Here is a 112,094-nt window from a genome sequence, read left to right on the forward strand (position 1 = left end):
ACCAGCCGGCCACCGATGGCGAGCTGTTCGAGCAATGCTTGCGGCACCTCCAAACCGGCCGCAGCCAGGATAATGCCATCAAACGGCGCCGCTTGCGGCAGGCCAAGCATACCATCTCCGTAATGCAAGCGTAGATTCGGCACACGCAGGGGCCGCAAGTTATGCTTGGCGAGCTCATGCAGAGGCTTGATGCGCTCGATAGAATAAACCTCTTGCGCCACTCTTGACAACACCGCCGCCTGGTAACCGCAACCGGTGCCGATCTCGAGCACCCGTTTGAGCTGGCCGCCATTGCGCATCACCTCGATCATGCGGGCCACGATATAGGGCTGGGAAATGGTCTGCTGGTGGCCGATCGGCAGCGAGGCGTCGATGTAGGCCTGGGAGGCCAGCGCCTCCTCCATGAACATATGGCGCGGCACGCTTTCGAGCGCGCCGAGCACGACGTTGTCCTTGACGCCCTGCCTGGCCACCCGCTGCACCATGGCGCGGCGCACCGCGTCCGACACCAGCGGATTCTGGCGCGGGGCCGGGGCGACTACCGGCTGGGCCCGCTCCATCGCGTAACTGTGGGCCTTGGACGGCACCGCCACCGGACGCGGGCCCGGATAACCGTGCTGCGGCGGCACGTGGCGCGCCGCGTTCTGGGTCGCCGTCTGCGGCGTGGCCACCGGGGCGAACATTGTGGTCTTTTTGGCGCCCTTGTCCACCACCGACGACAGCGGCAGCGGAAAGGTCCGGGGTTTGTCGCTCATGCCAGGCCCTTTTCCAGTGCCGCGAGTTGCGTTTTATGGGTCAGATCGACCTGCAGCGGCGTGATCGAGGTGCGGCCGTTGGCGCAGGCAAAAAAGTCGGTGCCCTCGCCGGCGTCCCTGGTCGCGCCGGGCGGACCGATCCAGAAAATTTCCCTGCCGCGCGGATCCTGCGAGCGGATCACCGGTTCCGACTGGTGGCGCTTGCCCAACCGGGTGGCGACCACCTGGGTCAATTGCGCGTAGGGCCGGTTGGGGATGTTGACGTTGAGCAGATACGGGCGCGGCAGGGTTTCATAATAGCGTTCGATGATGTCGCGCGCATGACGGGCGGCGTCGTCGATATGCTCCCAGCCGAACGCGCCCTGGGAAAAGGCGATGGCGGGAATGCCGAACAGGTAGGCCTCGGTGGCGGCCGCCACGGTGCCCGAATACAGCGTGTCGTCCCCCATGTTGGGGCCGTTGTTGATGCCGGAGACGACCAGGTCGGGCCGGTAGTCGAGCACGCCCGTCAGCGCCACGTGCACGCAATCGGTCGGCGTACCATTGACAAAATAGAAACCATTGGCGGCCCGCTGCACCGACAGCGGCCGGTCCAGCGACAGCGAATTGGACGAGCCGGAACGGTTGCTGTCCGGCGCCACGACGACGATGTCGGCGATCGGCGCCAGCGCGTCGGCCAGGGCGTTGATGCCCGGCGCCAGGTAGCCGTCGTCATTACTGATCAGGATTCTCATACGGAGATTTTACCTGAAGCAACGCCCGGACTGCGCGCCCGGACCGGGTCGCAACCAGATAAATTTACGCTAGCGCGACGCCGGCCGGCCGCTGGCGAGTTGCTCGTCGAGCGTCAACAGGTCGTCGCCGAGGCGCGGGCGCGGGTTGGTGACGGACATGGCGACGCGCGGATTTGGCGCCAGCCCCAGCGCGTCGTCGTAGTCGTCCATCGCCGCGTCCTGGTGCAGTTCGCGCACCGGCGCAAACTCGTCCCGCCCGCCGCCCGGCTGCGGACCGGGCTCCGTACCGTAGCGGCCCGGTTGCACGTGGTCGAGCAATTCCATGGTCCTGCGGGTGTCCGCGTGGTCCGGCCCCAGGCGGCGCAGTTGCGCCTGCAGCACCTTGTCGATCAGCACGCGGGCGGCCTCCTGCTCGTTTTGCGCCAGCAGGGTGCGGGCCAGCGCGGTCTTGCTGCGCAAGGTATCGGCGTGCTCGGCGCCCAGCAGGCGCTTGCGCTTGGCCAGCACCTGTTCCTGCTCGCGCCGGGCCTGGTCGAAGTCGCCACGCTGGAACAACAGGTCGGCCCGGGCCGCCTTGCAGGACAAGGTCAGCAAATGCTCTGAGCCAAGCATGCGCAGGTAGGCGTCCAGCACGCCGTCCTGGATGGCCAGCGCCTCGGCGCCTTTGCCCTGCTCGGCCAGGGTGGCGGCCAGGTTGGCGCGGGCGGCGAGCGTGTCGAGGTGCTCCGTCCCCAGCAGGCGCTCGCGCGCCTCGACGATGCACTCCTCCAGGAACTGCGCCTCGTCCAGCCGCCCCTGCTGGCGCAGCACGCCGGCCAGGTTGCTTTTGCTAATCAACGTATCGACATGGTCCTCGCCCATGCCGCGCTGTCGCAAGGTCAGGCTTTCCTCGAGACAAGCCAGCGCCTGGCGCAGCCTGCCTTCGCGGCGATACAGCTCGCCCAGCAGGTTCAGGTCGCGCGCCAGCGGCTGCGACAGGGCCCGCGCGCCGCCCTCGCCCAGCGCCTGCCGCGCCTCCTCGATGGCCGACAGCAGGTGGATCTCGCGGCTGGACTGCCACGGGAAATAACCGGGTCCGAGCCAGTCGAGGAAGGCCTCGAAGGTGCGCGTCAGCGAAAAGCGGTCGCCGCCTTGGTCCATCCGCACCGCCAGTTGCTCGCCGTAGGCGAAGGTGCGGGTCTGTTGCAGCTGGACTTCGTCGAAATAGCTGTCCAGCGACACTTGCTGCATGCCGTAGCACTCGCGCATCAGCCGCTCGAAAATGGGCTGGTAGCCCACTATATTATGTTGCGGGTCGCCGCGCCGCCATTGGGCCCGCTGGGTGCTGTCGCCCATCTCGATGCGCGACGGCAGCGGGTAGACCACCAGCGGACGCTGCTCGTCCTCATGGCTGCGCCGGTAGGTGGTGGCGCGGGTGACCAGCGCCTGCACTCCTTCCAGGCTCTGACGGTTGGGCGTGAACACCACCACCAGTTTGCGCGGCAGCAAGGTGGTGCAGATGCCGGCGGTATCCGTGCGGCCGGTGCGCGAATCGACCAGCACGTAACGGAAGTGGCGCGCCAGCTTGTCGGCGAAACAACGGAACAGCGCCGGGCAGCGGTCGAACAACTCATCCCAGTGCACGGCGGCCAGCCGCTCGCCATAACTGTCGTCGAAACGGCCGGCGCGCATCAGATACAACTGGCTGCTCTGGTCGACCCGGCTGACGTATTGTTCCCATCCCACCGCCGCCAACACTTCGTGCGCCAGTTCCTCGTCGTCGAGCACGTCGGCGCCTTTGCGGCGCCGATGTAGTTGTTCCCGGCAAGCCTCGAACAGTTCCAGCACGCCCGGTCGCTCCTCGCCGTGCTCGAAGTAGTGATGCAGGCCCGGCGCTTCCATGTCCCAATCAATCATCAATACCGGGGTGGTGGCGTTCTGCTGTCTCGCAAGCAATACCGCCAGATTGGACAAGGCCATCGTGCGACCCGTCCCACCCTTGTAAGAATAGAAAGTAACCACTTCGCCGTTGGCTGTGAGCGGTGGCAAAGACAATGATGTGGTTTCCATGACAAACCTTTAGCGAGGGAAGTGGGGAGGAGGGATGGCGCGCCATTCGGGCGGAATGTCGGGCATAACAAAACGACCACAGTCATGCTCGGGCGGCGTGCAGTGTTTCAGGTAGTGGTAGTGCTCGGCGATGCGGAGGACGATCTTTTCTATATCGGGTAGAAAATCCGGGTTGGTCTTCAAGTCCCCGCTGGCCAGGGTGTACCGCGAAAAATCGACGTACATGCCCGGCCCCGAAATCTGCGGCGGCAAACTCAGCGGATGCCGCGTCATGATGACCGGGATGATCAGGTGGCTGGGCAGCGTGTACCATTTCCTACGCTCGTTTTCAATTAGTTGCATTGCTGCAAACTCACGCCGGGTGTAGGCATGGGCCTCATACTTCGGTGTATAAATCACAATCATGCAAACGCTTTCACACATCGCCCTGGCAATCTTCTCGTCCAGGTCGTCGCCTCCGCCGAGTTGCTCACTGTCGACAAACAATTCGTTTTCGTTGTCGAAGTGGGGTTCCAGATAACATTTCAAAGCATCGATCAAATCGTTTTTGAACTTGCTCATGTATGCATGCTGGCCGTGTGCATAGCTGAAAAAACAGCCGTGGCGGATAGTCATGGCCTCCTCCGATCCTGCTCCTTAGGGGAACAGCGCTTAACCAACTCTAACAATGCACTCATCCGCCACTTTGCGCGAACGCAAACGGGTGCGATATGCAAGGCTTGGGATGGCGCTCGTGTCGGCGCGGCGGTCACTGCGGAAGCGGGTCCTCAAAGCCAAATATTGGCTGGAACGCACCAATATTTGGCATGATTTTGAGAAAAATGGTACGTACGGCGAAGGATATCGGACCGACGAAATCAAATGGAATCGCCCGCTTGGGGCAAGAGAAAAAATACCGAAAGTTACTGGTCGGTATTCTTGTTTTGGAAGAACGCGACCGCGTCCGCCTGCTCGCGGGTGCGCTTGAAGGACGGCAGGCTTTGCCAAATCCGCTTGCCGTAGGGCTTGGAAATCACGCGCGGATCGCACAACATCAGCACGCCACGATCGCCTTCGTCGCGGATCAGCCGGCCGGCGCCCTGCTTCAGATTGATGATCGCTTCCGGCAAGGTGTGGTGCATGAAGCCGTTTTTACCCTGCTTTTCCATCACCTCGATGCGCGCGGCCAGCACCGGATCGTCCGGCGGCGCGAACGGCAACTTGTCGATAATCACCAGAGACAGCGCGTCGCCGCGCACGTCGACACCTTCCCAGAAACTCTGGCTGCCGATCAGCACGCCATTTCCCGCCTTGCGGAACTGGTCCAGCAACTCGGTACGGCCCTTGTCGCCCTGGATGAACAGCGGATACGGCAGGCCGCGCTTTTCGAATTCGTCGCGCAGGCGCTCGGCGGCGCGCTTCACGGCGCGCAAAGTCGTGCACAAAAGGAAAGTTTTTCCGCCCGCCGCCTCGATCACCGGCAGCGCGAGATCCAGCACCGCGTCGGTATAGCCAATGGAATTCGGGTCCGGCAAACCTTGCGGCACATATAAAAGGCCCTGCTCTTCGTAATTAAACGGGCTCGGCCAAGTCTTGGACGGCTCGTCCGTCAGACCCATTTGCTCGGAAAAATGGCTGAAATCATTCTTTACCGCCAACGTCGCCGACGTGAAAATCCAGCTGCGGGGCACGCCTTCGCGCTGGCCGTTGAAGATCGGCGCGATCGACAAAGGCGTTTTGTGCAGCTGCAAGGACGACGCGTAGGCCTCGACCCAGAACACCGCCTCCTCGCCCTTTTCAACGCGCGCCTTCGGATCGAACTTCCAAGACGACAATTTTTGCGCCAGCTCGATGCCGCGCTGGCGGCACTGTTCCAGCGTTTCGGCGCGGGCCGCTTGCGTTTCGAGCACGGCCAACATGCCGTCCAGCTCGTCCTTCAGCGTCTGCAACGCCGGGAAAAAGTCGCTCGATGGCGCGATTTGGGGCAGCGACAGGCGCACGATATCTTGCGGAAATGTCAATCTGAGGTCGCGCGCGGCCTTCTCCACCACCGTCACGACCTTGCCCCAATCGGCGCCGTCGCGGGCGTTCGACAGGCCCTCGGCCAGCACGTCGCGGCACAATTCCAGGATTTGCGAGGTCGAAAAGGTATCGCCGAAGAACAAGGTGGCCGTGTCCGGCAGTTGGTGCGCCTCGTCGAAAATGATGGTGTTGGCCGACGGCAGCAGTTCGGCGATGCCGGAATCCTTGAGGGCGACGTCGGCGAAGAACAGGTGGTGGTTGACCACGACCACGTCGGCCTGCTGCGCCTCCTTGCGCGCCTTCATGACGAAACAATCCTGGTAGTACTGGCACTCGGCGCCCATGCAGTTGTCGCGGGTCGACGTCACCAGGTTCCAGATCAGCGCGTTTTCCGGCACGCGCGCCAGCTCGGCCTTGTCGCCGGAACTGGTCATTTTCAGGAAACGCGAGATCTCGCGCAGGTGGCCGACGTCGTCGCGCGAGGTCATGCGGCCGTTCTGCAAGGTGCGTTCCAGGTGATAATGGCAAACGTAATTCGAGCGCCCCTTGAGCAGCGCGACCGACACCGGCGCCTGCAAAGCGGCGCGCACGGTCGGGATATCGCGCAGGAACAGCTGGTCTTGCAAGTTCTTGGTCCCGGTCGAGACGATGGTCTTGCCGCCCCACAGCAGCGCCGGCACCAGATAAGCGAAGGTCTTGCCCGTGCCGGTGCCGGCCTCGGCGATCAAGGTGGTCTGGCTGGAAATCGCGGCCGCGACCGCCTTGGCCATCTCCGTCTGCGAACGGCGCGGCTTGAAGTCGCCAACAGCCGGACCCAACGGCCCACCGGCGCCGAACAGTCGCTCGACCTCGGAATCGTATTTGCCGGGGGGCAGGTCTGGGGTGGCGCCGACTACGGCGGGAGTGGCGTCGGCGGGCGTTGGAAGGTGTTCGGTCAAAATATACTTAGTTGAGGCGGAAGGGCCGGAATGTTAAGCCGGCACGTCTGGCACTAATTGCATTTTCAGCAGGGTGATATGGTCTTTCAATTGCAGCTTGCGCTTTTTCAGGCGACGCAATTGCAGCTGATCGTGGTGTCCGTCCAGGGTGAGCATGTCGATCACCGCGTCCAGATCGCGGTGTTCGACGTCGAGTTCGATCAGACGACGCTGGATATCTTGTACATCAGTCATATTTCTAGGTCTCTACTCACACAAAAAGTTTCACTGAAACAACACACGTATTGCAAACAAACTGCGACACGGTGCATAGTTTAATCTACGGCGGCCCCGCCGCCAACAGAATGATCGATATCGACGCTCACCCGCCGTTCAGGATACAGTGTCAACCATATGAGCGCCTATAAAATAGAAGCCGGCACGGCCCAGCACATCGGCAACCGGCCGCAGCAAAACGACCGCGTCGCCCTGCTGACGTCGCCGAACGCGCCCGGCTACGTGCTGGCGGTGCTGGCCGACGGCAACCACAGCCCGATCGGCTCGGACCAGGCGCTGCTGACGAGCAGGCATATGTTCGACGATTTCCGCGTCGGCGACGTGCCCAGCATTCCCCGGCTGAAGGAGTTGCTCGGCGCGATAGCGCTGGAGGCCCACCAAGTCATCAAGATGAATCCGATCGCCGCCAGCGTGGAACCGCACAGCGCGCTCGCCCTGCTGGTGCTGACGCCGGCCGGTCAGACAGTCTGGGCGCATGTGGGCGAAACGCGCGTGTACCGCTTCAGCGGAGAGACCAACGTGGCGCGCAGCAATGACAGCGCGTATATCGAGCATCTGGTGCAGAACGACAAGGTGCCGCTGGAAGCGGCGAAGAAACATCGCAGTTCCAAGCTGCTGAGCAATGTGCTGGGGAACAGTTTCAAGGCGCCGTTCGTGACGTTGGGCACGCATGAGGGCTTGCGCCCGGGGGATTCGTTTTTGCTGTGCTCGGATGGGTTGTGGCAGTGTTTCACCGACCAGGAGCTGGCGGCGGCCGTGGCGCGCAACACGCCGCGCCAGGCGGCCGAGCGCTTGATCGGCAAGGCCGCCGAGCGCGCCCAGGGCAAGGGCGACAATTGCACAATGGCGATCATCAAACTGGTGGCGCCCGCCCCGGGACGTTGAAAACCCGTGGAGATACGTAGGGCGGATTAGCGTAGCGTAATCGGCCATGCGTGCGCCGCGTTGACGCATGCATGGCCGATTACGGCGTTCCGCCTAATCCGCCCTACGTGGATCTATGGTCTATTGCTGCTTTTTCGCGGCGGCCGCCGCGGCTGCCGCCTTCTTCTTCTCGGCCGCGACCTTGGCGGCCACCTTGCGTTCGGTTTCCGCCACCCGCTTGGCGACTTCCGCCTGACGCCGCTCGGAGTCGATCTTCTTCTGCTCGAAGCGGGCCACGTTGGCGGCGCGCTTGTCGGCGTCGGCCGCCGTCGCGGCCGCCTCGCGTTTCATTTTGGCGGCATGGTCGGCCTCGCGCTCGGCGACGCGCCGGCCTTTCGGGGGTGCGGGCGCGGGCAAGTTCTCCACATCCTTGACCGGTTTGGGCGGCAAGGCCTCGCGCCGGGCCAGCTCTTCCTCGTCCTTGCGCACGCGCTCGGCCAGGTCGGCATCGCGGCGCGCCACCGAGTCAGCGCGCTTGAAATGCTCCGCTTCCACTTCCAGCACGCGCAGGTTGGCCAGCTCGGCGCGGCGCTGTTCCTTGGCCTTGTCGAGGCAATTGTTGACGAAGAATTTTTCATTGCACACGGCCTCGCGGGCTGCGTACTCGGCGTTGACGGCGTCGCGCTCCTTGGCCACCTTGGCCAGCGTGGCGTCGGCTTCCTCGACCGAATGCGACGGCGGCGCCACCGACGTCGCCTCCTGCGCGAGGGCCGGCGCCGCCACGGCCGCCATGGCGGCCAGCACGGCGATGGCGATCATGTCACCCAACGGTTTCAAACTTGCTCTCATATTCTTTCCTGTTGCATCAGGCCAGCGAACCGGCTGCGGCCCGCTGTTCTTTATCCATGTACTCGCGCGACTGCATCTCGACAATGCGCGACACCGTGCGGTGAAATTCGTTGGCCAGCGTGCCGGTCGTGTACAACTCCTCCGGCTCGACCTCGGCCGACATCAGCAACTTCACGCCCTGGTCGTAGAATACATCGATCAGCCACGTGAAGCGGCGCGCCTCCGACGACATCGACGCCGACATCATCGGAATCCCGGACAATATCACGGTATGGAAGCGGCTGGCGATTTCCAGATAATCGTTCTGCGAGCGCGGCCCGCCGCACAAGGTGTGGAAATCGAACCAGATGATGGAGCCGGCGCGCCGCAGGGCGCGGATCTCGCGCGCCTCGATGCGCACCACCGGGTCCTCGTCGGCCGTCTCGGCGATGCTGGCGTAGGCGTCGCGCAGTGCCTTGTCGGTCTCGGCGTTGATCGGCGTGTAGTAGGAATCGACCTGCTCCAGCGCGCGGCCGCGATAGTCGATGCCGGCGTCGATGTTCATCACGTCGAGCTTCTCGTACAACAATTCGATGGTCGGCAGGATGCGGTCGCGGTGCAGGCCGTCCGGGTACAGCAGTTTCGGGTCGTAGTTCGACGTCATGATGAAGGACACGCCGTTGTCGAACAGCGCCTTCAACAGGTTGTACATGATCATCGCATCGGCCACGTCGGAGATGTGGAATTCGTCGAAGCAAATCAAACGGTATTTCTTGGCGATGCGCTTGGCCACTTCGTCGAGCGGATTGGCGACGCCGGTCAGCTCGTCGAGCTGGCGATGCACGCCGCGCATGAACTCGTGGAAGTGCAGGCGCGTCTTGCGCACCAGCGGCACCACCGAATAGAAGCTGTCCATCAGGAACGACTTGCCGCGCCCCACCCCGCCCCACATGTAGACACCCTTCGGCACCTCGGGACGGTTGATCAGACGCTTGAACGTGCTCGAGCGCTGGCCCTTGTACACCACCCATTCGTCGTAGCATTGCTGCAGACGGTCGACGGCGCGGCGCTGTGCCGCGTCGGCCTTGAAATTGCGCTGTTCCAGCGCTTGCTGATAAAACTCTTCGACGTTCATGTGTTCGATTCTGTGTGGGCGGCGCAAACAAAAACGGGCGGACCGCAGTCCGCCCGCAGTCCGCCTGTAGGACCCGAAGGTTGCTTCAAACCGTGTGCGGCGAGGCGCGGCGACGAAGGCAGTACGCCTGTACGGCGAGGAGCTGCAACGAAGCCGCGCGCGGTTTGAAGCGACCTTCTTAGAAATTGAGCGTGCGCTTGTCGATTGCCAGTGCCGCTTCTTTCGTCGCTTCCGACAGCGACGGGTGCGCGTGGCAGATGCGTGCGATGTCTTCGGCCGAGGCCTTGAACTCCATCGCCACGACCGCTTCCGAAATCAGCTCCGAGGCCATCGGTCCGATGATGTGCACGCCGAGGATTTCGTCGGTGGTCGCATCGGCCAGGAACTTGACCATGCCCGAGGTGTCGCCCAGCGCGCGTGCGCGGCCGTTCGCCAGGAACGGGAAGGTGCCGGCCTTGTAAGCGACGCCCGAAGCCTTCAGTTGCTGCTCGGTCTGACCGACCCACGCGATTTCCGGCGAGGTGTAGATGACCCAAGGAATGGTGTTGAAGTTGGTGTGGCCGTGCTGGCCGGCCATGCGCTCGGCAACGGCAACACCCTCTTCTTCCGCCTTGTGCGCCAGCATCGGGCCACGCACCACGTCACCGATCGCCCACACGCCCGGCAGATTGGTTTTGCAGTCGTCGTCGACGGCCACGAAGCCACGCTCGTCCAGCGACAGGCCGACTTTGTCGGCGGCCAGGCCGTTGGTGTTCGGGGTGCGGCCGATCGAGACGATCAGCTTGTCGAACACGGAGGTGATGGATTCGCCCTTGGCGTTCTCGTACACCACGGTGACATTGTTGTCGCCCTTGGTGATCGCGCCGATCTTGCAACCGAGGTTGATAGCCAGGCCTTGCTTGGCGAACAGCTTGCCCGCTTCCTTGGCGATCTGCTCGTCGACCGCGCCCAAGAACACTGGCAGGCCTTCGAGCACGGTCACTTCCGAACCCAGACGGCGCCATACGGAGCCCATTTCCAGGCCGATCACGCCGGCGCCGATCACGCCGAGCTTGGCTGGAACGCCCTGGATCGCCAGCGCGCCGGTGTTCGACAGGATCAGTTGCTCGTCGAACGGTGCGCCCGGCAGTTCACGCGCGTTGGAACCGGTGGCGATGATGACTTGCTTGGCGTTGATGGTCTCGTTGGCCGGGGCCGAGATCGTCAGCGGGTAGCCTTCAGCGGTGGCGGCGCCGGCGAACGAGGCGCGGCCGTGGAAGAAGGTGACCTTGTTTTTCTTGAACAGGAACAGGATGCCGTCGTTGTTCTGCTTGACGACCTGGTCTTTGCGCTTGAGCATTTGCGGCAGGTTCAGCGACAGGCCGGCGACATCGATGCCGTGGTCCTTGAACGCGTGGCCGGCGTGCTCGAAGTGCTCCGACGATTGCAGCAGCGCTTTGGACGGGATGCAACCGACGTTGGTGCAGGTGCCGCCCGGTGCGGGACCGCCTTTTTCATTTTCCCATGCGTCCACGCAAGCAACGGAGAAACCCAGTTGTGCGGCGCGGATGGCGGCGATATAACCGCCGGGACCGGCGCCGATGACTACTACGTCAAATTGTTTACTCATTTTTTATTTTCCAATCAGTTCTTCGTCTGGAACGAAAATCCATAACAGAATGTAGATCGCCAGGCCGAAACCAAAGGTCAGCACGAACATCACAAACAACAGGCGCCAGATCCACGGCTCGATGCCGGAGACGCGGCCGAGGCCGCCGCAGACGCCGCCCAGCCAGCGGTCGGTCCGCGAGCGGCGCAGGCGGGTGATGTCTTCACCGATGTTGTCGCCCGGCTTGTAGGGCTCGCTGTCCAACAGGCGCGCCTTGGCGGCGGCGAATTCGGCGTCCGACAGGGCGCCGGCCTGGTGCAATTCGTGCAAACGCTTGATTTCTTCAGCAACGCTCATTGCGTGTCCTCTGAGTTCCCCGGCACCAAACGGTCCCGGGGTATGACCGGCGTATCGAAAGCGGTGACTTACAGGTCCAGCAGCAGACGTGCAGGATCTTCCAGCGCTTCTTTCATGGCGACCAGGCCCAGGACGGCTTCGCGGCCGTCGATGATGCGGTGGTCGTAGGACATCGCCAGGTAATTCATCGGACGGATCACGATCTGGCCGTTCTCGACAACAGCGCGGTCCTTGGTCGCGTGCACGCCCAGGATGGCCGATTGTGGCGGGTTGATGATCGGGGTCGACAGCATCGAGCCGAAGGTGCCGCCGTTCGAGATCGAGAACGTGCCGCCGGTCAGGTCGTCCAGGGTCAGCTTGCCTTCTTTGGCCTTGGCGCCGAATTCACCGATTTTCTTCTCGATGTCGGCGATCGACATCTGGTCGGCGTTGCGCAGGATAGGCACCACCAGGCCGCGTGGCGAACCGACAGCGATACCGATGTCGAAGTAGCCGTGGTAGATGATGTCGTTGCCGTCAACCGAAGCGTTGATGATCGGGTACTTTTTCAGGGCTGCGACGGCGGCCTTGACGAAGAACGACATGAAGCCCAGCTTGACGCCGTGCTCTTTTTCGAACTTGTCTTTGTACTTGTTGCGCAACTCCATTACTGGAGCCATGTTCACTTCGTTGAACGTGGTCAGGATGGCGTTGGTCGATTGCGATTGCAGCAGACGCTCGGCGATACGGGCGCGCAGACGGCTCATCGGCACGCGCTCTTCCGGACGCTCGCCCAGGCTGGCGACGGTCGGCGAAGCGATCTGTTGCAGCGCTGGCTTGGCGGCTGGCGCGGCCAGTGGCGCGACGGCCGGGGTGGCGGCTGGTGCGGAAGCGGCCAGGGCGTCGCCCTTGGTCACGCGGCCGTCTTTGCCCGAACCGGCGACATCGCCAGCGCTCAGGCCTTTTTCGGACAGGATCTTGGCGGCTGCAGGCATGGCGACATCGCCCTTGCTGCCACCGGTGGCGGCTGCGGCGGCTGGTGCTGGCGCGGCGGCAGGAGCTGCTGCCGGTGCTGCGGCGGCGACAGGAGCGGCGGCGGCTGCGGCGGCGTCGGTGTCGATCACGGCGATCAGTTCGTCGGCGACAACGGTGCTACCGTCGCCCTTGATGATCTTGACCAGCACGCCGGCTGCGGGCGCAGGCAGTTCCAGAACGACTTTGTCGGTTTCGATATCGATCAGGTTTTCGTCGCGCGCGACAACGTCGCCGACTTTTTTATGCCACGTCAGCATGGTTGCTTCAGCGACCGATTCCGACAATTGAGGAACTTTGACTTCGATTTGTGCCATTGTAAAACTCCGTATATTTGTTATTGCGGCGCCGCCCCGCGTAGCAAGGCGGCGCTCCGTAAGTAGTGTGATGTAAGGAGGGGCCATACACCCAGCACGGCCCCTTAACGCTTATTTCGTCAGGATGAAACCTTTGAGCTTCGAGAAAGCCGTTTCCAGCAGGTCTTTTTGCTGGGCGTAGTGCTTGTCGTAGTAACCGACGGCCGGCGATGCCGACGCCGGGCGACCGGCGTATGCCAGGCGCTGGCCTGCGTCCATGCTCTCGAAGATGTTGTGCTGAATCTGGAACCATGGGCCCTGATTCTGCGGCTCGTCCTGCGCCCACACCACTTCGGTCAGGTTCGGGAACTTCTTCAGTTCGGCGGCGAACGACTTGTGCGGGAACGGATACAGCTGTTCGACACGGATGATGGCGGTGTCGGTCTGGCCGCGCGTTTTGCGTGCGTTGACCAGGTCGTAGTAGACCTTGCCCGAGCAGGCGACGACGCGCTTGACCTTCTTGGCATCGATTTTCTCGTCGACTTCGCCGATGACGGTCTGGAAGGCGCCCTTGGCCAGTTCGTTCAGCGACGAGCCTGCTTCCTTGTTACGCAGCAGCGATTTCGGGGTCAGGATGACCAGCGGCTTGCGGAACTGACGCACCATCTGGCGACGCAGCACGTGGAAGATCTGCGCGGCGGTGGTCGGCTGCACGACTTGCATGTTGTTGTCGGCGCACAGTTGCAGGAAACGCTCAGGACGCGCGGACGAGTGCTCGGGACCCTGGCCTTCGTAACCGTGCGGCAGCATCATGACCAGGCCCGAAGCGCGGCCCCACTTCACTTCGCCGGAGCTGATGAACTGGTCGATGACCACTTGCGCGCCGTTGACGAAGTCGCCGAACTGGGCTTCCCAGATCGTCAGGGTGTTCGGTTCTGCGGTCGAGTAACCGTATTCGAAGCCCAGCACCGCCTCTTCCGACAGCACGGAGTCGATCACGGTGAACGGCGCCTGGCCTTCGGCGATGTTCTGCAACGGCACGTAGGTGCCGGCATCCCAACGCTCGCGGTTCTGGTCGTGCAGCACGGCGTGACGGTGCACGAAGGTGCCGCGGCCGGCATCCTGACCGGTCAGGCGCACTGCGTAGCCCGAAGCGACCAGCGACGCGTAGGCCAGGTGTTCGCCCATGCCCCAGTCCAGGTTCAGTTCGCCGCGACCCATGGTGGCGCGGTCGCCCAGTACTTTTTCGACCAGCGAGTGCACTTTGAAGCCGTCCGGCACCGTGGTGATGCGGGTGGCCAGGCGTTTCAGTTCGGTCATCGGCACGGCGGTGTCGGCCGAGTCGGTCCATTTGCGGTTCAGGAACGGCAGCCAATCGACGGCGTACTTGTTCTTGAAGTTCGAGATCACCGGATCGACGGTGTGCTTGCCGGCGTCCATCGCGTCGCGATAGGCGGCTTGCATCTGTTCGCCGCCGTCGGCCGGGATCACGGTCTGGGCAACGAGCTTGTCCGCGTACAGCTTGCGGGTGCCTGGGTGCTGGCCGATCTTCTTGTACATCAGCGGCTGGGTCAGCGCTGGCGTGTCTTGCTCGTTGTGGCCCAGTTTGCGGTAGCAAATGATGTCGACAACGATGTCTTTCTGGAACTCGAGACGGTAGTCCATCGCGATCTGCGAAGCCAGAACGACGGCTTCAGGATCGTCGGCGTTCACGTGCAGCACCGGCGCTTCGATCATCTTGACGACGTCCGAGCAGTAGATGGTCGAACGTGCATCGCGCGGGTCGGAGGTGGTGAAACCGATCTGGTTGTTGATGACGATGTGCACCGTGCCGCCCGTGCCGTAGCCACGGGTCTGCGCCAGATTCAGCGTTTCCATGACAACGCCCTGGCCTGCGAAGGCGGCGTCGCCGTGCACCAGAATCGGCAGCACTTGCTTGCCCAGGTGGTCGCCGCGGCGATCCATGCGGGCCTTGACCGAACCTTCGACGACCGGGTTGACGATCTCCAGGTGCGACGGGTTGAACGCCAGCGACAGGTGAACCGGACCGCCCTGGGTCGAGATGTCGGACGAGAAACCTTGGTGGTATTTGACGTCGCCGGCAGGCAGGTCGTCGCCGTGCTTGCCTTCGAATTCTTCGAACAGTTCCTTGGGCGCTTTGCCCAGGGTGTTGACCAGCACGTTCAGACGGCCACGGTGGGCCATGCCGATAACGATCTCTTGCACGCCTTTTTCGCCGGCGCGCTGGATGATCTCATCGATCGACGCGATGAAGGTCTCGCCGCCTTCGAGCGAGAAACGCTTCTGGCCGACGTACTTGGTGTGCAGGTAGCGTTCCAGGCCTTCGGCCGCGGTCAGACGCTCCAGGATGTGCTTTTTCTTTTCCGCCGTGAAATTCGGGGTCGAACGGATCGATTCCAGGCGCTCTTGCAGCCAGCGCTTTTCGGTCGGGTCGGAGATGTACATGTACTCTGCGCCGATCGAACGGGTATAGGTGTCGCGCAGGTAGTTCAGCAGGTCGCGCAGGGTCGCGGTCTCCGGGCCGAAATAGGTGTTGCTGATGTTGAAGACGGTATCCATGTCCGCATCGGTGAAGCCGTAGAAGCTAGGCTCCAGCTCATTGATGGCCGGACGTTCCTGGCGTTGCAGCGGGTCCAGATTGGCCCAGCGGGAACCCAGATAGCGGTAAGCGGCGATCAGTTGCGTAGCTGCAACACGCTTGCGGCCCATTTCGGCGTCGGCCGAGGCCACGACGGTGCGGATAGGACCGGATTTGGCGCGTTCCGCGAAGGAGGCGATGACGGAGGCGTGAGCGACGTCTGGCTTGTTGGTGCCATCGACGGCCGGCACGTGCTGCATGGCATCGAAGTACGAGCGCCAGTTATCTGGCACGGAACCTGGATTGTTGAGATACGCCTCGTACAGTTCTTCGACGTACGGAGCGTTCCCACCAAACAGGTAGGAGTTGGACGTATATTGTTGCATTTGCTGCTCACCTTTCTTCGCGCTTCGCGAGGAATTAGCGGGTTAGTCTAACCTTCCGCGACACGGCCTGACCGGTTAGCGGATTGCACATCAAGTTGTGGGGAAGGGCTAAAGTTCTTCAGTGGTTCAAAAAACGGTCATTCAGGATAGCACCGGTATTGTATCGCAACAACCATTTATGTACCGAGACCGCCACTATTAATTTTCACCTAAGTCGCGCGGCGGGCGGGGCCGGCGCAATATTTATCTAACTTCGCCACCGAAAGTTGCCAATCTCGACTAAGCCACGGAACCACGTAGGGCGGATTAGGCGGCACGCCGTAATCCGCCATTTATGAGCCGCCAGCGGAGCACGCATTGGCGGATTACGCTACGCTAATCCGCCCTACGTGGATCCGAGGCTGGTTTGAGAGAACCAATCAAGCAAAAAATCCAGCATCGCCCGCAGCGCCGGCGACATATGCTGGCGCGACGTATATATCCCGTAAATCCCCATCCGCTGCGTTTTGTAGTCGGGAAGCAACGCCACCAACCTCCCCTGCGCGATCAGCGGCCCGGCACTATATAGCGGCTGCAAGGCGATGCCAGCCCCCTCCACCGCCGCTTTTAGCAGTATATGGTCGTCATTGGCCGACAAATTGCCGCTAACCGGCACCGTCACCTCCTCGCCATCTTTGCGCGTGAACTGCCACAGGCTTTGTCCGAAATACGTGTAAGCCAAACAGTTATGGACCGCCAGATCCTCGACCCGCTGCGGCGTGCCGCGCTCGGCCACATAGGATGGCGCCGCGCACACCACCGAATCGCAATGTCCCAACTGCCTCGCGATCAGGTTCGGCTCCAACGCGTTAGTGATGCGCAATGCCAGATCGATGCGCTGTTCGACCAGGTTCACCGCCCGGTTGCTGCCCTGCAGATCGACCGAGGTGCGCGGATAGCGCTTCAGAAAGGCGGTCACCGCGCTGGCCAGTTCGGCATGCGCCAGCGATGGCGAGCACGTGATGCGCAACAACCCTTTCGGCGTGTCGCCCTCGTCGACCGCCACTTCCATCGCGTCGGCCAGCTCCAGCAACTTGCGGCAGCGCGCCAGGGTAATGTCGCCGGCGTCGGTCAGGCTCAGCCTGCGAGTGCTCCGGTGCAGCAGCCGGGCGCCGGCCCACTCTTCCATCTCGGCCAGATAGCGCGTGACCATCGCCCGCGACATGTCGAGCGCGTCGGCGGCGGCGATCATGCTGCCCCGCTCGGTGATGGCGACGAAGACTTTTGCGGCGGTGATACGGTCCATTAGCTCGATCCATGCAATTAACAAGTACAGATTAACCTGTTTTTCCGCCGAACAAAGAAATTTATGATGGACTCACTTCCCACCCACTACGAAAGCCGATCATGATCAAGCACACATTGATGTCCGCAGCCCTGGCCGCAACCGTTGGCGGCGCCGCCGCCGCGCCGCTGAAGCTCGACGTTTTCAATCCTGGCGAAGCCGCCATTTTCCCGGTCGCGTCGGTGCTGGTGACCGGCGCCAAGGACGCGGTACTAATCGACGCCCAGTTCTCGCGTGGCGAAGCCGTCAAGCTGGTCGAAAAGATCCGCGCCAGCGGCAAGCGCCTGACCACCGTCTACGTCAGCCATAGCGACCCGGACTTCTACTTCGGCCTGGACGTGATCCACGCCGCCTTCCCGGACGCCAAGATCGTCGCCACGCCGCAAACCATCGCCGGCATTGAAAAGAAGAAGGACGCCAAAGTCGCCTACTGGTCGCCTATTTTGAAAGACAACGCCCCCAAGAGCATCATCGTGCCGCAGCCGCTGCAAGGCGACACCATCAAGCTGGAAGGCGAAACGCTGAAGATCGAAGGCCTGAACGGCGCAACGCCGGACCGCAGCTATGTCTGGATTCCGTCGATCAAGGCGATCGCCGGGGGCGTGGTCGTCTTCAACGGCCTGCACGTGTGGACCGCCGACACCCAAAGCGCCGAGTCGCGCAAGAACTGGCTCGCCACGCTGGACCATATCGCCTCGCTGAAGCCAACGACCGTCGTGCCGGGCCACTTCAAAGTGGGCGCGCCGCTGACGCCGGACAGCGTTGCCTTCACCCGCGACTATCTGGTCCGCTTCGAAGCCGAAACCACCAAGGCCGCCAACTCGGCCGCGCTGATCGCGCGCATGAAGGAACTGTACCCGGACGCCGGCCTGAACGGTGCGCTCGAGACCGGCTCCAAGGTCGCCAAGGGCGAAATGAAGTGGTAAGGCGGGCGGCGGTGAGGTGATAAACTCCAACATTGACCTTCACCGCCACCTGACATGCATACTCTAGAGCAGTTGCGCGCTGGCGCCCTCACCGGCGTCCAGCGCCTGCAAATGCGCGGCGGCCTCACCGAGTTCCCGCGCGAAATCTTCGATCTGGCCGACTCGCTGGAAATCCTCGACCTGTCCGGCAATGCGCTGTCGTCGCTGCCCGACGAGCTGCCGCGCCTGCACAAGCTGCGCATCATCTTCTGTTCCGACAACCAGTTCACCGAACTGCCGGCGGTGCTGGGTGCCTGCCCCGCGCTGACGATGGTCGGCTTCAAGGCCAACCGGATACGCACGGTCCCGGCGGCATCGCTGCCCGCGCAATTGCGCTGGCTTGTGCTAACTGACAATGCGATCGAGGAACTGCCCGCCGAGCTGGGACAACGTCCGGCGCTGCAAAAGCTGATGCTGGCCGGGAACCGCCTGCGTGCCCTGCCCGCCACCATGGCGCAACTGCACCGGCTCGAACTGCTGCGCATCGCCGCCAACCAGCTGGCCGAGTTTCCTACGTGGCTGCCCGCCCTGCCCCGGCTGACCTGGCTTGCGTACGCCGGCAATCCGTTCTGCGAACAGCGCGAGGTCGCGATGACCGGCATGCCGTCCGCCGCCATCGGCTGGGAACAGCTGGCGTTAAAACAAAAGCTGGGCGAAGGCGCATCGGGAGTGATCCACCGCGCCGACTACCGGCACGACGGCGCGACGGAAGACGTCGCCGTCAAGCTGTTCAAGGGTGCGATGACCAGCGACGGTTCGCCGCTGTGCGAGATGGCAGCCTGCATCGGCGCAGGCGCGCATCCGAACCTGATCCCGGTGCTTGGCCACCTGGAGCGCCATCCTGATGATGCGGATGGCCTCGTGATGTCGCTGATCGATCCCGAATTCGTCAACCTGGCGGGGCCGCCAAGCCTGGAGAGCTGCACGCGTGACATCTACGATGCAGGCAAACACTTCGACCTCGCGTCCACGCTGGAAATCGCCCACGGCATCGCCTCCGCCGCCGCCCGCCTGCACCAGCGCGGCATCATGCATGGCGACCTGTACGGGCACAACATCATGCATTGCGGACGAGGTCGAACCCTGCTGGGCGACTTCGGCGCGGCCTCGTTCTACGATCCCGCGTCGCCTGAAGCCTTGCCGCTGCAACGGCTTGAAGTGCGGGCTTTCGGCTTCCTGCTGGAAGAGCTCGCCGAGCGCTGCGAGGCTACGGCGGCGACACAGCCCGCGCTCGCGCGCCTTCGTCAACTGCGCGACGTCTGTCTGCACTCGGACAGCGCGGCGCGCCCATTGTTCGCCGACATCGAAACGCAACTGCGCAGGCTCAAACAGGACTAGACAAGACGTTCTAGATATTTTATTCTACATCCATGATCACCGTAGCCCCACCCAAACCGACCGCCTCCGAGCTGGAAATGTTGCGCCTGCTGTTCGCGCTCGGCCCGGCCACCGCCAAGCAGGTGCACGCCGCCGCGCTCGAAACGCGACCGGACATGAACTACGCCACCGTGCTGCGTCTGCTACAAGTGATGCACACCAAAGGCCTGCTGACGCGCGACGAAAGCCAGCGCGCCCATATCTACGCGCCCGCGCAGGAACAGGACTCGATCCAGACCAATCTGCTTAAGGACCTGATCCAAAAAGCCTTCTCCGGCTCCGGCAAGGCGCTGGTGCTGGCCGCCCTGCGCGGCGGCCACGTCAGCAAGAAAGAGCGCGCGGAGATCCAGGCGTTGCTAGATCAGGAAAAGTAAAGCTTTGAAGTACCTCGGCATCTCACGTGCATCGCCTCATTAAATGAAACCATCGTCGGCCCGAACTGCTTTTTGAGTGCGACGCTCGGCATTCCGGCGTTCTATCAATGCGGGAGGCATGGCAGCTGTTGCTCCACGCCGTTTAATCTTGCGCGACGTTCTTAGCGCCACTATGCCGCGCGCGCGCATATAGCTTCGCAATCGCGCCACCAACAGGGCAGCCACCAATGCATCTATCTCCACATTGTTACCCCCGGACGTTTTCATCTGCCGTGCATACTCCCCGACCACCTTGCCGTAGACATGCATATTCCGAAGCTCATCAGCTTCGTTACGGAGCCGCTCTCCCTCACGCCAGACATCGATATTGAAAAGGCGAGCCAACAGTGCGCAGGCCCGCTTTGCGAACGGCTGCAGCGCGCCCACGATTGTGAGTGCTTTGCGCACCGCAATCAGCCAATTCAAGTCCATGATCAGACATGTTCGCGATTTGCTTCAGACTCATCGTCGGATGCGACTTTTTTCGCCGGCTTGAGCGAGCCTAACCGGAAACCCTGACGCCGCTGCCGTGCGCTTTCCTTACGCAAGTCAGCGGTTTTCATCAACTCCCGCATCGTTGGCAAGCCCAGTTCGTCAAGCAGATTCGGGTCGTCAACCGGCACGCCGAGCAATGGCGCAATCGCATCGAGCATACGCGCCATTAACAACTCGGATTCCGACGCAGTTAGTCCAGGCATCTTAGGAATCGGCATCCGCGTCCCGTCCACAAAATCAGCCGGTAATTTGGCCGCCAGCGCTTTCAGCTCATCAATCTGCTTTGGCGTAATGCCGTACTTAAGCATCAATGGTTCTGCAACTAAGAAGTCCATAGCGCCACCCGCTTTTGCGTGATCAAAATAGTTAGACTTGAGCTCAACTATTAAAGTTCAACGCATTGATCTCTATTTGTCATCGGCTGGATCTCTGCATTAAGGGCAACTGCGCGGAGCGGTCGCTCCGCCGCCCACGCGATTTCCCCTACAATGGAGCCCTTTTTCCCTCCACGCCCGTCACAATGATCAGCCGCTTCAACTCCTGGCCCGAACATCCGCACCCCGTCATCGCCGTCATGCTCGCCGTTGCGATCTGCGCCGTACCAGTCGTGCTGCCGCACGCCAACCTGGCCAACCTGATGCCCAATCTGTTCGCATATGTGTTCGCCTGCGTGCTGGCCTACCCTGTCGCGGCCGTGCTGCGCCATCGCGTCACCAGCCTGCCGGTGCTTTGGGGCGTGGCCGCGCTGATCCTGCTGGGGCTGTGTCTGTATCACACAAATATCATCGTCGAGACCGCCGACGCGGCCTGGCCGCAGCGGCGCGACGCCACCCTGGGCAAGTTCCTGTTCAACCTGCCGCAACTGACTTTGGGTGTGCTGTGCTGGTGGCTGTTGGTGGTCCGGCCGGATCGGCGCAAACTGAAATAAGAACTACTCCGGGGAAATCCGCACAGATATCGCCCCGAGGCGCACAGTTGCCGAGAAGAACTTGCTGTCCAGGACGCAATTCTGATAGTCTTGTTCACATTACACTATTCGAGGTCCGCGCCATGAGTCAGAAAGCACGAGTCACGCGCCGCCACCAAGTCCGTCATGCTGCCACGCTGACGATGACCGACGAAACCAGCCTTCCGGCCCACACGCTGGACCTGTCGCAGGGCGGCGTCAGCCTTCAAACGTCCAGTCAGATCCGGCTGGCGCAATACTGCGCGGTGTCGTTCCAGGTGCAATTGAGCGATGGCGCCCACAAGGTGCTGGCGATGGGCCAGGTGGTCTACAGCGACCCGGACGCCGAGTTGGGCTACAAGACCGGCGTCCAATTCCTGCGGCTCGACCACGGCAGCGTCGACGTCATCCGCCAGCTACTGCAGGAACCCGCCTAAGCGACGCGCCAACAGCCATGTAAAGTTTGCTTGACATCGCATTCCTCTCGTCCTAAGATGTAAAGCATACTTTACACACGGAGGAAGCGATGCGTACTCAAACCGAACCGAAGTTTTCCGCAGCCGAACGCAAGGCCGGGGCCGCCTATGTGCGCGAGCTACTCGGGAGCATCACCATCTATGCCGCCCTGCTGATCCCCTCGATCATCTACGGGCAGGCGATGGAAGCGGGCCCGCTCAAGACCGTCGTCCTGACGTGTCCGATGATCGGTTTTGTGCTGATGATCTGGGCGATCGCGCGCCAAGTCGGGCGGATGGACGAATACCAGCGCATCGTCATGCTGGAGACGTTCGCGCTGGCGGCCGCATTGACCGCCGCCGTGACTTTCACCTACGGCTTCATGGAGAACGCCGGCTATCCGCGCCTGAGCATGTTCTACGTATGGGGCGTGATGGGCTTTTCGTGGCTGGCCATCGGACTGCTGCGCTGCTGGAAGACGTGGCGATGAACAACACGATCCGCGAACTGCGCGCCGAGCGCGGCTGGAGCCAGGCCTACCTGGCCGACCAGCTGGCCGTCTCGCGCCAAACCGTCAACGCCATCGAAACGGGCCGCTACGACCCGAGCTTGCCGCTGGCCTTCGCCATCGCCAAGCTGTTCGACAAGACGATCGAAGCTATCTTCACTCCGTGATGCGAAGGCTAAAGACGACTGCTAAGAAATGCGGACACCTCTTTCGCGATGACCGGCATAAAGCCCTTTTCCAGCCAGTCGAAATCTTTGCGCTTCGAGAGTAAATGGTAGCGGTCTGGGAAACGCAGATAGACCAGGTCGGCGCCTTCGCTGTTCGCCCGATCAGCCAGCACAACCTGTCTGTCCACACAGACTTGCCGGTCCTTGTCTCCCCAGATGAAGAGCCCGGGTATCCGCCGCCGCTGCATCACCTCGGCCGGCGACGTCTGTCCATAAAAATAAAATTGCATCGTTGCGTCAGTGGCGTCGGGCACTCTCATTCCGTTTGCTTGGAGCATCCACCGAAGTCCTCCAGCCCCCGACACATCCCGGAAATACTCCATGATTTCTTCATAGTAAAGCTCGGAACGCTTGGCCAGCAAGTACCGGTTTCGGGAGTTCCATTCCCCGCTATGGCTCAACCATCCATCAACACTCATAAAGTTGTTTAAGCCGGTCTTGTAGCCCTGTTTAATTTCTTCATTCGTCACGACGCTGTCGGCATTGGCGTCGAATTTATCGAGATTTTCCGTCATGCGTCCGTTCGCCTGCCAATGGGCGATTGTTTCCATTTTTTCGGCTGGCGACCCGAGGGAAATGAAACCCCGTGGCTTAACGTGCCCTCTGTCAGCAAGTACCGCCGCGTGCATGAGTCCTTCCGAAAAGCCAAATAAGAACAATTTATCCCGACCGGCAGGCATAAGATTCTGAACTTCAGGCAGCATGTGCTCGATAGCTTCCCAGTATCTCTCCGGCGTAGATCGACCAACCACATCAATATCCATGCACCTGTTTCGTAAGGTTCTTTCAGTGATCCCTCGCTTTAACACATTTTGACGACACCGTTTCTGCGGCGGTAACACGCCTGGGTTGTCAAAGCGGATCACGGCGACGCCTTCCTTCACCAGTGCGGCGGAAAGCTCTTTCAGAGGCAAACGATCCCCCCAAACTGTTTCCATTGCCCTCACCATCCAGCCATCGCGATCGCTCGGAACGGCGGCGGACAAAAATAACACCACGGGTCCGTTCCAGTTTTCCAACGCTCCCGAAGGCCAATCAATTTGCCCACGCAGAGGTTCTATTGACGTACTGGGCGCGGCGGAGAATTGACGGCTCTGCTGCGCGGAAACCGAGAATGTCCACCCTATTAAAGATATTGCTAAACAAAATAAGATTGCTCGCTTGGATACTTGGTTTTTCATCGTTGCCCCAGTCAGACTGGCGACCGCCAGAGATGTGCCCAGCCCGTTCCAGGCTTTCGTCAACCCATGGTGCCAGCAGACGGCACCCAAACATTGCTCTACAGCAATCTCCCTGCAAAAAAGGTTTCGCGCCGGAAAACCGATAAAAAAAAGCCCGGTTCCGCATCATGCGGAACCGGGCCCCTTTAAACGCAACGAATTGCGTTCAGTTGTCTATCAACGCTGTTCCAGCGGCTTGACGTCGCGGGTGGTCGAACCGACGAACAGCTGGCGTGGACGGCCGATTTTCTGTTCCGGATCGGCGATCATTTCGTTCCACTGGGCGATCCAGCCGATGGTGCGGGCCATGGCGAAGATACCGGTGAACAGCGACACAGGGATGCCCAGCGCCGATTGCACGATGCCTGAGTAGAAGTCGACGTTCGGGTACAGTTTGCGCGAGACGAAGTATTCGTCGTTCAGCGCGATCTTTTCCAGTTCCATCGCCAGCTTGAACAGCGGGTCGTCCTGCAGGCCTAGCTCTTCCAGCACTTCGTAGCAGGTCTCGCGCATCAGCTTGGCGCGCGGGTCGAAGTTCTTGTACACGCGGTGACCGAAGCCCATCAGCTTGACGCCGGAGTTCTTGTCCTTGACCTGCTCGATGAACTTAGGAATGTTCTCGACGGTGCCGATTTCCTTGAGCATGGTCAGCGCGGCTTCGTTGGCGCCGCCGTGGGCAGGGCCCCACAGGCAGGCGATACCGGCGGCGATACAGGCGAACGGATTCGCGCCCGACGAACCGGCCAGACGGACGGTCGAGGTCGATGCGTTCTGCTCGTGGTCCGCGTGCAGGATCAGGATACGGTCGAGGGCGCGCACCAGCACGTCGTTGACTTTGTATTCTTCGCACGGGTTGCCGAACATCATGCGCATGAAGTTGGCGCTGTACGACAGGTCGTTGCGCGGATACATGAACGGCTGGCCCATCGAGTACTTGTACGCCATGGCGACCAGGGTCGGCATTTTGGCGATCAGGCGGATGGCCGAGATTTCACGCTGCTTGGCGTCGTTGATGTCGAGCGAGTCGTGGTAGAACGACGCCAGCGCGCCGACGGTGCCGACCAGCACCGACATCGGGTGCGCGTCGCGGCGGAAGCCGCGGAAGAAGAATTGCATCTGCTCGTGGACCATCGTGTGCTTGGTCACGGTTTCAACGAATTCGGCCTTCTGCACGGTGTTCGGCAGTTCGCCGTTCAGCAGCAGGTAGCAAGATTCCATGAAGTCGGCGTTCACGGCCAGCTGTTCGATCGGGTAGCCGCGGTACAGCAGCTCGCCCTTGTCGCCGTCGATGTAGGTGATCGTCGAGTTGCACGCTGCGGTCGACATGAAGCCTGGATCGTAGGTGAACTTGCCGGTGCCCGCGTACAGCTTGCGGATGTCGATCACGTCGGGACCGACGGTACCTTTGTAGATCGGAAATTCCACCGCAGGGCTGCCATCGGAGAACGACAGGGTGGCTTTGTTGTCAGAAATATTCATGGACTCTTCCTTTTTTAGGGAGATGAAGGTAAATAAAACGCGAAAATTCTGGTTGCCTTCGTAGTCTCAGGCCAGTCTTAGTCGTTGCAGCAATGCATGCACGTGCGGCAGATCGACCTCGCCTTCCGGCTCTTTACGGGCCAGTACCAGATCCATCAGGGCATTGTCCGACAAATCGAGGAGCCGCGTGAACGCGTCCACTTCCTCGTCGGTCAATTCGGTTTCATGCGCATCGAGAAAACGGGTGAGGATGATGTCGTTTTCCAGCAGACCCCGGCGTGAGCGCCAGCGCAGGCGCGCTCTATTGGCTGGGTCCGACTGATGCGCAGATTGGTTCGGTTCAGTCATGGGTCACTACTTTACACTGCGCGCGCCAATCGTGCTGGAGCGCCACTACTAAAACGGAACGGACAAAAAACGGGCGGCGCCAAGGCCGCCCGCAATTGCGCTTTAAATGGCGCGGCGTACCATCAGCTCTTTGATCTTGCCGATCGCCTTGTTCGGGTTCAAACCCTTGGGGCAAACATCGACGCAATTCATGATCGAGTGGCAGCGGAACAGGCGGTACGGGTCTTCCAGGTTGTCCAGGCGCGCGCCGGTCGCTTCGTCGCGCGAGTCGGCGATGAAGCGGTAGGCTTGCAGCAGGCCGGCCGGGCCGACGAACTTGTCCGGATTCCACCAGAACGACGGGCACGACGTCGAGCAGCACGCGCACAGGATGCACTCGTACAGGCCGTCGAGTTCTTCGCGTTCGGTCGGCGACTGCAGGCGTTCCTTTTCAGGACGGATCGAGTCGTTGATCAGGTATGGCTTGATCGAATCGTACTGCTTGAAGAACTGGGTCATGTCGACGATCAGGTCGCGGATCACCGGCAGGCCCGGCAGCGGACGCAGCACGATAGGCTCGGTCAGCTCGTTCAGGTTGGTGGTGCAGGCCAGGCCGTTCTTGCCGTTGATGTTCATCGCGTCCGAACCGCACACGCCTTCGCGGCACGAGCGGCGCAGGGCCAGCGAATCGTCGACGTCGGACTTGATGCGCTGCAGGGCGTCGAGCAGCATCTTGTCGGTGTCCTTGAGCTCGACCGTCACGTCCTGCATGTACGGCTTGGCGTCCTGGTCCGGATCGTAACGATAAATTTTCAGTTTGAGAGTGCGTGCCATGTTCTAGCCTTAGAAAGTACGTGGTTTCGGTTTGAAGGTATCAACCGTCAATGGCTTGGTCACGACCGCCTTGTATTCCAGGCGGTTGCCTTCCGAGTACCACAGGGTGTGCTTCATCCAGTTGTCGTCGTCGCGCTGCGGGAAATCGTTGTGGGCGTGGGCGCCGCGCGATTCCTTGCGGGCCACGGCCGACGTGATGGTCGCCTTGGCCGTTTCGATCAGGTTGTCCAGTTCCAGCGCTTCGACGCGCGCGGTGTTGAACACCTTGGATTTGTCCTTGAACGAGACGTGCTTGCGACGCTCGTCGAGCACCATGATTTCCTTGGCGCCCTGGGTCAGCATCTCGTCGGTACGGAACACGCCGCAGTACTTCTGCATCGTGGCGCGGATGTCGTTGGCGACGCCCTGCACTTTTTCCGAGCCGGTCGAGGTTTCCAGCTTGTTCAGACGGTCCATCGCGTAGTCCGAGGCGTCCTTCGGCAGCGGCTTGTTTTCCTTCTGCTTGAGGTTCGACGCCACCACGTGGTTGCCGGCGGCACGGCCGAACACCAGCAGGTCGAGCAGCGAGTTGGTGCCCAGGCGGTTGGCGCCGTGCACCGAGACGCAGGCGCATTCGCCGATCGCGTACAGGCCGTTGACGATCTTCTGCGTGCCGTCGCCGTTCGGCGTGACGACCTGGCCATGGATGTTGGTTGGAATACCGCCCATCTGGTAGTGGATGGTCGGCACGACGGGAATCGGTTCCTTGGTCGCATCGACGTTGGCGAACTTGTGGCCGATTTCCAGGATCGACGGCAGGCGCTTGGCGATGGTGTCGGCGCCGATGTGGCGCAGGTCCAGCATCACGTGGTCCTTGTTCGGACCGCAGCCGCGGCCTTCCTTGATCTCCTGGTCCATCGAGCGCGACACGAAGTCGCGCGGCGCCAGATCCTTCAAGGTCGGCGCGTAGCGCTCCATGAAACGCTCGCCTTCGGAGTTGATCAGGATACCGCCCTCGCCGCGCACGCCCTCGGTGATGAGGACGCCCGCGCCGGCCACGCCGGTCGGGTGGAACTGCCAGAACTCCATGTCCTGCAGCGGCAGGCCGGCGCGCGCGGCCATGCCCATACCGTCGCCGGTGTTGATGAAGGCGTTGGTCGAGGCGGCGAAGATGCGGCCGGCGCCGCCGGTGGCGAAGATGGTGGTCTTCGCTTCCAGGATCATCGTTTCGCCGGTTTCCATTTCCAGAGCCACCACGCCGACGACGTCGCCTTCGGCGTCGCGGATGATGTCGAGCGCCATCCATTCGACGAAGAAGTGGGTGCGGGCGCGGACATTGCGCTGGTACAAGGTGTGCAGCAGCGCGTGGCCGGTGCGGTCGGCCGCGGCGCAGGCGCGCTGCACGGCTTTTTCACCGAAGTTGGCGGTGTGGCCGCCGAACGGACGCTGGTAGATGGTGCCGTCGGGATTGCGGTCGAACGGCATGCCGAAGTGTTCCAGCTCGTAGACGACCTTCGGTGCTTCGCGGCACATGAATTCGATGGCGTCCTGGTCGCCCAGATAGTCGCCGCCCTTGACGGTGTCGAACATGTGCCAGAACCAGTTGTCCTCAGCCATGTTGCCCAGCGAGGCGCCGATGCCGCCCTGCGCCGCCACGGTGTGCGAACGGGTCGGGAAGACTTTGGACAACACGGCGACGTTCAGGCCAGCTTCGGCCAGTTGCAGCGAGGCGCGCATGCCGGAGCCGCCGGCGCCGACGATTACCGCGTCAAAGCGGCGGGTTGGAATTCCAGTTTTAATAGCTGCCACGATTACACACTCCAGAGTATCTGTACCGACCATACGGCACAAGCGATCAACCACAGCATGGTGGCGATTTGCAGGGTCAGGCGAACGCCGACGGCTTTGACGTAGTCCATCCAGACGTCGCGCATACCGACCCAGGCGTGATAGAACAAGCCGAACAAGGTCACGGCGGAAATCAATTTGAACCATTGCTGAGCGAACAGCGCGGCCCAGCCTTCATAGGTGAAGTTCTGGCCGGTCAGGAAGGAAATCAGCAGGATGGCGGTGTAGAGCACCATCATGACGGCGGTCACGCGCTGGGCCAGCCAGTCGCGCATGCCATAGTGGGCGCCGACGACCAGGCGCTTCGGGCCGATGTTATTGTTAGCCATATCAGAACACTCCAAACAGTTTCAGGGCGACCAGCGCGGTCAGGACCAGGCTGATGACCAGCACGGCGGCCGACGAATTGCGCGCCGAATCCTTGTCCAGGCCGATGTGGGTGTCCATCACCAGGTGGCGTACGCCGGCGCAGAAGTGGTGGAAGTAGCCCCAGCACAGCGCCAGGATGATCAGCTTGACCAGCGGGTAGGTGATGAAGCCTTGATAGTGCGCGAAGGAAATCTCGGAACGCAGGCTCTCTTGCAGCAAATACAGCACGAATGGCAGCAACAGACACATCAGGACACCGCTGATGCGGTGCAGGATGGAGACGATGGCGGCCAGGGGCTGGCGATAGTTGAGCAATTCTGTAACATGGATATTACGGAATTCCCGCCGTTCTTTTTTAGGGACTTCCCTTACGGCTTCTGACATAACAAGACCTCCTCAGGCTTAAACAAAAATTGGTTAGACCGCGATTTTCGCCGATTTCCGCGCCGATAACCAATATCTATTGTTACATATAACTAAAATAGTGTTTTGCAACACTGTCCGGCGGCCGCTTTCCGCAGCTCAACGTATTATCAGCGCAACAATGCTACCGTGGTGTGACGCACGGTTTGTTGTACGCTACCTGACGCGCTTTTTCGCCCGCCAGGGTCTCCTGCTCCACCCGATGGGTTCGGTTCAATTCAATTCGTTGTGATAGTGGTGCCGCTCGGTCAGATACTGTCCCCGGCGCAACTCCACCGGCTTGTCGCCATACGTGAACGACACCCGTTCCGACGCCAGCAGCGGCGTATCGATGGCGATGTGCAGCAGCGCGGCCACGCCGGCGTCGGCGCACACGGCGCGGATCTTCTCGGTCGCCCGGATCATGCGGGTGCCGAATTCGGACTCGAACAGCCCGTACATCGGGCCCTTGTATTCGACCAGCCGCTCGGCGGTCAATCCCTTGAACGTCACGCCGGGCAGCCACATCTCCTCGACGATGGTGGGCACGCTGTCGAACGACTGCACGCGCTTGATGAAGATGACGGCGTCGCCGGACTTCAGGTCGAGCAGGCGCGCCACGTCGGCGGGCGCGCGCATGCGCTTGACTTCAATGAACTTACTTTCAGGATAGTGCGGCACGCCCTCGTCGGGCAGCAGCTTGAGGAAGCGGAAATGGGCGCGCGCCTCATGGTGGGTGGCGACGAAGGTGCCCTTGCCCTGCTTGCGCATGACCAGGTTCTCGGCGGCCAGCTCGTCGATGGCCTTGCGCACCGTGCCCTGGCTGACCTTGAAGCGGTTGGCCAGCTCGACCTCGCTGGGGATCAACTCGCCCGGTTTCCACTCCCCCGATTGCAAGCTCTGTGTTATCAGCGCCTTGATTTGCTGGTAAAGTGGGGAGAATGTCGGCGAACTGCCGGCCGGCAGGCCTGGCGCACCCGCCGTCGCTGCCGCCGAAGCGGCCGGCGGCGATGTCGCCGAACCCGCCGACGATCCTGCTGCGCCACCGGCACTTGAGGCTGGGCTGCTGCTGTTCGGATTGGGCGGGACGGGATTCATAGACCGAGATTTCACCACAAATGACCACTTCCGTCCAGCAAAACCGGCAACAACTTATCTGTCTTATATAAGACATAAGATAGGATTGACAGAAGCTAGTTACACGCCTACACTCCGCAGCCATGCGCTTATATGCGGTGGATTTGCAGTATCATTATGGATTAGGTTTTCCCGGGCCGGCACGGGCCGGATTTAAGAACGCGGTCAAGAACACTTTCATTCCCACTTTGGAGATTCATCATGGCTAAAACCCCAATGCGTGTTGCTGTCACCGGCGCCGCCGGTCAAATCGGTTACGCTCTGCTGTTCCGCATCGCCAACGGCGACATGCTCGGCAAAGACCAGCCGGTCATCCTGCAACTGCTGGAAATCGCCGACGAAAAGGCACAGAAAGCCCTCAAGGGCGTCATGATGGAAATCGACGACTGCGCCTTCCCGCTGTTGACCGAGATGACCGCCCACTCCGACCCGATGACCGCCTTCAAGGATGTCGACGTCGCCGTGCTGGTCGGCGCCCGTCCACGCGGTCCAGGCATGGAACGCAAAGACCTGCTGGAAGCGAACGCCCAGATCTTCACCGTGCAAGGCAAGGCGCTGGACGCCGTCGCTTCGCGCAACGTTAAAGTGCTGGTCGTCGGCAACCCTGCCAACACCAACGCCTACATCGCCATGAAATCGGCGCCGTCGCTGCCGGCCAAGAACTTCACCGCCATGCTGCGCCTGGACCACAACCGCGCGCTGTCGCAAGTGGCCGCCAAGACCGGCACCGCCGTCAAGGACATCGAGAAGCTGACCGTGTGGGGCAACCACTCGCCAACGATGTACGCCGACTACCGTTTCGCCACCGTCGGCGGCAAGGCCGTCAAGGACCTGATCAACGACCAGGAATGGAACGCCAACGTGTTCCTGCCGACCGTCGGCAAGCGCGGCGCCGCCATTATCGAAGCGCGCGGCCTGTCGTCGGCCGCGTCGGCCGCCAACGCCGCCATCGACCACGTCCACGACTGGATGCTGGGCACCAACGGCAAGTGGACCACCATGGGCGTTCCTTCGGACGGTTCGTACGGCATCCCTGAAGGCACCATGTTCGGCTTCCCTGTCACCACCGAAAACGGCGAATACAAAATCGTCCAGGGCCTGGAAATCGACGCCTTCTCGCAAGAGCGCATCAACCTGACCCTGAAAGAACTGACCGAAGAGCGCGAAGGCGTCAAGCACCTGCTGCCGTAATCCTCTTCGTGCATTAAGTGGAACCGGTTAAACCACCGATCCGCCGCACCCGCCGCGCTGCCGAGAGCAGCGCGGCGTCTGTTCCGCCCTTGTCAGACGCACCCGCCCTACCCGAGGCACCAGCCATTCAGCCAACCGCCATTCCAGACCACACCCGCATGCACCCATCCGAGGTTTTATTCCAGGGCAATCGCCAGCCGCTGCTACTGCCGGCCTGCGACCACTACGCCGGCTCCGAAAAGCTGATGCGCAAATCGATCGCTCTGCAACAAGAACTTGGCCCGCTGTTCGACATCACGCTCGACTGCGAGGACGGCGCCAGCGCCGGCAACGAGGCCGCCCACGCGCGCCTGGTGGCCGAGCTGCTGGACTCCGACGACAACAAATTCAACCGCATCGGCGCCCGCGTGCACGATGTCGGCAGCCCGTTCTTCGCCCAGGACGTCGAGATCATCTGCGCCGCCGCCCGGCGCCTGGCCTACCTGGTGCTGCCGAAGGTCAACGGCGCGCGGGAAGTCGTCGACGCCATCGCGCTGATCAACCGGCACGCCGAAAAAGCCGGCCGCAAAGATTTGCCGATCCACGTGCTGATCGAAACCCACGGCGCGCTGCGCCAGGCCTACGACATCGCCGCCATTCCACAGGTGCAGTGCCTGTCGTTCGGCATCATGGACTTCATCTCGTCGCACTACGGCGCCATTCCCGGCGCGGCCATGCGCACGCCGGGCCAGTTCACGCACCCGCTGGTGGTGCGCGCCAAGCTGGAAATCTCGGCCGCCTGCCACGCGCACGGCAAGGTGCCGTCGCATAACGTCACCACCGAGATCAAGGACACGGCGGTCGCCGCCAACGACGCCCAGCGCGCCGCCGCCGAATTCGGCTACACGCGCATGTGGAGCATCCACCCTAACCAGATCAAGCCGATCATCAAGACCTTCACGCCGCGCCTCTCGGAAGTCAACGAGGCGGCCGCCATCCTGCTGGAGGCGGCGGCCGTGCAGTGGGGGCCGATCGCCCAGAACGGGCGCTTGCACGACCGCGCCAGCTACCGATATTATTGGACCGTTTTACAGCGCGCCAAACTGGCCGGGCTGACCCTGCCCGAGTCGGTGGCCGCGCTGATGAACCCCGCCGACCACCCACTGGAAACAAACTGATGTCGATCTCCAAACTATTCATGGCCTGCAGCCTCGCGCTGGCCTCGCTGTCGCTCGCCGCCGGCGCCCACGCCGCAGCGGAAACCACCAAAACCCCGGTCAAAAAGACGGTGAAGAAATCCACCAAGAAGGCCGCCAAGCCGGTGGAGGAAGCCGTGCCGAAGGCGCCCGACGAGGAAGCCGACGAACCGGCCATCACCGATTCGGCCGTCACCGAGTTCGACTGCGAACTGGGCAACAAGATCACGATTTACGCCAACACCAACGACGAGGCGCACATCGCGCTGCGCTGGAAGAAACGCCTGCACCGCCTGACGCGCGTGGGCACGACCACCGGCGCCAACCGCTTCGAAAACAAATTGTACGGCCTGATCTGGATCGGCATTCCAGCCAAGGGCATGCTGCTCGATTCCAAATTGAACCGCCAGCTGGCCAACGAATGCCGCAACGCCGAGCAATTGAAGCCGGTCACGACCTCCGAGGCCGAGCCGACCAGCACCAAGATCACGATCCAGTAATACGCAGCACCCAGCAGAACAACGCAAAACGGTTCCAAAACGGGCGCGCCGCCACGGGCGCTTGCACAACGTTGTACTTCAATAAATAGACGATACCCACTGAAGGAGAGGTCATGTCCCGCAACACTCTGAACACGCTTAAGGATTTCAACATTTCGGGCAAGAAGGCGAAGTTCTATTCGCTGCCTGCACTGGAGAAGAGCCTGGGCGCCAAAATCTCCCGCCTGCCGGTATCGATCCGTGTTGTGCTGGAATCCGTGCTGCGCAACTGCGACGGCAAAAAAGTCACCGAAGAACACATCAAGCAGCTGGCCAACTGGAGCCCGACCGGCGAGCGCACCGACGAGATCCCGTTCGTCGTCGCCCGCGTGGTGCTGCAGGACTTCACCGGCGTGCCACTGCTGGCCGACCTGGCCGCGATGCGCAACGTCGCCTACAAGATGGGCATCAACGCCAAGAAGATCGAACCGCTGGTCCCTGTCGACCTGGTGGTCGACCACTCGGTCACCATCGACCACTTCCGCGAGCCTGGCGCGCTGGACCTGAACATGAAGCTGGAATTCTCGCGCAACAACGAGCGCTACCAGTTCATGAAATGGGGCATGCAGGCGTTCGACACCTTCGGCGTGGTGCCGCCGGGCTTCGGCATCGTCCACCAGGTCAACCTGGAATACCTGGCGCGCGGCGTGCACAAGGATGCGGCCGGCGTGTACTACCCTGATTCGCTGGTCGGCACCGACTCGCACACCACCATGATCAACGGCATCGGCGTGGTCGGCTGGGGCGTGGGCGGCATCGAGGCCGAAGCCGGCATGCTGGGCCAGCCGGTCTACTTCCTGACCCCGGACGTGATCGGCGTCAACCTGACCGGCGTGCTGCGCGAAGGCTGCACCGCGACCGACCTGGTGCTGACCATCACCGAACTGCTGCGCAAGGAAAAAGTCGTCGGCAAGTTCGTCGAATTCTTCGGCGAAGGCACCGAGACCCTGTCGGTCACCGACCGCGCCACCATCGCCAACATGGCGCCTGAATACGGCGCGACGATGGGCTTCTTCCCGGTCGACGACGCCACCATCGAATACTTCGAAGGCACCGGCCGCAGCAAGGCGGAAATCGACGCCTTCGCCGCCTACTTCAAGGCGCAGGGCATGTACGGCGTATCGAAAGCCGGCGAGATCGACTACACCCGCGTGGTGGAACTGAACCTCACGAGCGTCACGCCATCGTTGGCCGGCCCCAAGCGTCCACAGGACCGTATCGAAATCGGCAACGTGAAAAACAACTTCACCGAACTGTTCTCGAAACCGACCACCGAAAACGGCTTCAACAAAAAGCCGGAAGACCTGACCAAGACCTACACCACCACCAACGGCGTGGACGTGAAAAACGGCGACGTGCTGATCGCGGCGATCACCTCGTGCACCAACACGTCGAACCCGAGCGTGCTGCTGGCCGCCGGCCTGCTGGCCAAGAAGGCCGTCGAAGCCGGCCTGACGGTCGCGCCGCACATCAAGTCGTCGCTGGCGCCCGGCTCGCGCGTGGTCACCGAGTACCTGACCGCCGCCGGCCTGCTGCCATACCTGGAGCAACTGGGCTTCGGCGTGACCGCCTACGGCTGCACCACCTGCATCGGCAACGCCGGCGACCTGACCCCGGAACTGAACGCCGCCATCACCTCGAACGACATCGTCGCTTCGGCCGTGCTGTCCGGTAACCGTAACTTCGAAGCGCGGATCCACCCGAACATCCGTTCGAACTTCCTGGCCTCGCCACCGCTGGTGGTGGCCTACGCCATCGCCGGCAACATGACCGTCGACCTGATGACCCAGCCGGTCGGCAAGGGCACCAACGGCAAGGACGTGTACCTGGGCGACATCTGGCCGACCTCGAAAGAGATCGCCAAGCTGATGAAGTTCGCGATGAACTCGAAAGTGTTCAAGACCAACTACGCCGACGTCAAGGGCAACCCGGGCAAGCTGTGGGAACACGTGTCGACCACCGAAGGCCAAGTATACAACTGGCCGGCGTCGACCTACATCGCCGAGCCACCGTTCTTCGACGGCTTCGAGATGACCCCGAAAGCGGTCGCCACCGGCATCGAAGGCGCGCGCGCTCTGGGCGTGTTCGGCGACTCGATCACCACCGACCACATCTCCCCTGCCGGCTCCATCAAGGAAGACGGCCCGGCGGGCAAATGGCTGCTGGCCAACGGCGTGCTCAAGGCGGACTTCAACTCCTACGGCTCGCGTCGCGGCAACCACGAGATCATGATGCGCGGCACCTTCGCCAACGTGCGCATCAAGAACAAGATGATCCCGCCAAAAGCGGACGGTTCGGCGGTCGAAGGCGGCATCACGATCCACCAGCCGTCGGGCGAACAATTGTCGATCTACGACGCGGCGATGAAGTACGTCGCCGAAGGCACCCCGACCATGGTGTTCGGCGGTGAAGAGTACGGTACCGGCTCGTCGCGCGACTGGGCCGCCAAGGGCACCCAACTGCTGGGCGTGAAGGCCGTGATCGTGCGTTCGTTCGAACGTATCCACCGCTCCAACCTGGTCGGCATGGGCGTGCTGCCGCTGCAATTCATCGGCACCGACAGCGTCGAATCGCTGGGCATCACCGGCAAGGAAACCTACGACTTGAAGGGCCTGGAAGGCGAGATCAAGCCGCAACAGCTGGCAACGCTGGTGATCCACCGCGCCGACGGCTCGAGCCAGGAAGTCAAAGTGTTGTTGCGTATCGACACTCCAATCGAAGTCGATTACTACAAGCACGGCGGTATTCTGCCATTCGTGCTGCGCCAGCTGCTCGCTGCATAATCAAGCACTTAAACTAGTTTCATACGCTAGTACCCGCCAAAAACACCCTGCCCGCTTCGGCGGCGGGGTGTTTTTTTTCGTCTCGTCCGATTGAAAACATTTCCCAAGTGAAATTACTTGTCGCATAATCGACTTTCCGATGGATTATTTTTAACATTTAAGCTCCCCGAGCTGAAAGGTAAACATGTCGAAGAAGCCGGAAATTGCGTTGGAACGTAGAACTTTTTGTGCAGGCTCGCTCAGTCTGGCGGCCCTGGGGCCGCTGGCGCTGGCCGGTTGCGGCGGCGGTTCGGCCGACGGCGCCCAACCGGCCGCCGGCGCGCCCCGCCTGCTGGCCGGCGGCACCGTTGTCGGCACCCAGGCCGCCCGCGTCTTCAAGCATCCCGGCCTGCTGCACACCGAGGCCGACTTCGACCGCATGCGCGCCAAGGTCGCCGCCGGCGCGCAGCCCTGGCTCGACGGCTGGAACAAACTGCTCACCACCGGCCGCTCGCACCTGGGCAACGACCCGCGCCCGCTGACCACCGTGGTGCGCGGCGGCAACGGCCAGAACTTCGCCCAGCTGTACATCGACACGGCCCGCGCCTACCAGATCGCGGTGCGCTGGAAAGTGACCAACGACGTCGCCTACGCCAACAAAGCGATCCAGTACCTGAACGAGTGGTCGGCCAAGTTGACCACCATCACCGGCAACGCCGACCGCTTCCTGGCGGCAGGCATCTACGGCTACCAGTTCGCCAACGCCGCCGAGATCATGCGCACCTACGAGGGCTGGGCGCCGGCCGACCTGGCGCGCTTCCAGAACATGATGCTGACCGTGTTCTATCCGATGAACCACCATTTCCTGACGGCGCACAACGATGCCGACATCACCAACTACTGGGCCAACTGGGACCAGTGCAACCTGGCCTCGATCCTGGCCATCGGCGTGTTGTGCGACCGCCAGGACCTGTACGACGAGGCCATCAGCTACTACAAGACCGGCGCCGGCAATGGCGCCGCCAACCAGGCGGTGCGCTTCATCCATCCGGGCTATCTGGGACAATGGCAGGAAAGCTCGCGCGACCAGGGCCACACCACCTTGGGCATCGGCCTGGCCGGCGTCTTCTGCGAGATGGCGTGGAACCAGGGCGACGACCTCTACGGCTACGACAACAACCGCTTCCTGGCCGGCGCCGAGTACGTCGCCAAGTCCAACCTGGCCGACGCCAACAACAACCTGTACTACACGTCCATGCCCTTCGACCCCTATACCAACCGCCACGGCACGGGCGGCGGGATCTCCCCGGCGGGCCTGCCGGCCACGCGGGTGGTATGGGAAATGGTGCGCAACCACTACGTCAACCGGCTGGGCCTGGCGGCGCCCTGGGTCACCTTGATGACCAAAAAGATCGGCCCCGAAGACGACGGCGGCAACGGCGACCAATTCGGCCTCGGCACCCTGACCTTCTCGCGCGACCCGATCGCCGCCGGCGCCGCGCCGAGCGGGCTGACCGCGCGCCTGATCGGCGGCAAGGTCGAGCTGTCGTGGTGGGGTTCGGCCTACGCCACCGAGTACACGGTCAAGCGCGCCACCACGGCCGGCGGCCCGTACACCACCGTGGCCGGCGGCATTACCGATCTGCTGACCTTCACCGACAGCGGCATGGCCGCCGGCGCCTATTATTATGTCGTCACCGCGGCCACGCCGACCGGCGAAAGCGCGCCATCCAACGAGGCCAAGGCGGACACGGCGCTGACCCTGCTGACCCGGCTGGGCGCGCTGAGCTTCAACGGCGTCAACGAATACCTCGCCCTGCCGGCCGGCATCGCCTCCGGCCTGGCCGACTTCACCATCGCCGTCAAGGTGTACTGGAACGCGGCGCGCGACTGGGAACGGGTGTTCGACTTCGGCAACGGCACGAGGCAGTACCTGTTCATGACGCCGCGCGCCGCGCGCGGCGGCCTGGCGTTCACCATCTCCAACAACGGCGGCTACGGCAGCCAGACGGTATCCACCCCGACGCCGCTGGCGACCGGCCGGTGGGTGCATGTGGCGGTGACGTTGTCGGGATCGACCGCCACCTTGTACGTGAACGGCAGCCAGGTCGGCGTCAACACGGCAATGACGCGCGCGCCGTTCCGCCTGGACAGCACCGAGAGCAACTGGCTCGGCCGCTCGCAGTATCCGGCCGATCCCTACTTCAACGGCAAGGTGGACGACTTCCGCATCTACAACGGTGCCATGACGGCCGAGCAGGTCGCCGCGCTGGCGATCGCCTGACGGACCGGCGCCCCGGCGTCCGCGCGCGGTCCCGGCCGCGCGCGGACTTGATTTATCCCCCCCTGTCCCGAACTAATAAGAGTTAGCTGAGCGAATCAACTACAATACGTGTCATAAGGGTTATCATCTGCATGACTGATCCGCTTTTTTCACTAATTTTATAAGACTCTTATTGCGCTATGCGTCGTCCATCTAAAGATTCATCCCATAAATTGTCTGTCGAAAGCCAGCGCCTCGTCACCTACGCCCAGGCGGTCGGTCAGGCGGCCAGCCGGCTGGAAGAACGGTCGTGGGAACACAACCTCGATGCACAGCTCCAGAAACTCCTCAAGACCGGCCACCAGGACACCATCGACGCCACGCTCAACGCGCTGTTCAAGGAAGACTTGAACGCTTACGACGTGTTGATGGATGGCGTCGAAGCGGTCAGCGAATCGAGCAGCATCACCATCGACACCGCCGACGGCGTGGCCAAGCAGTACGACGTGCTGCTGGTGGCCGCGCCCATCCTGGCCTGGACCCGCTTCTCGATCGCCTCGGGCGCGATTCCGGCCGACATCCTGCAAACCTTGTCGGCGCACTTCAGCGCCCACCTGCTGGCCGACGGCACGCGCATGGCGATGTCGCCGACCCTGTTCTCGATCGACCAGCTGCCGCGCAGCCACGTAGAGACCTATGGCAAAGTGCACAAGCTGGCGCAGGCCGCGATCAAGGGCACGGTGCTCAAGGCCGACACCAAGGTGCCGGAGACGGCGCCATTCCTGGCCGACACGCGCTACCTGCTGGTGGCGGTCGTGGCCCCGGCCGGCGCCCCGCTGTTCCGCTGGCAGATGCCTTCGAATCAAAGCAACTTCGCCAACGAGCGCGCCACCGCGCTGGAGCAATGGCGCGAGCAGGTCACGCCGACGGTCACCCGTCTGCTGCCGGGCTGCGGCATCGAGCTGCTGCTGCCGGAGGCCTACTACATGGCCTGCCGCGAGGCGGACAAGCTCATCCGTCCGGTGTCGATCCGCGCCGCCGTGCACTACCTGACGCATACCCTGGCGGTCGAACCGTCGGAGCTGCGCGCGGTGATCGCCGGCTTCGGCGAGGAAAACGCCGACGGCCAGATCGACGAATACCGCGTGGCGTTCACGCAGCGTTCGACGCCGGATGTGATCTACGGCGTGGTGTGGCCGCTGTACGGACAGGAAGACGAGGAAGGCACGCCGCCGGAAGGCCCGCTGCAAGGCGGTCCGGGCGGTGTGGTGCAGAAACCGGTCACGCCGGTGGAGGAAATCGTCGCGCACCTGAACGCGGCCGGCATCACGCAGATCAAGAAGCACGCCGAGCGCTATGTGAACGAGTTCTGCGACGATTGCGGGGCGCCGTTGTTCGCCGACCCGGTCGGGGAATTGGCGCACGCCGAAATGCCGGAAGACGCGCCCAGCGGCACAGAGCATTTCCACTAATAAAAAAGCCCTTCGGGGCTTTTTTATTTTGTAGGCTGCGGCTGAGTTTGCGGTTGTGGAAGATAGATGACTACGGGTGGCTGCGGAGCGGCTTGCACCACTGTTGGGGGAGCAGCCGGCCCTGCTGGCCTCGCATCGAACGACCTGTTGGCGGCAAAGTACAAACCGCCGAAACCGATGAACATGCCGATCATTGACGCGATCATCCAGCGGTAACCTTCGGCTGACGTCTTGTGCATTTCAGCGCGCAACACCTCGATATCGGCCTTCGTCGCTAATGTCGGCACGATTGCATCGATATGCGCCTTGAGCGCTGAAACTTCGCTGTCCATCCCACCAGCTTAGACCAAATTCCGCCGGCTACCAAGCCGAAAACGGGTGTTTAATCAGGCTCGAATTGAGATAGCGCAGGTCAGCCGTGACCTCTTCCGCGACCCACTCCGGCTTGTCGAACACCTGCTCTTCCGAGCCCAATTCGATCTCCGCCACCACCAGCCCGGCATTGGCGCCGAGGAACTCATCGACCTCCCACACATTGCCGGCGAAGTCGATGCGGCGGCGGTATTTTTCGATCAGCGGCTGCTCGCACAAACCGTCGAGCAGCTCGGCCGCGTCGGCCATCGGGATCTCGTACTCCCACTCGCCGCGCGTGGCGCCGACGTTGCGGCCCTTGATCGTCATCACCGCCCGATCGCCCTCGATGCGCACGCGCACCACCCGCTCCTTGTGCGACGACAGATAACCCTGGCGAAAAAACACCGGCTCGCCAAGACTCTTCCACGCGTCGCCGCGCACCAGGAACTTGCGCTCGATCTCGACGCCCACGATCAGTAATCGTCCAGCGACAGCAGAATAGGCTGCAGGATCGCCGCGCCCAGCGCCGCGCTGCGCGAACCGTTCCAGCCCACGTGCGGATCGGGCAGATCGGCGTTGTCCTTGAACGGCATCTCCAACGTCAGCGCCAGGCAGCCGAAGTGGTGGCCGACATACTTGGACGCCAGCGTCAGCATGTCTTCCTTGTACTTGCTGGCCGCGTAGCCGACCTTGTCCTGGAAGTCCGGGCTGGCGTTTTTGTAGCGGTCGATGAAGGCCTGCTGCTTGGCGCGGCGCTCGTCGCTGAAGTTCTCCAGCATCTCGTTACCGGCCACGAAGTTGTACGGCAGCGCCTCGTCGCCGTGGATATCGAAGAACATGTCGATGCCCGTCTCGTGCATCTTCTGCTTCACGTACAGCACTTCCGGGCTGCGCTCGGCCGATGGCGTCATCCACTCGCGGTTGAGGTTGGCCCCGGCGGCGTTGGTGCGCAGGTTGCCGCGCACCGAACCGTCCGGATTCATGTTCGGCACGATGTAGAACACGCAGCGCTGCAGCAGCTTGCGCGCGATCGGGTTCGAGTCGTCGAGCAGCGTATCGATCAAGCCTTCGATGAACCATTCGGCCATCGATTCGCCCGGATGTTGGCGCGCGATGAACCAGATTTTCTTTTCCGCTTCCGGCTTGCCGATGACGACCAGGTTCATGTCGCGGCCGTCGACGGTGCTGCCCAGGTCGAGCACGCGCGCGAGCGGATTCTCCGCCACTTCGCCCAGCAGGCGCAGATGGCGCTCGAACGAATACGGCTCGAAGTAGGCGTAGTAGACGCTGTCCAGGTCAGGCGTGTGGCGGATCGTCATGACGGCGCCGTCGAAGGTGGTCGGCACGCGGAACCAGTTCTCGCTGTCGTAGCTGGCCACGGCCTGGTAGTTCTCGTAGCCCTTGGCGTAGGTCGCCTGGCCGGCGTTGAGGAAGCGCATCGTGACCTGCTGGCCGCGCGCGCCCTGCAGGCGGAAGTGGAACCACTGGTGGATATCCGCGTGCGAATCCTTGCGCAGATTCAGTTCGATGGTGGCGGCGCTGTCGGCGCGCAGCACCTCGATGGCGCCGGAGTCGAAGTTCTGGCTGATTTTGATGGTCATGTCGATCCAATATAAGTGAATACCGATGACGCTATTTTACCAGCCACTGACTATAGGGACCGCGTAGGGCGGATTAGCGGGCGAGGCCCGCCAATCCGCCCTGGGGCCACCGAAGGAGCGTCCTCCTGCCGGAGGACTTGAGAGGCGGAACGCCGTAATCGGCCATGCATGCGTCGTCGGCGGCGCATGCATTGGCCGATTACGCTGCGCTAATCCGCCCTACGTGGCTCCCCGGCTCAATCCAGGTTCACGCCCTTGGACTTGAGCGCGGCGCGCACACCGGCGCCGTAGGCCGGATCGGCCTGGTCGAAGTGCCCCAGCTGGCGCGCGATGATCTCGGCGTTCACCTGGCTCAACGGACCTGCGATGTTGTTGAACAGGTTGAGCTTCTCCTCCGCCGGCAGCAAACGGAACAGATTACCGGCCTGCGTGTAATCGTCTTCCTTGCCGCGACCGTCATAGCGCGCCGCGCCGCCGTCCAGCGCCAGCGCCGGTTCGCCGTGGCCCAGGCCTTGCGGATTGCTGCCGTTCGATTCGACCGGCTGGTAGTTCCGCGCCGCGCCGCCGTTGGCGATGGCCATGGCGCCGTCGCGCTGCTGGTTGTGGACAGGGCAGCGCGGCGCGTTCACCGGCAGGTGCTGATGGTTGGTGCCGACCCGGTACAACTGGGCGTCGTGGTAGGCGAACAGGCGCGCCTGCAGCATCTTGTCCGGCGAGTAGCCCAGGCCCGGCACCACGTTCGACGGCGACAACGCGGCCTGCTCCACTTCCGCGTGGTAGTTCAGCGGATTGCGGTTCAACTCGAACAGGCCCACTGGAATCAGCGGGAAGTCCTTGTGCGGCCAGACCTTGGTCAGGTCGAACGGATTCCAGCCGGTGCGCGCTTCCCACGCGGCCAGTTCGGCCTCGGTGGCCACTTGCAGCTTCACCTCCCACTGCGGAAAGTCGCCGGCGGCGATGGCGCCGAACAGGTCCCGCTGCGCGTAGTCCGGGTCTTCACCGGCCAGGCGGCTCGCTTCGGCGGCCGGCAGGTTCTTGATGCCTTGTTTGGTCTTCAGGTGCCATTTGCAGTACACACGCTCCCCGGCCTCGTTGATCAAACTGAAGGTGTGGCTGCCGAAACCGTCCATGTGGCGGTAGCCGTCCGGCGTGCCACGGTCCGAGAACAGCATCGTCACCTGGTGCAGGCTTTCCGGCGTCTTGCTCCAGAAGTCGAACATCATCGTCGGCGACTTCAGGTTGGTCTGCGGGTCGCGCTTTTGCGTGTGGATGAAGTCCGGGAATTTGATGCCGTCCTTGATGAAGAACATAGGCGTGTTGTTACCGACCAGGTCCCAGTTGCCCTCTTCCGTGTAGAAGCGCATGGCGAAGCCGCGCGGATCGCGTTCGGTGTCGGCGCTGCCCCTCTCGCCGCCGACGGTCGAGAAGCGCACGAAGGTTTCGGTCTGCTTACCGATCGCCGAGAACAGCTTGGCCTTGGTGAATTTGGTGATGTCGTGGGTGACGGTGAAGGTGCCGTAGGCGCCAGAGCCCTTGGCGTGGACCACGCGCTCGGGAATGCGCTCGCGGTTGAAGTGCTGCAGCTTCTCGATCAGGTGGAAGTCCTGCAGCAGCAAGGGGCCGCGCCCGCCGGCGCTGACCGAGTTCTGGTTGTCGGCGACCGGGATGCCCGATGCGGTGGTGATAGGTGGCTGGCTCATGCTTTGGCTCCTCGTTGATAGTATGGGACTATTGTAACGAGGCAGATCAATAGTTCAAAACTATAAATAACTATGGATTTGATAGCCTGGAGCAATGAACCTCGTAGGGTGGATTAGGCGGAACGCCGTAATCGGCCATGCGTGCGCCGCCACTGCGCATGCATGGCCGATTACGCTTCGCTAATCCGCCCTACGTGGTTCTGGAAGTCAGCCGGCTTCCGCGATGCGCTTGGCGATGTGCGCCAGCGCGTCTTCCACCTGGTCGATCAGGATCAGGCACAGGTCGCCCTCGCCCAGCCGCGCCAGCGCCGTGTCGATGGCCAGGAACTCGCCGTAGATCTCCTGCACGTGCGAGGTGCGCGGCGCGCCGTTCAGGCCCGAACGCAGCAACGCGACGACTTCGCCGTCGACCCGCCCGCGCTGGCACTGGTCTTCGTACAGGATCACATCGTCGAAGGCGCGGCCGAGGATCTCGGTCTGCTGCGTGATGTCCTGGTCGCGGCGGTCGCCGGCGCCCGAGATCACCACCCCGCGGCGCTTGGCCGGCATGGTTTCCACCGCCTGCACCAGCGCCAGGATGGCGTCCGGATTGTGGCCGTAGTCCGCGATCACGGTCGCGCCCTTGTAATCGAACACGTTGAAACGCCCCGGCGCGTTGTCCGAATCGTTGGCGAAGGTTTTCAGGCCGAGACGGATAGCGTCCCAGCTGATGCCCACGCCCCACGCGGCGGCCACGGAGGCCATCACATTCTCCACCTGGAAGCCGATGGCGCCGTTGCGGGTGATCGGCACCTGCGACAGCGCGATCTTGTTCAACTGCTTGCCTTCCGCCGCGACGATATGGCCGTCCTCGACGTACACGGTGCGGCTGCCCTGCGCGCGGTGCGTGGCGATGACCGGATGACCGCGATCGGCGCCGAAGAAGATCACCTTGCCACGGCAGGTGGCCGCCATGCCGGCGACGATCGGATCAACCGCGTTGAGCACGGCGAAGCCGCTTTCGGAGACGTTCTGCACGATCACGCGCTTGAGCACCGCCAGGTCTTCGACCGTGGTGATGTAGTTCAAACCGAGGTGGTCGCCGCTGCCGATGTTGGTGACCACGGCCACCTGGCAACGGTCGAAGGCCAGGCCTTCGCGCAGCACACCGCCACGCGCGGTTTCGAACACCGCCGCGTCGACATCCGGATGCAACAGCACGTTGCGGGCGCTGCGCGGACCGCTGCAATCGCCGCTGTCGGTCTGGCGGCCTTCGATATACACGCCGTCGGTGTTGGTCATGCCGGTGCGCAGGCCGCTGGCCGTCAGCAAATGCGCGATCAAACGCACGGTGGTGGTCTTGCCGTTGGTGCCGGTGACGGCGACCACCGGAATGCGGCCGTTCTCGCCCGGCGCGAACATGGTGTTGACGATCGCCTCGCCCACCGCGCGGCCCTTGCCGTACGAAGGCGCGATGTGCATGCGCAGGCCGGGCGCGGCGTTCACTTCCACCACGCCGCCGCGCTGGTTGTCGAACGGTTGCAGCACGCCTTCGCAGACCACGTCGACGCCGCAGATATCGAGGCCGATCATCTGCGCCGCCTCGACCGCGCGCGCCGCCACTTCCGGGTGCACGTCGTCGGTGACGTCGGTGGCGGTGCCGCCGGTCGACAGGTTGGCGTTGTTGCGCAGGATGACGCGCTGGCCCTTGGCCGGCACGGAGTCTGCGTCCAGGTCCTGCAGCGCCAGGCGCGCCAGGGCGATGTCGTCGAAGCGGATTTTGGTAAGCGAGGTCGAATGGCCGCTGCCGCGGCGCGGATCGGCGTTGACGATGTTGACCAGCTCACGCACCGTATGGGTGCCATCGCCGACCACTTGCGGCGGATCGCGGCGCGCCGCGGCGATCAGTTTGTTGCCGATGACGAGCAGGCGGAAATCGTGGCCCGGCAGATAGCGTTCGACCATGATGTCGTCGCGGAACTCGCGCGCGGTGTTGAAGGCTTGCGCCAGCTGTTCCTTGGTCATCACGTTGACGGTGACGCCCTTGCCCTGGTTGCCGTCCTTCGGCTTGACCACCACCGGCAGGCCGATCTCCTGCGCGGCGGCCCAGGCATCCTCGACATCCTCGACCGAGCGGCCGATGGGCACCGGCACGCCGGCCGCGTGCAGCAGCTTCTTGGTCAGTTCCTTGTCCTGGGCGATCGCTTCGCCGATGGCGCTGGTGCTGTCCATCTCGGCGGCCTGGATACGGCGCTGTTTCGAGCCCCAGCCGAACATCACCATGCTGCCCTCGGTCAGGCGGCGGATCGGGATGTCGCGGGCGACGGCGGCGCTGACGATGGCGCCGGTGCTCGGGCCGAGGCGCACGTCCTCATCGAGGTCGCGCAGTTCGTTCAGCGCGCCGGTCAGGTCGAACGGGGTGTCGGCCAGGGCCGAATTGATCAGGTTTTCGGCAAGCGTGACGGCCAGGCGGCCGACCGCCTCCTCGGTGTATTCGACGACGGTCTGGTAGATGCCCTCTTCCAGGGTGGCGCTGGTGCGGCTGAAGGTGACCGGGCAGCCGGCTTGCGCCTGCAGGCTCAGGGTCGCCACTTCCAGCACGCGGGCCAGCGGCACGGCGTCGGCACGGCCGGTCGTGCGCAGCGCGCCGATGGCCGGGAAGCGCGCGTGCAGCCGCTGCTCGAAACCTGGCAGCAGCGCGATCGACTGCTCTTCAGGCGGACAGGAGACGATGACTTCGACCGCCGTGTGGTGGCTCCAGAGATTGGGGCCGCGAAGGGCGCGGGTGCGTTTAACTTCCATAAATCTTCGTGTTCTTTCAGTGAAGTTATCAGTGATGGGTGCGCTTCGGATTGGCATCGAAGGTGCGCAGGCCGGCGCCGATCAAATCCGGCGTCAGTCCCAGCGCCCAGCCGGCGGCGATCGCGGCCAGCACGGCTTCCGGCGGCACCAGCGGCGACAGCGGCAGGCTCGCCACCTCGTCGTGGCCCTGGGCCATGACGATGCAATCCGCGCGCTGGAACACCACGCGCTCGCTGTCCTGACGATGCCCGGCGATGGCCGCCAGGTGCTCGTCGACGCCGTAGAAAATCACTTCGCCGTCGCACAGGCGGGCCATGTCCACCACCTGTTCGTCGGCGGCGTTGAGCACCGCCACGCCGCTTGGCAGGATCACATCGACCTGGGTGCGCAGCACGCCATACAATTTGTCGGCGCTCTCGATATGGAACTCGCCCAGTTCCTCGAAATCGCTGACGTCCGTGACCACGCCGACCGCGCATTTGTCGTAGGCCAGGCCCTCGGTCAGGATCATGCGCGCGCTCGATTCGAACACCGCCGCCTCGACGTTTTTGTTCAGCAGCAGGCGTTCGCCGGTTTCCCAGTCGCTAAAGCCGTCACGCGGCAGCAGGCGGCCGTTGACGAACAAGCCGTCGGCGCAAGTCAGGCCGACCTTTTTGCCGCTGATTTGCAGCAGCCAGGCGATCAGGCGCGAGGCCATCGTGGTACCGTGCTTGCCGGTGATGCCGACGATCGGCATGCGGCCGCTTTCCTCCTGCGCGAACAGGTGGTCGACGATCGCCTCGCCAACGTTGCGCGGCTCGCCGTTGGCCGGCTTCAGGTGCGCCAGCAAGCCGGGGCTGGCGTTGACTTCGATGATGGCGCCGCCCTGCTCGTGCAGCGGACGCGAAATGTCGCTTGCGACCAGATCGATGCCGGCGATGTCCAGGCCGACCACGCGCGCGGCCAGGGTGGCCATCGCGGCCACCTGCGGGTGCACCTTGTCGGTGACGTCGGTGGCGACGTTGCCGTTCGGCTGGATCAGCACCTTCTGGCCGTCCTGCGGCACCGATTGCCAGGTCATGCCCTGGCGCGCCAGTTCCAGAATGATCTCGCCCGATTCGTGCGGCTTGACCACGCCCAGCGGCGCGTCCTCCACCTCGCCGCGGCGCGGATCGGTGTTGATCTGCGTGTTGCACAACTCGAGGATGTTCGATTTGCCGTCGCCTGTGACCCACAGCGATTCGCCGGCGGCGGCGGCGATCAGGCGCTTGCCGACCACCAGCAGGCGGTGTTCGTCGCCGGGGATGAAACGTTCGACGATGACGCTTTTGCTGCCGCCCTTGCGCGCCGCCAGTTCGTAGGCGGCCGCCACGTCGGCCTGCGTCATCAGGTTGAGCGAGACGCCGCGTCCATGGTTGCCGTCGTACGGCTTGAGCACCACCGGCACGCCGATATCCTCGGCCGCTTCCCACGCCGCTTCGGCGCTGGTGACGAGTTCCCCCTTCGGCACCGGCACGCCGCACGAGGCGAGCAGGCTTTTGGTCAGGTCTTTGTCGCTGGCGATGCCCTCGGCGATGGCGCTGGTCTGTTCGGTTTCGGCGGTCCAGATGCGGCGCTGCGCGGCGCCGTGGCCCAACTGCACCAGATTGCCGTCGGTCAGACGGATCGACGGGATCTTGCGGTCGGTGGCGGCATCGACGATGTTGGCGGTGCTCGGCCCCAGGCACAGCGACTCGACCATGTCGGTCAACTCGGCCACCTTGGCGGCCAGGTCGTACGGGCGGTCCTCGATCATCGCCATCAGCAGGTCGCGGCCTGCCTCCAGCGCGGCGCGGCCGACCTGCTCCTGCCGGGTGCGGAACGCCATCTTGTACAAGCCGGTGTCCTCGCCGATCTGGCGCGTCTTGCCGAAACCGGTCTTCATGCCGGCCAGGTTCTGCAACTCCAGTACCACGTGTTCGAGGATATGGCCGGCGTAAGTGCCGTCGCGCAGCCGCTCGAGGAAGCCGCCGACCTCGCCCACGCCGCAGCGGTGCACGATCAGGCCGGGCAGGATCGCGGTGAGGCGCTCATACAAGCCAGGCAACAAATTGGACGGGTATTTTTCCAGTTCGCCAATATCCAACCACGCCTCGATGACGGGGCGATAGGTCCAGATGTTGGGACCGCGCAAATGGGTTACGCGGAGAACTTCAATGTCTTTCTTCTTGGTCATGTTTCTATTCTTGTGTCTTTGTTATCAGCCGTGGCCAGCCTGCGCCGTATTTTAAACCCGTACCACCGCTTCCCGCCAAATCCTGTTTGGCCCACCCCGTAGCTTGACCAAGTTCATCACGTCCACCGACCCTGATGTCTGTGCGTTATACTTGCCGCCAGTACAAAAGCCCGGTTTATTTCTGGCGCGAGTCAAATGTCCGACTCGACTGTTGATGCACTGACAGAATACCGTAAATAATTACTTATACCAGCCGCAACACCTTATTGGCAAAACGATTGTTGTAGAGTGCCGATGCTAGTTTCACCATTTTTTCGACCCGGAGTAAGCCGCACGATGACAACCCAACAACTTTCCAACGTATCCAGCCTCGGCGAGCTTCCTGAACGCTGGCGCGCCGAGATACAGGCACAGCTTTCCAAAGAGGAAAACGTTGTAAGTGCCCTGGAGGTTGACCTGGATCAGCAACTTCGTTTCGCCAAGGGTGTCATCGTCGTCACCGCCACCCGCCTGCTGGCGCGCTCGCCGGGCCAGGAACAGTGGCAATCGTGGCCGTTTTCGCATGACCTGACCTTGAAGCACCACGACCACGCCGGCGTCGGCCACCTGGAGTTGATCGGCAAAAGCGGCCGCCTGGCGGCCTGGCGCTTCACGCTGGGCCAGAACCTCAACGCGATCCGCCTGGTGGAGGCCTTCTCGGCGCACCTGGACAGCCATGCCACCGGCGTGCCGGTCCTCGTCGAAGAAAAAAGCATCTGCCCGAGCTGCAAGGCGCCGCTGGAGCCGGACCAGGAGGAATGCCCGGTCTGCACCAAAGTAATCTACACGCCGCCGTCGACGTGGACCCTGTTCCGCCTGTGGCGCTTCGCCAAGCCGTACAAATTCCAGCTCGCGCTGGGATTCTCGCTGATGTTGCTCAGCACCGGCGCGCATATGATCCCGCCCTACCTGACCATCCCGCTGATGGACAATGTGCTGATCCCCTACCAGAACGGCAAACCGGTCGACACCTCGATGGTGGCGCTGTACATGTCCGGCCTGGTCGCCTCGGCGGTGATGGCGTGGATACTGGGGTGGGCCAAGACGTATGTGCTGGCGCTGGTGTCGGAGCGCATCGGCGCCGACCTGCGCACCGAAACCTACGACCACCTTCTGCGCCTGTCGCTGGAATACTTCGGCGGCAAACGCACGGGCGACCTGATGTCGCGCATCGGCAGCGAGAGCGACAGGATCTGCGTGTTCCTGTCGCTGCACCTGCTCGACTTCGCGTCCGACTGCCTGATGATCATCATGACCGGCGTGATCCTGTTCTCGATCGACCCGTGGCTGGCGATCTTCACCCTGCTGCCGCTGCCGTTCATCGCCTGGTTGATCCACGTGGTGCGCGACCGCCTGCGCATGGGCTTTGAAAAGATCGACCGCGTATGGGGCGAAGTGACCAACGTGCTGGCCGACACCATCCCCGGCATCCGCGTGGTCAAGGCCTTCGCGCAGGAATCGCGCGAAGCGGCGCGCTTTCGCACCGCCAACCAGCACAACCTGGCCGTCAACGACAAACTGAATAAAATCTGGTCGCTGTTCTCGCCGACGGTATCGTTCCTGACCGAACTCGGTCTGCTGGTGATCTGGGTCTTCGGCATTTACCAGGTCTCGAAGGGCAACATCACGGTCGGTGTGCTGTCGGCGTTCATCGCCTACTCCAGCCGCTTCTACGGCCGTCTCGACTCGATGAGCCGCATCGTCTCGGTCACGCAGAAATCGGCGTCGGCCGCCAAGCGCATCTTCGACATCCTCGACCACGTGTCGTCGGTGCCCGAGCCAACCACCCCGGTCAAGCTGGCCAAGGTCGACGGCAACATCACCTTGCGCGAAGTCGGCTTCCGCTACGGTAACCGCGCCGTCAACCGCGGCATCAGCCTCGATATCAAGGCCGGCGAGATGGTCGGCCTGGTCGGCCACTCGGGCTCCGGCAAATCGACACTGGTCAACTTGATCTGCCGCTTCTACGACGTCTCGGAAGGCGCCATCATGCTCGACGGCGTCGACATCCGCTCGTTCGCGGTGTCGGACTACCGCCGCAACATCGGCCTGGTGCTGCAGGAACCGTTCCTGTTCTTCGGCACCATCGCCGAGAACCTCGCCTACGGCAAGCCGGATGCCACGCGCGAAGAAATCATCGCCGCCGCGCGCGCCGCGCACGCGCACGAATTCATCCTGCGCCTGCCGCAGGGTTACGACTCGATGGTCGGCGAGCGTGGCCAGGGCTTGTCCGGCGGCGAGCGTCAACGCATCTCGATCGCCCGCGCGCTGCTGATCGATCCGAAGATCCTGATCCTCGACGAAGCCACCTCCTCGGTCGACTCCGAGACCGAAAAAGAAATCCAGCGCGCGCTGGAAAACCTGGTGAAGGGCCGCACCACGATCGCCATCGCCCACCGTCTGTCGACCCTGCAGAAGGCCGACCGCCTGGTGGTGCTCGACCGCGGCGTGGTGGTGGAGGAAGGCTCGCACGATGTGCTGATGGAGCGCGAAGGCGCCTATTACCGCCTGTATCAGGCGCAGGCCCGCAACGTCGACACCGACATGGACGACAGCGCCAGCAAGGAATAACAGAGAATCACATGACGACGACAAAATTTGAATTGGTACGCAATTCCTTCGGCCGCCTGGTGCTCACAACCGGCGAAGGCGACGTGCACGAAGGCGTGGCGGCGGTGCGCGCCTTTCCGGTGCAGGCGCCGGAGGACGGCATCGCGCTGGTCAGCGGCGATGGCAAGGAAGTGGCATGGATCGACCGCATCGAAGACCTGCCGAAGGAGATCGGAGACCTGGTGCGCGAAGAATTGGCGGGCCGTGAATTCATGCCGGAGATTTCGCGCATCGTCAACGTCTCCGGCTTCGCCACGCCATGCACATGGACGGTGGAGACGGACCGGGGCGACACCGAATTCGTCCTGCGCGGCGAGGAAGACATCCGCCGCCTGACGGTGGACACGCTACTGATCTCCGACATCCACGGCATCCACTACCTGATCCGCGACGTGCGCGAGCTCGACAAGCACGGCAAGAAAATCCTCGACCGCTTCCTCTAACCCCCCCGGGGGGCGGTCTGTCATTCGGACATGAACTTATCCGTAAATCCGTCTTAAAGTAGAGACCGCGTCCGAATGTCGGAACTGACCCTGCGGGTTTGTTACTGACCTGCCTCAATGCGCAGCCATCAACCGCTTGCATGATGTAATCGTGCGCCGGTGGCGGCTGCGGAAAGGCATACAATGAAATTTCTCGACCCGAAGTCGCACCAGCCGCCGAGGCCGGAGCCTGTGCCACATCCCAAGCAAAAAGGGAAATAGCCATGGATGAGACCAAGAACGATTTGCAGTTCAACCTGCGCTACGCGCAACGGCTTTGCCAACGAACGGCCCGCTTCTACCGGCGACTGCAAACCACGCTGACCTTTATTAGCTTACTTGCCGGAAGCAGCGCCGTCGCCGCTCTCGCCGCACAACTGCCGGTGCCGTCGGCATGGCTGCTAGGCGTGTTCGCCATCTTCGGCTGCATCAATCTCGCACTGCGTCCGGCGGACAAGATCGCGGCCAACGAGGCCGACGTGCGCAAGTACGGCGCGTTGCTGGCCAAGGTCAACTCGGTGGACGCCGCCGCGCTTCAGCAGATGCTCGACGAAGCGCGGCTTTCGGACACGGCGGAAATCGAACCGCTGCGTCCCGTCGCCTACAACGACGTCGTACTGGAGATCGACGCGCCGGAAGCGCTCATTCCGTTGAGCCCGATGCAAAAGCTGATGGGAGCCCTGGCCTGACAGCAACTCCAGGGTCAGGTCCACCATTTCTACACGGGCTGAAGGCGATGGTCTCGTCGTACACGGTCTGCACCGGATGTTCCGGCGAGGGGATGCTCTTGAACAGGTCCCAGGTGCATTCGTAGTTATCGGTGGTGAACAAAACCCGAAAACATGAAAACACGTAGGGCGGATTAGGCGGAACGCCGCAATCGGCCACTTCATGAGCCGTCGAGACGCATGCATGGCCGATTACGCTGCGCTAATCCGCCCTACGTGTTTCCAGAGGTGCCGAAGGTACCGGACCCGGAGCGATTGCCGCGCCGGGATTCCATCAATCCGGTCAGTGCCCGGCGCGCGCTGCCGGTTTGTCCGAGCCGCCATCCGCATACATGCCGGCGTACTTCAACCCGAAGTACAACACGAAGACGTAGCACGCCGCAGGCACGACGAACGAGATCTGCAGGTTGACGTTATCGGCCAGGAAGCCTTGCGCGAACGGCACCAGCGCGCCGCCGACGATCGCCATGCACAGCAAGCCTGAGCCCTGCCCCGTCAACGGTCCCAGTTTGTTCAGCGCCATCGAGAAGATGGTCGGGAACATGATGGAGTTGAACAGGCCAACGCCCAGCAGCGCCCACATCGCGATGTGGCCATCGCCGAAAATCGCCACCAGCAGCAGCGCGAACGCGGCGGCCGAGTTGAAGGCCAGGGTCTTGCCAGGGCTGACGTAGCGCATGACGGCGAAGCCGATGAAGCGGCCCAGCATCGCGCCGCCCCAGAAGTAGCTGACGTAAGGCGCCGCCTGGTGTTCCGGCAGGCCGGCGATGTGCGGCTCGCCGATGAAGTTGATCAGGAAGCTGCCGACGCAAACTTCCGCGCCCACATACAGGAAGATACCGATCACGCCCAGCACCAGATGACGATGCTGCAGCACCTGCTTCCAGCCGCCACCGTCGACCGACTGCGCGGCCGGCTGCTCGGCGTCGACAATCTTCGGCAGGCGCGCCATCGCAAACAAGATCGCCAGCACCAGCAAGGCGCCGGCCAGCGCCAGATACGGACCCTGCACGCTGGCCGCCTGGTTGGCGTAGTACGCTGCCACCTGGTCGGCGGGCAGCTTGGCCAGATCGGCGGTGCTCATGACGCCACCGGCCAATATCAGCATGCCGCCCAGGGTCGGCGCCACCGTGGTGCCCAGCGAGTTGAAGGCCTGGGTCAAGGTCAGGCGGCTCGATGCCGTCTGCGGGTCGCCCAGGATGGTCACGTAAGGATTGGCCGCCACCTGCAGGATGGTGATGCCACCCGCAAGAATGAAGAAAGCCAGCAGGAACAGCGCATAACCGCTGGTCGACGCAGGGTAGAACAGCGCGCAGCCTGCGGCGGCGATGGTCAACCCGGCGACGGCGCCGTTCTGGTAGCCGATCCGCTTGATCAGCGCGCCGGCCGGCAACGAGACGATGAAGTAGGCGCCGAAGAAGCAGAACTGCACCAGCATGGCCTGCACATAGGTCAGCGTATAAATCGACTTAAGGTGCGGGATCAGGACGTCGTTCAACGCCGTCAGCAGACCCCACATGAAGAACAGGATCGTGATGATGATGAGTGGGCCGGTGTTACCCTTGGCCTGCGACGGGCTGCCCGGTACTCCGGCAGCTTTCGATAATGGTTCCATGCTTGCTCTTTCTCTTGTATTTGCTGTTTTTACTTAAAGTCGCCGCACGCCGTCGCGTCCTTGTCTTTGGCCGCGCCGCCAACGATCTGGATGTTGGCGAAGGTGGCCGCGAACGGACCGTCCGCCGATACGGCGAACGGTGTGGACAACGCGTCGGGTTTCAGTCCTTTGGCGCCGAAGCACGACAGCGGGATCTTCACCGTCTGTTTTCCCTTGCCGGCCATGCGCTGGAACACGGCGCTGGCGTCGAGTTCCACGTTTTCCATCCAGATGCCGGCCTTCCCTTGTGGGGCGCCGGTGACGATGGTATCGAATTGCAGCGCGCCGTCGGTGCCGGCGATCGCGGGAATCGGCATGGCCTTGCCGGATTGCGCCGACAGTTTAGCAGGACCGGACCAAGTTAGCCTTTTTGCATCCTGTTGTGTGTTGATCTGCGCCGTCTCGACCTTCACCGTGGGCAGATTGAACACCGCGTTCAGGTCCGCGCCCAATGCCGTCCTCTGGCCGCCGCTTTCCACATACAGTCCATAGGTGGCGCGGTCGGCGGGGCTATACACCGGCATGGCCGTGCTCTTTCCGCAGCCTCCCGGCGCGAAGCTTGCGTCGAGCATCGGCAAGGTCGCCTGGCCTGCCGGGGAGGAGTAGGTCAGGCCATAACCGTATTTGAATAGCGGATCGTAGCCGGCGTCGCCGACATTGAGCGGCGACTGGCAGGCCGACTTGGGCCACGAGAACGACAGCTTGCCGCGGAAGTCCGCGTTGACCTTGCCGTCCGCCTTGCGGAACAGGACATCGGCCACGCCCTTGCCCTCGGTGCCCGGCAGCCAGGCCGAGACGAAGCTGTCCGACAGGTTGAGGATGTCGTTGGCGTACAGCGGGCGGCCGGCCACCAGCACCGTCACCACCGGCTTGCCCTTGTCCGCCACCGCCCGCAGCACGGCCAGATCCTCCGGATGGCGGCCGGACAAGCGCAGCGTGCCCGATGGACCGATATCGCCGTCGCCCTCCGCGTAAGGCGTCTCGCCGATGACGGCGATGACGGCGTCGAACTTGCCGACATCGACGCCGGCGGCGTTCTCGCTGAAGGTGACGTTGCCTTTGCCGGCGGCATCCTGGATGCCGGCAAGGATGGTGTCGCCGATCGGATAGTCGCTGTTCTTGTTATCCGTCCCCTGCCAGGTCAGCGACCAGCCGCCCGACTGGTTGGCCATGCTGTCGGCGCTCTTGCCGACCACGAGGATCTTTTTGCCGCGCGCCAGCGGTAGCACGCCGCCGTTATTCTTCAACAGCACCAGCGATTCGCGCACCGCACGGCGTGCCAGCGCGCGGTCCTGCAACGCCTCCTGTTTGCCGGCGTAGTGGTTCTGCGATGGCTTCTTGCCGTCGAACAGGCCTGCGCGCAGCTTCACGCGCAGGATGCGGGTCACCGCGTCGTCGATGCGCGACATCGGAATCTCGCCTTTCTCCACCTGGACGATGGTGTTGGCGATGAATGTCTTCCAGTGCTCCGGCACCATGACGATATCGACGCCGGCATTGATCGATTGCGGGCAGCTGTCGTTGGCGCATCCCGGCACTTCGGCGATGCCGTTCCAGTCGCTGACGATCAGGCCATCGAAGCCCATCTTGGTTTTCAACGCGTCGGTCAGCAGCGCTTTACTGCCGTGCATCTTGCCATGATCGGCGCCGCCCTCGACATCGTTCCAGCTGTTGAAGGAGGCCATGACCGTCTGCACGCCGGCTTCCAGCGCGGGATAGTAGCCCAGCGCATGGATGTTGATCATGTCGGCCTTGGTGGCCTGGTTGACTCCGCGATCCTTGCCCTCCGCAGTACCGCCGTCGCCGACGAAATGCTTGGCGGTGGCTACCACGGTGCCATCGCCTTTCAAATCGCCCTGAAGGCCCTTGACGTAGGCGCCGGCGTAATCCCTGACGATTGCCGGATCTTCCGAGAAGCTCTCATAGGTGCGCCCCCAGCGATCGTCGCGCACCACCGCCAGCGTCGGCGCGAACACCCAGTCGATGCCGGTGGCGCGCACCGCCCTGGCGACCGAGCGCGCCATCTGCTCAACCAGTTTTTTGTCGCGCGCGGCACCCAAGCCGATATTGTGCGGGAACAGCGTGGCGCCATACATATTGCTATTGCCGTGCATGGCGTCGATGCCCCAGATGACCGGCACCTTGACCTTCATGTCGGTGCCCAGCGACGCGTCGTAGTAGGCGTCCGCCAGCTTGACCCAGTCGGCGGCGGTGGCGTACTTGTTCCCCTGCGGCCAGCTGCCGCCGCCATTAAGGACGGAACCGATATAGAACTCGCGCACCTGCTCCGGCGTGATGAACTTGATCTCGGGCTGCGTCATCTGGCCGACCTTTTGCGCCAGGGTCATGCCGGCGACGATGCCGACGATGCGCGCCTCCATCGCCTTGTCCTGCTTGACGGCGCTGGTGATGCGCGGCCAGTCGGCGAGCGGGGTTGAAGCAGTGGCTGGCGCGGCGGCGATGGCGTGGGTGCCCAGCGCCAGCATGGAGGCCAGGACGGCGCGGCGCAGGATGTGGTTATGATGCGTTTTCATTCGGGGTCGGTCTCCGTGATTGATTTATTGTTGGTTCTGGTCGCGCACGAAGGCGCCGTACCACCGGCCGCTTTGCTTGACGATGCGGCGCTGCGTCGGATAGTCGACATAGGTCAGGCCGAAGCGGCGCAGGTAGCCCTCCGACCATTCGAAGTTGTCCAGCAAACTCCAGGCGAAATAGCCTTTGATATTCGCCCCGGCGGCGACCGCATCGCGCACCGCCAGCAGATGGCGGATCAGGTAATCGCGCCGCGCCGTATCGTCGACGGTACCGTCGGCATCCACGTGATCGTCGTAGGACGATCCGTTCTCGGTCACATACAAATCGCCGGTAGGATATTCGCGCACCACGCGCGCCAGCAGATCGACCAGCCCTTGCGGCGACACCTCCCAACCGAAGTCAGTACGCTCCCGATCTTGCGGATGGATGATGGCTGTGCGCAGCGGATATTGGTCTGGCGCGTCGGTGACCACTTCCGGGAAGTAGTAGTTCACTCCGAGGAAATCGCAGGGGACGGCGATGGCCTCCATGTCACCGGGCAGCACCACCGGCGCGTCCCCATTCACCAGCCGCAACGCCAACTCGGGATAGCCCCGGCCATACAGCGCATCGAGGAACCAGCGGTTGCGCAGAGCGTCGTGGCGCACCACCGCCTGCTGGTCGGCGGTGCTGTCGGAGGCCGGCTTGATCGGATGCAGGCTCAATGCGATACCCACCTTCGCATCCGGCACATTGGCGCGGATGATCGGCACGGCCAGGCCGTGCGACACCAGCACGTTATGGCAGACCTGAAGCGCCAGCGGCAGGCTTTTGTTGCCAGGTGCGTGCATGCCGTCCCAGTTGCCATGCATGGCCGTGCACCACGGCTCGTTGTGGGTCATCCAATGCTTGACTCGGTCGCCCAGGTGTTTGGTCATCACGTCGACGTATCGCAGATAGGCGGCGATGGTGGCGCGGTTCGCCCAGCCACCCTGCTCCTGCAGATATTGCGGCAGGTCCCAGTGGTACAGCGTGCACCACGGCTGCAGGCCGCGCGCCAGCATGCCGTCCACCAGGCGCGAATAAAACGCCAGCCCCTCGGGATTCGGTTGTTCGTCCACGCCGTTGAAGATGCGCGTCCACGCGATAGAAAAGCGGTAGGAGTTCAGGCCCATGGTCCGTGCCAGATCCAGATCCTCCTCCCAGCGGTGATAGTGGTCGCAGGCGACGGCGCCGGTGGCGCCGTCGCGCACCTTGCCCGGCGTCGCGCTGAAGGTGTCCCAGATCGACGGCACGCGGCCGCCGACGTCGGCCGCGCCTTCGATCTGGTAGGCGGACGTCGACACGCCCCACAGGAAGTCGCCAGCGAAATCCGAACGGCTTATCGCCTTGGTCAAGTCGGTGGAAGTCATGATGATCGTGCGTCTCCGAAAGTGGAATCGTTTCCAATATACTACAAAAAAAGAGCGCGCGGCCGGCGCGCACTCCGTTATTTAGCGCTTTTGCGCGAAGGAGCTTTTGCCAGCGAGGCGCGCTCCGTCACGTGCAGCTTGTATTTGCGCTTGACCGGGCGGTCCGTCCCGTAGCACCGGTTCAGCAGGTAATTCAAGCCGTCCATGGTCATCTCGCTCCACGGTATATGGACGCTGGTCAGGCGCGGCGCAGCGAATTCCGCGCTGTGCGTGTCGTCATAACCGAGCACCGACATTTGCCCCGGCACCGCGACGCCCGCCTGCTGGAAGAAGGACAAGGCGCCGACCGCCATCTCGTCGTTGGCGCAAAACACCGCCGTGAACTCCCCGCCCGACGCCAGCAGCCGCTCGGCGCACTCCCAGCCCCCTTCTGGCGTGAAATTACCATCCGCTATCCACACCTTGCCGCTGTCGATGCCCGCCTCGTCCAGCTCCGCCATGAAACCGGCGATGCGCTCCTGGTTATCCGGCGCGCTGGCGCGTCCGGCGATGACGGCGATCTTGCGGTGCTTCTGGTCCAGCAGCGTGCGCGCCGCCAGCCGGCCGCCGGCCTTGTGGTCGGCCGTGAAACACTGCTCGGCGATGCCGGCGTAACGGTGGTTGATGACCGCCACCCGCGACTGGAACGGCCCGAGCGCCGCGAAATCATCATCTTCCAGCGAATTGCTCATGACGAGCAGACCATCGCTCCCGCGCTCGATCAAAAAATTCACACCGTCGATCGCCTGCTGCCGCTCGTTGCCGTCGCCGACGCCGAAAGCGACCACCATGTTCAAGCCCGACGCGCGCAACGCCGTGTAAATCGACTGCAGGATCGGCGTGTAGAACGTCCCGCTCAGGTACGGGATATAAACGCCGATCATCTGCGAACTACCGGACAGCAGCGAGCGCGCCGCGTGGGAAGGCCGGAAATCCAGTTCCACGATGGCCTTTTGCACCTTCTCGAGCGTCGCCTTGGACACCGATCCCCTGCCGCTGACAACGCGCGAGGCGGTGCCCAGCCCCACTCCCGCCAGGCGGGCGACGTCTTTGATTGTTGCCACGAGTTCCCTCATCCGTTGAGTCTATGCGGCGGTCAGCATACCGCATCGCCCCGAACGATGACAAGCGAGGCGCGACGCAAGCCCCTTCTAGTCCGCCAGCGCCGCCACGATGCTCTTCTGCGCCTTCTCCACCGGCATGCGGGTGTTCCAATAAGTGGTCAGCACGTCCTGCAGCGCGCCGTTCTGGTCCGGCGTCAGGTGCACCTCGATCATGCCCACCTGGCGCGACTTGTCCTTCATGATGGCCATGCCGGCCTGCGCGCACATGTCCATGGACGAGGTGTCGGCGTTGCTGAGGATGGGCAGCGAGCCTTTTAGCTTGTTGAATTCCAGTTGCGCGGCCGGCGCCAGCACCGTCGTCGCCAGCAGTTTTTGCGCCTTGACCGTCTCCGGATTCTTCGTCTTCGGGAAGACGAAGGCGTCGCCCTGGATCAGGTACGGCACATTCGGACCGAGGCCGGCGATGCAGCCGAAGTCCTTGCCGGCGGTTTGTTTGGCGGCGGCGAATTCGCCCTTGGCCCAGTCGCCCATGATCTGCACCCCCGCCCTGCCGCCGACCACCATGGCGGTGGCGTCGTTCCAGTTGCGGTTGGGCGAGCCGGGATCGACATAGGTCTGCAGCCGCTTGAAGGCCAGCAGCACTTTTTTAAACGCCTCGGAATTGATCGCCTGCGGCGAGCGGTCGCGCAGCACCGACAGGTACAGCGCCTTGCCGCCGATGTTGGCCAGCATGGCCTGGAACAGGATGTTCTCCTGCCACGGCTGGCCGCCGTGCGCCAGGCCGATCAGGCCGGCCGCCTTGAGTTTGTCGAGCGCGGCGAACAGTTCGTCCGGCGTGGCGGGCTCCTTGACGATGCCGGCTTTTTTGAACGCGGCCTTCGAGTACCAGATCCAGGTCGACATGTGGATGTCGACCGGCGCCGCGTAAAAGTGTCCGTTGACCTTGATGACGTCCAGTATCGGCGCCGGCATCAGCTGGTCCCATTTGTCGCGCAGCGCGATATCGTCGACGTTGTTGAGCGAGCCCTGGTCGATCAAGTCGCGGAATTGTTTGGTGGTGTTGAACTGCGCGGCCGTCGGCGGATTGCCGCCGACGATGCGGTTGATCGCCACAGATTTGGCCTGGTCCGCGCCGGCGACCGCCGTATCGGCCCAGACGCCGCCGGCGGCGCGATAGGCATCGGCGAATTTGCGCACGGCGGCCGACTCGCTGCTCGAGGTCCACCAGTGCATCACTTCCGCCTTCGGTCCGGCCGCCGCGGCGACGGACGCCGTTGGCGCCAGCAAGCCCGCCGCCATCAAAATCGCCGCTCCGGTGGCCCGTGCCAGTGCCCCTCTTTGCTTGAACATCCAGTCTCCTTGAACGCCGAAGTGGCCCGGCGCGCCGCGCGCGATTGGAAACGTTACCAATTCACAAACACGAATATATCACCCAATTATTTTGAGTGTCAACGTATTGTGAACGATAGTTACGGGTCGCTTCGCCGCAGGGACGCCTCGCCATTCAAGGCGAACGGCATCGACCTGGCCCACCGGTTCGACGATAGCGAGAATGTCAGCGCGCGGACCTGGTGGTACCAGCCGGCCGGCACGTACAGCATGTCGCCGGGATTGACGACGCACTCGATCATGGTTGCCTGGCGCGCCAGCGGGAACCGGTCGAAATCGGGCGCCTCGGGATCGAACGGAGAGCCGAACAGGATGGCGTTCGCTTCGTTCGGGTACAGGAACTCGTCATGATGGGGCGGCGACAGGAAAATCCGCTTGGTGCCCCATATCTGCGCGAAGATATTATCGTCGTAGTCGCAATGCAGCGGCGTCACCGTGCGGGCCGGGCCAATCCAGAAACGGGGCGGGCCCATTTTGTCGAAATAGGTCGGCCAATGGCACATGTTGTTCAATTCGCGCAGCTCCAGATTGCCGAGATAAGGCGGCAGGTCCTGCGTTTCGACGGCGACCAGGTCGAGATACTCTCCCATCGACATATCCCGCATCGCGCGGTCCGCCGCGAACGCGGTGTTGATATAGTCACCCACCCGCGCGCGCACCCGCACCTCGCTGTAGCGATCGCGCAGCGTCTGCGGCGACAGTGCGCACAGCGGCCAGCGGTTGACGATACCGGTGATCAGGAATGGCAGTCCTTGCGCGGCGCGCGCGCGGAACGCGGCCGCATCGAGCGCACGCACGCGCGGCACTTCGGAGATCGCCGGCATTGCGCGTGCGGCGCCGCGTATCGCGTCACGCATCTCTTGAATGGACGTGACGCCGCGAACCTGTGCATCCCTTTGCTCGCGCGCCTGTCTTTTGGCGGCTGCCTCCTCCGGCGACGCAGGCCTCGACGCCTCCAACGGCGGCGGCGAGCGCGGGCTGCTCCGCGCCGCCGGCGTTACCTGATCACCGGCCGCCGGATTTTTCTCTTTTGACATATGCCTTACCTTGAATCCCGATGTTCTTACATGCCGCGCAGCATAACGCATGCGGCTGATTGTTCGCTAGTGCACCGCCAGACGTCACTGTCCTGATGTCAGTCAACGCGCTCACTTGATGAGCTCGACTTGGCGAGGTTCCTCGCGCTCGGCGGAATGATGTCGGTCAACTTCCGCTTGGCGATGCATCCTCCAAAAGGATCGGCATGGCTGGAAGCGTTTTTCCACTTTTTCGAAGGCAAGGCATCAGCGACGTTCGTGAGCCTGGCCGGCCTGGGCCTACCTGCTGACAGGCATGGGCAGCGCCAGCATCGTCATTGGCGCGTTCCTGCTGGTCTCATCGAACCGGGCGGCGGGATTATGGAGATTCCCGCTTCCAGCCGGCCGCATGACGTTGACGCTCTACCTGGCCCACATCCTTCTTTGCATGGGCACGCTGGAAGCGGTCGGCGCGCTGGACGGCTCCAGAAGTCTTGCAGCGACTACCGTCTTTTCGGTAGGATTCCTCGTCGCCGCAACCCTCGCGGCCCACCTGTGGAGTCCGAAGTTTTCGCAGGGGCCGGTTGAATCGTTGATGCGGTTCGTTACCGGATCACGTATCGCTGGTTCAAAAATAGCACGACCGATGTAAGAGCAAGAATCGGATAGTCCGCGCGTTGCGCTCCGGGTCTAATGTCGACTCCAATCACCCAGGAGTCTGTCATGAATTTTCGTATCACCGGCCTGTCGCCGACACCATTCCAACCTTACTTCGGCTTGCCGGACGCCGATCTGGAAGGCCTCGGCATCAAACGTTATGTGGTCGAGGAAAAACCAGGTTTTCCCGACCGTATCGAGATGGTGGAGGCGGAAGTCGGCGAGACCGTGCTGCTGCTGAATCATGTCTGTCAGCCAGCGATGACACCATACCGCGCTTCCCACGCTATTTTTGTGCGGGAAGCGGCCACGAAGGCTTACGACGCCGTCAATCAAATCCCCCAATCGATGCGCATCCGGCTGCTGTCACTGCGTGGCTATGATGCCAGCGGCATGATGCTGGCCGCTGACGTCGTGCAGGGCACCGCGATAGAGACCGTCATCGTCGAACTGTTTGGAAATCCTGACGTCAGCTATATCCATGTCCACAACGCCAAGCAGGGTTGCTACGCCGGCCGAATCGACCGCGCGTGACGAAGCTGTGGAAGCCTGTTGTCGGCATCGGCAGCCCGGCGCCGGTTTGAGAGCGATGTCGCGATGTCCCTCGGCAGCTCAGACTCCTCTTATATTGTAATTTTAATATTCAATGTATAGTCGAACTGCGCTTCCCTGGCAAGCTTGGACGGAGCGCCCGTGTCGCACATCGTTCAACCATTGCCTGGAGAAATTTCATGAAACGCATGTTCGCAATATTCGCCTTTTTCACCTTGTTGGGCGCCTCGGCGGCAGACCTCAAGGGTACCGTCAGCTTTGAAAACGGTCTCTACACTTACAGCTACGAACTCTCGGCATCGGAATACCCGGTGGAGGAGGTGTTGGTGCTAGTAAAAAGTAACGACGCAACCTTTGACTTGCACCCGATCTCCTTCACCAGTCCCGGTGCATGGATTTTCAATACCTACGTCGGGGTCAATCCAAACCGTGACGACCTTTTTCCTCCCGTTACCTACTTTGGCTGGGGACTCATCGGCTCTAGCGATACAAATGCGGTGTCCGGTTTTTCTTTCACCACGGATGCTCCGCCCGCCGCCAACCCGGTACCCATTACCTATATGCTCTTCGCGCCTGGTTACCAAGGCGGCCGGCCACCGCTTGACGCTTTTTATTTGGGGTCCGTTGTGGCGCCGGATTTTTTAGTCGTACCACCACCAGTACCTGAGCCGCAGACCTACGTGATGCTTCTGGCCGGACTGGGCCTGGTCGGGTATGCATTTTCTGTCGCAAAATTGCCCAATAGAATTCAAAATTACTCCTAAGCCAGCGATATTGTTTTGCTACGGAGAGTTTCCGCTGTACAATTTCAGATTAAATTTGAACAACAATCTGAGACTATGGCCATCCTCTCCACCGATGCGGCAGCGCGCCTGCGTGCCGCGACCAACCGCAAACTCAAGATCGCAGTCGTAGTAATTTGCGTCGTCCTGATGACGCTCGTGGTCGCCTATTCGGAGCGTGATATCTCGCTGCCGGTTCACAGCGGGAAAGTCATGTAACGAGCGTTGCGCGCCAATAGAGATAATTTCGCGGAAAAGAAAAGGCCAATCCGAAGATTGGCCTATCTCTTTGATTCTATTGGTCGGGGTGAGAGGATTCGAACCTCCGACCCACGCTGCTGCCCCGGCTATGGTGCGTAGCGCACAGCGACTGCCAACTCGCTTTCTCCCAGAACATCGCTTAGTCGCCAAAATACGCCACGATGTGATCAACTGCAGTCGCGGCGGTCACGCGCCCCTCACCCTTGCAGTACACGCACAGCGGATGGAACCAGATACCCAGCGCGAGCCTTTGCCAAGCATATCGATACCCGCGCGTTGTACTGCTCTGCTTATCGGTCCGCAACGTCGCCGGCTGAACGACCAGCAACTACGTTCACATAGCGATCGGCATGACACAAGACATGACGCAACCGTCCCGATAACGACGTTCATGCAAATTCCATTATTGCCACATGGATAATAATGTTATAAGATTGCCATGCCGCAATTCTTATAACAAATCTAGGGAAATCAAATGTCTTGGAAAATCTTGCGCGCTTCTGCGCTCGCCGCCAGCATCTTGCTGTCAACTACTTCAGCAAATGCTGAGCTCATTACACTCGAAATGCATTTCAGCGGAGAGAGTCAGGACAACACCGTTCGCGCCGACGGTACCCTCACGATTGACGTGCCAATTTACGCCGAGAACGAATTTGTAGTTTCCACGTCAGACATCAGAGATTTCTCCATGATCGTAACCGGATCGAGAGCAAGCAATGGAGTTTTTAAGGAATCGATCCAGAAATATTGGTACGGTGATTATCCCGGCCTCGTAAACTTTTACTCCCCATCGAAACTCGACTTCACGAAAGAACTCGTGGGTCAGCGACTTTCAAATGGTGATCATTTTTTCACCCCAGGCGAGTACGACGAATCGGATCATATAATTCACAACGGCGGCTTTGGCTCTGGGGGCCACTCAGCGTCTTTAGCATGTACTATCAGCTGCCCGGGTTTGGGCCACCCGCAGAGAACGGTACTTGGGAATTGATCCGGTTAGAGTCGCTCCGCGCTATTGGGCACATCCCTCCTGCTCCAGTTCCCGAGCCAACAACCTACCTGATGATGCTAGCGGGGATGGCTCTCATCGGGACCGTTGCACAGGGTCGCAAAAAGATTTAAGCACTCCCTCGCAGAAAAGAACCTAGGGGCCAGCATACGCATGCATGTTTTGAGTAAGCTGTCCCGGTTTAGCTAATGATTATTTAACCCAGATTTTTCTGCGGTCAGATATTTGCCATCGATCGCTTGAATGACGTCGGCAATCGGGTTCAGCTGGCCAGAACCGTATCGATAAGTGCGGCGGCTTGGTCGTTACAGATAACGTTGGTGAAGGTCGCGCAGTGGTCCTTAACCGCCAAGTTGTGCCCAGCGAACTCCGAAGCCCCCGCCTTCGCTCCAGTCGAACCGACTTGACTGACGGGCGTAATGGCGTCGATGATCACCAGTATTTGGCCCCCGCCAGCTGGGCAATAATGGAGTGCATCGCCGTGATGTTTTGCGCCTGTGTGAAGGCCCCAGGAATGCCGTCGTTGTAGCTGTTGACGCCGTCGAGATATCAAACAACACGGGAGGAATCGACCAGTACCAGCGGGAGCTGTACGCGCAGGTGATTCCATACGGTGGTACCGCCAACGGTGCGCAGTGCTACCAGATCAAAACCTGGCCGGTATTGCGCATCGCGTGACTCAGGAAGCCGATTTAACTCAGCGATGTCTCGTCGCCGGATGCCGGGGCGCTGCCGGCTACCACTGGATTGCCGTACGACATGATGCTGTCGCCGAAGACTGAAGTGGAGTTGAGGGAGCTGATCACTGTTCCAGCCGATGTTGTGACGTTGTTCGACGATGCCGATTCAGGGTGGGACCGACCGAGTTGATGGCCTTGGCCTCCAACGATCATCCAGGAATCCGACGTACCAACCCACGATCCTAGTCACGCTATGCGCAAATACCTCCCGAACTTACCCTCACGATTCCGCTTCGCTTCTGCCATGTCAATTACCCGCATTCTCTGGCCGACAAGGCTCCTGAACTCGTCAACCGCCTCAGCTGTTACCTCACCCGCTGCATGGCGAGCCTCTACTTCCTGCATCCATGTCCTCCAATAGTCTCGTGATCATAGGCAGCCGAACTATCAACGGCGCTGGCAAGCTGAAGCGCACCAACGACAGCTACATCGAAGGGACACTCCGCGATGGCCTGCCGCTGACCGGCAAGCTGGTCAGCGCGCGCGGCGGCGAATACGAAGGCCACTTCAGCGCCGGCATCGCGCTTGGCAAGCCGTGCTCACCGGCATGACCACCTGCTACGAGGGCGAATTCCTAACGGCGTACCGCATGGCGAAGGCAGTTTCACGCCGACGGCTATGCGCCATCAGCGCTAGCATGGCGCACACGCGCCGTGCTACAAAAGGCCTATGCTCGCACAGGCAGAATGTTACGTTTGGAGAGAATTCAAAGCTAATAGTCAGGTACCATGCATTTCCATTTAACAACTGCAAGGCCCACATGAAATTTCTTTCACACATTGCCACTATCGCGTTGCTCGCGTTGTCGGCTGGAGTGACAAATGCGGCAGTCTACGTCGTTGCACATCCTGACGACTTAACTTTTCTCATGGGTGGAAACACAATTACAGATATCAAAGGAAACTACCCGACGGTTGTCGTGATTTTGACGGCCGGCGATGCGATGAATTTGAATCTTGCGAATAACCCCGCAAAACCTTCAAACATGCGCGACTACAACAACATGAGCCAACCATATTATCGCGTACGTTTATGGGGTCATGAAGCGGCCATTTCCACGTGGCTTCCTGCCGTCTACTCGAAGGTTCCACAGCGCTCGACAGAGTACTTCAGCGCCACCGCGCCTGCAGTTGAAAAGGTCATCCTTGGCAACGTCGTCAATTACTACTTAAACCTGCCCGACACTAAGATCGCAGCTCTGTACGACTCAGGCGGTGCGCTAAAAGATGTGGAAGGCGTCAACACCTATACTCAAGCGTCGCTTCGCGAAACCATTCGGCAAATTATTTCGCGGAACAATAAGAACACGCCTACGCTCGCGGTAAATTATCAGGAGCCGGATCCCGATCACATTGAGCCCTGGTACAACGAAGCAATGATTGTAAATGGCACATGGGTCATTCCCACCTACCTAAACGTGGACCATGGCGACCATACTGCCGCCGGTAAGTTTGTACGGGACGCCATCAATGAGAGTTCCAAGTACTGGTGTGTGGGCCAGATCATCTACATGGGGTACGCGACGACACTTTATCCAGAGGTCGCAAACCTGCGGTTGACGCATGAACCTGGGGCTCTCGCGATGAACCAAGTGCTTGTGGACAGAGGGAACTTGACATGGAACCCGACCTTACAGAATGGACAAGGCGGTCTACAGCGTGGGGCTTGGGATGACTTCCACAAAGCTTTTATCGGCAAGCAGAAATTCCGGCTCTATGGAATCCCCAACGCGGGAGCTTGCGCTTTCTAAAGGAAATTAAATTGGCGGAACAATCTGGCGCTCTGCCCGCAGCAGCACCAAGCCCGTCCTTAGATCGGCATGGAGGTGCCTCGACAGTAGGTTAGAAAAGACAAAGCCCAGTTCCGATATTAGACAATCGTCTAATATACAGCGCTGGGCTTATATACAGTTCTTCTTGTAAGTCTTTGATTCTATTGGTCGGGGCGAGAGGATTCGAACCTCCGACCCCGTGCACCCCATCCAGAACGGCACCCGCCGCAAAAGCCCTATTCATGCAGGTTTGAGCATTATCCATATAATATACAGTGTTTATAGAAATGGAATATCGCGGGGCATCGTCCAAGTTGGTCGATGAATATTATACGGCCAGTTGAGAGGTGGCAATCATAATCTCAGGCAGCCAGCCAGCGCCGCCTCCAGCGCGCCCTCGTACTTCCGGCCGCGCGGCCAGTCGCGCGCGAGCGCCAGGATCTTATCGCCGTCGGCGGCGTCCAGCGGCAACTTGTCGAACTCGAATGCCGGGCGACCCGGCACTTCCATAACGCACGGCACGTAGGTCGGCACATTGACAATCTGCGTTGCCGGCGGCGCTGTGCCGCAGCCGGCCAGAAGCACGAGGACCAAGACGATGTGTTTCATTTCAGATCCTTCAGCAACTGGTTGACGGCCGGCATGGCCTCGTCGCAAGTAGTGGCGCGCGCGCTGGCCAGCTTCTCCAGGGCGCCGTCGAAGCGGCGGCCATTCAGCGCGGCTAGTTGCTGGGCGGCGGCGCTGCGCTGCTCGGCGGCTCGCTTCTCGTCGGCGAGCTTGAGGATGGCGTTGTTCTGCAGGTCGGCGCCAGCCCGCAGCGCGGCGGTGGTCAACTGCTCCGCCTTCAGGTCACCCAGCGCCTGGTCGCGCGCGGAGCTGACGAACCACAAGGCTGTGCCGCCGGCGGCGCCGCCGACCACCAGCAGGCCGGCCAGTGCAATGGCGGCAACCTTCCAGATACCGCCGACGGCGACGCCGGCCAAGGAGTCGAGCGCGCTCACCGTGCGCCCGTCAGGCAGAGGTCGCGTTCGGCGGCGCGGCGCTTGGTCAGCCCGGGCAGCGGCACAAGCACGCCCATCACGCGAGCCTTGTCCCAGCGCGGCAGCTGATTGCATGCGCCGACCAGGTCGCCGACGTAGAGCATGCGCGCCGCCGTCGAGTTGGCGGTGCTGCACGCGATGCCGGGCCCGAGGTTGAACGCAGCGTCGGCGAAGGCGGCCAGGACCGGAACGGGCAGCCCGGGGCGGCAGGCCTCGACCTGCGCAACGGCTTTCTGCATGTCGACGGTCAGCAGCGCGCCGCACTCGTCCAGCGAGTACTTGCGCTTGGCGATGACGTCGGCGCCGGTGTGGCCGTAGCAGACCGTCAGGATGCCCGGCGGGTCGTAATAAGCGAACTGGCGCAAGCCTTCCGCCGGTACAGCGATGGCCGTGGCCAGGGCTGCCGCTGCAGCCGCACGTTGTTTAGCTGTTGCCATTTTTATCTCCAGAAAGTTCCTGTTGCGCGACGAGGCGCGCGAGCGCCGACGCCAGCGAGACGCCGCCGGCAATACCGGCGAACAGGCCGGGACGGATGCTGGCCGGCTGGTAGAACTGCACCACCATCTCGGCAGCGCCGAGCAGCGCGGCCAGCAGGCTGAATTTGAAAGACCACGCGCGCTTCAGGACGGCGCGCCAGTCGTCGATGAGTTTGAATTTCATTTGAGTTTCCAGAGTGCGTAGACGGCGGCGGCGGCGCCGGCCATTGCGGCGATCCACTTCGCCGGCCGCTCGAGCCAGCCCAGCACGCGGACGCCGCCGCGCATGGACGTCATCACCTCCGCCATGTCGCGCAGCGAGGGGATATCGAGCTGGCCGATTAATTCCTTGATGGAGTCGATGCCAGCGAGCGTTTCCTGGGTCAAGCGCGTGTTGCCCGTCATATTGCTTTTTAGCACGTGGAAATCGTTGACCAGTTCGTCGAGGCGCACGGCAACATGCGCCACAGCCCCCTCCACTTCCGTCAGCCGGCGCTGGTTGTCCTCGTGACGCGCGGCGTCGGTAAATTCGTCTGCTGGCATAAGCTCTTTCATTGGGCGTAAAAAACCCGCTGCTGCGGGCGGGTGGCGCTTGATTTGATTTATGGCGCTGGAGGATCTTCCGGCACCTCAGGCGGCTCGTCTGGATCACTATCTCGCCAGTCCCACGTCCAGGTATTTCCCGTTTCCCCGGTCTGGTAGGAGCACCACCAGTCCACGTGGCAGCGCGATGTATGTATGGCGTTCTTCCATAGGCCATTTTCGTAAAGATTTGCAGCAGCGGCATTCTCGAATCCGATGCATGGGTATGGCGGGAATGGCATGCTAAATCCTTAGTTGTATTCGATCAAAACCCAAGCGCGGCCGGCGTCGCCTGATAGCCATGACGAACCGGATGATGAGCCCGCTACGCCCCCGCTACCACCTCCATAGTCCGCGCTGCCGCTGGCAAAACTTGAGTTAACTTGGTTCCCTGCAAAACCGCCACTGGCGGCGAAGGTTACAGCGGGGGCAATCAGCGCCGAATTCTGGCCGGTGGCGATAACTGCGCCAGAGCCTGCCCCGGGAGCTGTTGCTGCAAGATTGGAGAAGGTCGACGACGCTACACCTACGGTACCGGCCCCGTTGAGGGTCAACGGCGTCTGCGCCACCTGCAAGGGCTGCCCCTGGCCGCCGGCCACCGTGCCGACGTTGCCTGCCGAGTTGTTGGCAGAAGGCCCGACCGCCCCAGCGCCGCCGGTAGGGCTGAACGTAATAGAGGCGCCACTGTTGGTTGCAGTTGCGGCCCCGGAAGCGCCACCGATCCCCGCACCGCCCGATGCAGCGTAAGAGGCGCCGGTAGATGTTGCGGTAGCGGTCGCGTTTCCTGATGGTTGCCCGGTGCCCCGGTAACCGAACGCGCCACCACCTGTTGCGGCTGCAACCGTGTTGTTTGAGATCGATGTGTTTGTCGCGGTAGCTGTTCCTGAAGCGCCGCCGGTAATATTTAGATCGCCACCAGTTGCAGATCCGCCAGCCACGCCAAGCGCTGTTGCGGTTCCTGGTGCGGTAGAAACCCCTCCAACAACGAACGCGGCGTTACCGCCCAAGCCGCCACCACATGTCACAGCCACGCCGGGGCCAGTTACCGTCGTAGTGCCGCCGTTGTTTCCGTTTGCTGATATACCGGTTCCGCCACCAACCCCGACGGCGCGCGCGCCCATCGAAAGGCTAAACGCATCGCCGGCTTTTACGTACACCGTTCGGATCGCGTACCCCGCGGCGCTTCCGCCGGAAGCGGCCGCAGCGCGCCCGAACGCTCCACCAGGGGCCACCGCTGCGCCGGAGCCGTCCGACCCCTTGACGTGAAATCGAACCAAGCCATCGCGGGGCGCCACCCATACCGTGCTACTTTCATGGAAAACAGCATTGCGGAACAGTGTAACGGCGGTCGCAGACCCGTCGCCGCGCCGAACTGTGACATTAAAAAGGGTGGTGGTTTCAGCCTCGAAGACAAGCTTATCCTCTGGTGCGAGGACCGTCGTCCCGCCTTCAACCACAATCGCCGAGTTGCTGGTGATGGTTGGCGTGCCCTTCACGATCACCGTGCGGCGGGCGCCAGGTTGCGGCGCTGGCGCGACGCCAGTGATAATGGCGTCGCCGGTCATCGCCATCAGATTGCCGCCGCTAGCCCACGGGTCGATGGTGGCCGCGCTGGCGATATCAGTACCCTTCTTTTCGTTGATAGCGCCGGTCATGTTCCCGGCCGTCATACCGCCGCCGGGGCCGCGCGCGCCGCCGGGGGCGATAGTCCAATCGCTGGCACTGCCGACGCCTTCGAAATCCATAACGTCGACGGTCAGCGTGTTTCCACTGTAAGAGTCCACCGGGCCGAACATGCGCAAGGTGGGGGTGCCCAAGCTGGCGATGGAAAGCAATTCACCGGGAGGGAACTGCTTTCCTGCAGGTACGGTGAAAACGCGCGCCCCGTTGCCCACCGTGATGGACGTGGTGCTGGTCGCGGTAAGTGACACGGCGCTGTTGGCCGAAGCCACCGCACTCTGCTGCGACGCCGTGGCGCTGTTTGCTGAATTGGTGGCGCTCTGGCTCGCGTCGCCCGCGCTGTCGGCCGCATCATCCGCGCTACCTTGCGCGGCGGTGGCATAGTTCTGCGCAGCGATCGCCTGGTTTCCAGCCTCTGTGGCGCTGGCCTCGGCCTCGCCGGCGTTGTGGACAACGTTATCGGCCAGATCCCCGAACTGCTGGGCGCTGGTCTCGTCCCACCGGATCTTGGCGTCCATCCGGTCATCGAATGTCGATTCGTCGCCGCGCTGCGGACCCGGCACAGGGGCTGGATCAATATATGGTACTGGTTCGATAGCCATTAAATAACGCCTTCCTGCGTAAATGAAACTTCACTCGTCAGAGCGGTTTTGTAGGTGACTTTGCCGTTGCAGAATCCAAAGTTATTGAGGCCGGAATAGGTGTCGAGATCGCTGCAGGAGATCATGCAAGGCAGACCCAGCGCGTCGACGAGGATGGCCTGCACCTGCCGCGCCTCATCCTTGTCGATCACCGCGCTGCCGGTGATGTCGAGGGCCTTTTTGCCGGGCTTGTAGCTGTTCTTGCCGTAGTTGTCGGTCTTTACATATCCGAAATTCTTGGGCTTGGCCTCGGCGCCCTGCTGGGTACGGCCGAGGGCCTTCACCATGCCCACGCCAAGCACGCCACACTTGACAATGGCGGCGGGGTCGCCGGTCAGCGTCACCGTGATTTCCATGTTTGAATATGGCGGGATGCCGGTGATGATCTTGCTCTTCACACTGGTGAACGGGTTGAACCAGTATTGCCAGTACGTTGAAGGACGGCTTCCACGCAGCGATCCGGTGTAAGTGAAAATCACATTGCCACCCGGGGCGTCCTTGATGACGACATCGACCGTCTTTGCGCCCTCCAGGCCATCCAGATAAACCATGTTGCAGGCGCCAGCCTTGAGCACCACCGTCATGCCCCCGGTCGCCGTGCTTTGCGTGCTAACGTAACCGTCGAACATCGCGTAGCGGTTGGTCGGATCGATGTCGACCCAGTAGATGATGGTTCCAAATTGCGTCGTGAGATCTTGCGGATCCTTCCCCTGGTTGGGTGGCGTGGCCGTGGTCGGCACCTGACTTTCATAGATCCGATGACCCTTGATACAGCGGTCACCCAGGCCGTACACCGTCGTCGAATTCCAGACCGGGTAGTCCGCTTCGGGAAGCGTGCTGCTGGTCAGTTTCGTATCATCTATCGCATACGGAACCATGATGCGAAGAATCGCCGTCATTTCACGACCTCCATGGCGATAGGCTGCCCTTTTTGAGCACGGTCCAAGACGTCCGCAGACGTTCCGGAGCTGGCAGCGATACTATCGAGCGCCGTCTGCATTGCGGCCATGGCCGTTGCCTGCTGCTGCACCACGGCGGCCAGCGTGACGCTGTTTTGCGCCGGGTCGGAGACGCGCGCCATCAGTGCCGCGACCTGGTCGGAGCCGGCCGAGGGGATCGCCGCCGATTGCTGCACGGCGGCGCGCGCATTGCCTGCCAAGATAGCCTGGTATTCAGGGCTGGCTAGGAACTGGGCGCGGATAGAATCCAGCCCAACGCCGGATGCCAACGCCGTTTCCCAAAATTTCAGCCCCGCCGCATCTCCCTGGCGGCCAAGTACCGAGGAATACAATTCCTCAATCTGGCTCCTGCTCGACGTCGCTACGGCGGTGGGGTTGGCCTTCAGGCTGGCGATTGCCGAAGCAAACAGCGCCATGGCCTCCTTCAGCCCGAGCGTGTTGCTGTTGATGCCCTTGAGGAGGTCGAGCCTCGCGGTGTCGTTGGCCAGTTGCAAGTCCAGCTTAGCCAACTGCGCTTCGTTCGCCGTTTGCAACTGCAACAGTTCTTTCTCGCTGCTCGCCTGGATCGCGTCGATCGTGTCGCCCAGCTTCTTGACGGTCAACTCCGCGTTGTCCACTTGCGCGCCGGCGGTGGCGCGCAGCGCGGCGATGGCATTGTTGGTGCGCGCCTGGTCGCGCGCGTAATCCTCGAAAGTGCCGAACAGGCGCTCGTTCGATTGCCCGGTAATCGTGGCGATAGCGCCGGCGAGCGCCTTGTTGTCGGCCAGGCCTGCGGGGTTTTTCAACGCATCGCCGAATACCGCTTGCGCCGCCTGGCGGCGAGCCAGGTTGGCTGCTTCCGACTCGATCTTGGTCGAACCCAAGGCGCCGTCCAGCGTCGAGAACACCGATTTGATAGCGGCGGATTGGGTCTGCGCGGCCTGCAAGCTCGCCTGGGCGCTCTTGACCGACGCCTGCGCCGCCGCCCGGATGGCGTTCGCCTGCTCGGTGTAGACGGCGTTGATACGGTCCTTCTCCGCGTTGATCGAGACGGTCAGGCGCGCCAGCGCTCCGTCGGCAACGCCCACCAGGGCGTCGTACACCTTCTTGGCGTCCTGCGCCGCGTAGATCTGCGCCTGCGTGGCGCGCGCCTGGTCCGTGAGCAGCGCGGCTAGAGCATCGGACCTCGTAGCGGCCAGCGCGCCCTCGGCGTCGCCCATGGCCTCCATCAGCTGGATGTCCAGGGTGCGCTGTTCTTTTTGCTGGGTCAACGCCTTGGCGGCCGCAGCAGCGGCGACGGCCACGTCGTCGATCATCGGCGTGACGGCGGCGAACGCCTGCTGCAACCCCATCAGGCCAGCGAATGTCTCGCGACCCTTGATCGTGGTCAGGTCAAGACCCTTCACCAGAGACTCGAACTCGTCACGCGTCTTGGGAACTGCCGTCACGCCGAGGTCGGCAAACGACTTGTTGAGCTGCTTCGTCACCGCGTCGATCCGCTCGGACTCGCTGAGGAAATTCTGCGAGAAGAATTCAGCGTTGCTGACGAAGTTGCCCAAGCCGCCCGACAGGGAAACCAGGCTTTCGCGCGCCTCCAGTGAACCGGCGCCGACCGCACCAAACTTTAGCCCGATGGCGCCCAGTGCGGCGTCGATCGCCACGTAGTCGCCAGCCACGCGACGCAGCGCCTCCGACGCGCTTTCGCCCTCTTGTGTGAGCTTGGCCAGCGAGGGCACCAACAGCGTCGACAAGTCATCGCCAACACTCGCGAACAGGGCTACCAGCTGCGCCTTGTCTTTTTCGACGTCACCGGTCGACGTAAGCTTGAACTGCTTCGTGTAGCCATCGATCCGGCTCGACTGTTCGCCGATGGCGCTGCCGAAGCCACGCACGGCGGCGACCATGTCCTGGATGGTCTTGTCGAAGCCGGCGTCGGTCTCTGCATCCAGTGGATTCGCAACAGGCGTCCGCTTGTCGCTACGGAACCACCCGCCCTTCTGGAGGATCGTGGCGAAGTTCTCAGCTGTGACGCCGCCGGTGTTGATCGCGCCCTGAATGCCGCTCGATTCGACGCGTGGCGCGCCCAGGCCGAAGGCCTTGGTCCACAGCGAGCTTCCGGACAACAGCGACGCGGTGCGCGAGTCCAGGCCCAGTTTGCGCAGCAGCGAGTCACCGGCGCCGATACCGACCGTGGCGGCGGCACCGACCGGGCCGAAGATATTCCCCTTGAGCGTGCTTTCTAACAGCTCTTTGGTGATGTCGCCGCGCTGCCCGTCAATCCGGTATCCTTGTTTGTAGAAGCCATCGTTCGCGGCCATGCCGGCGATGATCCAGCCGATGATCGGGATCGCCGATGCCGCGCCGGCGCCAGCGGTCAGGCCGCCGGCCGCCGCCGAATTGCCTGCTGCCGAGTAGGCGCTGGCCGCCGTGGCCGCCTGGCTGGTGGTGAGCGTCATGCCCGTACCGAACGCCGACACTGCCTGGGAGCCGAACAGGTTACCCAGGCTGGCGATCTGGCCGCCCATGCTCGCAGCAATGCCCGTGCTGAAACCCTGGTAGATGGTTTTTCCCATCGAGAACAGATTCGTCGCGGTACCGAACAACCCCGAGCCGCCGGCGGTGGCCGTGCCGCCGCTGCCGAACACGCTGGCCAGCTGGCCGCCGATGTTGGCGCCCTCGGTGCTGGTGCTAATGCTGATGATCCATTTCTTGATCGTCAGTTGATACAGCATGTCGAGTAGTCCGGATTTGAGCGCGTCCTTCAGACGGTCGAAGGCGCTTTTGCCGCCCTCGAAGATGTTCGTAAACGCCTCCTGCGCGGTGCTGTCGACCGATTCCCAGAATTTCTTGTTGGCGTTGATAGCGGCGGACTTGTTGGTGCCGACGATCTGTTCCTTGTTGAGCTCACGCATCAGGCGGGCCGATTCCCGCATGGCCTTTGCCTCGGCTTCACGGCCGACGATGGAATCGACGATGTCGGCCTCCAACTCGAGGCGGACAGCCCGCTCCTCCACAAACGATGTCGTCAGCGCCTGCGACTGTTGTAACGTCAGACCAAGCGCGGCGTTTTGGTCCGTCTGGGCCTCGACCTGCTTTTTCAGCGCGGACACGTCGGCCTGCCGTGCAGCGAGCCGGCCGTCTTCGGCTTCGAAAATCCGGCGCGTGTCTTCCACCTCCATCACGAACAACCGCTTTTGCAGCTCTGCGCGGTTGGTCAACAGCTGGGAATCCTTCTTCGCGATCTCGCCGCGTAGCTCGGCCATGCGCTGCTGCTTGGCTGCCTGATCATCCTCGCCGGCCGACTCCAGGGCGATGAGCGCCAGTTGCTGCTGAAGATTCGCCTTCTGGCGCAGGATCGAGTTGTCCTCGGCCTTCGACATCTTCTCGATGAACGAGATCCGCGTGTCGAGCGCCTTGTTCAGCCCGGCCTCGTCGCGCGCCTGGCCAGGTATCAGCGCGCGCTTGGCCGCCTCTTCTTGCGCGTCGCCGAGTCGCTTCAGATTGGCGATCTGCGCCTCGATGCTGGCGTTGTTTAAGTCGGCGTAGCCGTTGCGGATCAGGGCGACACGTTCCTGAATGTTTTTCTCGGTGACGGCTGGATCTTCCCCGCGCGCGGCAGCGTTCAGGCCCAGTTGCCGCGCGGCTGCGATTTCCTTCTCCATCGTCTGCCGGCGGCTCAGATATTTATCGCCCTCTTGGTCGAACTTAATGGCGGCATCGCGACGCTTCAGATCTTCGGCGCCATATTGAACTGTCATCTCGGCGACTTTTTTCTGGTTCTGCAAGCGGTCAAGCTGTCGCTGCGCGTCCTCTTTAGCGGCTTGCTTCTCGGCGGGCGTTCCACCAGCGAACGAGTAGCGTGCCAGGTCGGCCGCTTTCAGCCGTTTTTCTGCAGCTTTTATTTTGTCGTCGAGCGTGTTTTCGCGCCCCACATCCAGCATAAAATCCCACGCCGACTTGGCGGCGCTGCCGGTGGCATTCCATGCACGCTCCAAGTAACCAAGCGACGCCTGTATCGTCTTGGCGTTCTGGCCCATCGCGTCGCCATAGGCCTTCTGGGCAACCTTGGCGGCCTCGCTGGTCTTGTTTTGCTCCTCCAGCGCTTGGATCTGGCGATAGGTGGCCAGAGTTAGGTAGTTGTATTGTTCGTTCAGCTTGAACGTAGCCTCGAGCGGCGACTTGCCCAAGTCGGCGAACGCCGAGACCGTATCCTCGACCGCAATACCCAGGAACTTTTGCGCTTGAACTGCCGTGGTCGAGTAGCGCACCAGGTCCTCCGCGCCGACACGGCCAGTACGCACCAGCTGTGCCAGAACCTCGGCGTTTTTGCCGATAGTGCCAGCGGCGACCGCCGCCTGCCGCGCCATGGTGTCGAGCTGGCCAGTGGTCACGCCAGCGGCATTGCCAGTCATGACAATTGAGAGGCGGAACGCGTCCGTTTCCTTGCTTCCTTGATAGTAGGCCAGACCGACAACGGCTGCTGCTGCGGCGAGCACCGTGTAGGGATTGACTAAGCTACGAAGGTAGCCGGCCAGCGCCTGCGCCGCCTCGCCAAAAGACCCGAACATATCGCGTAGCTGCCCGCCCTGTTGGATCAAGACTGTCAGCGGATTTTGACCGCCCTGCAAGCTGGTGATGATGTCGGTAAGCTGCGCAGGCACGCCGCGCAGGTTGGCACTCAGCGCCGCGACCGATTGCGACGTCTGGTTGTACGCCGACCCGCTGCGCAAAGCCTCCTCGCCCGCCTCCTGCTGTTTCTTGCGGACGGACTCCAGCTGCTCCAGGTAGGGGCGCAGCACGTCGACATTAGCGCCGCGCTGGTTGGCAAGGGTCTCGTAATACGACCTGGTGCCCCGCTCGCCGGCCTCGGTGACGGCGATGGTGCGCTCGATGCTGCTCTGGATCGAACGCGTGGCGCGGTCCACCGTGGCAGCGCCGCCGCTGGTGGCAGAGCCGATCGCATCGACTGCGGCGGCGCCGCGCCGGCCGAGCGTGGTCAGGCTGCGGCCGGCACGCTCGATGCCAAGCTCCATGCTGTTGATGCCGGCATCGACCCCGCTCGAATCCACATCGAGATTGATTGAAGCGGCGCCGATTTGATCAGCCATCTAACTCTCCTTTTGCTGCGATCTCATAGCGGTCAGCGCCGCCGACTCCATGACACGCAGTTCCTGCATGCGAATTTCGTACTCTTCCGGCTCCAACCGGGCACGGTCGAGCTTGTGATGCGCGATCTCATACCGGTAGCCGATGATTCCTCCCGGGCCGACGTTCCACTGCGTCGACATGTATTCGAAGAGGTACCATGCGGGCCAGTTCTCCTCGAAGACCTCCACCGCCGCCAGGTCGGACAACTCCAGCCCCAGCCCGGCCAGCTCGTATTCGCTGGGCGGGGCCGTGTAGTAGTCCGTCGCGACGGCTACGAGTTTTTTACGCGCACCTCGGCGACCGATTTCTGGTACTTCGCCTCGATGGCTTGCAGCGCGCCCGGGAATTCGCTTTCCACCCACATGAGGTGATCGACGTCGAACGGCTCGGTCATGTCCCAGCCGCTGGCGATCTGCAGTACGCGCTCGGCCGATTTCTTGGTGCTGTCGGTGTAGAGTTTTTCGACGCTGAAGTCGGCGGCCTTCCTCTCGTCGGTCTTTGCCTTTTCAGCGGCGATGAGCGCGTCGCGTTCCATCGAGTCTTCGGCCCGGCGCTCGTCGAGCAGCTGGGCGAACGCCTTACGGTCGCGGTATTTGAATGTGACGTTGATCACATCGACGCTGTCGTCCAGCAGGACGATCTCGACCGCTTTGGTGAACTGCTTAGGGTTGCTGCCAAGTTTGATAGCCATGTGTTTTCTCGCTTTTGTGGTGGGATAAAAAGACGGCCCGGAAGCTATCCGGGCCGCAAAAACCCGGAAGGCCCGGGCATGACACTCTGGTGAAAAGGTTAGGTGGCGTAGCGCACCGGTTTGCCCTGCAGCGCGAAGCCGCCACGGCACGCCATGATTTGGCCCTTGGTCATGCTCGGGGTCTCGTCGAAGGACACGTAACCGTTGTAGAGCAGCACGCCGCCCTGCGGCAGCGTGGCGCGCAGCGCGGTGAGCTTGCGGGAATCGCGTGCGGATTTCATCGCGGCGTAGCCGGGCAGCGTTGGATCGTCGGCCACGGTGATGGCCAGCGACTGCGCGGTGGTGGTGCTCGGGATTTGGCTCTGGTAGTCGTTCTCGAGGAACTCGTACTGGATGTACTGCGGCTCGCCGCCCGAGCTGGTCAGTTCGGTGACCTGCTGGATCTGGGTCCACGAGTTGATCTTGCGGATCGTGCCGACGCCGGTAGCCGCCGGGTACAGGGTCAGGTCCTGGGTATCCAGGCCCTCCAGCACCACCGTGGTGCCGGTGGGCGTTTTGGCGCGGAAGATACGGCCGTTGGCGCGCGACCAGCCCGAGTTGAATTCGAGCAGGTCGCCGGCCGAGTAGGTGTTGACGACGCTGAGTACCGTTTCCGCCGCGTTGGTGGCGGCGGTGACGGTGAGGACGCCCGCGTAAGCGGTTGCCAGCGCCAGGATGATGCCGTTTGGCAGTTGTACCGACATGATGATTCCCTTTCAGCCCGAGGGCGAATGGTGTTACCCGTTGAGGGCGAAGGCGGGCCTGGCTTGGCCCGAGAATTAGCTGCTGGCGATGTCTGCCCAGCAGCTGAAGAATTGGTAGGTGCCGTGCAACTTCGTTTCCGGCTCGTACCGTGTAAGTTGTCCGGTCTGGACGGTGGTGCTAAGCGCGGCTCGCGCGCGGAGGATGGTTTCGGCTTGCTGCGCGAAGTGCAGAGCCTCGTCTAGCGATTTCGACCACACACTGACTTGAATTCGGGCGTTCTTTTTGCTCGGCTGGCCGCCCTCCAGGAAGTTGAGCGCCTGGCCGCCGGTGACCTGCCAGGTGACGTACGGCGGCGCGGCCCCTTCCGGCGCCACCGACGGATACACCCGGTTCGCCATCAGCCCTTTAAGGGCGTCGAACAGTTCGGATTCCATGCTCATCGACGCCCCACGATCTGTTGCACCTGGTCGGCCATGGCTTGCTTCGCGTACCGGAACGCCTCGGGGAACTCCGACAGCGCGGCGCCCAGGAAGGACTGCGCCGCCGCGCTGGAGGTGCCAAACTCGACCATGTGGCCGTACGGCGCCTTGATGTGGTTCCAGCTAATCCGGTACGACTTCAAGGTTGGTCCGGACTTTTCCGGCTGGAACGCGCGGTAGATCGCCCGTTGTAGATTCCCCGGTAGGAATGTGTAGGTCACGCCGTTCTTCTTGGAATTGCGCCCGTAGAATGTGTGTGCCTCATCCGAGACGGGCACGAGCAGCTTCGCCTGCACGTACAGCACGCGCGCCGCGGCTGCGGCGCCGGCCATGGCCACCTCGTCCTTGACCGCCTCGCCGAAGTTGCGGACGGTCTGGCGCAGGGCATCCAATCCGGAGAGGTCGACGGTGAAGCTGCTCATACGACGCCCCTCTCGCACATGAGCAACAGCGTGCGGTTGTCCTGCCCCAACACCGCCAGGACGTTGTAGACGTCGGCGCCGTGGAGCACCCGCATCGCCGCGGTGACGCCGGCGCGGTACCGGATGGTGATCCGGGTGGTGACGCCCGCGCTCTCGGCGTCGGCCGCGACGAATTCCCTGCCGCTGACATCTTTGATTTCAGCCCAGCACTTGCCGTCGCCATCGACGATCACGTTGGCCCAGCTCTCGATAGGCTGGCCGATGCCGTCCTGCCCGGGGCCGAGCGCCTGGATGGTGATGCGCTTGTTGAGGCGCGCGGCCAGGCTCATGCATAGCTCCGGATGCGATCGAGCAACCCGTTGACGAATTTCGACTGGACGGTGTCACGCTCCATCCGCGTCGCCGGGTCGAACTGCTCGGCGAGCTTGGCCAGGATGTACAGCTGGACTTCTTCCGGCGTTTCAGTGGGGTCGTTGCCGTATCCGCATTGCAGCACCACAACCACGGCCGATTCGTCTTCGGCGGTCGCGGGCCAACTGGCACCGCGCGCCGGGGACAGCGTGCTGGCGTAACGGCTGCGATTGAGGCGATATTCCGAGTCGGCCAGCACACGCTCGGTACCGACCTGGTCGATGTAGGTCACGGATGTGACAGTCATCACAGGGTGCGGAAGACTGATCTCCGTAGCCATGGTGCTCGGCACCGGCTGACCAACCGCCCAGCACTGCACGCCCGGAAAAGCTGGCAGGCGAACCTCCCACGTCTGCTCCATCATGCGCTGGCCAGTTTCGTGCTCCAGATCGGCGATCACACCCTTGGCCCAGATGGTCACCAACGCATCCATGTCGCTCCCGTCAATGCGTAAGGCCGACTTGGCATCTTCCAGGGATATGGCGAGAACTACCGGCGCGGCCACGCGGATCATGGTCATCGTTCAGTCCTTCATCAGGCGATCGCCGCCGCTGCCTGCTTCATCCGCACGTCTTTCAACGTGGTGACGCGCAACGCATTGCTGGCTTCTTTTGCGGCGATCCACGGCAGCACGTAGGTCACCATCGCGGTGTAGTAGGTGTTCCAGCCGATGTGCGTTGCCAGGATTGCGATACCCTTGTTCGCGATTGCCTGCTCCAGGTAAAGCCGGATACGGGCAAACAGCTGCAGGTCGGTAGGCGACGATTGCGAACCATCCCAGTTGTAGCAGCTCAGCGCGTAGGGGTCGCCGGGCGGGTTGCACTCTGGGAAGCTGAGCGGCTGGATGTTGTCCGAGCAGAACGAAACCGGCGAGCCGACCGCCCCCACGGTTTGCGATACGCCAACGGTGTAGGTCGCGCCGATGGTGTTGGGTGTTCCGGTGGCGAACGCCACGATTGTCTGATCCGGATCGGCGCCCAGACCGACCAGAACACCGACACCGATCGTCCCACTGGTGACCGCCGTGATGGTCAATACGGTACCGACGATATACCCGGAGAACCTAGCGCCGACGCTGGACGGGCCATTGCGGAACTGCCGCGAGGTGGTCAGAACATTGATGTTTTCCTTGTACTGCACGGCATTGGGGAAGAACGGGCCGCCGCCGTCATTGGAACCATCGCGCGCACCTTCAGGATCGAGGCCGATGGATACCAGGTTCATCATCCCCTGCAACTGGTTCTCCCGCCATTCGCGGGCGGTCAGCTGCTTGGCACTTTCCTCGTTGTAGTTCTGCATGCCGAACTGCCAGCCGTGGGCATTTTGCAGCGAACGGCAGTTGTCGGGGGTCAGCGTGCCGCCCGTGAGGTTGCCGCCGAAGCTGCTGGACAGCGGGCTGAGATACGCCATAGCAGGCCAGCCGTAAGGGGCTAGTGCGATAGCTGTTTTGTACATGCTGTACGCGTAGCCATCGTCATGGGCGAATATGACCGATGCCCGGTCGGTGGCCTTTTTCACGACCATGAAGCGTTCGGGCTGCATGATCGCGCCGACCAGCGACGTATATCGGAATCGGGCATATTTGATGCTCGCCATGTCGGCGCCGGCCCCAACGGCAGTGAAGTGATGCGCGCTGAACGCCCTCGCGCCAAAGCTGTTCACCGGGACAATGCCCTTGGTCACGTCGGCGATAACGCTCAGCGCATGGTAGTCGGCGCCGCTGCCGTCGACCGTCGAGAACAGCTCAATAACCATCGCCGTCGGGTCGTTGGAGCCAACCGATTTGATGACCACATGGATATCGCTGTTCGCCGTGTTGATGCCAGCCGCATTGTTGAGCGTGCTGCCGATGATGTTCTCGCCGGAGCTCGTGGTGGTGACACGCACAGCGGTTGTTCCCGCGAACGTCGTAATCGGCGCGTTGACGGTAGTGACCTGATCAGCAGAAACGACATTCACGTCGGCGACGGTGGCGCCGATACTGCCGGCCAGCACCGCCACATTCGCAGCCACGTTGAACATGCTGATCGTCTTGCCGTGCAGGTTGAACTTCGTGAACGGCATGAAGCTCGACATCATCACGAAATCAGGGTCGATCGTCCAGTTGTTGGTGCCGAAGCGCTGTTTCATCGCCCCCAGAGCCTGGTCGGCCAGAACGAAGTTTCGACGCGGCAGGCCCGGGACGTGGTCGAACACTTCGGTTTCGAACGTTACCGCCGGGTTTTCATTCTTCGCGCCACCGGCGCCGTTGACGGATATCAGATTCGCGTTCGTTACCAGGAACAGCGCCGACTTCCCACGCCGCAATTTGATTCGCTCGCCGGCCGCGACCTTGACATAGATGTCGGCGATGCCAGAGGCTGTTACTTCCACGGCCGCGCAGACGGCGCCGGCGAGAATCGAATAGGTGGCGTTGCCGTTCGTGGTCACCCGCTGGCGGCTGATCGTGTACGTAGCACTGGTGTTGATCAGCTCGGCGGTGACCAGCGTTACCATGCTGGTCGGCGTGGCGGTGGCGTAGTCGGTGCGGCGGAATGCCACCTGGCTGGCGTTGGTGATGCCGAGGATCAACCGCTCTTCGTCGGCGCGGATGGTCGAGAACGCGCCGGCGCCACCGAGCTGGAACTCGATGTTGATGCCCTCGGTGTTGCGGATGACCATCGCATTGCATGCGGATGCGGCGAATGCGACGGTCGCGCCAGCAGTAGGTGTGGCCGACGTGGTCAACGAGACACTCGACAGGCTGACGTAAGTCTCCTGCCCAGCGCCAGGTGGGCGCTGGGCCACTGCCAAGAGGCCATCGGCGCCGAGCGTGGCGAGGTTGCTCGGCGTGCCGGCTGCCGCGATGGCGGCCGAGGCGGCGGTCAGGGCTTGGACTTGCGTCGCGGTAATGTGTCCGGCTTGCGCGGTCGTGGCAGCCGGAAGATTGATTATGGGCGTCGACGCCGAGCCAGTCTTCGTCAATGGCCCGGTAACGCTCACCGAGCTGACGCCGCCACCTCCACCGCCAGCCGGAACCTGAGCGCCACTTTCATCAACAAGCTCCAGAAAATTGCCGGCAGCATCGCGTCGCGCCAGTACTTCCCACGACTGATCTGGCAAGACCGGTGGGACGTATGGCGTTCCGCCGGTGAGATCCGTGGTTGCTTGTTTCGCGAGAACCAGGCCGGCCTCGGTGGCAGCATCCAACGTGACGATGGCGTTCGCAGGGTATTGTTCGTGCGCGCACAGGAGGCGGATGGTCATTTTTATTCTTTCGCGAGGGATTCGGCGTATTCGACAGCGGCAGGGTCGGCGTCGACCACGTCACCCATCGTTTCGGCCAAGGCCGCATCGATCAGCACCACGTCGTTGCACTTGCCCAGGTCGCAATCGGCCAGCACTCGTACCTTGATTTCGCCCGCGATAGACGCGGCCGCGCTACCAGCCTTCGGTTGGTTCTTGCTCATGGTCACTCCGTTGGAATTGCGGCGGGTCACCCCGCCGCTGGTGGGTGGGATTAGGTCGCCGACTGCTGGTACAACTTGATACCGTTGGCGTCCAGCAGGTTGCCGCCGGCGCGCGAGAAGGCCAGGAAGCCGACTTGGCCCTTGCTCGCGAAGGCCGAGTCGTCGAAGCGGAACAGCATGATGTCCAGGACGTCCCGGATCATGTAGCGGCTGAAGTCGCCGAAGCCGATCGTTTTGGCGTTGGCGGCCGGTTGCGCCATGTCGTTATTGATGACCACGTCGGCACCCAGCAGCTGGGCGGGCGTGCCGGTTTTTATGCCGGCCTCGTACGACTCGGCCCAGATCGGACGGCCTGCGGTGTCCTTCATCTTGCGAACGACCTTGCGGGTCTGCTGGTGCATCATGAAGCGGCAGGTTCCGGCGTCCTGGTACGCCTGGTCGATCGATTCCTGCAGGTCGACCAGGTCGTCGTACAGCACGGTGACCGTTTGGCCGGTAGCGCCAACCTTGCCGACGCCGGCAGCGGTGACGTAGCCGGTTGGCTGGCCGGTACCGCTGCCGGTCGTGAAGCCTTTGTTCATCGTCCGGCCGAGCCGGTCGCGAATGCGCTTGTTGACCATCGCGATCACGTCGATCGAACTGTCCATCAGCAGCTCAATCGGGATGGTGATGATCTTGGAGCTGGCCTTGAACGTGTTCAAGCCCACGGTGCCGAACGACGGGTCGGCGGACGACGCTTGAACGTTCTCCGCGACCCACTCCCCCTCCTCCGACGTGCCGTCCGAGCTTGGGTAGCCCAGCGGGTTGCCTTGCGAAGTGGTGATGCTGGAGGTGACGCCGCGCATGCCACCGTAGGCCTTCAGCGCATCGATCAGTTCCTTGGCCACATCGGTTTGCACCGTGTAGCCGCCCTGCGACGGCGTGGTCGTCGACATGGTGTTGCGGATCTCGACCATCTCGTCGCGGCTCAGCGCCTGGGGGCCTTCGCGCAGCAGCTTCTCGAACAGCGCGCGCGGCTTGTTCTCGGCCAGCGCGCCGGGGTTGCGGCGGAAGTTGTCGACGTCGCGGTTGTGGTCCTCGATCTCGATCTGCATCAGCTTTTCAAGGGCCGTGATTTCGTTTTCCAGCGCATCGATCTTGTCGGCGCGCGCGTCGAAGGTCGCCTGGTCTTCCTTGTTCCAGGCGCGATCGCCCTTCTGTTCCATCTGGTTGCGGGCTTCTTTGGCGAGTTGCTGACGTTCCTCGCGCAGTGCTTGAATCGATTTCATCGTTTTCCCTTTCTACGGGCGTAAAAAAAGCCGCTCAAGGCGGCCGGGTTTTGGATTGCGCGAGTGCGTTATCCGATTTCGTGCAGGCGCAGACGGTTGACGTTGCGCTGGCGGACCGCTTCCCAATCCGCCGTGTCGTCGCGCGGGGGCGGCGTCGGCGCGTTGTTGTAGGCGCTCAAGTCCCATTTGTTTTCGACCTTTGCCGACTCACTGATCTTGTCGGCGAAGCCATTGGCCACCGCCTCGTCGGCTGTGAACCAGGTTTCCGCAGCCATCCAGGCGATGATCTCGTCGCGTGGCTTGCCAGTCTTCTTGGCGTAGTCGTCGATGATCGTGTCGTCGATTTTCGCGAGCAGATCCGCCGTCTTGAGCAGGTCGTCCTTGTTTCCGTAAGCCATGGTCCAAGCGTTGTGGATCATGTAGAAGCTGCCGGCGGCGATCGAAACCGATGCGCAGGCTGCGGTAACGTAGGTTGCGGCGCTGGCCGCCAGGCCCTCGATGACCGCATGCACGTCTCCGTGCTGGGCGATGGCGGCGGCCATGGCGCGGCCATCGAACACGTCGCCGCCGGGGGAGTTGACGCGCAGCGTGACCTTCTTGCCGCTCATGCCCGCCAGGGCCTTGTTGAACTGGGCCGCGCCGACGCCCCAATAAGGGTCGATGATGTCGTACAGGTACAGCGTTTGCGGATCGTCTTCGGCAACGATTTTCGCGGGCGTGGCGCCGGCGCCGTTACGCAGCAGCTGGGCTATCTTCTTCATTGGTGTCCTTATTGGGAGATTTGGCGGGTTGCGCCAGCTTTTCTGGCCGATATAGTGCTTCGCCGCCCTGAATCGGCGGCAGATTCTTGATTTTCCTGACCTCGTTGATCGTCATCCAGCCTGGACCCTGCGAGCCACCGACCGACTGCCGCATGTATTCGCCCTCGGCCTTGAGGTCGCCCGACAACAGGGCTTCCATCTTGTGTTCGACGAACGGTGAAGCGCGGCGGAACAACTTGCGGTTCAACTCCTGGCGGATGCGCGTGATATGCGGCTGGAGCGCGAACTTAATGAAGCCGAGCGTCGTCTGCTCCACGCCGGTTCCCCAGGAGCTGGTCGTCTCCTGCGCGCCGATCAGGTGCGGCGGCACGCCGAAGGCGCGGGCGATGTCGATCACCTGCCACTTGCGCGTCTCGAGCAGCTGGGCGTCGCCAGCCGTCATGCTCATCTCCATCAGGTCAAGGCCCTGGGTCAGCACCATCGGCGTACCGGCGTTGTTCGCGCCGGCGTATTTCTTTTTGTACTCGGCGCGCAGCTGCTCGACCTGCTCGTCGTCCATGCGGCCGGCGCTCTTGATCACGTGCTTCGGCGTGGCGCCATTGGCGAAGAAACTGCCGGAGAAGGTGTCGGCAGCCAGGGCAACGCCGATGGACTGGAAGGCGGCCCACTGGATCACGGACATACTGCGGATGCCGTTGAAGCCAAAGCCGGCGAAATGCAGCATGTCGTCCTGGTGCACCGGCCGGATCGTGCCGTCGTCGTCGCAAACGGTGTAAATCAGGTACTCGCCCACCTTGCGCGCCGACACGCGATCAGGGTGAAGCGGACGGAGCATCTTGACGGCGGGGCCGGCGCGGCGAATCTCGACGTATCCATCGCCACGCAGGCAGATCGACAACATGATCCATTCCCACATCGACGCCGCCGTCCAGCTCGGCGACGGCTCCTCGTTCAGCAACCACCACAGTTCCGGGCTGATCGCTTCGCGTTCTCCGTGCTTTTCCCGGTATAGAGCGACCGGGATCGATGATAGCGCCCCGCCCAGCAGCCGCACTGACGCGTACACCGCCGAGACGCGCATGGCGCTCTCTGGCGTGACGGCGAAGCCGGAGGCGGCGCTGGTACCGCCCAACATCGCGATCACCTGTGGGTCGCTTGACGCCACGGTATGCACGGCGTTCTGGATCTGCCGGGCGCCCTCTCGTTCCGCGCGCCAGTTCGTCAGGATCGGGGACCCTGGGACTGCGGCACGGCTTTGTACCAGATCCCAAGCGGTGTTTGTCATAGTGATACGAAGCCTTGATCGATTGCGTTACTTTCGGGATTGAGCGACATCAGCGACACCGCGTTGAACACGGCCATCAGCGGGTCGATCTTCGCGGTACCGGACATCTGTTTGGTGATGAGCGTCGCATTCCCGGTCGGCACCACCCTGGCATTGCCCACACACCAATCCATCAGCCGCGAGCCACCGTGCACCATCTCCTTGCCGGCGATCTTGCGCTCGGTCGTTTTGATCGCGCCGCTCAGTCGCCAGCCCTGTGAGATGCCGATGATTTGCTCCATCGTGAACTTGCGCGAGACGTCCGGATCAGTCAGCTCATCGACGATGTCGCCGATGCCGGCCGGGTCGACGCCGATTGATTTCTCGTCCGGCAGCAAACGCGCATCCCGCACTCGGCAGATGATGTCCGCCACCTCGATGACGTCCTGGCCGGGCTGCTCGACGATGGTCAGGTCGCCATCCGCCGCGAAATCGAGCAGCGCCGGTGCGATCTCCATCCTGCGCTCCAGCACAATCTTGTGAGCCCAGGCGTGAGTCCAGAGCAGCCACCCCCGTGTCTTGCGCTCGCGCCCGATCACCGCCAGGCCCAACAGGTCGTCCAGGCCGCCGCCGTCGATGCCGATCACGGCAACCTCGCTCCGGCGCAGCAATTCGTCCAGCGTCAGCATCGGCACCGCCTGCTGTTCCCAGAAGTCGGCGCCTGTCCAACGGTCGGTCCTCAGGTTGAGGCCGATTTCCACGTTCAGGTGCTTCGCCAGAAACGTTTGCAGCGAGCCGTCCGTTTTGTGCTGCTGCTTGCGCAGCTGGTCCTCCAACCACACGGCGCTAACTGAGCGGCCGAGGTTCGGATTCGTGAGGTAGAAATTCGACGGGTCGAGATAGGCCTTCGACTTGATCATCGCGTCCGGGTATTCGTAGATCACGCCGAGCGATTTACGATCGACGATCTTTCCGTCCCGGACGGCGCGGTAGTACTGGAGCTTCTCTTTGAACACCCCGGCCGGTGGCTCCTGGCTTTGGGTCGTCAGGTAGATGACCCACCCCTCGTCACGCGACACCTGGCCGCCGGTGGCTTCCATGAACATCGCGTCGGCGTTGGCGCGCTTGCCGAACAGCCAGTGCTCATCGACCAGGATGCGGCCGGATTTTTTCCCCGATACCGTGTCGGTGTCGGCGGCGACGACCTTCAATGTCGCGCGGTTGACGCGATGTGTGATCGTGCGCACGTGCTCCTGGATGTGGAACAGCGCCGCCAGCTCCTCGTCGGCGCGGATCATGCCGGCGGCGGGCTTGAAACTGTTGTCGGCGACCTCCTTGGTCGGCGCCAGGATCAAGTGCTCCTCCTCTTCGCGCCAGCACAGGATCAGGGCAGTCAGCATGATGCCGGCGGCGATCGTCGATTTCGTGTTCTTCTTGCTGATCAGCAGGAAGAACTCACGAATCTTCTGCTCCCCCGTTTCCGACTCGTAGGCGCCAAAAATAGCCGCCACGAAGTCGAACACCCATTGCTCGCTGCATTCACCGAACGTGGGCGCTCGATACTCCTCCTTCTGCACGTCGTAGATCTTCGGCAGGTCCACGACGTGGAGTTGCTTGAAGATCTTCAGCGCCTGCTCGGCCTGCGCCGGAAAAATCGGCGGAGGGATGATCGACTGGCGCGCCGTCAGCCGGTCCGCCCAGTCGAGACAGGCTGTTGACCACTCCATTTCGCTGTCCTTACTTCACTGCTTTGAGCTGCGGTGGCGCGGCCGGCGCGAACCGAGCCGCAACCTTCTTCGCCGCCGCGTCCTTCTCTTCCTTCTTGCCGGCCTCGCCGGGCTTCTTGTGCATAAACGGCATCAACGCCTTCGCCGCCTCGACGCGCAGCTTGGCGGGCGCTGCCGGGTCGTTCATCGCGACCAGCAGGAACTGGCGGGGGTCCGAGTGCAGGATCGCGGCCATGACGTCGAACACCGGCATGGCCGGCGGTGGTGGAGGTGGCGGGGGCGCCTCGGCCCCCGCCGGCTGGTACTTGGCGATGAAGGCGGCGATCGCCGGGTCCTTGGCCAGGCGCGAACCCGCCGGACCGGCCGTCTTGACGCTGTACCCCGCCGCGATCGCCGCGTCCTTGTTGGATTTTCCGGCGAGCCGGGCATCCGCGAAGGCCCTCCGCTTGCCAGTTAAGTCCATTAACACCACCTCCTATCGGGGAAATAATCTGCGCGTGCGAGAACATGCGGTCTAGGTCGGATTCGGCCCCAGACTTTTGACCACCCCACCCTTGCGACGATGCAACGTTGCATTTAGATAACTATCTGGATTTCGATCGCTCGAAAAATCGAGAAGAAACCAGGGTTAGGGTCGATACGTTTTGCACTCGCGGGCAGGAACGAGGGTTGTCGTCGATACGTCCGACACTCGTCGCGCGCCATCACGCCCGCGCTTCCTCGCGCTGCTTGTCACTACTGTGATGCGGGCCGCACATTGACTGCCAGTTGGCCGAGTCCCAGAACAGCTTCATGTCGCCTCGGTGAGGGATCACGTGGTCGACCACCTGTGCATACGGCAGACCAATGCCGGCGCGGGTGCACTGTAGGCCGATGGTGATCGCATCCTGGTCGTAGCTGATGCCGACCTCGCGCAAGCAGTACGCGCAGAACGGATGCAGCACCAGGTAGCCGGATCGGGCCTGCTGCCACTTGTAGCCGTAGCCGCGCGCGGTACTACTCTGCTTGTCGCTGCGCCAGCTGCTGGCGGACATCGTCGCCAGGCGAGGCGGTGCGGAGCTGAGCCTAGACTTCAGCGTCTGTAAACGACCCACCTATCAGCCACCTCAAATAAAAAAGCCGCCCGGGCAGTGAAGCGACAGGCGGCAGGGGTCATACTGGAGAAACTGGAGCGCACGTGGTACCGAACCGAGCTACTTAAAGTTCGGCACCTGCGCTGCGGTGGCGCTGGCCGTCATGCCGCTGGCACCATAGCCTTTAGCATGCAGGATCTGGAGGGCGCGGTCGGCATCGGCCAAGCGCTCAACCAACTGATCAAGACGGCTACGGTCACCACTTCGTACAGCCCTTATGATCAAGTCACGGCGATGGATCATCTGCATCGTTGTACTCGCTGCGATAGTCTGGCCGCTTGGTCTCGTGGATCAAATACCAACCGAGCTGGCGGCGAATCTCTTCCATCGGCGGTGGCGGCTCAACACGTTGATGCATGCGATGGTCCAGGTAGGTCCGGACCATCTCCTTTGACGGGTGCGTCGTATGTGTCATGCCGGCCTCACGAAACCATGGCGCAATGCAAAAAGCCCACGACCTTGCGGTGGTGGGCTTGCTTTTCTTGGGGCGAACGAATCCCCCGGTGCACGCACTATATCAGAAAAGATTCCTCGTGCACTCATTTTTTTTAAGCTTGACCGCCAACGCGGCGCGCGCGTCCACTGCGGTCATAGCCAAGTCGGCACCTGGGAAACGCCACGCCGTGGCAATACTGCAGCTGGCGTAAATCGCCCACACATGGATGCGCTCAAGGCCGTCGATCATCGCATCGGTCGCGGCGGCGATCTGCATGTCGTGCGCGTGCTGAGCATCGTGCAGGTCAACGCCGTGACCATCGGTGTCGCTGGCCAAGCCGCCCATCACAAGTGTACCAATGCTGCGGTGGCCACCCTTGCCCATCCACTCCTTCCAAAGCGCCAGACAGTAGTCGAGGGGCTCGGGGCGGATCCATGAATCGGTCTTGATGTCTTGTTTCTTCACTCGTTGCAGCATGGTAATCCCCTCGTTTTGACGGTCTTGCGGTTGTTGCGCCCGGCTTTTTGGCGGCGTCGGGCTGGGTTGGTTCTGATGATCCTCAATAATCTGCACATTCAGGTTCCATAAGCATCGCTTTCAAGGTCTTCGCCACTTTTTCGCCATGTTAAACCCGCTTTTTCGGCGATTTTGGCCTGTGCCGTGGTGATCAGGTCGGTGTTCTTTTCGAGGTAGGCCATGGTCGTGCGCACATCCTTGTGGCGCAGGTAGGCCTGGATGCTTTGGATCGGCGCGCCGTTCTCGCTCATCACGGTGGCGATGGTGCCACGCAGGCGATGCGGGGTGATACCCTTGGTCGAGCATGTCGCGTTGGCAACCCGGATCGCACCACGCGCCAGGCCTGCGCCGTATGCGCTTCCGTCCACCCGCCGCACGATCAAGCCTTCCGCCTGGCGCAGCGGCTCCAGGTAGTCGAGCAGCCACGGCATCATCGCCAGCGCGTCGGCCTCCTTCCCCTTGGTCTTGCCGGGCGTGTAGGTGCCGCGCTCCCAATCGATCCATTCCCAGCGCGCGGTGATCGCCTCCGACTCGCGCAAGCCCAGCCACAGCATCAAGCGCACGGCCACGCCGATGTTGGGCGCTCGGGGTGAGGCGCGATCCACCGCCGCGAACCACGCCATGGCGGCCGACAGCGGCAGGATGGCGCGCACGCGCTTTTGCACCGGCAGCATCGTCACCGACCACGGAAGGCGAGGCAGTATCTCGCGGCGCACCGCCCAGCGCACCAGTAGCTTGAGCACGCGCAGCCAATGGTTCGCCGAGGCGTGGCTGTGCGTGGCCAAGTGCTTGCTGCGGGCGCGTTCGACGGTGTCGGTGTCGAGTTGGCTGATCAGCATCTCGTCCATGCCGTAGGTGTGCAGCCGGCCGAAGGTGTCGACGCTGCGGATGTGGTGCGCGCTGGAGTGCTGGCCGCGCACCGACAGCCAGTCGGCCAGTAGTTCCCGCAGCGTCGGCACCGGGTCGCCGCCGTTGGCGCGCGCAACCGCCGCCGCGTGAGCCCGCGCCGCCACTTGGCCGGCGACGGTGCGGTCGCGCAGGCGGGTGCTGCGCTGCACGCGGGCGAACGGTTTCACCTGGAACCGGTAATGCCAGACCGCGCCGACCTTGAAGACCTCCGCGCTCATGGACGGGTTGCCGTGCAATCAAAGGGCATTGGCAAGCCCCCTGCGGCCTTGGGTCGCCGCCGGCGCCGGACGCGGGCGCGTGCCGTTGCCAAACAGCGTGTACATCCCCTCGTACTCCAGCATCACGTCGTCGATACGGCCCTGACGGTTTTTGGCGATGAACACGTCGGCCACGCCGCGCAGGTGGGTCTGCGGGTTGTCCACCTCGTCGCGGTGCACGAACATGACAATGTCGGCGTCCTGCTCGATGGCGCCCGAGTCACGCAGGTCCGATAGCTGCGGCCTGCTCTTGTTGGCCGCGTTGCGCGACAGCTGCGACAGCGCGATCACCACGATGTTGAGCTCCTTCGCCAGCGCCTTGAGGCCGCGGCTGATCTCCTCGATCTGCATGTTGCGGTTGTCGGTCCCGTTCGCACCGCTCATCAGTTGCAGGTAGTCGAGGACCAGCATATCCAGACCATGCTTGCGCTTGATCGCGCGCGCCTTGCCGCGCACGTCCAGCAACGTCAGCGCAGGCTGGTCGTCGAGGAACAGGTTCATGTCCTGGAGCTTCATGTTGGCGGACGTGAAGCCGTTCCATTGAATTTGATCCATCTCGCCCCGGATCACCGCCGTCAGCGGAACGTGGCCGAGCGAGGCGATGGCGCGGTCAAGCAGCTCGCCCGTCTGCATCTCCTGCGACAGGAACAGCACGCTGTGCTCACGCGCGACGTTGGTGGCGATGTTGAGCGACAGGGCCGTCTTGCCCATCGATGGTCGGGCGCCGAGGATAACCAGTGCGCCGCGATTCGGGCCACCGGTGAGCAGATCGTCGATGTCCTTGAAGCCGGTGGCGATGCCGGTGTACTTGCGGTCCATCCGACCTTCCATGACATCGATGTGCGCGATCATCGCCTGGCTGGCGCGTTCCGGCTCACGGACGGCACGGGTTTCCGCCAGCGCGGCCAGCTGGGCCTGCGCGGCGTCCAGCACCTCCGCTGCCGTCCGGCCGGCAGGGTTGAAGGCGAGCTCGTTCATCTCCGATGTCGCCGCCAACAGGCCGCGCCGCAGCGCGCGATCGCGCACCAGGTCGGCGTATCGGCCGATGTTGGCGGCGCTGGGCGTGCTCTGCTGCAGGCTGTTCAAGTAGGCCATGCAGTCGGGTACCGTCTTGGTCAGCGCCACGCCAGCGGAGATCACGTCACATGCGACGCCGGCGGTGATCTGCCGCAGCACCTCGGTGAAGATCAGCCGGTGGTCGTGGCGGAGGAAGTGGGCGGCGCGCAGGTCACCCATCCAGTCCACCGCGCCGTTGTCGCGCAGCAGCGCGCCGATGACGGATTGCTCTGCCTCGACGGCCTGGGGCGTGGCGTCATGGTCGGTCATTGGCGGCCTCGATTTTCATATTTTCCTTCACGGATACGGGTGAAATTTTGGGACTTTGTCATCCACTCCAGGTCGGCGAAGAACGGCTTGGACGTGCGGCCGACCAGAAAATCGCACGTCCCGACGTACTCGAAGAATTTTCGCCAGTACGTGAGGTCCTGGCGCATCTGGTCTTCGCTCCACCGAGCACGCAGTTGCGTGGCCCGAGCCGGCGTCCACTCTCGGATGGAGGGGCATTGCGGCAGGACCTCGTGGTACAACGCCACGATGGCCTGGTGTGGACATTCCTGCTTTCCAGGGTTCGGCAGCCGGCCGACAGCAACGCTGGCGGCATCTATCCCGTCAGGGATAGAGGTAGTTAACTCTTCTCTTTCTCTTTCTCTAGGTAACGCACCGCTAACGGTCTGATCCTGTTTTGGTAACGCCGCTGGCGTTACTTTTGCGTTACCTTTGTGTGCGGCTACGCGTTTCGCGGTCTGGCTACGGGTCTTGGCGGACTCGCCGTTGTGATCACCGAAACGCATGATTTCGACGCCATCTGCCCGCTCGGCCAGCCATCCGATCGCCACCAAAGCAGCGCCGAGTCCTGTCACCCCGGTTTTGCGGTCCAGTGTGCGTAGCGTCAGGCCCTGCATGACGCCATCGGCGGAGTGCTGGTCGGCGGCGGCCCACAGCCAATAGAGCGCACCAATCACCGCCGCTTCGCTGCTATCGGTCGTCTCGACGAGCGCACTGATGCGCGGGTCGTCCCACAAATTGCTGCGCATCTTGATCCAGTCACCGGCCATTGCGCACTCCCACAAGCACCAGAGGCCCATCGGTGCCAGGCTCGGCCCAGCGCGAGCCGTACCCCAGGTATTCGCCCTTGCCTAGGTGTTCAGCGCCAAAATAGAGACGCTGCTCCAGAATCAGCCCCTCGCGGGCAAGGCCCGACAGAACGTGCCCGAAACATGATCCAATCCCGTGCTGATCGATGATCGATCGGAAATCGTTCCAGTCCAACCATCCCCCCTTGCGGCTCGCGGCAATCGATAGCGCCGCAGCCCGAACCTCCTCGGAAAACGCGATTTTCCAAAGACAATCCATGTGACTCGAAATGGTTTTCGGCTCTTGCTCGGGAAACAGGTCGAACTGGCTTTGCATCAGGCTAGAGGTCATTACAGGCATCCTCCAGGACGACCGCAGATGACGCGCCCCAGATCAGCGGACGCGACTCGACGACAACCGTCATGCCCAAGGCCAAGGCGATATGGCGCAGCACCGCATGAGTGCGGCTGTGCGGCCAGTAATCCGGCACCACCAACTGCTCGGCAGCCATCATCTCGGCGATCCGGCCGCGATGGGTACCTGACCAGGCCTGCATCTGCTCGTTCATTACCGGTGTATAAACGCTTTGGTCCGCATAGCGCACCTCGAAGAACAACTCCGTCGCGATGTAGTGCTCGAGCGTGGCGCCGCGCGACAGCTGCCAGCCGGGCAGCACGTGGATGGCGTCGCACGTCACCAGCTCGACAATGTCAGCCCTCATGCAATCGATCCAGGCCGCGCTCGGGTCGGCGTTGATCTCGGCCGGATTGACGACTTGGTGGCCGCTCGCGCGCAGCAACGCCGCGCACGCGTGAAATGCCGGGAAATTCAATTGCGGCAACCCCGTCATCGGTCCGGCAATATAGATTTTTTTCATTGGAAGGCCTTACTGAATGATGGCGAAGCTTTGAGGGAAGTGGCGAGCGATCACCGCCACCTCGCCGGGCGTCAGCAGTGCCAGCGTCAGACCATTGCGCTGCAACTCCACCACGCCATCGGACCATTGACCGCAGCGGAAGCCCGACGCCTGTTCGACGACAGCGGCGACACCAATGACCACGCCCTGGTCCAAGGATTGACCAGCGGGCGCAGCGGCGATTTCGTGGGTGGCGGCCGGCGCCGCGTCAACAACAGCAGCTGCGGCATCCGGTAATTTCTCGACAGGCTGCTGGTCGGCGCCAGCTGGCGGCGCGGCATCGCCAGGTTGGGCGGGCATCCAGTTCTTCCCATCCCTACGGACACGGCCAGCACGCAATGCGGCGCTCAGCCAGGCCGATGGATACTGCCCGGCGCGCAGGCCCATCGCCTTGCGCAGCTCGACATCCGTAACCGTTCCCCGTTCGAGAATGTAGGCGATGGCAATGCTGGCACGGCTGGCGCCGGCGACAGAACCAGCGTGCTGCGGCCGCCAGCTGTTCGAAGGTTCAGATGCGGCGCTCACGTCCGGACGCGGGGAGGTGTCCGCAGGGACCAGCTCAGGAATGGGCGTCGCGACTGAGGCGACAACTACCGGCGCCGGCGGCAAGGAAGTGGCCGAGCCCCCCACTTGCGCAACGATTTGCTTGCCTTCCCTCGACTTCAGGAATGTCTCGCTGAGCGAGTACAACTGGGCCGGCTGGCCGTTGGGTCCGGCACCGGTACTGCGGACCACATCGCCCACGTCCACCAGGGAGCGCAGCGCGTTGCTGATATCGATCAGTTCGCAATCGAACACGTCGGCCAAATCCACCGCACGGCTTGCCGGTTTCTTTGCGAGTTGGATACAGATTTTTTGATCATTCAAGACCATGATGGCTCCCTGGAGTTTGGATTTTTGCCACCGGCGACGCGGCGACGGTGTTGGAAAATTCGACCCAGGTCATGACCTGAACACCTTTGCGCTTTACGAGGTTGCCCCCCCCCGTCGACCTTCGGGCCGCGCACCATGACCTTGACCAGGCGGATCTCTGTTGGCGCGACCGCCATCCAGTCATCGCAGAACTGCGGCGCATCGAGCTCGGGGCTGATGCGGTATGGCTTTTCGGTTTCCGCAAAGAGCAGCGCGGCCAGCGCGTCGCGACGGACGACCCATTCAGCAATGGTCAGCTCGCGTCGATTTTTACCCTCGCCCTCGTGGGTTGGGGTCTTCTTCTCGGCGAGGAGCCGGCTGATAGCGCGGCTGACGCCATATACGCAAAAGGCGCCCATGTCAGCTCCAGCGAAAAGGTACGCGCACGGCCAGGCCAAGGAACGCGCAGTCGGATGCGTGCGCTTGCCCCTGCGGCCGCTGGCAACTCACGCAAAGGCGTACGTGAGGCAAGGTGGTAGACGGCGCACGGATCGTGATGGGCCGGATCAATGGCATCGAGGGCTTCATGGCCGGATCCAATCGATGCCAAAGGCCGCACCAGCACGCCGTGCGCTGGCACCGCTCAACGCCGGGCCATTCCAGTTGCCGCGGTAGCGCGGCGCCACGGGTTCGCCGATATCCTCGGGCTCGCCCTGGACGTCACCACGCAGCGCGTTGGTAGCCTCATCGTTGATTTTGTAGACCACGCCGATACAGGTGCAGCAGCCGGTCGATTCCAGCGTGGCGTACAGCCGGCGCATTTCCAGCTCGCTGATCGCCAGGTCGCCGTGGCGTTCGATACCCTGGTACACGGTGGCCGGCGCCGACAGCAGGCACTCAAGCACCGTGCGACCCCGGGAGCCTTTAATTGGCAGTTTCATATATAATTCCTTTCGTTGGATTTGCGTTACCTAAGGCCCGCCGCACGCGGGCCTTTCCTATTTCTGGCTTGCCGCTTCGCGCGCCAGGTCCTCGTAGTGTTTCCGGGTCATCACGTGGCCCGGATCAAACGACCGCTCGGCCGGCTCAGGCGGTGGCGGCGATTTCTTTTGTTCGTCGTGCTTGCTCATGCCGACGCCCCGATCAGGAAGTTGATCTCGCGCACGTTCATGTCGGTCTTCTCCAGGATGCGGATCTTCAGCGCCGGCCCGATCGCCAGGCGCTGGTGGCGGATCTTGCTGACGACAGGCGGCGCCACTTCCAGGAAGCGCGACAACGCCGCGTCGTTCTTGAGCGCTTGCGTGCCCATCAGGTGATCGAGCAGGCGGCTGGGGTCAAACGAAAGTACTTCAATGCTCATAAAGCCTCCGGTGGTTGGTGGGATTATTTTTCGGCCATGCCTTTGAGGCGGCCGACCATGGCGTTGAGCGCCTGAACGGTGCGATACACCGCCGCCTCGACGCGAACGATTTCATGCGGCTCGACGCGGCCGTCGGCCAGCGTGGCGTGTACTTCGGCCGCCACCTCGCCGCCGGCCGACCAGACCTTGGTGACCATCTCGAGCACCGCCATATCCGACGCGGAGGCGTCGGACTCGACGGCGATGCACACGTGGCCGTGGTTCTGCGCCAGCGCGTGCAGTACCGAGTAGTTCTCGGTCAGGGCCATGACGCGCTCCACGTCGCGCAGGCTCACTATGTTGGCGGCCGCATTGGGGTTCGCTTTGTTGCGCAGCACAGCCGACGACATGCCGAGACGGACCGCCAAGGCCTCACAGCCACCTGGCGCGCCGTGTACCGTTTCGTAGAAAGCATCAAGTGTGTTCATACGGTAAGACCCAAAAAGAATGATGTAAAAACAAATATTCTCAAGCAAACTTGCACAATGAAACTAACCCCATACATATTAATTTCCATATTGCAATCTTTGAGGCGAAACAAAGCATGCGCAAAAACCGGCAATTGTTTATGGGGAGGGTGATTGGCTCGTAGGCGGAATACAACTTGGCTCAAGCATGGCGAACACCTCCGGCCGAGCGAGTTTTAGGAACATCATTCGCGCCGGCGGAACCCCGTTCACAATCCACTGTGAAACAGCCGCTGGCGTCACTTCGCAAAGCGCCGCCACTTTTGCACCGCCGCCAAGTTGCTTGATTAAGAGTCGCGTATCCATACGCAAATATTAAGGCAACTTCATTTTAATGTAAAGCCATCTTTATCACTTGCTTGTTAAGCTAGCTAAATGAATTCAAAACTACTATCAGAGCGGCTCCGCTGGGCAATCGAACGAAAACTGTCCGCCGACCCCGAGATCAAAAAAATCACCCAAGCGCAGGTAGCCAAAGCTGCAGGCGTATCGCCTACCGCCGCTGGCTATTGGTTTTCCGATGCCAATGGCATAAATGCCGAACAAGCCAGGAAAGTGGGTGAGTTTTTGGGGGTTGATCCTGTTTGGCTTGAGCAGGGCGAGGGGTCTGCAACCCCGATAGAGTCGGCGTTGCAAATGTTCCCTGGCTCAAAGCGAGTAGTAGCCATCGACAATGATTCGCCAGATATCTATCGGATACCATTCGTAAAATTGAAACTCAGCGCCGGCATGACCGGGTTCCAGGCGGAGCCGGAAAGCGCCGATGGCGGAACGATTGGGCTATCCAGGACCTGGGTGGATCGACGCGGCTACGCACCCGCCCAGCTGATTTCAATGCAAGTAAAAGGCGAAAGTATGGAGCCTACGTTCTACGAAGGTGACACCATCGTCATCAATCTGGCTGACAAGCGACCCATTGATAACGGGGTTTTCGCGGTAAACTACGACGGTGAGGCTGTGGTAAAACGACTATCCCGCGACGCTGGCCAGTGGTGGCTCATGTCTGACAATTCGGATCAGCGGCGCTTCTATCGTAGGCAATGCCGTGGGACAGAGTGCATAATCATAGGGCGAATTATCCGCAGAGAAGGCGAGCATTTTTAAGGCACGTAAGACTGATTCTTATCATTTGACGATCTCATTTATCAAGGAGCTGTATGGCTTTAGTACCGTGTAAAGAGTGTGGAACTGAGGTATCCACGTCGGCAAAGGCATGCGTGAAATGCGGTGCTAAAGTTCCCCGAACGAAATGGTGGATCTGGATCCCCGTCATCCTCGTCGTCACTTTTTTTACGCTCCCATACCTCACCTCATCCTCCGCCCAACGCGCTGCGATATCAGCACGTGCAGACTGCGAACGCGCGTTCCCGTTGGAACGTGGCCGCGGATGCGACAAAGTCTATGGTGATGCGCTTCGCGCCCACTCCGAGGAAAAATGAGGGTACTTTGGTAAAGATAATTGAAAATTTAATTAAGGTAGCTTGACTTTAAAGTGAAGGCGGCTTAATCTTACTCCATCGAATCACCAACCGATGGAGAACGAGATGTCCACAGCTACCGCAGCACCCGTCACCGCAGCAACCACCACCCCAAGCGAATTCGTCACCATCCCCGCCACTACACTGGCCGGCGGCATCACCGTGCCCGAGTTCCAGGTCGGCAAATACCTCACCTCGCACCATGCCATCGGCGGCCTGGTCGTTGCCGCCGATGGCGTGCCCGTCACCAACATTAGCTACTTCGAAGCCGTCCAGGCCTGCCAGGCGGCCGGCCTCGCGCTGCTGACCCTGTCGCAGTCGCAAGCCATCGCCATAAACATCGCCAGCGTGGCCGCCAACTGGAGCGGCGGCGCGGTGGGCGTCGGCCGTCTGGCGCAAGGCCTGCGCGACTGGAGCGTGTCGACCGCCCAGGCAGGCACCTACGTCCCTAACGCAGCCTCGCAGGCGCGTCAGTTCGTTCTGTCCAACGGCGAGGTCATCATCGATGCCGCCGGTCATCTGTACACCTGGCTGTTCGATGACGTCCAGGGCGACGAACTGGGCGTGGTCGCGCGCGAATTCGCCGCCGATTCCCCAGCCGTCACCGGTGCGCCCTTCCCTGCATTGGAGAACGGCGTCGGCTGGTATCCGGATGCTGGCGATGACTGGTCCGGCGTTGCGCTCGTCCGGGGCGGCTACTTCTACTCCGAGGGCAATGCCGGCGTGTTCCGTCTCGACGGCGTCTCGCCCGTCCGCCGCGACGACGGCGTCGGGTTCCGCTGCACCAAGCCCAGCTCGGGTCTCTGATCCCCGGTCTCCGGTCGCCGCGTGAGCGGTGATCAATCCTACCCATCTAATCCAATGGAGAACGGCATGTCCCGAGCTATCCCTGCAATCACCCTCACCGAAGAAACCACGTTCAGCGCACAACTGGGCGGTCGCACTGTCACCGGCCTCGCCGTCGCCTCCGCGTGGGAGGGCTTCACCAAGTACACCAACGGCGCTGGCGCCAGCCTGATCGCGTTCGATGCGGACCGCCGCGTCATCACCGCATCGCCCGACCTGATCGCCCAGCTGGCCGACGAAGAGGATTTCGTCACGGTGCCGCGCACGACGCTGCCCGGCGGCCTGGTGGTACCGGAGTTCCAGGTCGGCCGCTTCGCCGCAACGCGAGACTCCAACGGCAAACTGGCAGTCAACGGCTCCGAGGCGCCATGGGTCAGCATCAATTACGAGGAAGCCAAGGCCGTGGCCGCCAGCGCGGGCTACAAACTGATCACCGAAACGCAGTGGCTGGCGATCGCGTGGGACGCCTGCCAGGTCGACAGCAACTGGTCGGGCGGCTCCGCCGGAGAAGGCAAGCTGAACCAGGGTATCCGCAACGATTCCCGCGCGCGCCACGGCGACTTCCTGCCCGAGTTATCGACTACCACGCCGGTACGCCGCTACCTGACACTGACGAACGGCGAGCGCGTCTACGACTTCAACGGAAATATCTTCCAGTGGATCGTCGACGACGTCCAGGGTGACGCCGATGGTTTGATCGCCAAGACGATCACGGACACATCGTTGAGCCGCTCCGTGGCCTTGGCCGCCGGCGCCAAGGAATGGCGCGCGAAGGGCCTGGGTTGGCAGCCGAACGGCGATGTGCGTTGGTCCGGCCGTGCGCTCATCCGGGGCGGCTACTTCCTCTCCGGGGACTATGCCGGCGTGTTCCGTCTCGGCTGCGACTCGCCCGACCTCCGCAACGGCGTCGTCGGGTTCCGCTGCACCAAGTAGCTCGGGCGCCTGGTCACCGGTCCCTGGTCACTGCGCAGCGGTGACCACCTTCGTCTCCATCGGAGAACACGATGAAATACCTCATTACCGCTCGCACAGCCGACGGCACGCAGTCGTATCGCGCCATCGGCGATCTCGGCCTCTTTATCGATTCCGCCTATGAGGCCGGCGGCCATGGCGGGGGCCGCTGGACAGGAGTTTAACCATGGACGATCAAGACCCGCGCCATGAGTACGAGCGCCACCGCGAATTTCGGCGCTCAATCGCCTGGGGAATCCTGACCTTCTACGCACTGACCATCGTGCTGGCAAGCATCTCGGCGATGTTGGAAAAATGAATGCCCGCCAGCCAGCACAGCACATGTCGGCGTCCCAGCAAGCGGCCTTTGCAGTGGAGCGCCACAACCGAGTTTTGCTCAATGCGCTGCAAGCAAGGTGCTTGGTGAATTTCTCAGGAACGAAACGCTTATTGCAAACCGTCTCGTACCAGATGTCTGGTGGCGATATCGACACCGATGTGCGGCTCGCGGGCGAGTCGGCTCTGGTCGACGGCAAGTTGGTATCGCACTCGCCAGAGAGCTGGGATGCGACCGAAGCTCAGCGCCATGAGCGGATCTTGCTGCACGCCATGCAGACGGCGCACATGGTCGATTTTCGCGGAACAAAACATTTCATCCATACGCTGAAATTTGAGGCGGTCGATGAAGGTATCAAAACGACGGTTTGGCTTGCAGGGAATCCCGTTCCCATCGAAGGCCAGCAAATCACCGTCCAAACAGAGCAGTCTTTTTTGCAGCACCCGGCAGTCGCCGGCAACCACTCACCAAGAGGAGCGTCATGAACACTGTCACCGATTCCACTGCTGTAGCCGCCACCGCGATCGCGGCCGAGCCATTTGTTCAAGTGCCGGAAACCACCCTGCCGAGCGGTATGACCGTGCAAGGCTTCCTCGTCAGCCGATACCTGGCAGCGCAAGACGACGACGGCAAGGTTGTCATCGCGGTCGACCGCGCGCCTCGGGTGGACATCTCCTACCACGAAGCCCGCGCGGCCTGCACAGCGGCTGGCTTTAGCCTGATCACCGAATCGCAGGCCTTGGCCCTGGCCTACAACATCGCATGCCAGGGCGAAAACTGGACCGGCGGCGCCGTCGGCGAGGGAAGCCTGTTCCAGGGTTTGCGCGAGGGTGACTTCGACGAGGCACAGGCCGCCACGTTCGTGCCAGACAACGCGGACGAACGTCGCTGGTTCGTCCTGTCGAATGGCGAGCGCGTCTATGACGTGGCTGGCAATGCCTTTACCTGGGTGTTCGACGACGTCCAGGGCGACGAGCTGGGCGTGGTGGCGCGGTCGTTCGCCGACGGCTCGCCGTCGATCACCACAGCGGTAGCCCCATCCATGCAGTCCGGCGCCGGCTGGCAGCCAAGCAAAGGGCGCAACTGGTCCGGCTTTGCGCTCTTCCGGGGCGGCTGCTTCGGCTCCGAGGTCGTTGCCGGCGTGTTCTATCTCGACGACGGCTCGCCCGACAGCCGCGGCGTCAACGTCGGGTTCCGCTGCACCAAGTAGCCCGGGCGTCTGGCCCCGGGTCACCGGCTCCCTCCTTCCGCGCAGCGGCGGGAGGGGCATTCAAAGAAAACCACAAGGCGAAATGTGAACGATAAATCACAACACCCCACCAGCGATGAACTGGCTCGATTTTCCATCAAATCGGTCCGGGGTATCGAGCTGGGCATGGGCAAGGATGAGCCGATTGCGCGCATCTCCAAGGCGCTGGAAGAGAAGTATCCCGGCCACCTGATACTGGTCCAGGCCGGATTGTTCCTGCACGGGTACGACCGCACCGCCTACGCGCTCAGCATGCTAAAAAAGTACAAGCTGAAACTGGTGGGCACGTCGGCGGCGCCGCACATCCGCGTCGGTTTCCCTGCTGGGAATTTCAAACAGCGGTTGTGGCCGATGGTTGACGAGTTCGGCATCCCTTACGTGGTCGCGCTCGGCAGCAGCGCCAGCGGCCGCACGCACTACGTTTCCGATCACGTCAACACGAACGTAGCGGTATTGGGCGCCGTGTCGGATGACATCGTGGCGACCGTCATCGAGGATCTGCGCCAGCGCGGCGAGCTGTTGAAGGCTGGCACCCGCCAGCTGCTCGCCAACCCGAACGGGAACGACTTTAAACTGAAATCGTTTGGCCGCGACCTCGACGACCTGTTGCTCGGCGAGATCGTCAAGATGCCGAGGGACATTCGTGTGACGTACGGCGAGAACATGCGCCTGTGCATGGCGCGTGTGATGCGTGGCATTTTCGCGTATGGCCTGACGATCGATAAGTCGGCGGTGCTGCGCGATATTTCAGCAGAGATTGATTTGCTCAAGCACTACCTCGAACAGGCTGCACGGCTAAGACAGCTCAAGTTCAGCGCAAGCGGAGCTGCCTTAGCCGTTGAGCTTGGTCGGCTGACCGGAGGCCTGCTGCGCTCCGTCAAGGCGGCCGTATGATCCAGCACAACGAAGGGGGCTTTCTGCAGGGTCCGGCAATGCGCTCATCCGGGGCGGCTACTTCAACTCCGAGGACAATGCCGGCGTGTTCAATCTCAACAACGACTCGCCCGACAACCGCAACGACAACGTCGGGTTCCGCTGACCCAAAAATTACATGCCCAGACGACCGGCCGCGCGCCGGCGGAGGGTCTATTCTTGGTCGAGAGTCTCCTGGGATAATCCCGAAAGCACGGCCTGGCGCCAAACCGAAAACCGCTGCGGGGCTCCCGAGTGCCGCAGCGGAACGCGGCAGCGTGACGACCAAGTTCACCGACATGACGGCGCTGCCGGTGCTGCACTCGTACTGGCGCAATGCTAAGCGATGCAAATCTGGGAGCCTGCGCGTGCAGCGCTTCGGCGACGACACACTCCGCTACCTGCTGACTATCCAGGAGCAGCTGCGCAGCCGCAGCTACACGTTCGGGCCGTACAAGACGTTCACGGTGCAGGAGAAGAAATTCCGCCAGGTGGTCGACGCACCGATGAAGGACCGCATCGTGCACTGGATGCTCTACCAGCACCTGCTGCCCATCTGGCAACCGCGCTTCATCCACGACACGTTCGGCAACCTGCCCGGGCGCGGAACGCATGCCGCCGTGCGACGCCTGGCAGAATTCGCGCGCCGGCCGGCGAACACATGGGCGTTGCAGGTCGATATCTCGAAATATTTTTATTCGGTCAACCACTCGTTGCTGAAGGCGCGCGTGCTGCGCTATATCGGCGACCAGGACGTTCGGCGGCTGCTGGTGGATCTGATCGACTCGTTCCGCACCAACGGCGACTACGATGACCTGTTCCCTGCCGACAGCATGTACCGCCGCACGCGAGAAAAGGGAATGCCGATCGGGAATTTGTCGAGCCAGCTATTCGCGAACATTTACTTGTGCGACTTCGACCACTGGGTCAAGCAGGAGCTGGGCATCAAATGCTATCTGCGCTACGTGGACGACATGGTCATCCTGGCCGAGTCGCGCGAGCAGCTGCTGCAGATCAGTGCAGATCTGGTGGCCAAGCTGGCCGCCGACGGCCTGACGCTGCACCCCAAGAAAATCCGGTTGGCTCCGGTCGCGGCCGGCATCCCGTTCCTTGGCTACGTCGTCTGGCCGAAACACATCTCTGCCGGCTCCTACGGCCGCAAGCGGTACCTGAATCGCCTCCGGCAGCACGAGACCGGCGGCCAGGACCGTAGCGCCGCAATCCGGTCCTACCACGCCATGCTGAGCCACACAGGCTCGACCTTTTGAGGAGATATGACATGCATAAAATCTATGCCGATTTCTGCCGACTGCGCGATCTTCGCGACGCCGGCATGGAGGCGCCGAAGTACACGGAGGCCGAGGCGTTCGAAAAGTCGATGACCGACCACCCTTTGACCGCCGGCCTGCAGTCGGGAGGCATGAGCTTGAGTGGAGCGGCACGCGACGTGTTGGCTGAACGCCGCCGGCAGATCACGCAGGAAGGCTATAGTTTCGATCACGACGACGAGCACCGGAACGACGAAATCGCAGCCTACGCCACCTTCTACGCCATGCCGCCAGCAGCGCGCGATTGGCCGGCTGAAGAAACCGGCTACGGCTCGACTTGGGGTGAGGCGATCGTTCCGGCGGACTGGGGACCGGTACGGCCCGCAGATCGCCGCGTCGAATTGGTCCGGGCCGGCGCGCTGGTCATCGCAGAGATCGAGCGCATTGACCGCCTCACCGTCGCAAAGAAAGGTGGTGCAGCATGAGCCGCAGCGGATATAGCGATGATTACGATGGCGATGATCCGTTGGCGCTCGGCCGGTATCGCGCACAGGTGATGTCGGCAATCCGGGGAAAGCGCGGCCAGGCGCTTCTGCGTGAATTGCTGGAGACGCTCGACGCGATGCCGGTTAAGCGGCTGGTGGCAGGCGAACTGGAGGCGGATGGCCAGTTCTGTGCACTCGGCCTCGTCGGCCGAGCGCGCGGCCTGGATCTGGCGGCCATCGACACCTACGACGTGGAATCGTTGGGGCCAAAGTTCAATATCGCCGAACAGTTGGCCCGCGAAATAATGTGGGTGAACGATGACCACGTGAGCGATACGACGTTGGTGGAAGTCGAAGTTTTTGGGCCAATACAGCACCGGCAGCAACGATTTATCAGCATTCGAGTTGAAAACGAAAATGCAGGACTAGAGCGTTGGAAAGAGGTGCGCAAGTGGGTGGCCACGCACCTCGCGCCGGACGCCGCTGCCGAACCACAGAAAGGGTAGGCCATGAGCAGCCTGTTCCTCGATACAGAAGAAATTGTCGATTTGACTCACTACCGACGCGCCGCCGAGCAGCTACGCAAGCTCAAGGAAATGGGCGTGCCGGCTACGCGGCTGCGGGACAACACGGTCCGGGTCCTCCGTATGCACCTTATCCATCCGACAGCCGCGCCTGTAGCGCCGGCGCCGCAACGGAAATCGTCACGTAAATGAATCGCCATCGAAAAACAAATCGCGGACTTCCGCGCCGCGTGTACCTGAAAAGCGGCGCGTATCGGTTCCTGGCCCCGGAGCCGATGCTCGTTCCCAAGACAGGAAAAAAACAGTGGTGGATACACCTCGCGTACGAGCACGAAGGCGAAACGGCTATGCTCACGGCGCTGGCGCAGCTGCTCGGTGCCGCGACGTCGATAGAAGGCAGCATGCCGCACGCGTGCGGCGAGTTCAAGGCCAATAAGCTCGGGCGCTATTCTCAGGAGACACGGGAGCAGTACGCTCGCTTTCTCGATGTCATTGCCGACGAGTTCGAGGACTTTCATGCCGCCCAGGTCACGACGAAAGAGTGCGCCGGCTTCCTGCGCGACCGCTTCAAGGGCAAGGCCAACACGGCGAAGAAATACGCCGCGCTGATGGGCAAGCTGTTCCGCTACATCATTGGGGAAATGGGACTGCGTCAGGACAACCCCGTCGACCAGCTCGACATGTCCGACTATCAAACCCGCCGGCGCGAGGTGCTGGCCACCCACGAGCAGATTCAGAAGATCCGCGCCGCCGGCATGCAGAGCAAGCCGCGAAAGGACACCGGCCAGGTCATCCCAACGGCCAGCGGCCCGATGTTCGCTTGCATAATCGACATGTCCTATCTGCTGTGGGCGCGCGCGATCGACATCCGGACGCTGAAGGAGGCGCAGATAGAAGGCGGGCATATACGAATAAAGCCGAGCAAGACCATGAAGACGAGCGGCAAGGTGGTGGACATCGTCGTCACCCCGTCAATCCAGCGTGTAATCGACACAGCTCGCGAAATCAAGCGTAAATACGGGATCATCAGCCCTTATTTGTTTCCGACCCAGAAGGGCACTCCGTACGCGAAATCAGGACTGATATCGATGTGGGACCGCGCCAAAGAGCGTATCGGGATGACCGATGACGTGACGTTCAAGGACATCCGGGCGCTCGGCGCCACCGATGCGGCGCGGCGCGGCGAGAATCGAAAACACATTCAGGATCGACTGGCACACACCTCGGGCGACACCACCGACATCTACATCAAGGAGGCGATACCGGACGTGTCGAGCATCGACATGGACCTTCCCTGGGCTTAATTGAGGCCGCAGTCACACCGCCGGAAAAGACAAAAGCAGTGCTGTATATTATATTTCGTATAATATACAGCACTGCTTTTTTGTACAGCTTTCGCTGTAAGTCTTTGATTCTATTGGTCGGGGCGAGAGGATTCGAACCTCCGACCCCGTGCACCCCATGCACGTACGCTACCAGGCTGCGCTACGCCCCGACGAATTCGCAATTATAGCAGTCGCTTTAAGTATTTGTCATGTTTGCTTTGCGCCACAGTGGCATGGAATTCCCTCGCGTACACGGCTAAGATATCCGCCATGTCCGAACCCACATCCGCCCACCTGCTCGAACAAGCGGCCGCCCTGGTCTCCGACGCCGATCTGCTGGTGATCGCCGCCGGCGCCGGCATGGGCGTCGATTCCGGTTTGCCGGATTTTCGCGGCAACCAGGGCTTCTGGCAAGCCTACCCCGCCCTCGCCCGCGCACGGATGGAATTCACCAGCGTCGCCTCGCCGGACACCTTCCGCGCCGATCCGTCGCTGGCCTGGGGTTTCTACGGCCATCGCCTCAAACTGTACCGAGACACCGCGCCGCACGCCGGTTTCGCCATGCTCAAGGACTGGGGCACCCGCATGGACCACGGCTACGGCATTTTCACCAGCAACGTCGACGGCCAATTCCAGCGTGCCGGCTTCGATCCGCAGCGAATCTACGAATGCCACGGCTCCATCCACCACCTGCAATGCCTGGCGCCCTGCGACGGCGAGATCTGGAGCGCCGACGATTTTCGACCGGAGGTGGATAACGACGCCTGCCGGCTACTGAACCAGCCGCCGACCTGTCCGCGCTGCGGCGCGCTGGCGCGGCCGAACATCCTGATGTTCGGCGACTGGGGCTGGAATGAACACCGCTCGGCGATGCAGGAGAGGCGTTTGACTGCGCTGCTGGAAAAAGCCCGGCGGCCGCTGGTCGTGGAACTGGGCGCCGGCGTGGCGATACCGTCGGTGCGCCACTTCGGCCAGCGCGTGATCCAGCGGCATGGCGGCCGCATGATACGCATCAATCCGCGCGAACCACAGGTGGCCGGCGCCCGCGACGTCGGCCTGCCGATGGGCGCCCTGGCCGGCCTGGCCGCCGTCGACGCCCTGCTCTAAACGATTTACACCAATTTGAAGGCGATGCCGGACAGGCCGTCGACCTTGCCGGTCAGGGTCTGCCCGCGCACCACGGCGCCCACGCCCTCCGGCGTGCCGCTGAAAATCAGGTCGCCCGGCGCCAGCGCGAACAAGGTCGATAAATTGGCGATGGTTTCGCTGATCGACCAGATCAAGTGGTCGATGGTGGCCGACTGCCTGGTCACGCCGTCGACGTCCAGCCGTATCGCGGCGTGGCCGATGTCGCCCGCTTCGGCGGCGCGGTGGATCACGCCGATCGGCGCCGAGTAGTCGAAGGCTTTGCCGATTTCCCATGGCCGGCCGGCGTCGCGCATCTTGAACTGCAAATCGCGGCGCGTCATGTCCAGGCCCACCGCATAGCCGAAGATGTGCTGCGCCGCGTCTTCCACGGCGATGTCGCTGCCGCCCTTGCCGATGGCGACCACCAGCTCGCACTCGTAGTGCAGGTTGTTGGTCACTTGCGGATACGGCAGCTCCACCACCTGCCCCGGCGCGACCGGGACCAGCGCCTGGGCATCGTTCGGTTTGCAGAAGAAGAATGGCGGTTCGCGATCCGGGTCGTAGCCCATCTCGCGCGCGTGGGCGGCGTAGTTGCGGCCAACGCAGTAGACGCGGCGAACGGGGAACAAATCGGTGGTGCCGGCGACCGGCAGGCCGACGATGTCGTGGGCGGGAATAACGTAGGAAGTCATGATGCTCCGATGGCTGGAATGGGAGATCAGCCATGGTACAACAACAAAAACCGGCCTGCTCGGCCGGAAACACTACGAGACAAATTCGTTCGGCCGAATCAGGTCATCAACAGCGCGGTCATCGCGACGCGGAAGGATTCCGCCAAGCCGTCGCGGTTCATATTGGGCCGGTTCAGCGCGCGGATGGGCAAGCCCTGGAAGTACGAGATGATGGTGTCGACGCGACCGTCGACCAGTTGGTCGTCCACCGGCAGGTTTCGACGCTCGCGCCCCTCCTTGACCAGCAGTCGCAATTGCATGCGCGATTTTTCCTCGTGCACCTGCAGTTTGGCGGCGATCACCGGATTGCGCGACGCTTCCGCGTACATCTCCAGCGGCACATGCCAGGGCTGCGGATCGAGCGTCTCGTCGATATGGCGGCGCGCATCGTCGATCATGGCCTGCAAGGGGTCGTCGCGCGTTTGCAGGTCGACCAGCAGCCCGGTGACGTACTCGCTCTCGCGCTCGACGATCGCCATGATAATGGCGTCCTTGCTGTCGAAGTAATTGTAGATATGGCCGGCGCTCATGCCGGCTTGCTTGGAAATCTCGGACATGCTGGCGCCGTGAAAGCCACTGCGCGCGAAGCACACGGCCGCCGCCTCCAGCACCTGGTTGCGGCGGTTCTGCGCACGTTCCGGGTCGGTGCGTCGTTTTGCGGGGGTAGTCATGTCGTGTCCTTGGGTCTCTCTCTATGCCTAGGTGCGGAACTGTGGCGATGCCGACCGGGTTTGTCAATCCACCCTTGGGTCGATGCGGCGGGCGCGCAACAGCCGTGTGAAATGGCCGCGGCGCCCACCGCCCGCTTCCAAAAGTCTAGCCGCGCGGCGGATTGCCTTGTTGAGCAACCTCAGGTTGCCAGCCGCCGCCGAGCACCTTGTACAGGGTGACGGCGTTGCTGGTCTGGTTCAGGCGCGTGCTGATCAAGCCCTGCTGGGCCGAATACAGCGCGCGCTGCGACACCAGCGCGTTCAGATACGTGTCGGCGCCCTTGCGGTAACGGGCGTCGTTGATCTTGAAGCTTTTCTCCGCCGCGTCCACCAGGGCCTGTTGCGACGCCAAACGCTCGTCGATCGTGCCGCGCGTGGCCAAGGCGTCGGCCACCTCGCGGAAGGCGACCTGGATCGCCTTCTCGTACTGCGCCACATAGATGTCGCGGTCCGTCTTGGCGATACTCAGATTGGCGCGATTGACGCCGCCGTCGAAGATCGGCAAGGTGACCTGCGGCAGGAAGCTCCACGTGCCCGAACCGGATTTGAACAATCCGGACAGGTTGCGGCTCGCGCTGCCGCCGGACGCCGTCAGCGAAATGCTGGGGAAGAAGGCGGCGCGCGCCACGCCGATGTTGGCGTTGGCGGCGCGCAGCGTGCGCTCGGCCTGCTGCACGTCGGGACGGTTGCGCAGCAAGTCGGACGGCAGTCCGGCCGGAATCGCGGCCAGTTGCGTGACCGGATTGAGTTCGTCGGCCGGCATCAGGTCGGCCGGCACGGTGCCGCCCACCAGCAGGTTCAGCGCGTTCTGGTCCAGCGCCACCTGCGCGGTGTAGGTGGCGACGTCGTTGCGCGCGGCCTGCACGCTGGTCTCGGCGTCGTACATGTCGACGCCGGAGGTGACGCCGTTCTCGAAGCGCTTGCGGCTCAAATCATAGGTGATCTGCTGGCTGCTCAAGGTTTCCGCCGCCAGCTTCAAACGCTGCTGGTCGGCCGTCAGGGTCAGATAGGCGTTGGCCACTTCGGCCACCAGGCTGATTTGCTGCGTGCGGCGCGCCTCCTCGGTGCCCAGGTAGGTCTGCAAGCCCGCTTCGGAGGCGTTGCGCACCTTGCCGAAGAAGTCCAGCTCATACGACGGCATCGACAGCCCGCCGCTGTACTGGCGCACGATTGCCGCCTCGCCGGTGCCGGTCATATTGGCAGGCGTGCGGCTGGCGCTCTGGCTGACACCCGCATTCACCTTCGGCAGCAGCGCCGCCGTCTGGATGTTGTACTCGGCGCGGGCGCGCTCGATGTTGAGCACCGAGACGCGCAGGTCGCGGTTGTTGGCCAGCGCCAGCTCGATCACCTTGCGCAGGCGCTCGTCGGCGAAGTACTCGCGCCACTGGATTTCCGACACCGGCTTGGCGTCGGCGGCGGCCGGCGGCACGCCGTTGTATGCTTCACCGGCCGGCCAGGCCTGCCCGACCGGGGCGGCCGGACGCTCATATGTCGGCGCCAGGCTGCAACCGGCCAGCAGCGCCAGCGCGGCCATGGTGATTAAAGACTTATGCATGATTTTCATGATTAATGCGCCTCCAATTGCGAGGTTGGCGCCGGTGGCGTGACCTTCTTCTTGCTGAAGAAGCCGCGCACCAGCACAAAGAACAGCGGTACGAAGAAGATGCCGAGGAACGTGGACGTCAGCATCCCGCCCAGCACGCCGATACCGATGGCGTTCTGGCTGCCCGAACCGGCGCCGCTGCTGATCGCCAGCGGCAGCACGCCCAGACCGAAAGCAATCGACGTCATCAGAATCGGACGCAGACGCTGGCGCACCGCCTGCAAGGTCGCGTCACGCAGTTCGACGCCCTGCTCCTGCAGGTCCTTGGCGAATTCCACGATCAGAATCGCGTTCTTCGCCGCCAGGCCGACCACCGTCAGCAGACCGACCTGGAAGTACACGTCGTTCGACAGTTTGAACAGGAACGTCGCCAGCACCGCGCCGACCACGCCCAGCGGCACGATCAGCAGCACCGAGAACGGAATCGACCAGCTTTCATACAGCGCGGCCAGGCACAGGAACACGATCAGGATCGAGATGCCGTACAGCGCCAGGGTTTGCGAGCCGGAGTCGCGCTCTTCCAGCGACAGGCCGGTCCACTCGTAGCCGATACCCGGCGGCAGCTTCTTCGCCAGGGCTTCGATTTCGGCCATCGCCGTGCCCGAGCTCTGGCCCGGCGCCGGGGCGCCCAGGATCTCGCTCGACGACAAACCGTTGTAGCGCTCCAGGCGCGGCGAGGCGTAAATCCACTCGCCGGTCGAGAAGGCCGAGAAAGGCACCATCTCGCCGTCGGCGTTACGGACGAACCATTTCTTCAGGTCTTCCGGCGCCATGCGCGATTCGGCCTGGCCTTGCAGGTACACCTTCTTCACGCGGCCACGGTCGACGAAGTCGTTGACGTAGGCGCTACCCCAGGCGTTACTCAACACCTGGTTGACGTTGGCCACGGTCAGGCCCAGCGCGATGGCTTTCTGCTGGTCGACGGTGATCTTGT

118 protein-coding genes and 1 tRNA gene (2 of these 119 only partly in view) are annotated in these 112,094 nt (G+C 62.4%); 40 read left to right on the top strand and 79 right to left on the bottom strand.

All coding sequences use genetic code 11. From position 1 onward, the window contains the following. The 6 genes from AC07P1_RS01855 to AC07P1_RS01880 form a co-directional block, all read right to left on the bottom strand. A protein-coding gene (locus AC07P1_RS01855) for a protein-L-isoaspartate(D-aspartate) O-methyltransferase (protein ID WP_494694230.1) crosses the window boundary here: on the bottom strand, positions 1-755 show its 5' portion. The gene continues 121 nt to the left of window position 1, outside the view; 755 of the gene's 876 nt are visible here — the first part of the coding sequence; its start codon is at positions 753-755; the stop codon falls past the left edge of the window. Beyond that, complete coding sequence (gene surE / locus AC07P1_RS01860; protein WP_363504653.1) at positions 752-1,489, bottom strand: 5'/3'-nucleotidase SurE; 738 nt, start codon at positions 1,487-1,489, stop codon at positions 752-754. Before surE ends, AC07P1_RS01855 begins: the two co-directional genes overlap by 4 nt. Before the next feature lie 69 nt (positions 1,490-1,558). Next, positions 1,559-3,448 carry a tetratricopeptide repeat protein gene (locus AC07P1_RS01865; protein WP_494694231.1) on the bottom strand — a complete coding sequence of 630 codons (1,890 nt, stop codon included), beginning with the start codon at positions 3,446-3,448 and terminating at the stop codon, positions 1,559-1,561. A gap of 99 nt (positions 3,449-3,547) precedes the next feature. Continuing rightward, a complete protein-coding gene (locus AC07P1_RS01870) occupies positions 3,548-4,153 on the bottom strand; it encodes a toll/interleukin-1 receptor domain-containing protein (RefSeq protein WP_494694232.1) in 606 nt (201 codons plus the stop codon). A 287-nt stretch (positions 4,154-4,440) separates the two neighbouring features. Continuing rightward, positions 4,441-6,477, bottom strand: a complete 2,037-nt coding sequence (gene yoaA, locus AC07P1_RS01875; protein ID WP_494694233.1) for a DNA repair helicase YoaA — start codon at positions 6,475-6,477, stop codon at positions 4,441-4,443. 33 nt (positions 6,478-6,510) lie between these two features. Beyond that, positions 6,511-6,711, bottom strand: coding sequence for a YdcH family protein (locus AC07P1_RS01880; RefSeq protein WP_008450659.1), 201 nt, complete (start codon positions 6,709-6,711; stop codon positions 6,511-6,513). 159 nt (positions 6,712-6,870) lie between these two features. On the opposite strand from AC07P1_RS01880, the gene AC07P1_RS01885 reads away from it, so the two are divergent. Continuing rightward, positions 6,871-7,638 carry a PP2C family protein-serine/threonine phosphatase gene (locus AC07P1_RS01885; RefSeq protein ID WP_494694234.1) on the top strand — a complete coding sequence of 256 codons (768 nt, stop codon included), beginning with the start codon at positions 6,871-6,873 and terminating at the stop codon, positions 7,636-7,638. A 120-nt stretch (positions 7,639-7,758) separates the two neighbouring features. On the opposite strand, the gene AC07P1_RS01890 is transcribed toward AC07P1_RS01885, so the two are convergent. The 7 genes from AC07P1_RS01890 to AC07P1_RS01920 form a co-directional block, all read right to left on the bottom strand. Next, complete coding sequence (locus tag AC07P1_RS01890) at positions 7,759-8,466, bottom strand: hypothetical protein (RefSeq protein ID WP_494694235.1); 708 nt, start codon at positions 8,464-8,466, stop codon at positions 7,759-7,761. 16 nt (positions 8,467-8,482) lie between these two features. Then, on the bottom strand, positions 8,483-9,580 hold the full coding sequence (gene zapE, locus AC07P1_RS01895; protein ID WP_494694236.1) for a cell division protein ZapE: 1,098 nt from the start codon (positions 9,578-9,580) through the stop codon (positions 8,483-8,485). Between the two features lie 178 nt (positions 9,581-9,758). Continuing rightward, the gene (gene lpdA, locus AC07P1_RS01900) at positions 9,759-11,189 is read right to left on the bottom strand and encodes a dihydrolipoyl dehydrogenase (RefSeq protein ID WP_494694237.1); all 1,431 of its coding nucleotides are present in this window, start codon (positions 11,187-11,189) and stop codon (positions 9,759-9,761) included. 3 nt (positions 11,190-11,192) lie between these two features. After that, positions 11,193-11,525 (bottom strand): PspC domain-containing protein, encoded by a 333-nt coding sequence (locus tag AC07P1_RS01905; RefSeq protein WP_363504678.1) that lies wholly within the window; start codon positions 11,523-11,525, stop codon positions 11,193-11,195. Between the two features lie 68 nt (positions 11,526-11,593). Continuing rightward, positions 11,594-12,853, bottom strand: a complete 1,260-nt coding sequence (odhB, locus tag AC07P1_RS01910; RefSeq protein WP_494694238.1) for a 2-oxoglutarate dehydrogenase complex dihydrolipoyllysine-residue succinyltransferase — start codon at positions 12,851-12,853, stop codon at positions 11,594-11,596. Positions 12,854-12,964: 111 nt separating this feature from the next. After that, positions 12,965-15,817, bottom strand: a complete 2,853-nt coding sequence (locus AC07P1_RS01915; RefSeq protein WP_315217630.1) for a 2-oxoglutarate dehydrogenase E1 component — start codon at positions 15,815-15,817, stop codon at positions 12,965-12,967. Positions 15,818-16,202: 385 nt separating this feature from the next. Continuing rightward, positions 16,203-17,102, bottom strand: coding sequence for a LysR family transcriptional regulator (locus AC07P1_RS01920; protein WP_494694239.1), 900 nt, complete (start codon positions 17,100-17,102; stop codon positions 16,203-16,205). A gap of 101 nt (positions 17,103-17,203) precedes the next feature. Here AC07P1_RS01920 and AC07P1_RS01925 point away from each other — a divergent pair, with 101 nt between their 5' ends. The 3 genes from AC07P1_RS01925 to AC07P1_RS01935 are packed head-to-tail and all read left to right on the top strand — an operon-like array spanning position 17,204 to position 19,857. Continuing rightward, positions 17,204-18,067 (top strand): MBL fold metallo-hydrolase, encoded by an 864-nt coding sequence (locus tag AC07P1_RS01925; protein WP_494694240.1) that lies wholly within the window; start codon positions 17,204-17,206, stop codon positions 18,065-18,067. 54 nt (positions 18,068-18,121) lie between these two features. Further along, positions 18,122-19,444 carry a protein kinase gene (locus AC07P1_RS01930; RefSeq protein WP_494694241.1) on the top strand — a complete coding sequence of 441 codons (1,323 nt, stop codon included), beginning with the start codon at positions 18,122-18,124 and terminating at the stop codon, positions 19,442-19,444. A gap of 32 nt (positions 19,445-19,476) precedes the next feature. Beyond that, entirely contained in the window at positions 19,477-19,857 is a 381-nt protein-coding gene (locus tag AC07P1_RS01935) for a BlaI/MecI/CopY family transcriptional regulator (protein ID WP_494694242.1), read from the top strand. A 39-nt stretch (positions 19,858-19,896) separates the two neighbouring features. On the opposite strand, the gene AC07P1_RS01940 is transcribed toward AC07P1_RS01935, so the two are convergent. Continuing rightward, positions 19,897-20,322 (bottom strand): hypothetical protein, encoded by a 426-nt coding sequence (locus AC07P1_RS01940; RefSeq protein ID WP_494694243.1) that lies wholly within the window; start codon positions 20,320-20,322, stop codon positions 19,897-19,899. Between the two features lie 8 nt (positions 20,323-20,330). Further along, the gene (locus AC07P1_RS01945; protein ID WP_494694244.1) at positions 20,331-20,726 is read right to left on the bottom strand and encodes a hypothetical protein; all 396 of its coding nucleotides are present in this window, start codon (positions 20,724-20,726) and stop codon (positions 20,331-20,333) included. Between the two features lie 185 nt (positions 20,727-20,911). Between AC07P1_RS01945 and AC07P1_RS01950 the strand changes: the two genes are divergently transcribed. From AC07P1_RS01950 to AC07P1_RS01965, 4 genes are all read left to right on the top strand, one after another. Beyond that, positions 20,912-21,319 carry a hypothetical protein gene (locus tag AC07P1_RS01950; RefSeq protein WP_315217650.1) on the top strand — a complete coding sequence of 136 codons (408 nt, stop codon included), beginning with the start codon at positions 20,912-20,914 and terminating at the stop codon, positions 21,317-21,319. 122 nt (positions 21,320-21,441) lie between these two features. Next, positions 21,442-21,774, top strand: coding sequence for a PilZ domain-containing protein (locus AC07P1_RS01955; RefSeq protein ID WP_315217653.1), 333 nt, complete (start codon positions 21,442-21,444; stop codon positions 21,772-21,774). 89 nt (positions 21,775-21,863) lie between these two features. Next, a complete protein-coding gene (locus tag AC07P1_RS01960) occupies positions 21,864-22,283 on the top strand; it encodes a hypothetical protein (protein WP_494694245.1) in 420 nt (139 codons plus the stop codon). Continuing rightward, positions 22,280-22,468 carry a helix-turn-helix transcriptional regulator gene (locus tag AC07P1_RS01965; RefSeq protein ID WP_494694246.1) on the top strand — a complete coding sequence of 63 codons (189 nt, stop codon included), beginning with the start codon at positions 22,280-22,282 and terminating at the stop codon, positions 22,466-22,468. The genes AC07P1_RS01960 and AC07P1_RS01965 overlap by 4 nt, the downstream gene beginning before the upstream one ends. An 8-nt stretch (positions 22,469-22,476) precedes the next feature. On the opposite strand, the gene AC07P1_RS01970 is transcribed toward AC07P1_RS01965, so the two are convergent. The 8 genes from AC07P1_RS01970 to AC07P1_RS02005 form a co-directional block, all read right to left on the bottom strand. Then, complete coding sequence (locus tag AC07P1_RS01970; RefSeq protein ID WP_494694247.1) at positions 22,477-23,709, bottom strand: alpha/beta fold hydrolase; 1,233 nt, start codon at positions 23,707-23,709, stop codon at positions 22,477-22,479. 216 nt (positions 23,710-23,925) lie between these two features. Further along, on the bottom strand, positions 23,926-25,227 hold the full coding sequence (gene gltA / locus AC07P1_RS01975; protein ID WP_494694248.1) for a citrate synthase: 1,302 nt from the start codon (positions 25,225-25,227) through the stop codon (positions 23,926-23,928). 66 nt (positions 25,228-25,293) lie between these two features. Then, a complete protein-coding gene (locus tag AC07P1_RS01980) occupies positions 25,294-25,575 on the bottom strand; it encodes an FAD assembly factor SdhE (RefSeq protein WP_090314619.1) in 282 nt (93 codons plus the stop codon). Positions 25,576-25,677: 102 nt separating this feature from the next. Further along, the gene (locus AC07P1_RS01985; protein WP_090314620.1) at positions 25,678-26,388 is read right to left on the bottom strand and encodes a succinate dehydrogenase iron-sulfur subunit; all 711 of its coding nucleotides are present in this window, start codon (positions 26,386-26,388) and stop codon (positions 25,678-25,680) included. 9 nt (positions 26,389-26,397) lie between these two features. Then, positions 26,398-28,176: a succinate dehydrogenase flavoprotein subunit gene (gene sdhA, locus AC07P1_RS01990; protein WP_494694249.1), complete on the bottom strand. Its 1,779-nt coding sequence runs from the start codon at positions 28,174-28,176 to the stop codon at positions 26,398-26,400. Between the two features lie 2 nt (positions 28,177-28,178). Continuing rightward, on the bottom strand, positions 28,179-28,544 hold the full coding sequence (gene sdhD, locus AC07P1_RS01995) for a succinate dehydrogenase, hydrophobic membrane anchor protein (protein ID WP_494694250.1): 366 nt from the start codon (positions 28,542-28,544) through the stop codon (positions 28,179-28,181). Position 28,545: 1 nt separating this feature from the next. Beyond that, positions 28,546-28,968, bottom strand: coding sequence for a succinate dehydrogenase, cytochrome b556 subunit (sdhC, locus tag AC07P1_RS02000; protein ID WP_494694251.1), 423 nt, complete (start codon positions 28,966-28,968; stop codon positions 28,546-28,548). Positions 28,969-29,220: 252 nt separating this feature from the next. Next, positions 29,221-30,084: a GntR family transcriptional regulator gene (locus AC07P1_RS02005; RefSeq protein ID WP_494694252.1), complete on the bottom strand. Its 864-nt coding sequence runs from the start codon at positions 30,082-30,084 to the stop codon at positions 29,221-29,223. A gap of 240 nt (positions 30,085-30,324) precedes the next feature. Between AC07P1_RS02005 and AC07P1_RS02010 the strand changes: the two genes are divergently transcribed. From AC07P1_RS02010 to AC07P1_RS02035, 6 genes are all read left to right on the top strand, one after another. Beyond that, a complete protein-coding gene (locus tag AC07P1_RS02010) occupies positions 30,325-31,314 on the top strand; it encodes a malate dehydrogenase (RefSeq protein WP_090314625.1) in 990 nt (329 codons plus the stop codon). Positions 31,315-31,472: 158 nt separating this feature from the next. Then, positions 31,473-32,471 (top strand): HpcH/HpaI aldolase/citrate lyase family protein, encoded by a 999-nt coding sequence (locus AC07P1_RS02015; protein WP_494694253.1) that lies wholly within the window; start codon positions 31,473-31,475, stop codon positions 32,469-32,471. After that, positions 32,471-32,989 carry a hypothetical protein gene (locus AC07P1_RS02020; protein ID WP_494694254.1) on the top strand — a complete coding sequence of 173 codons (519 nt, stop codon included), beginning with the start codon at positions 32,471-32,473 and terminating at the stop codon, positions 32,987-32,989. Before AC07P1_RS02015 ends, AC07P1_RS02020 begins: the two co-directional genes overlap by 1 nt. A 113-nt stretch (positions 32,990-33,102) precedes the next feature. Continuing rightward, on the top strand, positions 33,103-35,811 hold the full coding sequence (gene acnA / locus AC07P1_RS02025) for an aconitate hydratase AcnA (protein ID WP_494694255.1): 2,709 nt from the start codon (positions 33,103-33,105) through the stop codon (positions 35,809-35,811). 208 nt (positions 35,812-36,019) lie between these two features. Continuing rightward, a complete protein-coding gene (locus tag AC07P1_RS02030; protein WP_494694256.1) occupies positions 36,020-38,074 on the top strand; it encodes a LamG-like jellyroll fold domain-containing protein in 2,055 nt (684 codons plus the stop codon). A 179-nt stretch (positions 38,075-38,253) separates the two neighbouring features. After that, positions 38,254-39,525: a DUF2863 family protein gene (locus AC07P1_RS02035; protein ID WP_494694257.1), complete on the top strand. Its 1,272-nt coding sequence runs from the start codon at positions 38,254-38,256 to the stop codon at positions 39,523-39,525. A gap of 23 nt (positions 39,526-39,548) precedes the next feature. Here AC07P1_RS02035 and AC07P1_RS02040 read toward each other — a convergent pair whose 3' ends face one another. The 6 genes from AC07P1_RS02040 to AC07P1_RS02065 all read right to left on the bottom strand — a co-directional run bounded on the left by AC07P1_RS02040 (position 39,549) and on the right by AC07P1_RS02065 (position 48,155). Further along, positions 39,549-39,857, bottom strand: a complete 309-nt coding sequence (locus tag AC07P1_RS02040; RefSeq protein ID WP_494694258.1) for a hypothetical protein — start codon at positions 39,855-39,857, stop codon at positions 39,549-39,551. A 28-nt stretch (positions 39,858-39,885) separates the two neighbouring features. After that, positions 39,886-40,350: a CYTH domain-containing protein gene (locus AC07P1_RS02045; RefSeq protein WP_494694259.1), complete on the bottom strand. Its 465-nt coding sequence runs from the start codon at positions 40,348-40,350 to the stop codon at positions 39,886-39,888. A gap of 2 nt (positions 40,351-40,352) precedes the next feature. Further along, on the bottom strand, positions 40,353-41,480 hold the full coding sequence (locus AC07P1_RS02050; RefSeq protein WP_494694260.1) for a M14 family metallopeptidase: 1,128 nt from the start codon (positions 41,478-41,480) through the stop codon (positions 40,353-40,355). A 236-nt stretch (positions 41,481-41,716) separates the two neighbouring features. Further along, a complete protein-coding gene (locus tag AC07P1_RS02055; RefSeq protein WP_494694261.1) occupies positions 41,717-43,180 on the bottom strand; it encodes a catalase in 1,464 nt (487 codons plus the stop codon). Positions 43,181-43,387: 207 nt separating this feature from the next. Beyond that, positions 43,388-45,961 (bottom strand): cyanophycin synthetase, encoded by a 2,574-nt coding sequence (gene cphA / locus AC07P1_RS02060; RefSeq protein WP_494694262.1) that lies wholly within the window; start codon positions 45,959-45,961, stop codon positions 43,388-43,390. A 28-nt stretch (positions 45,962-45,989) separates the two neighbouring features. Beyond that, positions 45,990-48,155, bottom strand: coding sequence for a cyanophycin synthetase (locus AC07P1_RS02065; protein WP_494694263.1), 2,166 nt, complete (start codon positions 48,153-48,155; stop codon positions 45,990-45,992). A 336-nt stretch (positions 48,156-48,491) separates the two neighbouring features. Here AC07P1_RS02065 and AC07P1_RS02070 point away from each other — a divergent pair, with 336 nt between their 5' ends. From AC07P1_RS02070 to AC07P1_RS02080, 3 genes are all read left to right on the top strand, one after another. Then, complete coding sequence (locus AC07P1_RS02070) at positions 48,492-50,765, top strand: cyanophycin metabolism-associated ABC transporter (protein WP_494694264.1); 2,274 nt, start codon at positions 48,492-48,494, stop codon at positions 50,763-50,765. Between the two features lie 11 nt (positions 50,766-50,776). Beyond that, complete coding sequence (locus tag AC07P1_RS02075) at positions 50,777-51,247, top strand: cyanophycin metabolism-associated DUF1854 family protein (RefSeq protein ID WP_494694265.1); 471 nt, start codon at positions 50,777-50,779, stop codon at positions 51,245-51,247. A gap of 263 nt (positions 51,248-51,510) precedes the next feature. Next, positions 51,511-51,975, top strand: coding sequence for a hypothetical protein (locus AC07P1_RS02080; protein WP_494694266.1), 465 nt, complete (start codon positions 51,511-51,513; stop codon positions 51,973-51,975). On the opposite strand, the gene AC07P1_RS02085 is transcribed toward AC07P1_RS02080, so the two are convergent. The 7 genes from AC07P1_RS02085 to AC07P1_RS02115 all read right to left on the bottom strand — a co-directional run bounded on the left by AC07P1_RS02085 (position 51,929) and on the right by AC07P1_RS02115 (position 61,123). Continuing rightward, positions 51,929-52,174, bottom strand: coding sequence for an oleate hydratase (locus tag AC07P1_RS02085; RefSeq protein WP_494694267.1), 246 nt, complete (start codon positions 52,172-52,174; stop codon positions 51,929-51,931). The two genes, AC07P1_RS02080 and AC07P1_RS02085, sit on opposite strands and share 47 nt — an antisense overlap. A gap of 123 nt (positions 52,175-52,297) precedes the next feature. Further along, positions 52,298-53,629 (bottom strand): sugar MFS transporter, encoded by a 1,332-nt coding sequence (locus tag AC07P1_RS02090; RefSeq protein ID WP_494694268.1) that lies wholly within the window; start codon positions 53,627-53,629, stop codon positions 52,298-52,300. Positions 53,630-53,658: 29 nt separating this feature from the next. Next, positions 53,659-56,202: a glycoside hydrolase family 3 protein gene (locus AC07P1_RS02095; protein ID WP_494694269.1), complete on the bottom strand. Its 2,544-nt coding sequence runs from the start codon at positions 56,200-56,202 to the stop codon at positions 53,659-53,661. Positions 56,203-56,226: 24 nt separating this feature from the next. Beyond that, a complete protein-coding gene (locus tag AC07P1_RS02100) occupies positions 56,227-57,594 on the bottom strand; it encodes a GH1 family beta-glucosidase (RefSeq protein ID WP_494694270.1) in 1,368 nt (455 codons plus the stop codon). Between the two features lie 77 nt (positions 57,595-57,671). Then, on the bottom strand, positions 57,672-58,697 hold the full coding sequence (locus AC07P1_RS02105) for a LacI family DNA-binding transcriptional regulator (protein ID WP_494694271.1): 1,026 nt from the start codon (positions 58,695-58,697) through the stop codon (positions 57,672-57,674). 87 nt (positions 58,698-58,784) lie between these two features. Then, positions 58,785-60,047 carry an ABC transporter substrate-binding protein gene (locus AC07P1_RS02110; RefSeq protein WP_494694272.1) on the bottom strand — a complete coding sequence of 421 codons (1,263 nt, stop codon included), beginning with the start codon at positions 60,045-60,047 and terminating at the stop codon, positions 58,785-58,787. Between the two features lie 119 nt (positions 60,048-60,166). Beyond that, complete coding sequence (locus AC07P1_RS02115; protein ID WP_494694273.1) at positions 60,167-61,123, bottom strand: cupin-like domain-containing protein; 957 nt, start codon at positions 61,121-61,123, stop codon at positions 60,167-60,169. Positions 61,124-61,418: 295 nt separating this feature from the next. Between AC07P1_RS02115 and AC07P1_RS02120 the strand changes: the two genes are divergently transcribed. The 8 genes from AC07P1_RS02120 to AC07P1_RS02155 all read left to right on the top strand — a co-directional run bounded on the left by AC07P1_RS02120 (position 61,419) and on the right by AC07P1_RS02155 (position 66,853). Next, entirely contained in the window at positions 61,419-61,754 is a 336-nt protein-coding gene (locus AC07P1_RS02120; protein ID WP_494694274.1) for a DUF418 domain-containing protein, read from the top strand. Between the two features lie 71 nt (positions 61,755-61,825). Beyond that, positions 61,826-62,293 (top strand): DUF1203 domain-containing protein, encoded by a 468-nt coding sequence (locus tag AC07P1_RS02125; protein ID WP_494694275.1) that lies wholly within the window; start codon positions 61,826-61,828, stop codon positions 62,291-62,293. Positions 62,294-62,490: 197 nt separating this feature from the next. Next, positions 62,491-63,075 carry a PEP-CTERM sorting domain-containing protein gene (locus tag AC07P1_RS02130; protein WP_494694276.1) on the top strand — a complete coding sequence of 195 codons (585 nt, stop codon included), beginning with the start codon at positions 62,491-62,493 and terminating at the stop codon, positions 63,073-63,075. A gap of 75 nt (positions 63,076-63,150) precedes the next feature. Next, positions 63,151-63,312, top strand: coding sequence for a hypothetical protein (locus AC07P1_RS02135; RefSeq protein WP_494694277.1), 162 nt, complete (start codon positions 63,151-63,153; stop codon positions 63,310-63,312). 517 nt (positions 63,313-63,829) lie between these two features. Continuing rightward, positions 63,830-64,345, top strand: a complete 516-nt coding sequence (locus AC07P1_RS02140; RefSeq protein WP_494694801.1) for a hypothetical protein — start codon at positions 63,830-63,832, stop codon at positions 64,343-64,345. Next, positions 64,288-64,476: a PEP-CTERM sorting domain-containing protein gene (locus AC07P1_RS02145; protein WP_494694278.1), complete on the top strand. Its 189-nt coding sequence runs from the start codon at positions 64,288-64,290 to the stop codon at positions 64,474-64,476. Before AC07P1_RS02140 ends, AC07P1_RS02145 begins: the two co-directional genes overlap by 58 nt. Before the next feature lie 992 nt (positions 64,477-65,468). Further along, the gene (locus AC07P1_RS02150) at positions 65,469-65,654 is read left to right on the top strand and encodes a hypothetical protein (RefSeq protein WP_494694279.1); all 186 of its coding nucleotides are present in this window, start codon (positions 65,469-65,471) and stop codon (positions 65,652-65,654) included. 209 nt (positions 65,655-65,863) lie between these two features. Next, positions 65,864-66,853 (top strand): PIG-L family deacetylase, encoded by a 990-nt coding sequence (locus AC07P1_RS02155; RefSeq protein WP_494694280.1) that lies wholly within the window; start codon positions 65,864-65,866, stop codon positions 66,851-66,853. Between the two features lie 375 nt (positions 66,854-67,228). On the opposite strand, the gene AC07P1_RS02160 is transcribed toward AC07P1_RS02155, so the two are convergent. The 38 genes from AC07P1_RS02160 to AC07P1_RS02345 form a co-directional block, all read right to left on the bottom strand. Beyond that, complete coding sequence (locus AC07P1_RS02160; RefSeq protein ID WP_494694281.1) at positions 67,229-67,483, bottom strand: hypothetical protein; 255 nt, start codon at positions 67,481-67,483, stop codon at positions 67,229-67,231. After that, a complete protein-coding gene (locus AC07P1_RS02165; protein ID WP_494694282.1) occupies positions 67,480-67,875 on the bottom strand; it encodes a hypothetical protein in 396 nt (131 codons plus the stop codon). Before AC07P1_RS02165 ends, AC07P1_RS02160 begins: the two co-directional genes overlap by 4 nt. Next, complete coding sequence (locus AC07P1_RS02170; protein WP_494694283.1) at positions 67,872-68,351, bottom strand: lysozyme; 480 nt, start codon at positions 68,349-68,351, stop codon at positions 67,872-67,874. Before AC07P1_RS02170 ends, AC07P1_RS02165 begins: the two co-directional genes overlap by 4 nt. Continuing rightward, entirely contained in the window at positions 68,338-68,574 is a 237-nt protein-coding gene (locus AC07P1_RS02175) for a DUF7940 domain-containing protein (protein ID WP_494694284.1), read from the bottom strand. The genes AC07P1_RS02170 and AC07P1_RS02175 overlap by 14 nt, the downstream gene beginning before the upstream one ends. After that, a complete protein-coding gene (locus tag AC07P1_RS02180; protein WP_494694285.1) occupies positions 68,571-68,933 on the bottom strand; it encodes a hypothetical protein in 363 nt (120 codons plus the stop codon). Before AC07P1_RS02180 ends, AC07P1_RS02175 begins: the two co-directional genes overlap by 4 nt. A 290-nt stretch (positions 68,934-69,223) precedes the next feature. Continuing rightward, positions 69,224-71,254, bottom strand: a complete 2,031-nt coding sequence (locus AC07P1_RS02185) for a hypothetical protein (RefSeq protein ID WP_494694286.1) — start codon at positions 71,252-71,254, stop codon at positions 69,224-69,226. Next, positions 71,254-72,192: a hypothetical protein gene (locus tag AC07P1_RS02190; RefSeq protein WP_494694287.1), complete on the bottom strand. Its 939-nt coding sequence runs from the start codon at positions 72,190-72,192 to the stop codon at positions 71,254-71,256. Before AC07P1_RS02190 ends, AC07P1_RS02185 begins: the two co-directional genes overlap by 1 nt. Further along, a complete protein-coding gene (locus tag AC07P1_RS02195; protein ID WP_494694288.1) occupies positions 72,189-77,339 on the bottom strand; it encodes a phage tail length tape measure family protein in 5,151 nt (1,716 codons plus the stop codon). The genes AC07P1_RS02190 and AC07P1_RS02195 overlap by 4 nt, the downstream gene beginning before the upstream one ends. Continuing rightward, positions 77,340-77,585 carry a DUF1799 domain-containing protein gene (locus AC07P1_RS02200; protein ID WP_494694289.1) on the bottom strand — a complete coding sequence of 82 codons (246 nt, stop codon included), beginning with the start codon at positions 77,583-77,585 and terminating at the stop codon, positions 77,340-77,342. It lies immediately after the preceding gene. Positions 77,586-77,650: 65 nt separating this feature from the next. Further along, positions 77,651-78,070: a phage tail assembly chaperone gene (locus AC07P1_RS02205; protein ID WP_494694290.1), complete on the bottom strand. Its 420-nt coding sequence runs from the start codon at positions 78,068-78,070 to the stop codon at positions 77,651-77,653. 98 nt (positions 78,071-78,168) lie between these two features. Further along, entirely contained in the window at positions 78,169-78,813 is a 645-nt protein-coding gene (locus tag AC07P1_RS02210; protein WP_494694291.1) for a phage tail protein, read from the bottom strand. A gap of 75 nt (positions 78,814-78,888) precedes the next feature. Next, complete coding sequence (locus AC07P1_RS02215; RefSeq protein WP_494694292.1) at positions 78,889-79,254, bottom strand: DUF3168 domain-containing protein; 366 nt, start codon at positions 79,252-79,254, stop codon at positions 78,889-78,891. Then, a complete protein-coding gene (locus tag AC07P1_RS02220) occupies positions 79,251-79,715 on the bottom strand; it encodes an HK97-gp10 family putative phage morphogenesis protein (RefSeq protein ID WP_494694293.1) in 465 nt (154 codons plus the stop codon). Before AC07P1_RS02220 ends, AC07P1_RS02215 begins: the two co-directional genes overlap by 4 nt. Beyond that, positions 79,712-80,044 carry a phage head closure protein gene (locus AC07P1_RS02225; protein WP_494694294.1) on the bottom strand — a complete coding sequence of 111 codons (333 nt, stop codon included), beginning with the start codon at positions 80,042-80,044 and terminating at the stop codon, positions 79,712-79,714. Before AC07P1_RS02225 ends, AC07P1_RS02220 begins: the two co-directional genes overlap by 4 nt. Beyond that, the gene (locus AC07P1_RS02230) at positions 80,041-80,646 is read right to left on the bottom strand and encodes a head-tail connector protein (protein WP_494694295.1); all 606 of its coding nucleotides are present in this window, start codon (positions 80,644-80,646) and stop codon (positions 80,041-80,043) included. The genes AC07P1_RS02225 and AC07P1_RS02230 overlap by 4 nt, the downstream gene beginning before the upstream one ends. A 14-nt stretch (positions 80,647-80,660) precedes the next feature. Continuing rightward, positions 80,661-83,372 carry a hypothetical protein gene (locus AC07P1_RS02235; protein WP_494694296.1) on the bottom strand — a complete coding sequence of 904 codons (2,712 nt, stop codon included), beginning with the start codon at positions 83,370-83,372 and terminating at the stop codon, positions 80,661-80,663. Between the two features lie 2 nt (positions 83,373-83,374). Next, positions 83,375-83,575 (bottom strand): hypothetical protein, encoded by a 201-nt coding sequence (locus AC07P1_RS02240; RefSeq protein ID WP_494694297.1) that lies wholly within the window; start codon positions 83,573-83,575, stop codon positions 83,375-83,377. Between the two features lie 50 nt (positions 83,576-83,625). Next, on the bottom strand, positions 83,626-84,843 hold the full coding sequence (locus tag AC07P1_RS02245; RefSeq protein WP_494694298.1) for a phage major capsid protein: 1,218 nt from the start codon (positions 84,841-84,843) through the stop codon (positions 83,626-83,628). Positions 84,844-84,911: 68 nt separating this feature from the next. Continuing rightward, entirely contained in the window at positions 84,912-85,604 is a 693-nt protein-coding gene (locus AC07P1_RS02250; protein WP_494694299.1) for a head maturation protease, ClpP-related, read from the bottom strand. After that, positions 85,576-86,889: a phage portal protein gene (locus AC07P1_RS02255; protein ID WP_494694300.1), complete on the bottom strand. Its 1,314-nt coding sequence runs from the start codon at positions 86,887-86,889 to the stop codon at positions 85,576-85,578. The genes AC07P1_RS02250 and AC07P1_RS02255 overlap by 29 nt, the downstream gene beginning before the upstream one ends. Beyond that, a complete protein-coding gene (locus tag AC07P1_RS02260) occupies positions 86,886-88,595 on the bottom strand; it encodes a terminase large subunit (protein ID WP_494694301.1) in 1,710 nt (569 codons plus the stop codon). The genes AC07P1_RS02255 and AC07P1_RS02260 overlap by 4 nt, the downstream gene beginning before the upstream one ends. A 10-nt stretch (positions 88,596-88,605) precedes the next feature. Beyond that, on the bottom strand, positions 88,606-89,058 hold the full coding sequence (locus AC07P1_RS02265; RefSeq protein WP_494694302.1) for a terminase small subunit: 453 nt from the start codon (positions 89,056-89,058) through the stop codon (positions 88,606-88,608). Between the two features lie 241 nt (positions 89,059-89,299). Beyond that, a complete protein-coding gene (locus AC07P1_RS02270; protein WP_494694303.1) occupies positions 89,300-89,629 on the bottom strand; it encodes an HNH endonuclease in 330 nt (109 codons plus the stop codon). 159 nt (positions 89,630-89,788) lie between these two features. Then, complete coding sequence (locus AC07P1_RS02275; RefSeq protein ID WP_494694304.1) at positions 89,789-89,977, bottom strand: hypothetical protein; 189 nt, start codon at positions 89,975-89,977, stop codon at positions 89,789-89,791. Further along, positions 89,955-90,086, bottom strand: a complete 132-nt coding sequence (locus AC07P1_RS02280) for a hypothetical protein (protein ID WP_494694305.1) — start codon at positions 90,084-90,086, stop codon at positions 89,955-89,957. The genes AC07P1_RS02275 and AC07P1_RS02280 overlap by 23 nt, the downstream gene beginning before the upstream one ends. A 159-nt stretch (positions 90,087-90,245) precedes the next feature. Then, a complete protein-coding gene (locus AC07P1_RS02285) occupies positions 90,246-90,737 on the bottom strand; it encodes a hypothetical protein (RefSeq protein WP_494694306.1) in 492 nt (163 codons plus the stop codon). A gap of 2 nt (positions 90,738-90,739) precedes the next feature. Next, positions 90,740-91,807, bottom strand: a complete 1,068-nt coding sequence (locus AC07P1_RS02290; RefSeq protein WP_494694307.1) for a tyrosine-type recombinase/integrase — start codon at positions 91,805-91,807, stop codon at positions 90,740-90,742. An 18-nt stretch (positions 91,808-91,825) separates the two neighbouring features. Continuing rightward, a complete protein-coding gene (gene dnaB / locus AC07P1_RS02295) occupies positions 91,826-93,172 on the bottom strand; it encodes a replicative DNA helicase (RefSeq protein WP_494694308.1) in 1,347 nt (448 codons plus the stop codon). Next, on the bottom strand, positions 93,169-93,960 hold the full coding sequence (locus AC07P1_RS02300) for a hypothetical protein (protein WP_494694309.1): 792 nt from the start codon (positions 93,958-93,960) through the stop codon (positions 93,169-93,171). Before AC07P1_RS02300 ends, dnaB begins: the two co-directional genes overlap by 4 nt. Beyond that, positions 93,950-94,330 (bottom strand): hypothetical protein, encoded by a 381-nt coding sequence (locus tag AC07P1_RS02305; RefSeq protein WP_494694310.1) that lies wholly within the window; start codon positions 94,328-94,330, stop codon positions 93,950-93,952. The genes AC07P1_RS02300 and AC07P1_RS02305 overlap by 11 nt, the downstream gene beginning before the upstream one ends. Further along, positions 94,320-94,856: a DUF4406 domain-containing protein gene (locus AC07P1_RS02310; RefSeq protein ID WP_494694311.1), complete on the bottom strand. Its 537-nt coding sequence runs from the start codon at positions 94,854-94,856 to the stop codon at positions 94,320-94,322. The genes AC07P1_RS02305 and AC07P1_RS02310 overlap by 11 nt, the downstream gene beginning before the upstream one ends. Positions 94,857-94,865: 9 nt before the next feature. Beyond that, complete coding sequence (locus AC07P1_RS02315) at positions 94,866-95,768, bottom strand: hypothetical protein (RefSeq protein WP_494694312.1); 903 nt, start codon at positions 95,766-95,768, stop codon at positions 94,866-94,868. Further along, entirely contained in the window at positions 95,759-96,166 is a 408-nt protein-coding gene (locus AC07P1_RS02320) for a hypothetical protein (RefSeq protein WP_494694313.1), read from the bottom strand. The genes AC07P1_RS02315 and AC07P1_RS02320 overlap by 10 nt, the downstream gene beginning before the upstream one ends. Before the next feature lie 165 nt (positions 96,167-96,331). Next, a complete protein-coding gene (locus AC07P1_RS02325) occupies positions 96,332-96,688 on the bottom strand; it encodes a hypothetical protein (protein ID WP_494694314.1) in 357 nt (118 codons plus the stop codon). A 57-nt stretch (positions 96,689-96,745) separates the two neighbouring features. Then, a complete protein-coding gene (locus AC07P1_RS02330; protein WP_494694315.1) occupies positions 96,746-96,877 on the bottom strand; it encodes a hypothetical protein in 132 nt (43 codons plus the stop codon). After that, positions 96,874-97,107, bottom strand: coding sequence for a hypothetical protein (locus AC07P1_RS02335; protein WP_494694316.1), 234 nt, complete (start codon positions 97,105-97,107; stop codon positions 96,874-96,876). Before AC07P1_RS02335 ends, AC07P1_RS02330 begins: the two co-directional genes overlap by 4 nt. 23 nt (positions 97,108-97,130) lie before the next feature. Next, positions 97,131-97,574, bottom strand: coding sequence for a phage regulatory CII family protein (locus AC07P1_RS02340; RefSeq protein ID WP_494694317.1), 444 nt, complete (start codon positions 97,572-97,574; stop codon positions 97,131-97,133). Between the two features lie 138 nt (positions 97,575-97,712). Further along, a complete protein-coding gene (locus AC07P1_RS02345; protein WP_494694318.1) occupies positions 97,713-97,919 on the bottom strand; it encodes a Cro/CI family transcriptional regulator in 207 nt (68 codons plus the stop codon). A 69-nt stretch (positions 97,920-97,988) separates the two neighbouring features. Between AC07P1_RS02345 and AC07P1_RS02350 the strand changes: the two genes are divergently transcribed. The 14 genes from AC07P1_RS02350 to AC07P1_RS02415 all read left to right on the top strand — a co-directional run bounded on the left by AC07P1_RS02350 (position 97,989) and on the right by AC07P1_RS02415 (position 106,967). Further along, positions 97,989-98,717, top strand: coding sequence for a S24 family peptidase (locus AC07P1_RS02350; RefSeq protein WP_494694319.1), 729 nt, complete (start codon positions 97,989-97,991; stop codon positions 98,715-98,717). Positions 98,718-98,770: 53 nt separating this feature from the next. Then, positions 98,771-99,052, top strand: coding sequence for a zinc-ribbon domain-containing protein (locus AC07P1_RS02355; protein ID WP_494694320.1), 282 nt, complete (start codon positions 98,771-98,773; stop codon positions 99,050-99,052). 105 nt (positions 99,053-99,157) lie between these two features. Then, positions 99,158-99,898, top strand: coding sequence for a hypothetical protein (locus AC07P1_RS02360; RefSeq protein WP_494694321.1), 741 nt, complete (start codon positions 99,158-99,160; stop codon positions 99,896-99,898). 66 nt (positions 99,899-99,964) lie between these two features. After that, complete coding sequence (locus AC07P1_RS02365; protein WP_494694322.1) at positions 99,965-100,870, top strand: SUMF1/EgtB/PvdO family nonheme iron enzyme; 906 nt, start codon at positions 99,965-99,967, stop codon at positions 100,868-100,870. A 71-nt stretch (positions 100,871-100,941) separates the two neighbouring features. Next, complete coding sequence (locus AC07P1_RS02370; protein WP_494694323.1) at positions 100,942-101,073, top strand: hypothetical protein; 132 nt, start codon at positions 100,942-100,944, stop codon at positions 101,071-101,073. Between the two features lie 2 nt (positions 101,074-101,075). After that, positions 101,076-101,207 (top strand): hypothetical protein, encoded by a 132-nt coding sequence (locus tag AC07P1_RS02375; RefSeq protein ID WP_494694324.1) that lies wholly within the window; start codon positions 101,076-101,078, stop codon positions 101,205-101,207. Between the two features lie 23 nt (positions 101,208-101,230). Further along, positions 101,231-101,710 carry a hypothetical protein gene (locus AC07P1_RS02380; protein WP_494694325.1) on the top strand — a complete coding sequence of 160 codons (480 nt, stop codon included), beginning with the start codon at positions 101,231-101,233 and terminating at the stop codon, positions 101,708-101,710. Further along, on the top strand, positions 101,707-102,435 hold the full coding sequence (locus tag AC07P1_RS02385) for a hypothetical protein (RefSeq protein ID WP_494694326.1): 729 nt from the start codon (positions 101,707-101,709) through the stop codon (positions 102,433-102,435). Before AC07P1_RS02380 ends, AC07P1_RS02385 begins: the two co-directional genes overlap by 4 nt. An 84-nt stretch (positions 102,436-102,519) precedes the next feature. After that, positions 102,520-103,368, top strand: a complete 849-nt coding sequence (locus AC07P1_RS02390) for a four helix bundle protein (RefSeq protein WP_494694327.1) — start codon at positions 102,520-102,522, stop codon at positions 103,366-103,368. Between the two features lie 296 nt (positions 103,369-103,664). Beyond that, complete coding sequence (locus tag AC07P1_RS02395; RefSeq protein WP_494694328.1) at positions 103,665-104,654, top strand: RNA-directed DNA polymerase; 990 nt, start codon at positions 103,665-103,667, stop codon at positions 104,652-104,654. A gap of 11 nt (positions 104,655-104,665) precedes the next feature. Further along, positions 104,666-105,139, top strand: coding sequence for a hypothetical protein (locus AC07P1_RS02400; RefSeq protein WP_494694329.1), 474 nt, complete (start codon positions 104,666-104,668; stop codon positions 105,137-105,139). Continuing rightward, on the top strand, positions 105,136-105,645 hold the full coding sequence (locus tag AC07P1_RS02405; RefSeq protein ID WP_494694330.1) for a hypothetical protein: 510 nt from the start codon (positions 105,136-105,138) through the stop codon (positions 105,643-105,645). Before AC07P1_RS02400 ends, AC07P1_RS02405 begins: the two co-directional genes overlap by 4 nt. A 3-nt stretch (positions 105,646-105,648) precedes the next feature. Then, positions 105,649-105,855: a DUF4224 domain-containing protein gene (locus tag AC07P1_RS02410; RefSeq protein ID WP_494694331.1), complete on the top strand. Its 207-nt coding sequence runs from the start codon at positions 105,649-105,651 to the stop codon at positions 105,853-105,855. Then, entirely contained in the window at positions 105,852-106,967 is a 1,116-nt protein-coding gene (locus tag AC07P1_RS02415; protein ID WP_494694332.1) for a tyrosine-type recombinase/integrase, read from the top strand. Before AC07P1_RS02410 ends, AC07P1_RS02415 begins: the two co-directional genes overlap by 4 nt. A 114-nt stretch (positions 106,968-107,081) precedes the next feature. Here the strand turns inward: AC07P1_RS02415 and AC07P1_RS02420 are convergent. Further along, positions 107,082-107,158: transfer RNA gene (locus AC07P1_RS02420), tRNA-Pro, on the bottom strand. Between the two features lie 100 nt (positions 107,159-107,258). On the opposite strand from AC07P1_RS02420, the gene AC07P1_RS02425 reads away from it, so the two are divergent. Next, positions 107,259-108,095: an SIR2 family NAD-dependent protein deacylase gene (locus tag AC07P1_RS02425; protein WP_494694333.1), complete on the top strand. Its 837-nt coding sequence runs from the start codon at positions 107,259-107,261 to the stop codon at positions 108,093-108,095. Between the two features lie 5 nt (positions 108,096-108,100). Here the strand turns inward: AC07P1_RS02425 and AC07P1_RS02430 are convergent, their stop codons facing one another. From AC07P1_RS02430 to AC07P1_RS02445, 4 genes are all read right to left on the bottom strand, one after another. After that, complete coding sequence (locus AC07P1_RS02430) at positions 108,101-108,808, bottom strand: fumarylacetoacetate hydrolase family protein (protein WP_494694334.1); 708 nt, start codon at positions 108,806-108,808, stop codon at positions 108,101-108,103. A gap of 98 nt (positions 108,809-108,906) precedes the next feature. After that, entirely contained in the window at positions 108,907-109,518 is a 612-nt protein-coding gene (locus AC07P1_RS02435) for a TetR/AcrR family transcriptional regulator (RefSeq protein WP_494694335.1), read from the bottom strand. A 145-nt stretch (positions 109,519-109,663) separates the two neighbouring features. Beyond that, on the bottom strand, positions 109,664-111,112 hold the full coding sequence (adeC, locus tag AC07P1_RS02440) for an AdeC/AdeK/OprM family multidrug efflux complex outer membrane factor (RefSeq protein ID WP_494694336.1): 1,449 nt from the start codon (positions 111,110-111,112) through the stop codon (positions 109,664-109,666). Positions 111,113-111,123: 11 nt separating this feature from the next. Further along, positions 111,124-112,094, bottom strand: partial view of an efflux RND transporter permease subunit gene (locus AC07P1_RS02445; RefSeq protein WP_494694337.1) — the final stretch only. It continues 2,173 nt past the right edge of the window; 971 of the gene's 3,144 nt are visible here — the last part of the coding sequence; the start codon falls outside the window, past its right edge — the gene reads right to left on this strand; its stop codon occupies positions 111,124-111,126.

This window comes from Duganella sp. GW821-FHT07F09 (assembly GCF_059418705.1).

Coding starts and splice junctions, on each gene's coding strand:
- surE (WP_363504653.1), bottom strand. CDS start 1,489: ATGAGAATCCTGATCAGTAATGACGACGGCTACCTGGCGCCGGGCATC.
- AC07P1_RS01865 (WP_494694231.1), bottom strand. CDS start 3,448: ATGGCCTTGTCCAATCTGGCGGTATTGCTTGCGAGACAGCAGAACGCC.
- AC07P1_RS01870 (WP_494694232.1), bottom strand. CDS start 4,153: ATGACTATCCGCCACGGCTGTTTTTTCAGCTATGCACACGGCCAGCAT.
- AC07P1_RS01880 (WP_008450659.1), bottom strand. CDS start 6,711: ATGACTGATGTACAAGATATCCAGCGTCGTCTGATCGAACTCGACGTC.
- AC07P1_RS01885 (WP_494694234.1), top strand. CDS start 6,871: ATGAGCGCCTATAAAATAGAAGCCGGCACGGCCCAGCACATCGGCAAC.
- AC07P1_RS01890 (WP_494694235.1), bottom strand. CDS start 8,466: ATGAGAGCAAGTTTGAAACCGTTGGGTGACATGATCGCCATCGCCGTG.
- zapE (WP_494694236.1), bottom strand. CDS start 9,580: ATGAACGTCGAAGAGTTTTATCAGCAAGCGCTGGAACAGCGCAATTTC.
- lpdA (WP_494694237.1), bottom strand. CDS start 11,189: ATGAGTAAACAATTTGACGTAGTAGTCATCGGCGCCGGTCCCGGCGGT.
- AC07P1_RS01905 (WP_363504678.1), bottom strand. CDS start 11,525: ATGAGCGTTGCTGAAGAAATCAAGCGTTTGCACGAATTGCACCAGGCC.
- odhB (WP_494694238.1), bottom strand. CDS start 12,853: ATGGCACAAATCGAAGTCAAAGTTCCTCAATTGTCGGAATCGGTCGCT.
- AC07P1_RS01915 (WP_315217630.1), bottom strand. CDS start 15,817: ATGCAACAATATACGTCCAACTCCTACCTGTTTGGTGGGAACGCTCCG.
- AC07P1_RS01920 (WP_494694239.1), bottom strand. CDS start 17,102: ATGGACCGTATCACCGCCGCAAAAGTCTTCGTCGCCATCACCGAGCGG.
- AC07P1_RS01925 (WP_494694240.1), top strand. CDS start 17,204: ATGATCAAGCACACATTGATGTCCGCAGCCCTGGCCGCAACCGTTGGC.
- AC07P1_RS01930 (WP_494694241.1), top strand. CDS start 18,122: ATGCATACTCTAGAGCAGTTGCGCGCTGGCGCCCTCACCGGCGTCCAG.
- AC07P1_RS01935 (WP_494694242.1), top strand. CDS start 19,477: ATGATCACCGTAGCCCCACCCAAACCGACCGCCTCCGAGCTGGAAATG.
- AC07P1_RS01945 (WP_494694244.1), bottom strand. CDS start 20,726: ATGGACTTCTTAGTTGCAGAACCATTGATGCTTAAGTACGGCATTACG.
- AC07P1_RS01950 (WP_315217650.1), top strand. CDS start 20,912: ATGATCAGCCGCTTCAACTCCTGGCCCGAACATCCGCACCCCGTCATC.
- AC07P1_RS01955 (WP_315217653.1), top strand. CDS start 21,442: ATGAGTCAGAAAGCACGAGTCACGCGCCGCCACCAAGTCCGTCATGCT.
- AC07P1_RS01960 (WP_494694245.1), top strand. CDS start 21,864: ATGCGTACTCAAACCGAACCGAAGTTTTCCGCAGCCGAACGCAAGGCC.
- AC07P1_RS01965 (WP_494694246.1), top strand. CDS start 22,280: ATGAACAACACGATCCGCGAACTGCGCGCCGAGCGCGGCTGGAGCCAG.
- AC07P1_RS01970 (WP_494694247.1), bottom strand. CDS start 23,709: ATGAAAAACCAAGTATCCAAGCGAGCAATCTTATTTTGTTTAGCAATA.
- gltA (WP_494694248.1), bottom strand. CDS start 25,227: ATGAATATTTCTGACAACAAAGCCACCCTGTCGTTCTCCGATGGCAGC.
- AC07P1_RS01980 (WP_090314619.1), bottom strand. CDS start 25,575: ATGACTGAACCGAACCAATCTGCGCATCAGTCGGACCCAGCCAATAGA.
- AC07P1_RS01985 (WP_090314620.1), bottom strand. CDS start 26,388: ATGGCACGCACTCTCAAACTGAAAATTTATCGTTACGATCCGGACCAG.
- sdhD (WP_494694250.1), bottom strand. CDS start 28,544: ATGGCTAACAATAACATCGGCCCGAAGCGCCTGGTCGTCGGCGCCCAC.
- sdhC (WP_494694251.1), bottom strand. CDS start 28,968: ATGTCAGAAGCCGTAAGGGAAGTCCCTAAAAAAGAACGGCGGGAATTC.
- AC07P1_RS02005 (WP_494694252.1), bottom strand. CDS start 30,084: ATGAATCCCGTCCCGCCCAATCCGAACAGCAGCAGCCCAGCCTCAAGT.
- AC07P1_RS02010 (WP_090314625.1), top strand. CDS start 30,325: ATGGCTAAAACCCCAATGCGTGTTGCTGTCACCGGCGCCGCCGGTCAA.
- AC07P1_RS02015 (WP_494694253.1), top strand. CDS start 31,473: ATGCACCCATCCGAGGTTTTATTCCAGGGCAATCGCCAGCCGCTGCTA.
- AC07P1_RS02020 (WP_494694254.1), top strand. CDS start 32,471: ATGTCGATCTCCAAACTATTCATGGCCTGCAGCCTCGCGCTGGCCTCG.
- acnA (WP_494694255.1), top strand. CDS start 33,103: ATGTCCCGCAACACTCTGAACACGCTTAAGGATTTCAACATTTCGGGC.
- AC07P1_RS02035 (WP_494694257.1), top strand. CDS start 38,254: ATGCGTCGTCCATCTAAAGATTCATCCCATAAATTGTCTGTCGAAAGC.
- AC07P1_RS02040 (WP_494694258.1), bottom strand. CDS start 39,857: ATGGACAGCGAAGTTTCAGCGCTCAAGGCGCATATCGATGCAATCGTG.
- AC07P1_RS02050 (WP_494694260.1), bottom strand. CDS start 41,480: ATGACCATCAAAATCAGCCAGAACTTCGACTCCGGCGCCATCGAGGTG.
- AC07P1_RS02055 (WP_494694261.1), bottom strand. CDS start 43,180: ATGAGCCAGCCACCTATCACCACCGCATCGGGCATCCCGGTCGCCGAC.
- cphA (WP_494694262.1), bottom strand. CDS start 45,961: ATGGAAGTTAAACGCACCCGCGCCCTTCGCGGCCCCAATCTCTGGAGC.
- AC07P1_RS02065 (WP_494694263.1), bottom strand. CDS start 48,155: ATGACCAAGAAGAAAGACATTGAAGTTCTCCGCGTAACCCATTTGCGC.
- AC07P1_RS02070 (WP_494694264.1), top strand. CDS start 48,492: ATGACAACCCAACAACTTTCCAACGTATCCAGCCTCGGCGAGCTTCCT.
- AC07P1_RS02075 (WP_494694265.1), top strand. CDS start 50,777: ATGACGACGACAAAATTTGAATTGGTACGCAATTCCTTCGGCCGCCTG.
- AC07P1_RS02080 (WP_494694266.1), top strand. CDS start 51,511: ATGGATGAGACCAAGAACGATTTGCAGTTCAACCTGCGCTACGCGCAA.
- AC07P1_RS02090 (WP_494694268.1), bottom strand. CDS start 53,629: ATGGAACCATTATCGAAAGCTGCCGGAGTACCGGGCAGCCCGTCGCAG.
- AC07P1_RS02095 (WP_494694269.1), bottom strand. CDS start 56,202: ATGAAAACGCATCATAACCACATCCTGCGCCGCGCCGTCCTGGCCTCC.
- AC07P1_RS02100 (WP_494694270.1), bottom strand. CDS start 57,594: ATGACTTCCACCGACTTGACCAAGGCGATAAGCCGTTCGGATTTCGCT.
- AC07P1_RS02110 (WP_494694272.1), bottom strand. CDS start 60,047: ATGTTCAAGCAAAGAGGGGCACTGGCACGGGCCACCGGAGCGGCGATT.
- AC07P1_RS02115 (WP_494694273.1), bottom strand. CDS start 61,123: ATGTCAAAAGAGAAAAATCCGGCGGCCGGTGATCAGGTAACGCCGGCG.
- AC07P1_RS02120 (WP_494694274.1), top strand. CDS start 61,419: ATGGGCAGCGCCAGCATCGTCATTGGCGCGTTCCTGCTGGTCTCATCG.
- AC07P1_RS02125 (WP_494694275.1), top strand. CDS start 61,826: ATGAATTTTCGTATCACCGGCCTGTCGCCGACACCATTCCAACCTTAC.
- AC07P1_RS02130 (WP_494694276.1), top strand. CDS start 62,491: ATGAAACGCATGTTCGCAATATTCGCCTTTTTCACCTTGTTGGGCGCC.
- AC07P1_RS02135 (WP_494694277.1), top strand. CDS start 63,151: ATGGCCATCCTCTCCACCGATGCGGCAGCGCGCCTGCGTGCCGCGACC.
- AC07P1_RS02140 (WP_494694801.1), top strand. CDS start 63,830: ATGTCTTGGAAAATCTTGCGCGCTTCTGCGCTCGCCGCCAGCATCTTG.
- AC07P1_RS02145 (WP_494694278.1), top strand. CDS start 64,288: ATGTACTATCAGCTGCCCGGGTTTGGGCCACCCGCAGAGAACGGTACT.
- AC07P1_RS02155 (WP_494694280.1), top strand. CDS start 65,864: ATGAAATTTCTTTCACACATTGCCACTATCGCGTTGCTCGCGTTGTCG.
- AC07P1_RS02160 (WP_494694281.1), bottom strand. CDS start 67,483: ATGAAACACATCGTCTTGGTCCTCGTGCTTCTGGCCGGCTGCGGCACA.
- AC07P1_RS02170 (WP_494694283.1), bottom strand. CDS start 68,351: ATGGCAACAGCTAAACAACGTGCGGCTGCAGCGGCAGCCCTGGCCACG.
- AC07P1_RS02175 (WP_494694284.1), bottom strand. CDS start 68,574: ATGAAATTCAAACTCATCGACGACTGGCGCGCCGTCCTGAAGCGCGCG.
- AC07P1_RS02180 (WP_494694285.1), bottom strand. CDS start 68,933: ATGCCAGCAGACGAATTTACCGACGCCGCGCGTCACGAGGACAACCAG.
- AC07P1_RS02185 (WP_494694286.1), bottom strand. CDS start 71,254: ATGGCTATCGAACCAGTACCATATATTGATCCAGCCCCTGTGCCGGGT.
- AC07P1_RS02190 (WP_494694287.1), bottom strand. CDS start 72,192: ATGACGGCGATTCTTCGCATCATGGTTCCGTATGCGATAGATGATACG.
- AC07P1_RS02195 (WP_494694288.1), bottom strand. CDS start 77,339: ATGGCTGATCAAATCGGCGCCGCTTCAATCAATCTCGATGTGGATTCG.
- AC07P1_RS02205 (WP_494694290.1), bottom strand. CDS start 78,070: ATGGCTATCAAACTTGGCAGCAACCCTAAGCAGTTCACCAAAGCGGTC.
- AC07P1_RS02210 (WP_494694291.1), bottom strand. CDS start 78,813: ATGTCGGTACAACTGCCAAACGGCATCATCCTGGCGCTGGCAACCGCT.
- AC07P1_RS02215 (WP_494694292.1), bottom strand. CDS start 79,254: ATGAGCATGGAATCCGAACTGTTCGACGCCCTTAAAGGGCTGATGGCG.
- AC07P1_RS02220 (WP_494694293.1), bottom strand. CDS start 79,715: ATGAGCAGCTTCACCGTCGACCTCTCCGGATTGGATGCCCTGCGCCAG.
- AC07P1_RS02225 (WP_494694294.1), bottom strand. CDS start 80,044: ATGAGCCTGGCCGCGCGCCTCAACAAGCGCATCACCATCCAGGCGCTC.
- AC07P1_RS02230 (WP_494694295.1), bottom strand. CDS start 80,646: ATGACCATGATCCGCGTGGCCGCGCCGGTAGTTCTCGCCATATCCCTG.
- AC07P1_RS02235 (WP_494694296.1), bottom strand. CDS start 83,372: ATGACCATCCGCCTCCTGTGCGCGCACGAACAATACCCTGCGAACGCC.
- AC07P1_RS02240 (WP_494694297.1), bottom strand. CDS start 83,575: ATGAGCAAGAACCAACCGAAGGCTGGTAGCGCGGCCGCGTCTATCGCG.
- AC07P1_RS02245 (WP_494694298.1), bottom strand. CDS start 84,843: ATGAAATCGATTCAAGCACTGCGCGAGGAACGTCAGCAACTCGCCAAA.
- AC07P1_RS02250 (WP_494694299.1), bottom strand. CDS start 85,604: ATGAAGAAGATAGCCCAGCTGCTGCGTAACGGCGCCGGCGCCACGCCC.
- AC07P1_RS02255 (WP_494694300.1), bottom strand. CDS start 86,889: ATGACAAACACCGCTTGGGATCTGGTACAAAGCCGTGCCGCAGTCCCA.
- AC07P1_RS02260 (WP_494694301.1), bottom strand. CDS start 88,595: ATGGAGTGGTCAACAGCCTGTCTCGACTGGGCGGACCGGCTGACGGCG.
- AC07P1_RS02265 (WP_494694302.1), bottom strand. CDS start 89,058: ATGGACTTAACTGGCAAGCGGAGGGCCTTCGCGGATGCCCGGCTCGCC.
- AC07P1_RS02270 (WP_494694303.1), bottom strand. CDS start 89,629: ATGTCCGCCAGCAGCTGGCGCAGCGACAAGCAGAGTAGTACCGCGCGC.
- AC07P1_RS02275 (WP_494694304.1), bottom strand. CDS start 89,977: ATGCAGATGATCCATCGCCGTGACTTGATCATAAGGGCTGTACGAAGT.
- AC07P1_RS02280 (WP_494694305.1), bottom strand. CDS start 90,086: ATGCATCAACGTGTTGAGCCGCCACCGCCGATGGAAGAGATTCGCCGC.
- AC07P1_RS02290 (WP_494694307.1), bottom strand. CDS start 91,807: ATGAGCGCGGAGGTCTTCAAGGTCGGCGCGGTCTGGCATTACCGGTTC.
- dnaB (WP_494694308.1), bottom strand. CDS start 93,172: ATGACCGACCATGACGCCACGCCCCAGGCCGTCGAGGCAGAGCAATCC.
- AC07P1_RS02300 (WP_494694309.1), bottom strand. CDS start 93,960: ATGGCCGGTGACTGGATCAAGATGCGCAGCAATTTGTGGGACGACCCG.
- AC07P1_RS02305 (WP_494694310.1), bottom strand. CDS start 94,330: ATGACCTCTAGCCTGATGCAAAGCCAGTTCGACCTGTTTCCCGAGCAA.
- AC07P1_RS02310 (WP_494694311.1), bottom strand. CDS start 94,856: ATGAAAAAAATCTATATTGCCGGACCGATGACGGGGTTGCCGCAATTG.
- AC07P1_RS02315 (WP_494694312.1), bottom strand. CDS start 95,768: ATGGTCTTGAATGATCAAAAAATCTGTATCCAACTCGCAAAGAAACCG.
- AC07P1_RS02320 (WP_494694313.1), bottom strand. CDS start 96,166: ATGGGCGCCTTTTGCGTATATGGCGTCAGCCGCGCTATCAGCCGGCTC.
- AC07P1_RS02325 (WP_494694314.1), bottom strand. CDS start 96,688: ATGAAACTGCCAATTAAAGGCTCCCGGGGTCGCACGGTGCTTGAGTGC.
- AC07P1_RS02330 (WP_494694315.1), bottom strand. CDS start 96,877: ATGAGCAAGCACGACGAACAAAAGAAATCGCCGCCACCGCCTGAGCCG.
- AC07P1_RS02335 (WP_494694316.1), bottom strand. CDS start 97,107: ATGAGCATTGAAGTACTTTCGTTTGACCCCAGCCGCCTGCTCGATCAC.
- AC07P1_RS02340 (WP_494694317.1), bottom strand. CDS start 97,574: ATGAACACACTTGATGCTTTCTACGAAACGGTACACGGCGCGCCAGGT.
- AC07P1_RS02345 (WP_494694318.1), bottom strand. CDS start 97,919: ATGGATACGCGACTCTTAATCAAGCAACTTGGCGGCGGTGCAAAAGTG.
- AC07P1_RS02350 (WP_494694319.1), top strand. CDS start 97,989: ATGAATTCAAAACTACTATCAGAGCGGCTCCGCTGGGCAATCGAACGA.
- AC07P1_RS02355 (WP_494694320.1), top strand. CDS start 98,771: ATGGCTTTAGTACCGTGTAAAGAGTGTGGAACTGAGGTATCCACGTCG.
- AC07P1_RS02360 (WP_494694321.1), top strand. CDS start 99,158: ATGTCCACAGCTACCGCAGCACCCGTCACCGCAGCAACCACCACCCCA.
- AC07P1_RS02365 (WP_494694322.1), top strand. CDS start 99,965: ATGTCCCGAGCTATCCCTGCAATCACCCTCACCGAAGAAACCACGTTC.
- AC07P1_RS02370 (WP_494694323.1), top strand. CDS start 100,942: ATGAAATACCTCATTACCGCTCGCACAGCCGACGGCACGCAGTCGTAT.
- AC07P1_RS02375 (WP_494694324.1), top strand. CDS start 101,076: ATGGACGATCAAGACCCGCGCCATGAGTACGAGCGCCACCGCGAATTT.
- AC07P1_RS02380 (WP_494694325.1), top strand. CDS start 101,231: ATGTCGGCGTCCCAGCAAGCGGCCTTTGCAGTGGAGCGCCACAACCGA.
- AC07P1_RS02385 (WP_494694326.1), top strand. CDS start 101,707: ATGAACACTGTCACCGATTCCACTGCTGTAGCCGCCACCGCGATCGCG.
- AC07P1_RS02400 (WP_494694329.1), top strand. CDS start 104,666: ATGCATAAAATCTATGCCGATTTCTGCCGACTGCGCGATCTTCGCGAC.
- AC07P1_RS02405 (WP_494694330.1), top strand. CDS start 105,136: ATGAGCCGCAGCGGATATAGCGATGATTACGATGGCGATGATCCGTTG.
- AC07P1_RS02410 (WP_494694331.1), top strand. CDS start 105,649: ATGAGCAGCCTGTTCCTCGATACAGAAGAAATTGTCGATTTGACTCAC.
- AC07P1_RS02415 (WP_494694332.1), top strand. CDS start 105,852: ATGAATCGCCATCGAAAAACAAATCGCGGACTTCCGCGCCGCGTGTAC.
- AC07P1_RS02425 (WP_494694333.1), top strand. CDS start 107,259: ATGTCCGAACCCACATCCGCCCACCTGCTCGAACAAGCGGCCGCCCTG.
- AC07P1_RS02430 (WP_494694334.1), bottom strand. CDS start 108,808: ATGACTTCCTACGTTATTCCCGCCCACGACATCGTCGGCCTGCCGGTC.
- AC07P1_RS02435 (WP_494694335.1), bottom strand. CDS start 109,518: ATGACTACCCCCGCAAAACGACGCACCGACCCGGAACGTGCGCAGAAC.
- adeC (WP_494694336.1), bottom strand. CDS start 111,112: ATGCATAAGTCTTTAATCACCATGGCCGCGCTGGCGCTGCTGGCCGGT.